Annotated in this window: 111 protein-coding genes, 1 tRNA gene and 1 pseudogene (1 of these 113 running past the window's edge); 64 read left to right on the top strand and 49 right to left on the bottom strand. The window is 59.3% G+C overall.

Annotated elements, in window-relative coordinates:
* Positions 1-6: 6 nt before the first annotated feature.
* Positions 7-468 (bottom strand): cupin domain-containing protein, encoded by a 462-nt coding sequence (locus N4A58_RS03985; RefSeq protein WP_293708047.1) that lies wholly within the window; start codon positions 466-468, stop codon positions 7-9.
* A gap of 317 nt (positions 469-785) precedes the next feature.
* Here N4A58_RS03985 and N4A58_RS03990 point away from each other — a divergent pair, with 317 nt between their 5' ends.
* From N4A58_RS03990 to N4A58_RS04000, 3 genes are all read left to right on the top strand, one after another.
* Entirely contained in the window at positions 786-1739 is a 954-nt protein-coding gene (locus N4A58_RS03990) for an alpha/beta hydrolase (protein WP_293708048.1), read from the top strand.
* Between the two features lie 225 nt (positions 1740-1964).
* A complete protein-coding gene (locus N4A58_RS03995) occupies positions 1965-3095 on the top strand; it encodes a lytic murein transglycosylase (RefSeq protein WP_293708049.1) in 1131 nt (376 codons plus the stop codon).
* A gap of 105 nt (positions 3096-3200) precedes the next feature.
* Positions 3201-4217 carry an LLM class flavin-dependent oxidoreductase gene (locus N4A58_RS04000; RefSeq protein WP_293708050.1) on the top strand — a complete coding sequence of 339 codons (1017 nt, stop codon included), beginning with the start codon at positions 3201-3203 and terminating at the stop codon, positions 4215-4217.
* Positions 4218-4271: 54 nt separating this feature from the next.
* Here the strand turns inward: N4A58_RS04000 and N4A58_RS04005 are convergent, their stop codons facing one another.
* From N4A58_RS04005 to N4A58_RS04040, 8 genes and pseudogenes are all read right to left on the bottom strand, one after another.
* Complete coding sequence (locus N4A58_RS04005; RefSeq protein WP_293708051.1) at positions 4272-5234, bottom strand: 2-dehydropantoate 2-reductase; 963 nt, start codon at positions 5232-5234, stop codon at positions 4272-4274.
* A gap of 73 nt (positions 5235-5307) precedes the next feature.
* Positions 5308-6606: a M10 family metallopeptidase C-terminal domain-containing protein gene (locus tag N4A58_RS04010; RefSeq protein ID WP_293708052.1), complete on the bottom strand. Its 1299-nt coding sequence runs from the start codon at positions 6604-6606 to the stop codon at positions 5308-5310.
* Positions 6607-6698: 92 nt separating this feature from the next.
* On the bottom strand, positions 6699-9950 hold the full coding sequence (locus N4A58_RS04015; RefSeq protein WP_293708053.1) for an EAL domain-containing protein: 3252 nt from the start codon (positions 9948-9950) through the stop codon (positions 6699-6701).
* A 196-nt stretch (positions 9951-10146) separates the two neighbouring features.
* Positions 10147-11832 carry a CheR family methyltransferase gene (locus N4A58_RS04020; RefSeq protein ID WP_293708185.1) on the bottom strand — a complete coding sequence of 562 codons (1686 nt, stop codon included), beginning with the start codon at positions 11830-11832 and terminating at the stop codon, positions 10147-10149.
* 9 nt (positions 11833-11841) lie between these two features.
* A pseudogene (locus tag N4A58_RS04025) lies at positions 11842-11925 on the bottom strand (hypothetical protein); the annotation flags it as partial.
* 12 nt (positions 11926-11937) lie between these two features.
* Positions 11938-12597, bottom strand: a complete 660-nt coding sequence (locus tag N4A58_RS04030; RefSeq protein WP_293708054.1) for a chemotaxis protein CheB — start codon at positions 12595-12597, stop codon at positions 11938-11940.
* 145 nt (positions 12598-12742) lie between these two features.
* Positions 12743-14878 (bottom strand): ATP-binding protein, encoded by a 2136-nt coding sequence (locus tag N4A58_RS04035; protein ID WP_293708055.1) that lies wholly within the window; start codon positions 14876-14878, stop codon positions 12743-12745.
* Complete coding sequence (locus N4A58_RS04040; protein WP_293708056.1) at positions 14878-15258, bottom strand: response regulator; 381 nt, start codon at positions 15256-15258, stop codon at positions 14878-14880. Before N4A58_RS04040 ends, N4A58_RS04035 begins: the two co-directional genes overlap by 1 nt.
* Positions 15259-15435: 177 nt before the next feature.
* Here N4A58_RS04040 and N4A58_RS04045 point away from each other — a divergent pair, with 177 nt between their 5' ends.
* Together N4A58_RS04045 and N4A58_RS04050 are read left to right on the top strand one after the other, a co-directional pair.
* Positions 15436-17271, top strand: coding sequence for a CheR family methyltransferase (locus tag N4A58_RS04045; RefSeq protein WP_293708057.1), 1836 nt, complete (start codon positions 15436-15438; stop codon positions 17269-17271).
* The gene (locus tag N4A58_RS04050; RefSeq protein WP_293708058.1) at positions 17204-17965 is read left to right on the top strand and encodes a PAS domain-containing protein; all 762 of its coding nucleotides are present in this window, start codon (positions 17204-17206) and stop codon (positions 17963-17965) included. Before N4A58_RS04045 ends, N4A58_RS04050 begins: the two co-directional genes overlap by 68 nt.
* A 70-nt stretch (positions 17966-18035) precedes the next feature.
* On the opposite strand, the gene N4A58_RS04055 is transcribed toward N4A58_RS04050, so the two are convergent.
* The 4 genes from N4A58_RS04055 to N4A58_RS04070 form a co-directional block, all read right to left on the bottom strand.
* A complete protein-coding gene (locus N4A58_RS04055; protein WP_293708059.1) occupies positions 18036-18473 on the bottom strand; it encodes a response regulator in 438 nt (145 codons plus the stop codon).
* Positions 18470-19594, bottom strand: a complete 1125-nt coding sequence (locus N4A58_RS04060) for an ATP-binding protein (protein ID WP_293708060.1) — start codon at positions 19592-19594, stop codon at positions 18470-18472. The genes N4A58_RS04055 and N4A58_RS04060 overlap by 4 nt, the downstream gene beginning before the upstream one ends.
* 795 nt (positions 19595-20389) lie before the next feature.
* Positions 20390-21310, bottom strand: coding sequence for a polyphosphate kinase 2 (gene ppk2, locus N4A58_RS04065; RefSeq protein ID WP_293708061.1), 921 nt, complete (start codon positions 21308-21310; stop codon positions 20390-20392).
* A gap of 91 nt (positions 21311-21401) precedes the next feature.
* Positions 21402-22301 (bottom strand): LysR substrate-binding domain-containing protein, encoded by a 900-nt coding sequence (locus N4A58_RS04070; protein WP_293708062.1) that lies wholly within the window; start codon positions 22299-22301, stop codon positions 21402-21404.
* A gap of 188 nt (positions 22302-22489) precedes the next feature.
* On the opposite strand from N4A58_RS04070, the gene N4A58_RS04075 reads away from it, so the two are divergent.
* Positions 22490-22834 (top strand): RidA family protein, encoded by a 345-nt coding sequence (locus tag N4A58_RS04075; RefSeq protein WP_072706139.1) that lies wholly within the window; start codon positions 22490-22492, stop codon positions 22832-22834.
* Positions 22835-22933: 99 nt separating this feature from the next.
* On the opposite strand, the gene N4A58_RS04080 is transcribed toward N4A58_RS04075, so the two are convergent.
* The 7 genes from N4A58_RS04080 to N4A58_RS04110 form a co-directional block, all read right to left on the bottom strand.
* Positions 22934-24652: a hydantoinase B/oxoprolinase family protein gene (locus N4A58_RS04080; protein WP_293708063.1), complete on the bottom strand. Its 1719-nt coding sequence runs from the start codon at positions 24650-24652 to the stop codon at positions 22934-22936.
* A gap of 4 nt (positions 24653-24656) precedes the next feature.
* On the bottom strand, positions 24657-26681 hold the full coding sequence (locus N4A58_RS04085; protein WP_293708064.1) for a hydantoinase/oxoprolinase family protein: 2025 nt from the start codon (positions 26679-26681) through the stop codon (positions 24657-24659).
* Between the two features lie 23 nt (positions 26682-26704).
* Complete coding sequence (locus N4A58_RS04090) at positions 26705-27994, bottom strand: TRAP transporter large permease (RefSeq protein WP_293708065.1); 1290 nt, start codon at positions 27992-27994, stop codon at positions 26705-26707.
* Positions 27991-28500 carry a TRAP transporter small permease gene (locus N4A58_RS04095; RefSeq protein ID WP_293708066.1) on the bottom strand — a complete coding sequence of 170 codons (510 nt, stop codon included), beginning with the start codon at positions 28498-28500 and terminating at the stop codon, positions 27991-27993. Before N4A58_RS04095 ends, N4A58_RS04090 begins: the two co-directional genes overlap by 4 nt.
* 80 nt (positions 28501-28580) lie before the next feature.
* Positions 28581-29573 carry a TRAP transporter substrate-binding protein gene (locus N4A58_RS04100; protein ID WP_293708067.1) on the bottom strand — a complete coding sequence of 331 codons (993 nt, stop codon included), beginning with the start codon at positions 29571-29573 and terminating at the stop codon, positions 28581-28583.
* A 22-nt stretch (positions 29574-29595) separates the two neighbouring features.
* Entirely contained in the window at positions 29596-30708 is a 1113-nt protein-coding gene (locus N4A58_RS04105; protein WP_293708068.1) for an FAD-binding oxidoreductase, read from the bottom strand.
* A gap of 123 nt (positions 30709-30831) precedes the next feature.
* Positions 30832-31755 carry a LysR substrate-binding domain-containing protein gene (locus N4A58_RS04110; protein WP_288960515.1) on the bottom strand — a complete coding sequence of 308 codons (924 nt, stop codon included), beginning with the start codon at positions 31753-31755 and terminating at the stop codon, positions 30832-30834.
* Positions 31756-31865: 110 nt separating this feature from the next.
* Between N4A58_RS04110 and N4A58_RS04115 the strand changes: the two genes are divergently transcribed.
* From N4A58_RS04115 to N4A58_RS04155, 9 genes are all read left to right on the top strand, one after another.
* Entirely contained in the window at positions 31866-32897 is a 1032-nt protein-coding gene (locus N4A58_RS04115; protein ID WP_293708069.1) for an ABC transporter substrate-binding protein, read from the top strand.
* A 72-nt stretch (positions 32898-32969) separates the two neighbouring features.
* The gene (locus N4A58_RS04120) at positions 32970-34034 is read left to right on the top strand and encodes an ABC transporter ATP-binding protein (protein ID WP_293708070.1); all 1065 of its coding nucleotides are present in this window, start codon (positions 32970-32972) and stop codon (positions 34032-34034) included.
* Positions 34031-34879 carry an ABC transporter permease gene (locus tag N4A58_RS04125; protein WP_293708071.1) on the top strand — a complete coding sequence of 283 codons (849 nt, stop codon included), beginning with the start codon at positions 34031-34033 and terminating at the stop codon, positions 34877-34879. Before N4A58_RS04120 ends, N4A58_RS04125 begins: the two co-directional genes overlap by 4 nt.
* A complete protein-coding gene (locus N4A58_RS04130; RefSeq protein WP_072706150.1) occupies positions 34876-35676 on the top strand; it encodes an ABC transporter permease in 801 nt (266 codons plus the stop codon). Before N4A58_RS04125 ends, N4A58_RS04130 begins: the two co-directional genes overlap by 4 nt.
* Entirely contained in the window at positions 35673-36788 is a 1116-nt protein-coding gene (locus tag N4A58_RS04135) for an FAD-binding oxidoreductase (RefSeq protein WP_293708072.1), read from the top strand. Before N4A58_RS04130 ends, N4A58_RS04135 begins: the two co-directional genes overlap by 4 nt.
* A complete protein-coding gene (locus tag N4A58_RS04140; protein ID WP_293708073.1) occupies positions 36772-37074 on the top strand; it encodes a (2Fe-2S)-binding protein in 303 nt (100 codons plus the stop codon). Before N4A58_RS04135 ends, N4A58_RS04140 begins: the two co-directional genes overlap by 17 nt.
* Positions 37071-38474 (top strand): FAD-dependent oxidoreductase, encoded by a 1404-nt coding sequence (locus N4A58_RS04145; protein ID WP_293708074.1) that lies wholly within the window; start codon positions 37071-37073, stop codon positions 38472-38474. The genes N4A58_RS04140 and N4A58_RS04145 overlap by 4 nt, the downstream gene beginning before the upstream one ends.
* Complete coding sequence (locus tag N4A58_RS04150) at positions 38471-39589, top strand: FAD-binding oxidoreductase (RefSeq protein WP_293708075.1); 1119 nt, start codon at positions 38471-38473, stop codon at positions 39587-39589. The genes N4A58_RS04145 and N4A58_RS04150 overlap by 4 nt, the downstream gene beginning before the upstream one ends.
* Positions 39590-39779: 190 nt before the next feature.
* Positions 39780-40127: an acyl-CoA thioesterase gene (locus tag N4A58_RS04155; RefSeq protein ID WP_072706216.1), complete on the top strand. Its 348-nt coding sequence runs from the start codon at positions 39780-39782 to the stop codon at positions 40125-40127.
* A 7-nt stretch (positions 40128-40134) separates the two neighbouring features.
* On the opposite strand, the gene N4A58_RS04160 is transcribed toward N4A58_RS04155, so the two are convergent.
* The 5 genes from N4A58_RS04160 to N4A58_RS04180 form a co-directional block, all read right to left on the bottom strand.
* Positions 40135-40896, bottom strand: coding sequence for an ATP-binding cassette domain-containing protein (locus tag N4A58_RS04160; RefSeq protein WP_293708076.1), 762 nt, complete (start codon positions 40894-40896; stop codon positions 40135-40137).
* A complete protein-coding gene (locus N4A58_RS04165; RefSeq protein WP_293708077.1) occupies positions 40893-41837 on the bottom strand; it encodes an iron chelate uptake ABC transporter family permease subunit in 945 nt (314 codons plus the stop codon). The genes N4A58_RS04160 and N4A58_RS04165 overlap by 4 nt, the downstream gene beginning before the upstream one ends.
* Entirely contained in the window at positions 41830-42777 is a 948-nt protein-coding gene (locus N4A58_RS04170) for an iron chelate uptake ABC transporter family permease subunit (protein WP_293708078.1), read from the bottom strand. Before N4A58_RS04170 ends, N4A58_RS04165 begins: the two co-directional genes overlap by 8 nt.
* 7 nt (positions 42778-42784) lie before the next feature.
* Complete coding sequence (locus N4A58_RS04175; RefSeq protein ID WP_293708079.1) at positions 42785-43687, bottom strand: siderophore ABC transporter substrate-binding protein; 903 nt, start codon at positions 43685-43687, stop codon at positions 42785-42787.
* A 290-nt stretch (positions 43688-43977) separates the two neighbouring features.
* A tRNA-Asn gene (locus tag N4A58_RS04180) sits at positions 43978-44052 on the bottom strand.
* A gap of 241 nt (positions 44053-44293) precedes the next feature.
* Here N4A58_RS04180 and gfa point away from each other — a divergent pair.
* The 6 genes from gfa (at position 44294) to N4A58_RS04210 (ending at position 50212) form a co-directional block, all read left to right on the top strand.
* Positions 44294-44920 (top strand): S-(hydroxymethyl)glutathione synthase, encoded by a 627-nt coding sequence (gene gfa, locus N4A58_RS04185; protein WP_293708080.1) that lies wholly within the window; start codon positions 44294-44296, stop codon positions 44918-44920.
* Positions 44921-45029: 109 nt separating this feature from the next.
* Entirely contained in the window at positions 45030-45743 is a 714-nt protein-coding gene (locus N4A58_RS04190; RefSeq protein WP_293708081.1) for a response regulator transcription factor, read from the top strand.
* Positions 45744-45745: 2 nt separating this feature from the next.
* On the top strand, positions 45746-46903 hold the full coding sequence (locus tag N4A58_RS04195) for an FIST N-terminal domain-containing protein (protein ID WP_293708082.1): 1158 nt from the start codon (positions 45746-45748) through the stop codon (positions 46901-46903).
* On the top strand, positions 46900-49158 hold the full coding sequence (locus N4A58_RS04200) for a PAS-domain containing protein (RefSeq protein WP_293708083.1): 2259 nt from the start codon (positions 46900-46902) through the stop codon (positions 49156-49158). The genes N4A58_RS04195 and N4A58_RS04200 overlap by 4 nt, the downstream gene beginning before the upstream one ends.
* Before the next feature lie 47 nt (positions 49159-49205).
* Positions 49206-49871 (top strand): hypothetical protein, encoded by a 666-nt coding sequence (locus N4A58_RS04205; protein ID WP_293708084.1) that lies wholly within the window; start codon positions 49206-49208, stop codon positions 49869-49871.
* A complete protein-coding gene (locus tag N4A58_RS04210) occupies positions 49868-50212 on the top strand; it encodes a hypothetical protein (RefSeq protein ID WP_293708085.1) in 345 nt (114 codons plus the stop codon). Before N4A58_RS04205 ends, N4A58_RS04210 begins: the two co-directional genes overlap by 4 nt.
* On the opposite strand, the gene N4A58_RS04215 is transcribed toward N4A58_RS04210, so the two are convergent.
* A complete protein-coding gene (locus tag N4A58_RS04215; protein ID WP_293708086.1) occupies positions 50213-51001 on the bottom strand; it encodes a quinoprotein dehydrogenase-associated SoxYZ-like carrier in 789 nt (262 codons plus the stop codon).
* A gap of 124 nt (positions 51002-51125) precedes the next feature.
* On the opposite strand from N4A58_RS04215, the gene N4A58_RS04220 reads away from it, so the two are divergent.
* Positions 51126-52127 (top strand): quinoprotein relay system zinc metallohydrolase 2, encoded by a 1002-nt coding sequence (locus N4A58_RS04220; RefSeq protein WP_293708087.1) that lies wholly within the window; start codon positions 51126-51128, stop codon positions 52125-52127.
* A 3-nt stretch (positions 52128-52130) separates the two neighbouring features.
* Here the strand turns inward: N4A58_RS04220 and N4A58_RS04225 are convergent, their stop codons facing one another.
* Complete coding sequence (locus tag N4A58_RS04225) at positions 52131-52739, bottom strand: hypothetical protein (RefSeq protein ID WP_293708088.1); 609 nt, start codon at positions 52737-52739, stop codon at positions 52131-52133.
* A 165-nt stretch (positions 52740-52904) separates the two neighbouring features.
* Here N4A58_RS04225 and N4A58_RS04230 point away from each other — a divergent pair, with 165 nt between their 5' ends.
* The 7 genes from N4A58_RS04230 (at position 52905) to N4A58_RS04260 (ending at position 59177) form a co-directional block, all read left to right on the top strand.
* The gene (locus N4A58_RS04230; protein ID WP_293708089.1) at positions 52905-54035 is read left to right on the top strand and encodes an S-(hydroxymethyl)glutathione dehydrogenase/class III alcohol dehydrogenase; all 1131 of its coding nucleotides are present in this window, start codon (positions 52905-52907) and stop codon (positions 54033-54035) included.
* 14 nt (positions 54036-54049) lie between these two features.
* The gene (gene fghA, locus N4A58_RS04235; RefSeq protein WP_293708090.1) at positions 54050-54874 is read left to right on the top strand and encodes an S-formylglutathione hydrolase; all 825 of its coding nucleotides are present in this window, start codon (positions 54050-54052) and stop codon (positions 54872-54874) included.
* Between the two features lie 12 nt (positions 54875-54886).
* On the top strand, positions 54887-55270 hold the full coding sequence (locus tag N4A58_RS04240) for a cytochrome c family protein (RefSeq protein WP_293708091.1): 384 nt from the start codon (positions 54887-54889) through the stop codon (positions 55268-55270).
* Between the two features lie 141 nt (positions 55271-55411).
* On the top strand, positions 55412-57214 hold the full coding sequence (gene xoxF5, locus N4A58_RS04245; protein ID WP_293708092.1) for a lanthanide-dependent methanol dehydrogenase XoxF5: 1803 nt from the start codon (positions 55412-55414) through the stop codon (positions 57212-57214).
* Between the two features lie 154 nt (positions 57215-57368).
* Positions 57369-57818 carry a c-type cytochrome, methanol metabolism-related gene (locus N4A58_RS04250; RefSeq protein WP_245780402.1) on the top strand — a complete coding sequence of 150 codons (450 nt, stop codon included), beginning with the start codon at positions 57369-57371 and terminating at the stop codon, positions 57816-57818.
* Positions 57778-58644 carry a substrate-binding domain-containing protein gene (locus tag N4A58_RS04255; RefSeq protein ID WP_293708093.1) on the top strand — a complete coding sequence of 289 codons (867 nt, stop codon included), beginning with the start codon at positions 57778-57780 and terminating at the stop codon, positions 58642-58644. Before N4A58_RS04250 ends, N4A58_RS04255 begins: the two co-directional genes overlap by 41 nt.
* Before the next feature lie 20 nt (positions 58645-58664).
* Entirely contained in the window at positions 58665-59177 is a 513-nt protein-coding gene (locus N4A58_RS04260) for a PQQ-dependent catabolism-associated CXXCW motif protein (protein ID WP_293708094.1), read from the top strand.
* 5 nt (positions 59178-59182) lie between these two features.
* On the opposite strand, the gene N4A58_RS04265 is transcribed toward N4A58_RS04260, so the two are convergent.
* From N4A58_RS04265 to N4A58_RS04275, 3 genes are read right to left on the bottom strand one after another with little or no spacing between them, the layout of a single operon-like run.
* Positions 59183-60109 (bottom strand): YncE family protein, encoded by a 927-nt coding sequence (locus tag N4A58_RS04265; RefSeq protein WP_293708095.1) that lies wholly within the window; start codon positions 60107-60109, stop codon positions 59183-59185.
* Complete coding sequence (locus tag N4A58_RS04270; protein WP_293708096.1) at positions 60093-60635, bottom strand: SRPBCC family protein; 543 nt, start codon at positions 60633-60635, stop codon at positions 60093-60095. Before N4A58_RS04270 ends, N4A58_RS04265 begins: the two co-directional genes overlap by 17 nt.
* Positions 60632-61141, bottom strand: a complete 510-nt coding sequence (locus N4A58_RS04275; RefSeq protein ID WP_293708097.1) for a DUF3280 domain-containing protein — start codon at positions 61139-61141, stop codon at positions 60632-60634. Before N4A58_RS04275 ends, N4A58_RS04270 begins: the two co-directional genes overlap by 4 nt.
* Positions 61142-61272: 131 nt before the next feature.
* Between N4A58_RS04275 and N4A58_RS04280 the strand changes: the two genes are divergently transcribed.
* The 3 genes from N4A58_RS04280 to N4A58_RS04290 are packed head-to-tail and all read left to right on the top strand — an operon-like array spanning position 61273 to position 63896.
* A complete protein-coding gene (locus N4A58_RS04280; RefSeq protein ID WP_293708098.1) occupies positions 61273-62463 on the top strand; it encodes an ABC transporter substrate-binding protein in 1191 nt (396 codons plus the stop codon).
* Positions 62464-62481: 18 nt separating this feature from the next.
* Complete coding sequence (locus tag N4A58_RS04285; protein WP_293708099.1) at positions 62482-63453, top strand: YVTN family beta-propeller repeat protein; 972 nt, start codon at positions 62482-62484, stop codon at positions 63451-63453.
* A 14-nt stretch (positions 63454-63467) separates the two neighbouring features.
* Positions 63468-63896, top strand: a complete 429-nt coding sequence (locus tag N4A58_RS04290) for a hypothetical protein (RefSeq protein ID WP_293708100.1) — start codon at positions 63468-63470, stop codon at positions 63894-63896.
* A gap of 48 nt (positions 63897-63944) precedes the next feature.
* Here N4A58_RS04290 and N4A58_RS04295 read toward each other — a convergent pair whose 3' ends face one another.
* Positions 63945-64148, bottom strand: coding sequence for a hypothetical protein (locus tag N4A58_RS04295; RefSeq protein WP_293708101.1), 204 nt, complete (start codon positions 64146-64148; stop codon positions 63945-63947).
* Between the two features lie 170 nt (positions 64149-64318).
* Positions 64319-64819 carry a MarR family winged helix-turn-helix transcriptional regulator gene (locus tag N4A58_RS04300; protein WP_293708102.1) on the bottom strand — a complete coding sequence of 167 codons (501 nt, stop codon included), beginning with the start codon at positions 64817-64819 and terminating at the stop codon, positions 64319-64321.
* Positions 64820-65042: 223 nt separating this feature from the next.
* Here N4A58_RS04300 and ectA point away from each other — a divergent pair, with 223 nt between their 5' ends.
* The 10 genes from ectA (at position 65043) to modC (ending at position 75250) form a co-directional block, all read left to right on the top strand.
* The gene (gene ectA, locus N4A58_RS04305) at positions 65043-65594 is read left to right on the top strand and encodes a diaminobutyrate acetyltransferase (protein WP_293708103.1); all 552 of its coding nucleotides are present in this window, start codon (positions 65043-65045) and stop codon (positions 65592-65594) included.
* 39 nt (positions 65595-65633) lie between these two features.
* Entirely contained in the window at positions 65634-66920 is a 1287-nt protein-coding gene (gene ectB, locus N4A58_RS04310; RefSeq protein WP_092463699.1) for a diaminobutyrate--2-oxoglutarate transaminase, read from the top strand.
* 6 nt (positions 66921-66926) lie between these two features.
* The gene (locus N4A58_RS04315) at positions 66927-67319 is read left to right on the top strand and encodes an ectoine synthase (protein WP_293708104.1); all 393 of its coding nucleotides are present in this window, start codon (positions 66927-66929) and stop codon (positions 67317-67319) included.
* Positions 67320-67336: 17 nt separating this feature from the next.
* On the top strand, positions 67337-68761 hold the full coding sequence (locus N4A58_RS04320; protein ID WP_293708105.1) for an aspartate kinase: 1425 nt from the start codon (positions 67337-67339) through the stop codon (positions 68759-68761).
* A gap of 383 nt (positions 68762-69144) precedes the next feature.
* The gene (gene nirB / locus N4A58_RS04325; protein ID WP_293708106.1) at positions 69145-71601 is read left to right on the top strand and encodes a nitrite reductase large subunit NirB; all 2457 of its coding nucleotides are present in this window, start codon (positions 69145-69147) and stop codon (positions 71599-71601) included.
* Complete coding sequence (nirD, locus tag N4A58_RS04330) at positions 71598-71942, top strand: nitrite reductase small subunit NirD (protein WP_293708107.1); 345 nt, start codon at positions 71598-71600, stop codon at positions 71940-71942. The genes nirB and nirD overlap by 4 nt, the downstream gene beginning before the upstream one ends.
* 343 nt (positions 71943-72285) lie before the next feature.
* Complete coding sequence (locus N4A58_RS04335; protein WP_293708108.1) at positions 72286-72657, top strand: winged helix-turn-helix domain-containing protein; 372 nt, start codon at positions 72286-72288, stop codon at positions 72655-72657.
* Positions 72658-72747: 90 nt separating this feature from the next.
* Positions 72748-73503, top strand: coding sequence for a molybdate ABC transporter substrate-binding protein (gene modA / locus N4A58_RS04340; RefSeq protein WP_293708109.1), 756 nt, complete (start codon positions 72748-72750; stop codon positions 73501-73503).
* Positions 73503-74171, top strand: a complete 669-nt coding sequence (gene modB / locus N4A58_RS04345; protein ID WP_293708110.1) for a molybdate ABC transporter permease subunit — start codon at positions 73503-73505, stop codon at positions 74169-74171. The genes modA and modB overlap by 1 nt, the downstream gene beginning before the upstream one ends.
* The gene (gene modC, locus N4A58_RS04350) at positions 74168-75250 is read left to right on the top strand and encodes a molybdenum ABC transporter ATP-binding protein (protein ID WP_293708111.1); all 1083 of its coding nucleotides are present in this window, start codon (positions 74168-74170) and stop codon (positions 75248-75250) included. Before modB ends, modC begins: the two co-directional genes overlap by 4 nt.
* A 9-nt stretch (positions 75251-75259) precedes the next feature.
* Here modC and N4A58_RS04355 read toward each other — a convergent pair whose 3' ends face one another.
* Positions 75260-76021, bottom strand: a complete 762-nt coding sequence (locus tag N4A58_RS04355) for an ion transporter (protein WP_293708112.1) — start codon at positions 76019-76021, stop codon at positions 75260-75262.
* A 108-nt stretch (positions 76022-76129) separates the two neighbouring features.
* The gene (ald, locus tag N4A58_RS04360; RefSeq protein WP_293708113.1) at positions 76130-77248 is read right to left on the bottom strand and encodes an alanine dehydrogenase; all 1119 of its coding nucleotides are present in this window, start codon (positions 77246-77248) and stop codon (positions 76130-76132) included.
* Between the two features lie 214 nt (positions 77249-77462).
* On the opposite strand from ald, the gene N4A58_RS04365 reads away from it, so the two are divergent.
* From N4A58_RS04365 to N4A58_RS04410, 10 genes are all read left to right on the top strand, one after another.
* Positions 77463-78311 (top strand): helix-turn-helix domain-containing protein, encoded by an 849-nt coding sequence (locus N4A58_RS04365; RefSeq protein ID WP_072706193.1) that lies wholly within the window; start codon positions 77463-77465, stop codon positions 78309-78311.
* Positions 78312-78648: 337 nt separating this feature from the next.
* Positions 78649-79416, top strand: coding sequence for an SDR family NAD(P)-dependent oxidoreductase (locus N4A58_RS04370; protein WP_293708114.1), 768 nt, complete (start codon positions 78649-78651; stop codon positions 79414-79416).
* A gap of 15 nt (positions 79417-79431) precedes the next feature.
* The gene (locus N4A58_RS04375; RefSeq protein WP_293708115.1) at positions 79432-80205 is read left to right on the top strand and encodes a crotonase/enoyl-CoA hydratase family protein; all 774 of its coding nucleotides are present in this window, start codon (positions 79432-79434) and stop codon (positions 80203-80205) included.
* An 85-nt stretch (positions 80206-80290) separates the two neighbouring features.
* Positions 80291-81328 (top strand): TRAP transporter substrate-binding protein, encoded by a 1038-nt coding sequence (locus tag N4A58_RS04380; RefSeq protein ID WP_293708116.1) that lies wholly within the window; start codon positions 80291-80293, stop codon positions 81326-81328.
* 3 nt (positions 81329-81331) lie between these two features.
* On the top strand, positions 81332-81871 hold the full coding sequence (locus tag N4A58_RS04385) for a TRAP transporter small permease (RefSeq protein WP_293708117.1): 540 nt from the start codon (positions 81332-81334) through the stop codon (positions 81869-81871).
* Entirely contained in the window at positions 81871-83193 is a 1323-nt protein-coding gene (locus tag N4A58_RS04390) for a TRAP transporter large permease (protein WP_293708118.1), read from the top strand. The genes N4A58_RS04385 and N4A58_RS04390 overlap by 1 nt, the downstream gene beginning before the upstream one ends.
* Positions 83194-83207: 14 nt before the next feature.
* Positions 83208-83684 (top strand): MarR family transcriptional regulator, encoded by a 477-nt coding sequence (locus N4A58_RS04395; protein ID WP_072706378.1) that lies wholly within the window; start codon positions 83208-83210, stop codon positions 83682-83684.
* A gap of 26 nt (positions 83685-83710) precedes the next feature.
* Entirely contained in the window at positions 83711-85525 is a 1815-nt protein-coding gene (locus tag N4A58_RS04400; protein WP_293708119.1) for a feruloyl-CoA synthase, read from the top strand.
* Between the two features lie 9 nt (positions 85526-85534).
* Complete coding sequence (locus N4A58_RS04405) at positions 85535-86410, top strand: amidohydrolase family protein (protein ID WP_293708120.1); 876 nt, start codon at positions 85535-85537, stop codon at positions 86408-86410.
* Positions 86410-87957, top strand: a complete 1548-nt coding sequence (locus N4A58_RS04410) for an acyl-CoA dehydrogenase family protein (RefSeq protein ID WP_293708121.1) — start codon at positions 86410-86412, stop codon at positions 87955-87957. The genes N4A58_RS04405 and N4A58_RS04410 overlap by 1 nt, the downstream gene beginning before the upstream one ends.
* 66 nt (positions 87958-88023) lie before the next feature.
* On the opposite strand, the gene N4A58_RS04415 is transcribed toward N4A58_RS04410, so the two are convergent.
* From N4A58_RS04415 to N4A58_RS04425, 3 genes are all read right to left on the bottom strand, one after another.
* Positions 88024-88383 carry a response regulator gene (locus N4A58_RS04415; protein WP_072706223.1) on the bottom strand — a complete coding sequence of 120 codons (360 nt, stop codon included), beginning with the start codon at positions 88381-88383 and terminating at the stop codon, positions 88024-88026.
* Positions 88380-89501 carry an HWE histidine kinase domain-containing protein gene (locus N4A58_RS04420; RefSeq protein WP_293708122.1) on the bottom strand — a complete coding sequence of 374 codons (1122 nt, stop codon included), beginning with the start codon at positions 89499-89501 and terminating at the stop codon, positions 88380-88382. Before N4A58_RS04420 ends, N4A58_RS04415 begins: the two co-directional genes overlap by 4 nt.
* Before the next feature lie 72 nt (positions 89502-89573).
* Positions 89574-90596 carry a LacI family DNA-binding transcriptional regulator gene (locus N4A58_RS04425; RefSeq protein ID WP_293708123.1) on the bottom strand — a complete coding sequence of 341 codons (1023 nt, stop codon included), beginning with the start codon at positions 90594-90596 and terminating at the stop codon, positions 89574-89576.
* A 145-nt stretch (positions 90597-90741) separates the two neighbouring features.
* Between N4A58_RS04425 and ltnD the strand changes: the two genes are divergently transcribed.
* From ltnD to N4A58_RS04465, 8 genes are all read left to right on the top strand, one after another.
* Positions 90742-91644 carry an L-threonate dehydrogenase gene (gene ltnD / locus N4A58_RS04430; protein ID WP_293708124.1) on the top strand — a complete coding sequence of 301 codons (903 nt, stop codon included), beginning with the start codon at positions 90742-90744 and terminating at the stop codon, positions 91642-91644.
* 2 nt (positions 91645-91646) lie between these two features.
* The gene (otnK, locus tag N4A58_RS04435) at positions 91647-92912 is read left to right on the top strand and encodes a 3-oxo-tetronate kinase (protein ID WP_293708125.1); all 1266 of its coding nucleotides are present in this window, start codon (positions 91647-91649) and stop codon (positions 92910-92912) included.
* Positions 92909-93556: an aldolase gene (locus N4A58_RS04440; RefSeq protein WP_293708126.1), complete on the top strand. Its 648-nt coding sequence runs from the start codon at positions 92909-92911 to the stop codon at positions 93554-93556. The genes otnK and N4A58_RS04440 overlap by 4 nt, the downstream gene beginning before the upstream one ends.
* Entirely contained in the window at positions 93556-94317 is a 762-nt protein-coding gene (locus N4A58_RS04445) for a TIM barrel protein (RefSeq protein WP_293708127.1), read from the top strand. Before N4A58_RS04440 ends, N4A58_RS04445 begins: the two co-directional genes overlap by 1 nt.
* Before the next feature lie 123 nt (positions 94318-94440).
* Positions 94441-95610 carry a pyridoxal phosphate-dependent aminotransferase gene (locus N4A58_RS04450; RefSeq protein WP_293708128.1) on the top strand — a complete coding sequence of 390 codons (1170 nt, stop codon included), beginning with the start codon at positions 94441-94443 and terminating at the stop codon, positions 95608-95610.
* Between the two features lie 21 nt (positions 95611-95631).
* Positions 95632-96576 (top strand): 2-hydroxyacid dehydrogenase, encoded by a 945-nt coding sequence (locus tag N4A58_RS04455; protein WP_293708129.1) that lies wholly within the window; start codon positions 95632-95634, stop codon positions 96574-96576.
* Entirely contained in the window at positions 96576-97352 is a 777-nt protein-coding gene (locus tag N4A58_RS04460) for an aldolase/citrate lyase family protein (RefSeq protein WP_293708130.1), read from the top strand. Before N4A58_RS04455 ends, N4A58_RS04460 begins: the two co-directional genes overlap by 1 nt.
* A gap of 74 nt (positions 97353-97426) precedes the next feature.
* A complete protein-coding gene (locus N4A58_RS04465; protein ID WP_293708131.1) occupies positions 97427-98230 on the top strand; it encodes a hypothetical protein in 804 nt (267 codons plus the stop codon).
* Between the two features lie 38 nt (positions 98231-98268).
* Here the strand turns inward: N4A58_RS04465 and denD are convergent, their stop codons facing one another.
* Genes denD through N4A58_RS04490 form a run of 5 tightly spaced genes read right to left on the bottom strand, consistent with a single transcriptional unit; the run spans position 98269 to position 103750 of the window.
* Complete coding sequence (gene denD / locus N4A58_RS04470; RefSeq protein WP_293708132.1) at positions 98269-99234, bottom strand: D-erythronate dehydrogenase; 966 nt, start codon at positions 99232-99234, stop codon at positions 98269-98271.
* Between the two features lie 21 nt (positions 99235-99255).
* Complete coding sequence (locus tag N4A58_RS04475; RefSeq protein WP_293708133.1) at positions 99256-100407, bottom strand: fumarylacetoacetate hydrolase family protein; 1152 nt, start codon at positions 100405-100407, stop codon at positions 99256-99258.
* A 10-nt stretch (positions 100408-100417) separates the two neighbouring features.
* The gene (locus tag N4A58_RS04480; RefSeq protein ID WP_293708134.1) at positions 100418-101791 is read right to left on the bottom strand and encodes an FAD-linked oxidase C-terminal domain-containing protein; all 1374 of its coding nucleotides are present in this window, start codon (positions 101789-101791) and stop codon (positions 100418-100420) included.
* Positions 101791-102705 carry a dihydrodipicolinate synthase family protein gene (locus N4A58_RS04485; protein WP_293708135.1) on the bottom strand — a complete coding sequence of 305 codons (915 nt, stop codon included), beginning with the start codon at positions 102703-102705 and terminating at the stop codon, positions 101791-101793. The genes N4A58_RS04480 and N4A58_RS04485 overlap by 1 nt, the downstream gene beginning before the upstream one ends.
* A 10-nt stretch (positions 102706-102715) precedes the next feature.
* A complete protein-coding gene (locus N4A58_RS04490; protein ID WP_293708136.1) occupies positions 102716-103750 on the bottom strand; it encodes an L-idonate 5-dehydrogenase in 1035 nt (344 codons plus the stop codon).
* 119 nt (positions 103751-103869) lie between these two features.
* On the opposite strand from N4A58_RS04490, the gene N4A58_RS04495 reads away from it, so the two are divergent.
* Both N4A58_RS04495 and N4A58_RS04500 read left to right on the top strand, forming a co-directional pair.
* Entirely contained in the window at positions 103870-104628 is a 759-nt protein-coding gene (locus N4A58_RS04495) for an SDR family oxidoreductase (RefSeq protein WP_293708137.1), read from the top strand.
* Between the two features lie 27 nt (positions 104629-104655).
* Complete coding sequence (locus N4A58_RS04500) at positions 104656-105579, top strand: NAD(P)-dependent oxidoreductase (protein ID WP_293708138.1); 924 nt, start codon at positions 104656-104658, stop codon at positions 105577-105579.
* A gap of 27 nt (positions 105580-105606) precedes the next feature.
* Here N4A58_RS04500 and N4A58_RS04505 read toward each other — a convergent pair whose 3' ends face one another.
* Genes N4A58_RS04505 through N4A58_RS04520 form a run of 4 tightly spaced genes read right to left on the bottom strand, consistent with a single transcriptional unit; the run spans position 105607 to position 107830 of the window.
* Positions 105607-106302, bottom strand: a complete 696-nt coding sequence (locus tag N4A58_RS04505) for an RraA family protein (protein ID WP_293708139.1) — start codon at positions 106300-106302, stop codon at positions 105607-105609.
* Between the two features lie 15 nt (positions 106303-106317).
* The gene (locus N4A58_RS04510; protein WP_293708140.1) at positions 106318-106638 is read right to left on the bottom strand and encodes an AzlD domain-containing protein; all 321 of its coding nucleotides are present in this window, start codon (positions 106636-106638) and stop codon (positions 106318-106320) included.
* Positions 106635-107357, bottom strand: a complete 723-nt coding sequence (locus N4A58_RS04515; protein ID WP_293708141.1) for an AzlC family ABC transporter permease — start codon at positions 107355-107357, stop codon at positions 106635-106637. The genes N4A58_RS04510 and N4A58_RS04515 overlap by 4 nt, the downstream gene beginning before the upstream one ends.
* Complete coding sequence (locus N4A58_RS04520; protein ID WP_293708142.1) at positions 107354-107830, bottom strand: hypothetical protein; 477 nt, start codon at positions 107828-107830, stop codon at positions 107354-107356. The genes N4A58_RS04515 and N4A58_RS04520 overlap by 4 nt, the downstream gene beginning before the upstream one ends.
* A 148-nt stretch (positions 107831-107978) precedes the next feature.
* Here N4A58_RS04520 and N4A58_RS04525 point away from each other — a divergent pair, with 148 nt between their 5' ends.
* Positions 107979-109760, top strand: coding sequence for an IlvD/Edd family dehydratase (locus N4A58_RS04525; RefSeq protein ID WP_293708143.1), 1782 nt, complete (start codon positions 107979-107981; stop codon positions 109758-109760).
* Positions 109761-109781: 21 nt separating this feature from the next.
* Positions 109782-110519: an SDR family oxidoreductase gene (locus tag N4A58_RS04530; RefSeq protein WP_293708144.1), complete on the top strand. Its 738-nt coding sequence runs from the start codon at positions 109782-109784 to the stop codon at positions 110517-110519.
* Between the two features lie 169 nt (positions 110520-110688).
* On the opposite strand, the gene N4A58_RS04535 is transcribed toward N4A58_RS04530, so the two are convergent.
* The 3 genes in view from N4A58_RS04535 to N4A58_RS04545 are tightly spaced (at most 34 nt apart) and all read right to left on the bottom strand, a layout consistent with a single transcriptional unit that may run on beyond the window.
* The gene (locus N4A58_RS04535) at positions 110689-111573 is read right to left on the bottom strand and encodes a DMT family transporter (protein ID WP_293708145.1); all 885 of its coding nucleotides are present in this window, start codon (positions 111571-111573) and stop codon (positions 110689-110691) included.
* 12 nt (positions 111574-111585) lie between these two features.
* On the bottom strand, positions 111586-112311 hold the full coding sequence (locus N4A58_RS04540; protein ID WP_293708146.1) for an SDR family oxidoreductase: 726 nt from the start codon (positions 112309-112311) through the stop codon (positions 111586-111588).
* A gap of 34 nt (positions 112312-112345) precedes the next feature.
* Positions 112346-113156: the 3' portion of a Gfo/Idh/MocA family oxidoreductase gene (locus N4A58_RS04545; RefSeq protein ID WP_293708147.1), read on the bottom strand. 245 nt of this gene lie beyond the right edge of the window; 811 of the gene's 1056 nt are visible here — the last part of the coding sequence; its start codon lies off the right edge, out of view — the gene reads right to left on this strand; it ends in the stop codon at positions 112346-112348.

Below are 113156 nucleotides of genomic sequence, written 5' to 3' on the forward strand. Positions count from 1 at the left end.
ATAGGCTTAGTCAGCCGCGTATTCTTCGTCGGTGACCAGATCACCCCAAACCACTGCGGTGCCGTCTTCGGCTGCTTGGATCGCGTAGTGTGTGACAGCCGTGCTGTCGGTCGCGCCGTGCCAATGGTTCACATCCGCTGGGGCAAAGACGACGTCGCCAGTGCGCATAATCTGTTTGGGCTGGCCTTCTTCCTGATACCAACCGGTGCCCGAGGTCACGACAAGGTACTGACCGATGGGGTGCGTGTGCCATGCCGAACGCGCGCCGGGCATGAAGGTCACTTCGCCCGCGCTCACGTCATTCACGTTGCCGGGGAAAACAGGCGCAACGAAAACAGTGCCGGTAAAGGTCTCTTCGCCGCCAATCTGGCCGCCACGCTCCAGTTGGGTGGTCTGTGTCATCTCTTGGGCGGTGGCGCCTGTGGTGGCAATCGCAAGGGCGAGCGCGGTCAGGGAAATCGTCTTCATTTGGTCGTCTCCTATGGTCTGGAGGCGGCCTCTTTGGCCTGTGGCACGGAGCATCCGTTGCCTTCCCCAAAGAGCTAGGCGGCGGGCCCACAGTCTTCATGGCGTGAATACGGGATGCAGTAATGAGCGTCCTTCATGAAACCCGAGCAGGTTCCCGCTACACCTATGAAAACTGCTCATGCCGCGCATGGAATAAGGGGCGGTAATCCTCTGGGCTCATCGGAATAAGTCGTTTGGCATCAGGCCGTTGTGATCCTTGGCTCAGCCAAAACGGACCATAACGCGCCGTGTTTGAACCAATTCTAGAGGACACTCCAATGCCTAAAGACAACTACATTTTTGATCTGTCAGAGAACGTCACCCGCACCCCTGCTTCTTTCGAAACACGCTTTGGCGTGACGCTGTCAGCGGACATCTACACCCCTGCAGATTTCGACCAAACTGCACGCTATCCCGCCTTGATTGTCGGCGCGCCATATGGCGGTGTCAAAGAACAGGGGCCCGGTGTTTACGCCAATCAACTGGCGCAGATGGGCTACGTGGTCTTGACCTTTGACCCTGCGTGGAACGGCGCGTCCGAAGGCGGGACGAAGCACCTGTCCTCGCCCGACCAGATGGTCGAGGATTTCTTGGCATGCGTCGATTATATCGGGACGCGCCCCTATGTGGACCGCGACAAGATTGGCGTGATCGGTATCTGTGGGTCGGGTGGCTTTGCCCTGTCGGCGGCCAAAGTCGATCCGAGGATCAAGGCCGTGGCGACCGCTTCGATGTACGACATCAGCCGGATGCAAAAGAATGGCTTCGGGGATAGCATGTCAGACGATGATCGCCTTGCCACGCTCAAAACCATCGCAGAACAGCGCTGGGCCGATTACGAGAGCGGTGATCCTGTTCTGACCGCACGCGGTGCGCCCCTGATATGGGACGCCGAAGAGAACCCTGTCGGCGCAGAGTTCGGTGAATTCTACTCGCGTCCACGCGGCTACCACCACCGAGCGATTGCGCAGTTTACCATGAGCTCGACCCAGTCATGGATGAACTTCGCGTTGCTGGACGATCTAGAGTGGCTGGCTGGCCGGCCGATCCTGCTGATCATGGGGGACGACGCCCATTCGCGTTACTTCTCCGAAGATGTCTACGAGGCTGCGCCCCAGCCCAAAGAGCTGTTCATCGTCGAGGATGCGAACCACGTGGACCTTTATGACAAGTTGGACAAGATCCCGTTCGAGAAGCTGAACACCTTCTTCACCAAGGCCTTTGAGGGGTAATTGCACGCGGTTTTTGTTCGTAGCAACCTAACGGCATCAGGGTACCCGCTACGGTGGGTGCCCTATGTTTTTGCGGGGTGCCAGCGGATAATTGCTGATTTTCCGGACGCGATCTTTGGCCCGCACGACATTGATTGCCATTCACGTTGCCCCACGTCACACATTTAGAAAACGGGGCGCGCGTTCGTCCCATTTATGCTCTGCCACAGGCCCGAGGAGCTGCCCATGCACTTGAATAGACGCCAATTTGCCCTGTCCGTTGCGGCGCTGCCCTTGGCTGCCTGCGCACCGAGCTCTCCGCAGGTGCCCGCGCGCCGCGCAGGTGTGCCCGAAGGGATGCGCCCCGTGGCGAATGCAGGCTACAGCAATTGGGTGGCCGGTTTCCGCGCAAGGGCCACGTCGCAGGGCTTCTCGAACGCTCTTATGGATCGGGCATTTCGCGGCACGGGCTTCTTGCCAGGGGTTGTCGAACGGGATCGCAACCAGACAGAGTTCAAACGCTCGCTCGAGGATTACCTGTCAATCGCCGTGTCCGACGAACGGGTCGCAAAGGGCAGGGCGGCCTATGCCCGACACCGATCGACCTTGACCGCGCTGGAGCGTGAGTACGGCGTGGATGCCCACATCATCGCGGCGATTTGGGGACTCGAGAGCTTTTACGGGGAACGGCGCGGCGATATTCCGGTAATCTCGTCTACCTCTACGCTGGCCTATGACGGGCGGCGCGGGACATTCTTTGAAAAGCAACTCATCGCGGCGCTCAAAATTCTGGACCGTGGTCAGGTGGCACCACAGAACTTCACTGGCAGTTGGGCGGGCGCGATGGGGCACACGCAGTTTATTCCTACGTCGTATCTGGCCTTTGCGGTGGATTTCACGGGCGATGGTCGCGCGGATATCTGGTCCGAGGACCCCACTGATGCACTTGCCTCGACCGCAGCCTATCTGGCCCGCAACGGATGGCAACGCGGCCTGCGGTGGGGCGCAGAGGCGGGGCCTGATGCATCCGGAACGATTCAGCCTCAGCCGGGTGGACCGCGCTTTACCACCACCGCCAATTTCCGCGCGATCAAGCGCTACAACAACTCTGACGCCTACGCGATCGGAGTGGGGCATCTGGCCGACCGAATTGCTGGCGGCGGCCCGCTGCGCGCGGATTTCCCGCCGGACTCCTATGGCTTTACCAAGGACGACCGGATCGCCCTGCAGCGCGGGCTTACTTCGCGCGGCTTTGATGCGGGGGGCGCGGATGGGGTGTTCGGGGACAAAACCCGTAGCGCCATCAGTGCCTATCAACGCAGCCAGGGCCTGCCCGTGACCGGAGAGCCCTCTCTCGATCTGCTGCGCCGTCTCTGAGCACTGCGCTCTGAAGAACAGGGCCTGCGCGGTTCGGCAACTTATGTCGCGGGGGACGCGTGATTAGCTCTGCCTCTAGCGAACAGTAGTTTTCAGAGGTGCGTTATGAAGAAGATCGGTTTTCTGTCCTTTGGTCATTGGAACCCCGAAGCGGGTTCGCCCCTGAGAACTGCCGGCGACACCCTGCTGCAGTCCATCGATCTGGCTGTCGCGGCCGAGGAATTGGGCGTCGACGGCGCCTATTACCGCGTGCACCACTTTGCACGGCAGCTCGCGTCGCCGTTTCCGTTGCTTGCGGCGGTCGGGGCCAAGACATCCAAGATCGAGATCGGGACTGGCGTGATCGATATGCGCTACGAAAACCCGCTTTATATGATCGAAGATGCAGGCGCGGCGGATTTGATTTCAGGCGGGCGTCTGCAGCTAGGGATCAGTCGTGGATCACCTGAACAGGTCAACGATGGCTGGCGCTATTTCGGGTATCAGCCGGTCGAGGGTGAAGACCCCTCGGACATGGCGCGCCGGCATGCCGAAATTTTCCTGAAGCATCTGGACGGAGAGGGCTTTGCCCAACCAAACCCGCAGCCGATGTTCCCTAACCCGCCGGGCCTTTTGCGACTGGAGCCCCATTCCGAAGGCTTGCGCCGCCGGATTTGGTGGGGCTCGGGATCGAACGGCACTGCAATTTGGGCCGCACAGATGGGGATGAATTTGCAGAGTTCGACGCTGAAGGTCGATGAGAGCGGCGAGCCGTTTCACATCCAGCAGGCCAAACAAATTCGCGCGTATCGTGAGGCATGGAAAGAGGCCGGTCATGACTTCGAACCGCGCGTTTCAGTCAGCCGGTCAATCTTTGCTCTGACCAATGACATTGATCGCGCCTATTTTGGCCGTAGCAAAAGCGATGATCAAATCGGGTATATCGACAATTTCCGCGGCATCTTCGGCCGTGGCTATGCGGACGAACCGGATCGTTTGGTCGAGCAGCTGAAACAAGACGAGGCGATTGCCGAGGCTGACACGCTGCTGCTGACCGTGCCGAACATGCTGGGGGTCGAGTACAACACCCATGTTTTGGAAAACATCATGACCCACGTGGCGCCCGCATTGGGCTGGCGCTAAGAGACTTTCACGCCGCTCGGGGAATGCCTCGGGCGGCGTATTTACTTGTACGGGCTACTCTACGCGCAGATTGCGATCCAGCAAACCGGCAAGCCCGTGGATCCCTTTCATCATTGGGACGGGCTGATCGACCAGTTCGGCCAATTCGACCAAAGCCCCTAGGATTGGGCCAAGCTCGAAAGGGCGGCCAGCCTCAACGTCTTGCAGCATCGAGGTTCGGATCGGGCCAAGCTTGCGCGTGGTGGCCATGCGTCCGTCGATATCGTCGAAGCCCTCCAAACCAATCCGTGCTCCTAAGTCCGCCATCTCTTGCATCATTGTTTTGATCACGGTGTTCGCGCCCGGATCGTCGTGAAGTTGCGCCGCATCCGCACGTGCCAGCGCGGACAGAGGGTTCATGTTGGAATTGCCCCACAGCTTCATCCAAACCTCGCGGTGGATTGCGTCGGTCGTCTCAATCGGGATGCCGCCCCGCTGAAGACATGCGGCGATATCGGCGAGGCCGTCGGGCTGACCGCCTAGGATGACCTTGTTCGCCTTGACCAACTGGATATGTCCTGGCGCCGCGACGCGGCTGGCGGCATGGACCACGTTCGCGACAACACGCTCGACCGGCATCAGTTTGGCAAGTGTCCCACCCGGATCGACAGAGGCCAGAGTTTTGCCCTCTGCCGGCCCGCCGAAGCCCGACAGGAACCAGAAGGGCAGGCCGTTGACGGCGGGCATGACAAGAGTTTCGGCTGTCATGATCTGTTCGATCACAGGCGCTAGGGCGGGTAGGTCATGCGCCTTGACCCCCAATAGCAGCAGGTCCGCGCCGCGCAACTGATCGGGATCATTGGTGGCTGTCACAGGGATCGTTTCCGCGGTTCCGTCTGCCTCCAACACAAGGCCAGTGTTTTGGAGCGCTACAAGAGAAGCGCCGCGCGCCAGTACGGTAGCTTCTGCGCCGCCTTTGACAAAACCAGCGGTCAACCAGCCTCCGATGGCCCCTGCGCCGATCACCGAAACCTTCATGCTCTGTCCCTCCCTCTGGGTGTGTGTGGGCACTTTGGCACAGAGCAAGGGGCGTCCCAATGGGGCGGAGTGCTCAGACGAACAGAAAGTCGCTCTCTGCCAGATCGCTCAGCGCAACGCCCTCTAGGGTGACTGAGGTCGCAGCGTAAGAGAGGGTGACCGTATCGACGGCGTCGGAAACAGTGATGTCATCTATGCTCTCGGCTCCGGATTTGATGACGATGCGATCCTTGCCAGAGCGGAAATCGGTGATCGTGTCCGCCCCGTCATTCGCCGCAAAGACAAAGCGATCGCGACCGCCGCCGCCAGACAGTATGTCGTCATCTGCGCCGCCAACAATCTTGTCCTTTTGCGCGCCGCCTGACAGGGTGTCATTCCCCGCACCGCCGATCAATTTATCTTTGCCGGCGTTGCCAATCAGGCTGTCATCCCCCTTGGCCCCTGCTAATTTGTCGTTGCCCTCTAGACCCATGACGGTGTCATCGCCAAGGCCGCCAACCAGCTTGTCCTTGGCGGTGCTCCCGCTCAAAGTGTCGCTGTAATCGGTGCCAATCAGCTTTTCGATTTGCGTGCCGTAGTTGATTGAAAAGGTGCCTGCATCCGTGATCAGGTCGCTGGAGGTGCCGACGCGGGACATGACGCCGGATGTCAGGCTCGCTTGTGCAGCGCCCATGGCGCTGGACAGATCAATGGTATCCTTGCCTGCACCATCCCAGATCAGAGGGTCGTTTAAACGAGTGCTCCGGTCTTGGGAAAATGCGCCGAGCGTTCCCATGTCATAGGTGTCGTTTCCCGCACGCTGGGTCGGGTCTACGCCATAGAGATACTGCATCGCGGCGGTGTCAAACAGTTGCAGGCCATCTTGCCACGCGCTGGTCCAAGACCCGTAAAGAGAGGTACCGACGCGCTCTGACGTGAGCGTCAGGTGGTTCAAACCGACCGCGTGCATCAGTTCGTGGATGTAGATGTAGCTGTTGTTCGCCAGCCCATCGGTGCTGTCATAAACGGCGTCATAGGCCAGTGTAATCACCGGAGAGGACGTGTTGCTCCAAGTTCGGCCATAGACGCTACCGGCGTCGGCGTAATCGCTGACTGCTATGCGAACCGAAGCCTCTGCGGGATCGACAAATACGAATTCCAGCCCGCTGGCGTCCTTCACCGCCGCCAAAGAGGCCATAACATTGGCCTTCTCTGCATCGGTAAAGGCGCGCAGGGACTCGCCATAGGGCGAGGTGCCACTTTCCAAATAGGCGATGCCGATGGTTTCTGCTTGTCCTAGTTCGGTTGAACCAAGGCGCGCGGTCGGACTAAGGGCAGAGATCCAGTAGGGCAGGTCTAGATTGGTCGGGAGGTTGTATAGGCCGTTGGGCATGGTTTGTCGCGGCTCCGGTCTGCAAATGGCGATCAATATCATAAACGAATGCCGCAAAGTCCCGTGTTCGGAGCTGACCTGTCAATGGACGTTTATCGTCGCCTGATCGCGCGAGCGAATTCCGGCGAAGCGTGCTTGATTACATCGGCTTGGGGCCGCTCATGTGCGGACCGTATATCCGCCCCGATGTCGAGAAGATTCTCGTAAATCTGTTCAGGCCGCATGGGCAGCGCGTGCAGGAACCCTTGCTGCAAGACAGCGCGCATATGGTGGACGATGCGGGCCTGTTGATCGGTCTCTATCCCTTCGACAATGGTGCGGATGCCCAGTTTCGTCGCCATGATCGCGGTCGAACGCAAGACTTCTCGGGTCTTGGGGCCGGTCTCGATTTGTTGGACCAAGGATTTGTCGATCTTGATGATGTCGATCGGGAATTCTGTCAGCCGGTTCAGGTTGCTCGCCTCTACCCCGAAATCGTCTAGCGCGATCTGGATGCCATGTTCGCGCAAAAGGTCGAGGTTATGCAGCACGTCATGCATCGCCACACGCTCTGTCAGGGACCGCTCGGACAGTTCGATGACGAAGACGCGGTTGGGATTGTCGCGGATGGACTCGAAGCGTTGGATCAGGTCCTCGGCGGCGCCTTTTGCGCTCAGCTCTTCGACGCGGTGATTGAAAGAGATGTAGCGGTCGTCAAAGTACGCCAAGTCTTGCAGCAAGCCCGCGCGCATCTTCCAGGAGATATCGCTAAAGGGTTTGTTCTTGGTCACCTCGACCAGTTTAGCGCCAAAGACCTCGGGCGAGACCATGGTGCCGTCGGCGCGTTTCCAGCGGATCAGTGCCTCGAAGCCGGTGATGAAGTTGCGGTGCGTGTCCATGATGGGCTGGACGACGTAGTACATCTCGTCATCCAGCAGGGCCTGACGGATATCATGTTCGGTGACAAAGCTTCCCTTGACTTCGCTGCTTTTTAAGTAGGCCGGCGTGGCCATGGTCACCTGATTGCGACCGCCTGTCTTTGAATCCTCTAGGGCCACATCCGCCACCGCGAGCGCGTCCGAAAGCCCGCCGATCCCATCAAGGAGCGCGACACCGACACTGGCGGTACGCGACACAGGCCCGCGTTCTGTCGGCACTTGGTTCTTGGCGATCGCGTCCAACAGCTGTTGCGCGTATATCTCGCAGTCCTCCCACCCTTCGAAGTCGCGCAGGATCAGAAACTCTTCGCCGCCCAATCGTCCGATGATCTCTGTGTCTGCTGCAATACCGTCGAGCGTCTTGCCCAAGGCGCGCAGCAGACGGTCCCCAGCTTCGTGGCCAAAGGTGTCGTTCACGGATTTGAAGTGATCCAGATCGATCAGATAGAGCGCTTGGGTCTGCTCTGGGTCCTTGTCGGCGAGCGCTTGCTTGATCCCGCGCCGCGACAGGATGCCGGTCAGATCGTCATGGTTTAGCTGCCGTTCCAGCTTTCTGCGGGCCTGTTCGATCTTGGTGATGTCGATGTAATTGAAAACAATGAACGGGTTTTCTTCTTCGTTCAGAGACACGACGCTGTAGTTCACCTGATAGCGGTGCCCGTGGTGATGGGGCTGCTCTGGTAGAAACATGCTGCCATAGGGTTTGGTTTTAAGGATGCCCCTGAATTCTTCCAAAGCGCGCTTGATCCGCCCATGCTCGCTTGGAGTGAAAATTTCCTCGACTGTGCGGCCGGGCAGATCGTGGATGTCTTCGAGCAGGATGATGCCCCGTTGCAGTTTGAAAAAGGCGTGGTTCACATAGGCCAAGCGATCAGGCTCTCCCATTGCCCATACGACCGCTGGAACAGACTGGCTTTCGAATAATGTGGTCAGCTCTGCTTGACGCTTTTGCAGGTCCACCGAGGCTGTGATGTCAAAGATGTTCAAGAGCACCAGATTGCCCATGTCGCCGCGTAGATCGACGATGTGACAGCTGGCGCTGAAGTGCCGGTCCTTGTGATCGTCAAGCGATAACGTCACGCTCTGACCGTCGCTCTTGGCAAATGCCGCTGCGACCTCGGTTTGAAGTCGGCGGATTGACTGCGAGATCGTCTTTGAAAATTTGCTAGAGACCGCAGAGGCGGGGTGCTCGAAATGGGCTGGCGTTTCCTCGGGGTCGCAGAAATACGCGGCTGCAAATTCGGAAAATGCCTCGTTCGCGTAGACAAAGGCCTTGGTATCTGCGCGCCAGACCAGTGCGGCGACCGGCTGCCTGTGCAGCACGCCGTTCAGTTGAACTGCCTCTTCCTTTGTGTTTCGCAGGGCAAGGTTGGCGGTGTCGACTTCTGCCAGTGCGGTTTCCAGAGCCAGATTTGCTGTCACCACGTCGGTCACGTCATGCAAAGTGGTGATGGTGATGCTTCGGCCTAGACTAATCTCAGCAAGCGTTTCGCTGAGTTGATAATATTGGGGATCCTTGTCGTCGTAAAAGACTTGGATCGGGACCTGATCGCCGGTCTCGCCATGTGCGTCGATCCTCATCTTGCTTTGGTCCGCAGCATGAATGTCAAAGGGCTGCCCCAGTTCGGTGGCCAACCCTATATGTTCAAACAGCGCCTTGGCTGCTGAATTCAACTGGATCAACTGCCCGACTTTATCGCGGATAAAGATGGGCGTGGTCGCGTGGTGGATATAGGCCAGCGCCAGTTGTTGCATAACGCTCAGTTCGTCTTGCAACAGCTGCATTCGCTGATCTTTTTCATTCAGCAGGGTGATGGACTTCTGCCGTTCTTCACGGGTATGGGCCAAATCCCCTCTGGCTGCGGTCAGTTGTTGGCGGCTCTGATGGAGGCGGTCAAACGCATTGCGGAGGTCTTGGAACTGGGCGTCGAGTTGTCGTGTCTTGGTTGCGACTACAGATTGGGACCACTCGCCAAAGATCGTCAAATTGACAAAACACAGCAGGAACAGAACATACTCGATAAGATTTGGTACGGGGGCATAGAGTGGGCTGGCAGCGATGATCGTGCCATTCATCAGCGCGAGTACACGCGCTTTGACGTGAGAGAGGATACCGTACCCGAAGGACACAGCCACCATCAGGGAAAGAGACGCCACCAAACCCCAGTCGTGTATGGCAAAAACCATCGTGGCCGAGGCGAAAAACAGAGATACCTCGGTGATTAGAGTGCGCGTTTGGGTCTGGCGTTTTGTCCCGATCAACATTGCGGCAAAGAGGGCGGCACAAAGAAAGCCGAAGAATTGAATGGTCAGCCCGAAGTAAGCGAAATCGATCGCAGCGCAGATCAGAGGCGCAAGCGGAAATGACCCCAGAAACAAGCGTTTCGGCGTAAAGGCAGCGTCTGTCTGTCCTTCGTGAATGGACAAATTGCGTTCCGTTTTTCTCCGCAGTGACCCAAGGGCCAAGTGCTCTGTGTGGTGCGGCCGCCCGAAAATGCGGGGCAGCCAGAGACGTCTGAAAACAGGGACTCGCTACACACGGCGCAGGGCCGAAACGGGGCACCTGCGGGGAAAAGGGAACTGGTTACTGTTTGTCAGGAGCGGTGCACTGCAGCACCGCGCCCTAGGTATTGGAAATCGGGGTAAAGGAGACTGAGATCAACTGTGATCCGCTCTGCTTTTCCGCAGCCAGAACGACGGTGCACTGGTTGTCGTCATCCCCAAGCACCATATTGACCGCATCACCGCCCCAGCCTGCGGGGCCAAAGAGGATCTTGGTGACCTCACCGACATCAATGGTCCAACGCAGATCGCTGAACTTCAGCCCGTCCAGTGCGCCCGTCTTATTTGAGATGGCGCAGCCCGCGCTTTGCCCGAACAGGATTTCACCGTCCTGCGACAGCACCATCACATCACCGCTCATGACAGAGCGTAGGGCGGTCAGTGTTTGCTGCGCCGTGTTGAGAATGGCTGATTTTGCCAGAACTTCGTCATTGACGGTCAAGAGCTCTTCGTTGGTGGATTGAAGCTCTTCGTTGGTGGTTTGCAGTTCCTCGTTCGAACTTTGCAGCTCTTCGTTGGAGCTTTGCAGCTCCTCGTTGGCCAGTTGCAGCGCCTCATTGGCCTGTTCCAACTCTTGAACAGCGTTATGCAGCGCTTCTTTCAGATAGATGATCTCATGATGCGCGTCGCTCAGCCCGACATCCGCGTCGTCCGTATGTCCCTCAATAAAGACGATGGCGACGGTGATGCCCAGATTATTCCGCGGCACCGAGAATGCTTGAGTGTAATAGCGCCGGATTTCGCCTGTCTCTGGATCTGGCATCTCGATCGGGACGATGTTCATCCGGACATGCTGTTTGGAAACAGAAGACACACTTGCTTTCATCGCGTCGGCGATCTCGGACTCGAAAAAGTCATCAATCGTGCCGCCCACCAAACCGGTGCGCAGTTTGAAGATGTGGCGCAGCTTTTCCGAGATATAGGCCAACTTTCGGCGATCCGTGATCCCGATAAAGGACTTCTGAAACAACACATTCAGCAGGTTGAGAGTCGGGTCCGCCAGCGGCGTGGCCTCTTTTGGTGGTGTCTTGCGGGCAGTGTCACTGGCAACAGGATTACGAAAATTTGGTAGGGTCATAGAAAGGCCGGAATAGTAATTCGCGCTCATAGACCGGCAGAACACCTTGGCACGCAGATCAAGCGTTTCGAACCCGCTCTCCTCGCCAAGCGCTTCGGCCTGACCCAAGAACAAGAGCCCGCCGCGGTTGAGCGAGTAGCGGAAAATACGACTGAACGTGGCTTGGCTCGTCGCGTTGTAATAGATCATCAGATTGCGGCACGAAATCAGGTCGATCCGAGAAAAGGGCGCATCCGTGCCAAGCCCGTGTTTGGAAAACGTGACCATGTCGCGCAGGTTGTCTTTGACCTGATAGACACCGTCCCGATAAACGAAGCAGCGGTTCACCACATGAGACGGGATGCCGGAAATTTCGCGCACGTCGTATTCCGCGCGCCGCGCATCGGCCAATGCCTTTTCATCCAGATCTGTCGCAAAGATCTGAACCCCAAGCTGCATTCCATTGGCATCAATGAGTTCGCTGGCCAGCATGGCGATGCTATAAGCCTCTTGCCCCGAGCTACAGCCAACGCACCAAGCACGGAAGGTGCTGCCAGGATCCATCTGCTGAAGGTAAGCGAGCAGGTGCTTGCGCAGCACTTCAAACGCTTGGTAGTCGCGAAAGAATTCGGTTACCGGTACTAACAACTCTTGCTGCAGAGCATGAGGCTCTTCGTCATTGACCGACATGAACTCGAAGTAGTCTTCGTAGCTCTTGATCCCCAAGGCTGACATGCGGCGTTTGACGCGCCGTTCGGTCGTCGAACGTTTGTAATCTGAAAAGTCGACGCCGGTTTATTGATGCACCGTGTCTGTGATCGAGCGCAGCACCTGGCTGTCGCGGAAATCCCGTCCACCGCCGACTTCCTTGAGCATCGACAGGTCGCCCAAGCTGAGCAGTTCGGCAAAGCGGTCGGTCGTGACAACCAAATCGTACTGGTTCTTGTGGATCGCCGCAAAGGGCATGCCGTTGTAACGCGCGCTTTCAGGGTCTTGGACGACGACAATGACACCAGCCTCGCGCAGTTCCGATAGATACTCGGACCCATCCGTCCCTGTTCCCGAAAACACCGCTGCCACGTAGTTGGTGTCGGGCAAGCCTCGCTCGGCCTCTTTGGCCATCGAGTGAAACAGGCGGTTTATGCTGGGCTTGGGGCCAACCTTCTCGCTGGCCTTTACCAGTCGGATCACACCGTTCTCCAGGATCACATCAGAATTGGGGGGCGTGATATAAATCGTGCCGGGGGCAGGGGCGACGTCAGCCTCTAGGGTGTGCACTTGCAACGAGGTTTGGCGCGAAATCAATTGAGTTAAGACAGAGCTATTATGAGGCTCTAGGTGCTGGGCCACGATGACCGAGAGGGTGGCGTCGGTCGATAATGCGGCCATGAACTCGGACAAAGCTTCGAGCCCGCCAGCCGACGCACCGATTGCAACGATGGTATTCTCCGTCATTCCGACCCTGTCCCGTTTTGCCCCGAGCGCCCTTCAAAGCACCCGCCTCGAGCGTGGTGCTCTTTCCACGACTTGTTGTTTGCATCATGCAACTTTCGATGGTTGCGCGCTACTAAAATGCATATCGAGAATTGCATAAAATAACTTACTGGTTTTTAGTGCTGAATGCTGCGTCTGCGGGTTCTCGTGAACGAGCGAGCAAGCTTTTGGCGCGCGATATCAGCGTCTCGGTTTGGTTGCCCTTGCCAAAAATCTCGACATTCAAGTGGGCGAATGCCTCGGTCGCCCATTCCGGCGTTTTGGTAAAGACGATGACGGGCACGTCTGGCTGCAGCTCATGCGTGGCAGCGGCGATATCCTTGCCGCTTTGCTCTTCACCCAAGTCGTAGTCTGTGATGACCAGATCGTACTGGTGGGTCCGAAGCGACAGTAGGGCGGCCTTGGCAGAATGACTTTGGTGCGTTGCGATGCCGATCTTAGCGAATTGCCGTTCCAGCAAGCGGGTGACCATCATGCTGTCATCAACCAAGAGCACCCTTGCAGAAGCATGTGACGTTTGCGCTTTCTGCACCAGCGGTTCTGCTGATTGGTGCGCGGGTAGGTGGATCGACACCTCGGCACCGCCCCCTGCGCGGTTCGACAGCTGTACATAGCCCCCCATATCGACCGCAACCGAATGCACGATGGACAGTCCAAGGCCGTAGCCTTCGGCAGATCGGGTCGGGGCGCTGCTGCGCGAGCCTGCGATGATCTCTTGTGGGAAGCCGGGTCCCGTATCGGTGACGCGGAACACCCACCCCGGAATGCCAGGATGCAAGTCCTCGCTGTCCAAGTGAACGGTGATCTGACCATCCTGTCCGGCAGTGACAAGAGCGTTGCGCGCGTTCACCACCAGATTGATCAGCGCTGCGAGCACAGCGTTTGGACTGCCTGTCAGCCGGGCTCCTTCCGGTGCTTTGCGCACATCAATCAGAATTTTGTCCTGTGCAATCCCGTCGGACAAGCTGCGTAACATTGTTAGAACATCCGATGCCTCGAAATTTGTGACTTCGTCCCGTCCCGCTGTCGCAAAATCCAGAAGGCGCTTTGCAAGCTTGTCGCTCACAGAGAGCGCGGAGAGGGCGTTTGTGATCAGGGCGGGTGTCGATCCACCAAGGTCCTGACCTTTGAGCCGTTCCAAGGTGAACCGCAGCGTTGCGTTCACGTTGCGCACATCGTGCACCACGCTGCGCGCCACTTGCCCCAGCACCAGAATGTTTCGATTTTGGTCCTCTAGCTTCTCTGCAACCATGTTCTGGGTGACATCCGTGATCTCGATCACAGCGCCGCCTTGATTTTGGTTCGATAATGGCGCCGAGAAAATCCGCAGGTAACGCTGTGACTGGTCCGGAAATGTATAAAGACTGATTTCGCTATCGACCTTCCTGCCCAGAAAGGCGCGCAGCAATGGATCATCCAAGGCGATTTCAGGAAAGGTTTCGAGCATTCGGTCAACCAAGGGCACAGACTGACGCTCGATCAGGGCGCCGAACATGGCGCGCCCTTTGCGGTTCGTGACTTCGACTTCGCCGTCCGATCCCAACTTGAAAATTGCGCCTCCGACGTCTTCGATCATTTCCGATGTGCGGCGGTTCTCCTCCACGGCGGCGCGGAAAATGCGGCTGCGGTTGCGAGCATAGATCAGCAATCCGGCCGTCGCCGCAATGGCACTGATAAAAGAGATCGCTGCACCAACGCTTAGCACGATCTTGCGTGCTTCCATCTGAGACAAAGTCTCTGTCATCTGGTCCCGATTGCTTTGCAGCAGATTGAGCATAGCCTGAACGGCGAAGTCATCGTTTACCCTGACAATCGGGTCGATATCCAAGGGTTGCCGTAATTCGGTCTGACGAAGAAATTCGGCATTTTCTGTATATTCATCAAGCGTTTCCCCAAGGTTCTTGATCTCGTTTGTCAGGTCTGGGAAATGCTGTTCGGTCTGCTCGATCAGCGCTTTGATCGCCAAAGCATTCTGGTCAAAGGCATCTAGGTAACGGTTCTTTTCATCGGGACGCAGGACGGCATTTTTGAAATTGTGGATAAAGCCGCCATAGCCCAACTGGTTGTTTAAGCGCACCAGAATGATGTCAGCTTGAACGATTTTTTGCTGAAAGGCCTGCTGTCGGTGCAAGATATTCAGTGCGGTGAATCCCGTGAAAAAGAGGATGCACGTAAAGACGGAAATCCATAGCAGCCCGACGCCCCAAACATATGTTGGTTTGCGGCCTGTAGGTGCGGCCATCATCCGGCCTTCTTGGCCTGTTTCAGCAGCCGATTGATCACAGCGAGCAGATCGGCAGGGTCAATCGTTTTCTTTATCTTCTCGTCGGCCTTTTCCATACCGATCTCCATTAAGGGAGTCTCGAACAGGAAATCACGGCCTGTGCAGACGATTGTGGGCAGGTTCGGGTAAAGGTCTTTGATCTGGTGCAGCAGGCTCACTCCGCCGCCGCCGGGCATGACCACATCCAGAATGGCCAGATCCACCGTATGCGAGGCGAGGTGATCCAGCGCCTCTTGCGCTGTCTCTGTCGTTTTGACCGAATGGCCCCAATCCCCGAGAAGCGCAGACAACGCCAGTGAATACATCGGATCATCGTCACAAAGTAGAAGTCGCGCCATCTCAGTTATCCTCCGGCATTTTTACCGGCTCTATCGTTCGTACACATTAATCAACCTATCGACGCATATTATATGTCGAATTCGTTGTCCTCGACTATCCCTTTCGCTATTGTGCCCCTAGAAATACGCAAACCTTTTCGACCTAGGTTGGCCTTGGTTTCTTTGCGGGGGGCAAACTTGGTTAAAATCGTTGCTATTGGCACATCCGCAGGGGGCCTCTCTGCGCTAGAGACTTTTTTCGCGGCGACGCAGCACCCATCAGATATGTGCTATGTGGTTGTTCAGCACCTAAGTCCTGACTTCGTCTCAATGATGGACCGGCTTTTGGCACGCATATCGACGCTGGACATTCGCAAGATCGAAGATGGGGATCCAATCCTTGACAATACGATTTATCTGAATACGCCCTCGACCTATATCGAGGTGGAAGATGATCGCTTTCGTGTGCGCCCCTTTGACCGCGCAGGCCGTGCGCCGCGTTTGCCGATCGATCACTTTTTCTCGTCTCTGGCGCAAAGTGCGTATCAACCTGTGGTGGCTGTCGTGATGACCGGCAGCGCGTCGGATGGGGCTCAGGGAGCATTGAAGATTACGCAAGCGGGTGGGTTGGCCTTTGCCCAAGATCCCGAAGAAGCTGAATTCCCCACAATGCCCGAAGCATTGATCAAGGCCATACCGAGTGCCGAAGTCGCGACGGCAGGCGAGTTGCCCGCGCTCATTCATGCGCGCTTGTCTGGCGCGACGCGCGCTCCTGTCGAATGGTCCGAACTCAGCGCCTATCAGGGCATTATCCGGCTGTTGCAGGACACCTTTGGGTTCGAAGCGGACGATTATAAACCCGACAATGTCCGCCGCCGTGTCGAGCGGCGCATGGCTCTGAACGGATTCAATGACGAACGCGATTATCTGGATCTGCTCGCCCAAAGCCGCGAGGCGCTTGAAGAACTGTATGGTGATGTGCTGATCGGGGTCACGCGGTTCTACCGTGACATCGGCTACTTTCACGCGCTGCGCAAAGACGTCTTTCCCGAGATGCTTCACGGTGCCAATGAAGAGACGCCGCTGCGGATTTGGGTCGCGGCGTGTTCGACCGGCGAAGAGGCATATACGCTGGCGATCGAATTGAGCGAGGCGATGGAAGAAGTGGGACTGCTCGCGAATTTCCGGATACTGGCGACAGATGTGTATGCGCCTGCGATCAAGACAGCCTCGGCAGGAATTTACCAAGAGCAGCAGGTCCAGCACATCGAGCCTGACCTGTTGCAGAAGTACTTTTACCGGTCTGGCCGCGGCTATCAGGTCAAATCCCAGCTTCGGCAAAAGCTCATCTTCTCGGTTCAGAACGCGCAGGCAGACGCCCCGTTTTTGCGCTTGGATCTGGTGTCGTGCCGGAACATGCTGATCTATCTGACGGACGAAGCGCAGGCCAAAACGTTGGCGAATTTTAATTTCGGGCTGAAGCAGGGCGGGTATCTGACGCTAGGGCCGTCGGAAACACCGGGCGCGCTTCTGGATCAATACAGCGCTGTGAATGAAAAATGGCGTGTATATCATAAACACCCCGCTATGCTTCACACGGGACATGCCCCGGCCGATCGAGAGGGCCCACTGGCGATGACGACCGAAGATCCGAAACCGAACATTGCGCCGAACCTAAACTCGGACAGCCGCGACACCAGAGAGAGTGCCGCGCGCTCCCAGACTGCGGGAGACGGATGGATCGCGTTCAAGACCTATGCTGGCCTTGATGCGATGCTTCGGCGTTACGCGCCATCTTCGATCCTGATCAACGCCGACGGAGAAGTCCTGACTTGGTACGGGCTTGCGGGTTTGTATGTGGATACCAAGGGTAAAACCGGGGGCTGGCACGTCGAAGATGTCCTTCATCCCGGCATGCGGACAGTGATCGCTGATGCGCTGATGGCCATTCGCGAGAAAAATCGAAGTGACCGAGCACGAGATCGACTTGCAGTTGACCGAGACGGACAACCATCGTGTCGCGGTCAAGGTTGAACCTCTGGCGCTCACGCCGCCTTATGCCCGCTTTGTCGTCGTGGGGTTGCGGCGGGTGTCGGACGACGAACAAGCCGTGCCCAATGCCGCGGGCGAAGAGGAGGCTGCCAAGTTGCGGGCACGGGTCGCCGAGTTGGACAAAGATCTGCGCCTGACCGAAGAGAGCCTGCAATATGTTACCGAAGCGATGGAGAGCAACGCAGACCTTCTGCGGGCGTCGAACGAAGAGCTTCGTTTTGCGAACGAGGAACTCCAGACCTCGAACGAGGAATTGCAGGCCGCGAACAAAGAATTGCACGCTGTGAACGAAGAGTTGCAAATTGTGACCAGCGATTTCGAGCGTCAGGTCAAAAGCGAGGCCGAGCAGATCAGTGCCTATGAGAGCGCGCTGCAAATGGCGGGGCTGTCGGCGCTGTTCTTGGACGCAGAAATGCGTCTTGAGTCCTTTACCCAAGGGGCGGGACGCCTGCTGGAATTGGTGCGGTCTGACAGGGGCCGGACGATCCGGTCTGTCGGGATCACGCTGCCGTTTGCCGATTGGGCTGCTCTGTGTGATCAGGTGCGTACAACAGGGCGCGAAGCCAAGGTCGAAGGTGAGCTTGATGGAAGTCCGCTGGCCGTAAAGGTGCGGTATATCAAGGCCAATGAAATTTCGAATAAGGCGCTTTTTGCGGTTCTGCTACAGGAAACATAAAGCGCGAGACCAAAGAAAAGGGCACCCGATAAAGGCGCCCTTTTGATGGCTCTACATGAATGGGATGTCCTTAGCTGATCGAGACGCAATCTGTCTCAGCACGGGGCATTCCGTAGTGCTTGGCCAGCTCCAGGAGCTGGCTTTCCGTGAGCGGCTTATTGATGAAAGCGGACAAGATTCCGCACGTCTGCGCGGCACGCATGTCCTCTTCTTCTACGGAAGAGGTCAGCATAATCACGTTGGCGCGGGAAAATTTGTGTGCGGCTTCGACCTCGAGCAAGCGCAGCAGTTCGATGCCGTTAATCTTGGGCATATTGAGATCCACGAAGATCACATCATACAGCAGCGGGTCGGCTGCGAGCAAATGCAAGAAAGCTTCGACCGGATCGTTGATCGCTTTGCAGCATCGCACCACGGGCGAGCGTTTGCATACCCTCTGGAATAGTGCGGTCTCAATCTCGTCATCGTCGACAAAGAGAATGGATCCGAGCGTCTTGGAAAGTGTCATGACGAGTGGCTCCCTGCAATATCTAGGAAAAAACGACAGCCCCCATCCGGAAGCGTTTCTACACCGATATCGGCGTTATGGTTTTCTGCAATCTTGCTGCAGATGGACAGGCCAAGGCCCGATCCTGGGACGTCGCGCCGCAGATGCAGGCGCGCAAAGGGTTGAAAGATACCGTTCAGCTGATGACTGGGGATCCCGGGCCCATCGTCGCTCACGCTCAGGCGGATTTTGGCGGTCCCGGGCAGGGGGGTCGTGCTGATCTTGACCGACACAGGGCCATTCAGGCTGCCGAACTTGATAGCGTTTTGTGCGAAATTCTGAAGAACCACCCTGATTTGGGAGGGATGCCCGATGATGTCGTGTTGGCAGTCGATCTCTACCGCTGCGTCATATTCATCAATCACCGCGCGCAGGTCCTCGACAACCGCATGGGCCGTTTCCTTGCTGGAGATCAGTTCATGGCAGGACTCGCTGGGTTGCGCATGCAAAAAGTAGTTGCGCATATCGCCGAGCAGAACCAGCATCCGCTGAACGCTGGCTTCGCACATCTCGGTTAACTCGGTTGCGTCCTGCAGATTGCCCGTATCGAGAGCGTATTTGACCTCTGCCAGAGCAGCAGAGGCAGTGCGCAGGGGCGAGACCATGTCATGCGACATGCTGTAGATAAAGTGCTGGAGATCGCTGTGCATCCGGTAAGCGCCCCGCGTCGTAGCGCGGAAATTCGCGGCGTCCTTGAAGGATTCAATCGACGCAGTCGATGTTAGATCCCTGAGCACTCCAAGCAGCCGATGCGGCCTGCCACGATTGTCGCGGATCAGATGGCCGCGGCACCGGAAGTGGGTGATGCCACCTTCGTTATTTTCGAACCGTAGGACTTGGTCATAGCTGAAATCCTGCTCGTCGAGCATGTCGAAAGACAAGGAAGCCGCTTTGGACAGATCCTCCTCAATCAACAGGTTGAGGAGTGCCTCGCGGCTATGAGGGCGTTGCGCAGGGTCAAAGTGCAAGGACTCCCAAAACTCAGGACTGATCCACAGGTTGTCGGTCTGTTTGAGATCCCAGAACCACAGCCCGTCGTGCATTTCTTGGATGATAAAAGCCTTGAGCGAATTATCCGCCACCAAGCTGCCCCTGAGCTCTTGCTCAAGATAATGTTTTGGTATGGCCGCATGATGCATCAGTGGGGTCTCTGGCTCTAGATCAGGAAGGCATTTGACACAAAAAAAGCCCAGAAGATGGGGCACACACCTCCCCAACTGCTGAGCTTCGACTTGGACCCATGATGTGAGCTATGGTTGCGCGTCGCAAGTATTAATTTCCTGCAGCTTGTGGAGGCAGGCGGCTAAAAGGATAGCTCTATCGCTCGGATATTCCGAGGCGTTCCTGCCAGCGCGATCGCCACTGCCTGGAAAAATATATAAAAAATAGAATGTTAATCTCTGTTCATGCTCGGCACCGCCAGCGGTTTGTTCCTATCAATCTTAGCTGTGCATTCTCGGGTTTATATTTTTGCAAAGGTATATTTTATTTTTTGGTTCCCGCATGGGGTGTGTTCTGGGGCGGTCACTCCAGCCAATTCGACCGATTCTGCGCGATGGCGCGTCAAAGCAGCTGCCGTGGAATGCCGCAATAATATATCAAATAGAGATATTATTGCGGGGCTGAATCGGTGTTTCTGCAAAGCTCAGGCTGACCGACACCGGAATTCGTTAGACGATCGTTAGGGGGCAGCAGAGCGCTGACAGCGCATTTGATCTTTCGGCGGGTCCCATGGTGCATTGAGACGGCAGCACCTCACCACTGTAAGCATTGATAACGATTTTCTAGCGTTGATAGCCGCGACGAAAATAGCGCTATGCAAAGATCGGCGTTCTTTGGTGGCCAAATGGACAAAGAGCCGATCTCGCATATTCGCCCTAGTACTTGGCTGGCACGTAGAGATCACGGGGCAGGACAGCGCGTTCGTAGTCCGGCTTGAAGACACGGTCCGGCAAAGAAATATCGTCATGCGGAATTGGGCCATATGGAAATTGACTCAGCAGGTGGTCAATACAGTTCAACCGAGCGCGCTTTTTGTCGTTGCCGGGCACGATATACCACGGGGCTTCGGGGATGTTGGTGCGCTCCAACATTTCTTCTTTCGCTTTGGTGTATTCTTCCCAGCGGACACGGCTTTGCAGGTCCATTGGGCTGAGCTTCCACTGCTTCATCGGATCATGGATCCGCATGAGAAAGCGCATCTGCTGCTCTTCGTCGGTGATCGAAAACCAGTATTTTACCAACCGGATGCCCGACCGCACGAGCATGCGCTCAAATTCTGGCACATCGTTAAAGAAGTCCTCGACCTGATCGTCATTGGCAAAGCCCATCACGCGCTCAACCCCCGCGCGGTTGTACCAAGACCGATCAAAAAGCACGATCTCGCCGCCTGCCGGCAAGTGCGGCACATAGCGCTGAAAGTACCATTGAGACTTCTCTCGATCCGATGGGGCGGGCAGGGCGACCACACGAACCACGCGTGGATTCAGGCGCTGTGTGATCCGCTTGATCACGCCACCTTTGCCAGCAGAGTCGCGCCCTTCGAACAGAACCACGACCTTTTCTCCGCTATGCTGGACCCAATCCTGCAGCTTGATCAGTTCGGATTGCAGCCGGAGCAAGGACTGGAAGTAGACTTTGCGGTCGATCTGATTGGGGTGGGCGCGATCATAGATCTTGCGGATTTCTTGACTGAGGATGGCGTCCTCTAGTTCGATTTCGAAATCCTCGTCCAGCGTGTCGGCCAATTCAGCCTCAAGCCAGTCACGCGCACCCTCGTTAAACACATCGTCAGTCATCGGTCTATCCGGTTCAGTCAATAACAGGGCTTTCTACCCCGACAGCTGTAACAGTCCGATGAAGCCGGTCATTGGCGGATAGAAGGGCAAGTCACTGGCCGTCTTTATAAGGAACCAGCTCGCGTTCAAACTGCTCCAGAAACGCGCTTAGATCGGGCCCAAGGCTCTGCCCTCGGGGGCGGATGATCGCCAAGCTGAATTCAGCTGCATCGGTAAAGGGGCGCACGATCCCGCCTTGTGCGCGGTGCGCAGCGGCAGTGAAGGGGTCCACAATCGAGATGCCCATACCGCGTAGGACCAGTCCTGAAACCAAGGTGGACAGGTGCGTGCTGACCGTGATCTCGGGCGGGTTGGTCATCTGAGCAAAGGCGCGCTCCATCATCGTGCCTGTCGCTGTGGATCGTTCGAAGGCCACCACGTTTTGCCCGCCGAAATCGTCAAAGCTGAGTTCCGCCTTGGCCGTCAATTCGTGCCCTTCGCGCAGAATGCAGCAATAGGGTAGCTTTATGGTGCGGATGAGGTCGACGTCGTATTCGTGGTGGGTTGGAGACGTGAACCCCAATTGTGAAGCGCGCGTCGCGACCTTGCGCACGACGTTGTGGGTTTGCATCGACTGCAAAGATACCCTGAAATCGGGCCGTTCGCGCTGATAGCTGACCAAAGTGTCTGACAGTACTGAATGGGCGATTGCAGGCATCGCACTGATCGAAATGGTGCTGCGCTTGCCGACCTTGATGTCCCGTGCGGCCTTTTCGATCGCGGATAGCCCGATGAAGCTGCGGTCGATCTCGATGGCCAGTTCGCGGGCTTCGGGGGTTGGAACGATCTTGCCCCCGAAACGCGTGAAGAGTTGCAGGCCCGTCCGATCCTCTAGATCCTTGATCAAGCGGCTCACGGCGGGCTGGGACACATGTAGATTTTCAGCCGCACCAGAGACCGTGCCGCATTCAATGACAGCGCGGAACGCCTCGAGGGATCGTTGTGAGAGCATGCATAACTTTTCAGAATAGGGGCCGCATTTAAAGTAATTTGCTTTATACCCTGCCGATCCCCCAGTGTCATCCCATGATCACAGCGCCCGGGTCTCGTTGCGCCACTCCCGCGCCTGCGGGCTCTGACACTGTGATCGCTGCAATAGATAGGCACGTCCGTGCCGCGAACGTACGAAGGAACGACCTTATGATCACTCGGCACATTTCTGGCCCCATCCACCACCGCATCGTCGAACATGGCGACACAGTCTACATCGGCGGTCTGGTGGCTGACGACAAATCCAAAGACATGAAGGGCCAGGCCGAAGAGATTTTTGCCAAGCTCGACAAGCTGCTGGAAACCGCTGGCACCTCCAAGAAAAAGCTGCTGCAAGTCATGGTGTACTCGTCGGACTTCAACCAGAAAGACGGCTTTAACGAAGCGTGGAAAGAATGGCTGGAGCCTGCGGACATGCCTGTGCGCGCGTATCTTGGTGTATCGGACCTGTCGCCCAATACGCTGGTCGAAGTTGTGACCATCGCCGCGAAATAGAGATCAGATCAATCATGACACAGGCCTCGCCAATTTGGCGGGGCCTTTGTGCGTTCGGGGTGCCAGCAAAAGAAAAGGGGCGCCGCAGCGCCCCAGATATCAAATCAGATCTTTGGCAAGCTGGACCTTGTCTGGCCCGTACAAAGCCTCTGCCCGCTTGGTCGAGATGCGCCCGTCCCGCAGGTCCCGCGCCAAGGCTTCGGCCGTCCGTTTTGCCGGATCGCCATAGCCGCCCCCACCGGGGGTCTCGAGCCGGATCGTTTCGCCCTTGTCCAAGGTCAGGTTCGCGACCATCGGGTCGAGTTCCTGCGCTGCGTCGGTCCCAGCGTTCTTGATCAGGTGGGCAGGGCGGCCAGAGGTGCCGCCAGCGACGCCCGGCGCGCCTTCTTTGTGGCCATCAGAGCGGGCGGTAAAGATCACGCCGCCGTTTGGCGCCGAGATTTGCCGCGCGATCCCCATGCCGCCGCGATACTGCCCCGCGCCAGAGCTGTCATCGACCAGCGCATATTCGTCCACCACCAGATCGTACTCGATTTCCAAAGGCTCGATTGGCAGGTTGGACGAGTTCGTGACGTGCACATGAACCCCGTCCATCCCGTTGCCCGCATAGCGTGCGCCAGCGCCGCCACCGATGGATTCAAGATAGACATAGCCCTCGTCGCGGCCACGCCGTTTGCCCGCAAAGACCATGACGGGCACGATATCCTGTCCCGCCGCTTGCGCTTTTTCCTGCGGCAGAAGTTGCGAGAATGCGCCGATCAGCGCCCGAACAACCTTATTGCAGGTGATCGACCGCGCGCCGGTGGCTGCTGGGGCGATGGGGTTCAGCAGGCTGCCTTTGGGGGCCGAAATCTCGATCCCTTCGAACATGCCGGAGTTGGGCAGGAGGTAGGGATCGAGCAGGGTTTTGACCACGTAGTAGACCGACGCATTGAGCGCCGAGGCAACCACATTCAGACCGCCGCGCGCCTGCGGGCCGGTGCCCTCGAAATCCACGATCAGGCGGTCGCCTTTGACGGTGACATTGGCCTGAATGGGCACCTCGACGGGGCCAAGGCCGTCGCTTTCGATCTTGGAATAGAAGGTCGCAGTGCCGTCCTGCATTTCCATGATCCGGTTGCGCAGACGGTTTGCGGTGTAGGTGAACAAGTCCTCGACCAGCTCATCGACCTTGTCCGCGCCAAGGCTATCGGCCATCTCGTGCAACAGACGCGCGCCCCGTTGATTGGCAGAGGCCTGAACCTTGATGTCGAGCCAGCGTTCCTCGGACGAGCGGCTGTTCAAAGAGATCATGCGCAGCAGGTCTTCGTCCAACTCGCCCGCGCGGCACAGCTTCATCACGGGCAGGCGCAGGCCCTCTTCGAAGATCGAGGTCGCACCGCCGTGGATCGATCCGGGCACCGTCCCGCCTACGTCCGAGTGGTGGCCGATATTGGCGGTGAAATAGCGCACCTGACCATCGACAAAGACCGGCGTGACCACCGAAATATCCGGCGTGTGCGTGCCGCCCGCCGCATAGGGATCGTTGCAGATAAACACATCACCCTCGGCCATGCGGTCGATGGAATAAGCGTCCAAAACCGCACCCACGGACCCCATGAGAGAGCCAAGGTGCAAAGGGATATGGCTGGCCTGTGCGATCAGGCGCCCGTCAGCCGAAAAGAGGGCGACCGAGCAGTCCTTGCGTTCTTTGATGTTCGACGAGAAAGACGCGCGGATCATCGAAGTGCCAATTTCGTCGGCCACAGCCAGCAAGCGGTTGGTGAAGACCTCCATCGCGATGGGGTCGGACAGAGTTTTCTTGGTGTCGAGTGCCATGGGGTTAAACCTCGATAAACATTGTGCCGGTGGCGTCGACGCGCACGGTCTGGCCGGGTTCGACGATGGTGGTGGACGACATTTCCTGCACGATTGCGGGGCCGTTGATCACCTGACCCACAGGCAGTTTCGCGCGGTCGTAGAGCGTGGTTTCAAACCAGCCGCCGTCGAAATAGACCTGCCGTTTGCCCATCACTGGATCGGCGTCTTCGGGGCTGTGGGTGGTTTCGGGATCGGCGCCAGAGGCCCCTTTGACCGACAGGCGCAGGTTCACGATCTCCACCGCGCGATCGGCGATATCGTAGCCGTATTCCTGACGGTGCGCGGCGCGGAAGCCCTCTAAGAAGGTATCATAGGCGGTGTCGATCCCATCCAGCACGACCTGCACTTCGTGGTTCTGACCGTCATAGCGGGCGTCGACCACGTACTGCATCTCTCGCGCTTCGGGGGCGATGCCTTCGCCGTCGAGCCAAGCGTCCCCATCCTTGTACATCTCGGCAAAGGCCGCGGTGATCTGCGGCCATGCCTCGGCGCTGGCGGTCGATACACCAGTGCGGACAAAATCGAAGCCCACGTCTGATAGCAGGATGCCTCGGGCGCACATGGTTCCGGGTTGGGCGGGAACGAGCACGGATTTCATGCCCGTCTCAACCGCAACAGCGGCGGCGTGCAGGGGGCCCGCGCCCCCATAGGCGAACAGGGCGAAGTCCGACAGGCGGTGGCCCTTTTCGGTGGAGACGGCGCGGATGGCGCGGCCCATGTTGGCGACAGCGATGCGCAGGATACCAAGGGCGGCATCCTCGACGCTCAGGCCCAAGGGGGCGGCGATCTGGGTCTCGATGGCCTTGCGCGCGGCCTCTTTGTCGACGGTCATTCGGCCGGACAGCAGCGTGTCGGCGTCCAGACGTCCGAGGACGAGATTCGCGTCGGTGGTCGTGGGCTCGGTGCCGCCCTTGCCATAGGCGACGGGGCCGGGGAACGCGCCCGCCGAACGGGGGCCGACTTTCAGCGCGCCTGCATCATCCAGTGCAGCGATAGAGCCGCCGCCAGCGCCGATGACATTGATGTCCAGCATCGGGCAGCGCACGGGGTAGTCGGCGACCAAGCGGCTGGTGGTAAAGGCAGGACGTCCTTCGAGCACCAAGGAAACGTCGGTCGAGGTGCCCCCCACGTCATAGGTCACGATGTTCGGATAGCCCGAAGCGCCCGCGACTTTGGCCGCACCGACGACGCCAGCCGCCGGACCGGACAGACAGGTCCGCACGGGAAAGGCGCGCACGGTGTCCACGGACATCAGACCGCCGTTCGAGTGGATGGTGCGCGGGGCGCTTGCGAACCCGATGCTCTGCAAGCGCTGCAGAAACCGCTCCAGATAGCGGTCCATGCGGGGGCCGACATAGGCGTTGATCACGGTGGTCGAGAACCGCTCGAATTCACGGAACTCGGGCAGCACGTCTGAACTGATCGAGACGTAGGCCTCGGGCATCACTTCGCGCACAATCTCTGCGGCGCGGCGTTCATGGCGACCGTCGCGGTAGGCATGGAGGAAGCAAATCGCAACCGCTTGCATGCCTGCATCGCGGATCTCTTCGGCGGCGCGGCGCACAGCCTCTTCGTCCAAGGGCACCAGCACATCGCCGTCTGCGTTCATGCGCTCCGGCACCTCGATGGACATGTAGCGCTCGACCAGAGGCTCGGGCTTGGTGATGTCGTAGTCATAGAGATGCGGACGGGTCTGGCGGCCGATCTCCAGCACGTCGCGCGCGCCTTTGGTAGTGATCAGACCGGTGGGGACACCGCGCCGCTCGATCACCATATTGGTCGCGACCGTGGTTCCGTGGCCTACGAATTCGAACTGGTCAGGGGTGATGCCACGCTCTTTGACGAAATGGCGCAGGCCGGTTTCGATCGCTTCAGAGGGGTCATGAGGCGTGGAAGAGGTCTTGAAGTGGGTCGCCGCGCCATCGGTGGTGTTGATCGCGGTGAAGTCAGTGAAAGTGCCGCCCACATCGAAGCCGATACGGTACATAGGGTTGGTCCTTTGGTGTTGGATCACTGCGCCTGAGGCATCAGCAGATCAGGAAGAAACATGGTGATTTGGGGGACGAAGGCGACGAGCAGGGCCACGATCACCAAGGTCAGATAAAAGGGCAGAAGCGCACGGGTCAGTTCACCCATCTTGATGCCGGCGACCGACATCACGGTATAAAGGACAAGGCCTACCGGCGGGGTGATCGTGCCGATCATCATGGTCACAACCACGGTCACGCCTAGGTGCACTGTGTCGATGTTGAACGTGGTCGCGATGGCCAGCAGGGTCGGGACTAGCAGAACAAGCGCGGCCAACACCTCCATGAACATGCCGACGATCAAGAGGATCGCAATGACTACTGCGATGGCCGCGGCTTTGGAGACAAAGAGCCCTTCCATCAGGGACACGAGTTCAACGGGCAGACGCTGGATCGAGATGATCCATCCGAACACTGCCGAGACCGCGATGATAAAGAGGGTCGACGCCGAGGTGCGCACGGTGCCTAGGATCGCTTCCCAAATGGACCGGATGTTAAATCCCAGCGCGATGGAGCCGATCAGCAGGATGTAGAGAACGACAACGACAGAGGCTTCGGTCGGGGTGAAGATGCCCGCTAGAATGCCGCCAAGCAGGATGACAGGGGCCAGCAGTGCGGGCAGGGCACGCCAGAAAGCTGTGTTCACCTCACTCAGTGTCGCACGGGGCAATTTAGGCGCATCTTCGCGGCCGGTTTTAACCAGAATGTAGACCATGACCATCAGCGCAAAACCAACCAGAAGGCCTGGCAGCGCACCGCCAAGGAACAGGCGCCCCACGGACTCTTCGGCAAGAAACCCATAGACAACTAGCGTGATTGAGGGCGGAATGATCGGACCCATGGTGGCCGACGCAGCGGTGATCGCAGAAGAGAACTTGCGCGAGTATCCGGCCTTTTCCATGGCCTTGATCTCAACCGCGCCAAGGCCGCCCGCATCGGCCACCGAACTGCCGGACATGCCCGCAAAGATGATCGAAGCCAGCACGTTCACATGCCCCAGACCGCCAGTGATGTGCCGCACCAGAACGCCCGCGAAGTTAAAGATGCGTTCAGTGACGCCAAGGCCGTTCATCAGGTTCCCCGCCAGCAGGAACATGGGGATGGCGAGCAGGCTAAAACTCTCGATCCCGCCAGAGGCGCGCAGGGTCAGTTGGACCTCTGGCAGACCGGCCATCAGGATGTAGAGCGCGGACGACACCAGCATCGTGTAGGCGACGGGCAGGCCAAGGATCAGCAGCCCGAAAAACATCACCAAGAAGGCAACAGTAATCATTCGTGGACCTCTTTGGTGGGATGGGTGGGGGTGCCGGTCAGCTCTTTCCAGATCGCCTCGGCGGCGAAGAGGATGGTGAAACCTGCGCCCAAGGCGAACGGGAACTGGATCAGCATGAATTTCGAGGTGAGCGGCCCCTTGGGCACCGTGCCGAATTCGAGCCGCGACATCAGGGGCTGGATCTGCTGGATTTGCGTCAGGATATACAGCATCACCGCGATGACCGCCCCGTGCAGCAGGACATGGATCACGCGCTTGATGGCGACGCTTTCGAACCCGCTCAGGACGTCCATCCCGATATGCCCGCCCTCGCGGTAGACCAGCGCGGCCCCAAGGAAGGTCAGCCAAACCATCGACAATTCCGCGATGTCGTCGGTCATGTGCACCGGCGCATTGAACACGTAACGAGAGATGATCTGGACCGCGAGCGCCCCAATAATCGCGACAGTGAGGGCTGCGCAAAGCCACAGGATCAGGCGGTGCAGCCCGTTCAGAAGAAGCGTCATAAGCGATTGTCCTGCATGGTTATTTAGAGGGTTGGTGCCAAGATGTTAGAAGGATCGACTCCAACCCCTCCCTTTCGGGATTACTTCATGGCCTGAATTTCAGCCCACCAGCCTTCGGGCAGCAGGCCTTCGTCTTCGAATTCGGGGACGGACTCGGAGACCTTGGCGCTGAATTCCGCACGAACGTCAGCGGGCATATCGCAGAAGGTCACGCCTTCGGCTTCCATGGCGGCTTTGTTCGGCGCGGTTTCCGCGGTTACGAGTTCGACAAAGTAATCGCCCGCATCCTCGGCTGCTTGGATGACGATCGCCTGATCCTCTTCCGAGATCGACTGGAACGCGCTCTCGGCGACGTAGACGCTGTTCTGCGGGTACATCATCTGCGCATCGGTGACGTAGGGCAGGACTTCGTAGAACTTGGATGAATAGATCTGCTCGCCCGCGCTTTCGGCCATATCGGCGACGCCTTGGCTCAGGCCCATGTAGGTTTCACCATAGGCCATGGTGACGGGGACGGTGCCGATGCTTTCCCAGCCTGCGACGAACATGGGAAGGTTGGGGGAACGGGCGCGCTTGCCCTCGATATCTGCGGGGGAGGTGACACAGGACTCTTTGGTCAGAAAGACGCGGGGCAGGCGGAACCAGTTGGTCGCCAGAATGCGGACGTTGTAGTCATCGCGCAGCTCGTCCTTGAGGCCTTGGGCCAGATCGCTCTCCATGAACTTCAGGAAGTGATCTTGGCTTTCGAAAACGAAGGGGATGTCTACGACGCCGAATTCCTTGACCAGGTTCGAGGCGTTCGAGCCGGAACTGATGTAGCCCTCTTGGGCGCCCATCGCCATGGCTTCGATCTGGGCAGGGCCGTTGCCGAGCTGCGAGCCCTCGTAGAAGTCGATGGTCACGCGGCCTTCGGTGCGCTCGCCCACCAGTTCGGCGAACTTTTTGGACGCGATGGTCACGGGGGCGTTCGGGGGGTTGATGCCGCCAAAGGTCCAAGTGGTTTGGGCCTGCGCGACGCTGGCGCCGAGCGCCAGAACCGAGACAAGTGAGAGGGAAAAACCTTTTGAAAACATTGTACCATTCCTGTTGTTGGGATTATTGTTGGGTAAATCGCCCGGCGGTAAAGCTTTGAAATTCTGGCGGCAGCTGGCCGTTCAAAATCCATTGCGCGAGGGGACCGCGATGCGCAGGGGCGAGGGTCACACCCGAGTGGGTTGTGGCCACGTAGACCCCCTTGTGGGTGGGGGATTCATCGTAAACGGGATTTCCGTCGGCAGTCAGGACGCGCAGCGCGGCCCAACTGCGGACAATCCGGACGCTGGCAAGGGCGGGCATGATCCGCACGGCGCGCTGCGCCAGCTTGTGCAATCCGGCGGTAGAGGAGCTGTCATCGAGCCCCGTATCCTCTTTGGTGTCGCCAATCAGGATGGTGCCTTCGGGCGTTTGGCGGATCTGCGATGAGATGACGGGGAGGGTCTGCGCCACGCGCTCTGTCACAAGGATTTGGCCCTTTTGCGGATGGACCATTTCGGGAAATCCAAAGGGTTTGGCCAGTTCATTTGTCGCCAGCCCAGCCGCGATCAGGATGCGGTCCGCATGGGCAGACTGGGTATCGGTTCGAACGGTATAGCCACCCTTTTCTGTCTTGATGGCCCGCACTTTCGCATTCGACACCAGCCGTGCCCCCGCGGCCTGCGCAGATGCTGCAAGTCCGCGATACAACGCCAGAGAATGACAGGCCCCATCAAGCGAAGAGGTCGAGGCGCTGACGGCGTCTGGCCCCACGCCGGGAAACATCTCGCGCAATTCAGAGGCGTCGATCATGCGGGTGTCGTCATGGGGCAGGCCGTGCGCCGCCATCTTTTCGACCATGCGCGCACGGGTCAGGTGTTCGCTTTCATCAAGGCAGATATGTACGCCATTGCCCATTTTATGGGCGGTATCGACGCCAGAGAGAGCTTTCACCTCTTGCTCCAGCATCGGCCAATCGGCCACAGCGCGGCGCGTCCATGTTGCATAGTCCCGATTGTTTGCGCCCTTACTTTGCGCCCAAACCAGACCAAAATTCCCGCGCGAGGCGCGAAAGCTGCCATCGTCCCCGTCAAAGATCAGGACACGTGCGCGGTCACTGGCCATACCCAGAGCAGCCGCTGTACCGACCAACCCTCCGCCAATAACGATGACATCGAATATTCCCAGATCTTCCACGTGCCGTCCTGTCATACTTCTGTGACCAGTAGGGCAAGCGCTGAGTTATAATGCTAATACCAAAACCTGCGATAAGTATTCGATTTTGTAATGGGGCGCTGCTATCCTCCAAGAATTGCGGGCTTATGTCGTTTCTTCCACTACGGCAAAGCGATGCTCGACCGCTTCGACAGTGCCCCGAATTTGAGCAAGCAGGTCTTTGGCCAGCTGCGACATTGGCTCTGACGACGAGGTATAGAGCCACATCGGTGTCTTGATCGCGGGCAAGAAAGGGCGGAACTGGACATCAGTGGGCGACCAGCCTTCGGTACAAAGCGAGGGCACAAGCGCGATCCCCTGACCCTCGGCGACAAAGGTACATGCGGAGTCCGCCATTTGTACTTGGATCGCGGGACTATATTCCTCTTTGGCTTGAATATAGGCCTGTTCGATCACCTGTGCAGACAGGTCATCCCGACCCAGCGAGATCAGGCGTTCTGTCTTTAGGTCCGACATATGGATCGCGCGTTTATTGGTCAGCGGGTGATCTGCGGGTAGGGCGGCCACCATACTACACTCACCAAAGGGGTGACATTCCAGTCCAGCCCCCGGCGTTTTCAGCAAAGACACCCCAAAGTCTGCTTTGCCGGTCAGCATCCCGTCGGGGATCGAGGGTGAGGTCCGCGTCATAACTGACAGCCGCACCTGAGGACGTTTGGCTAAAAAACGGGCACAGGATTTCGGCAATAACCGCATAGACAGGGCTGGGAAGCCGACGACGGTGATCTCACCTTCCTCTAGGTTGCGGATGGATTTTGCAACGCGATCGATCTGCGCGACTCCGAGCAGCAGCTTTTCGGTTTCCAGATACAGACGCCGCGCCTCTGGTGTGGGCCGCAGGCGACCGGATTCCCTGATAAACAAAGGAAAACCGCAGGCATCCTCAAAGGCACGGATCAGTTTGGTCACCGCGGGCTGGCTGACAAACAGATCCTCGGCGGCGCGGGTGACAGAGCCGCATTTCACCACGGCGTTAAAGGCTTCGATCTGGCGGATGTTGGGTCGCATAGCTGCCTCGGTATAACCAAACGGAATACTCGTCAAAATTAAACTCATTTGAGTTATGACGACCCACACGGTCCCTTGAAGTCACAAAACATTCAACAGGGATTTCAATTATGACCAAACTGACTGGCGGACTTGCCGCCGTATTGAGCATCACCACCGCGACTGCGGCGCTTGCCCAAGAAACCACGCTGACCGTGGGCGGCTATGGTGGGTCGTTCGAAACGCTCATGAAAGAGCTGATCATCCCCGAATTCGAAGCCGCCAATGACGTAAAGATTGCCTTCGTATCTGGTAACTCGACCGAGAACCTGGCCCGCCTTCAGGCGCAGCGGAATTCACAGGAACTGGACGTTGTCATTCTTGACGATGGCCCGATGTACCAAGCGGACGCGCTGGGGTTCTGTACCGAAATGGCCGATAGCGAGGTCAAAGCAGACGTATATGATATCGCTAAACTGGGCCCGAACTCGATCGGCATCGGCTTTGTCGCGACCGGCTTTACCTACAACACCGAATGGTTCGAACGCGAAGGTTGGGACGCGCCCACAAGCTGGCTCGACCTGAAAGACCCCAAGTATAAAGACATCCTGTCGATCCCGCCGATCTCGAACACCTACGGCCTGCACACGCTGGTGATGGAAGCACGCCTTGCTGGCGGCGGCGAAAATGACATCGACCCCGGCTACGAGGTCATGGCTGACGAGATTGCGCCGAACGTTCTGGTGTTCGAACCCTCGTCCGGCAAAATGTCCGAACTGTTCCAGAGCGAAGAAATCGCAATCTCGATCTGGGGGTCTGGCCGCACCAAGTCGCTGGCGGACACCGGTTTCCCCGCAGCCTTTGCCTATCCCGAAGAGGGCGCCGTCGCGCTGATGCTGGCTGCATGCCCCGTCGTGGATAGCGACGCTCCCGAGGCAGCACAGGCCTTTATCGACTATCTGCTGACCCCTGAAATTCAGGTCAAACTGGCGGACGCGATGGGCGCAGGCCCCGTCAACACCGAAGCCGAACTGCCCGAAGAACTGGCCGCTGTGCTGCCCTATGGCGACAAGATTGCCGATCTGGTTGCGGTCGACTGGGACGTGATCAATCCCGCCCGCGAGGATTGGACCAAGCGTTGGGCCCGCGAGATCGAGCGGTAACCTCGTGGCTCATCGGGGCCTGCTTTCGGGCAGGTCCCACCCCACCCATCGAACAAAAGAAAGGCGGACCGGATGGCATTCCTAGAAGCACATGGCCTGACCAAAACCTATGGTGAGACCAACGCCGTCGATAACCTGACCTTCACGGTCGAAAAGGGCAGTTTTGTCTCGCTGCTTGGCCCCTCCGGTTGCGGCAAAACCACCACTCTGCAAATGATCGCAGGGTTCGAAGACCCGACCATGGGCAAGATCAAACTAGCAGGTCGTGATCTGTCCGCGATCCCTGCGCGGGACCGTGGCCTTGGCATCGTGTTCCAGAGCTACGCGCTGTTCATGCACATGACCGTTGCGGAAAACGTCGCCTTTGGGCTCGAGATGCGCAACGTCGACAAAGCCGAGCGCAAGCGCCGTGTCGCCGATGCCTTGGAACTGGTCCATTTGGGACATCTGGCGAACCGCTATCCCCGCGCCATGTCGGGCGGCCAGCGTCAACGTGTGGCTTTGGCCCGAGCGCTGGTGATCGAACCTGAGCTCCTGCTCTTGGACGAGCCGCTCTCGAACCTTGACGCGAAACTGCGCGAAGAGATGCAGCTGGAACTGCGCCGCATTCAACGCGAGGCGGGCGTGACCACGTTGATGGTGACCCACGACCAATCCGAGGCGCTGGCGATGTCCGACCGCGTGCTGGTCATGGAGAAAGGTCGCCTGCAGCAAGAGGACGCGCCCTTCGAAGTCTACGAGCGCCCGCGCACCAGCTTTGTTTCCACATTCTTAGGGAAATCCAATAACTTCGAGGCTGAACTTAAATCTGTTAGCCCGACCGCATCCCAACTGTTGATTGCAGGTCGTGGCCTGACTGGTCCCAGCGTAAACCTCAAACCCGGCACCGTCGAAGTCGCTGTCCGCCCCGAGAGGATCGAGATTGTCGATGCCGCTGACGCCGTGATCACCGGCACCGTCCGCGAGCGCATTTTTCTAGGCGCACAGTGGATGATGAACGTCGCGACCCCCTTGGGCGATATGCTGGTCATCCGCCGCAACGCAGGCCGCCGCGAAGCCGAGATCGGCGATACCGTGCACCTGTCGTGGGCTCCTGAACACATGCGCATCCTGCCCCTGAACGAGGTGGCGGCATGAACGAAAAACCATGGATGATGAGCGCACCGGCTCTGACGCTGTTCGGCGTCTTGCTGCTGGTCCCGCTCTGCATGACTTTCTTTCTAAGTTTCAACTCCTTTGGGTTCTACACCGGCATCGAGAATACCGTCTCGATGGAGAACTACGTCGAGGTCGTCTCTGACAGCTACTTCTGGGAGATTTTTGGCCGCACCTTTGCCATCGCTCTGGCGACCACGTTTTTCTGCGCGCTTCTTGGTGTGCCCCAAGCCTACATCCTGTACCGCCTCAGCCCCGCGTGGCGCTCGATTGTGGTGCTGATCGTCATCGGCCCGCTGCTGATCTCTGTGGTCGTGCGGACGCTGGGGTGGGCGATCCTGCTGGGGAACAACGGGGTCATCAACTCGGCCCTGCAAAACTGGGGTCTGATCGAACGCCCGATCAAGATGATGTACACTTCGGGCGGCATCGTTCTGGCGCTGACCCACGTCTTTCTGCCCTTCATGGTGCTGGCCGTGTGGGCCGCCCTGCAGCGCAAAGACCCCGCAGTCGAAGCGGCGGCAGAGAGCCTTGGCGCGCGTCCCTTTACCATCTTTCGTCGGATTGTCTTGCCGCAGGTCATCCCCGGTATTCTGTCCGGTTCGTTGATTGTGTTTTCGATGGCGGCCAGCAGCTTTGCGACCCCAGCGATCCTAGGCGGGCGCCGTGTCAAAGTCGTGGCGACCACGGTCTATGACGAATTTCTCAACACCCTGAACTGGCCTCTTGGCGCGGCGATCGCCATGCTGCTGTTGGCCTCTGTCATGGTGATCATGCTGGCGTGGAACCGTCTGGTCGAGCGCCGTTACGGGGAGGCTTTGGAATGAACCAGAACGGTCGTTTCTCCCAAGTATTCAACATCTTGTTCTGCGCTTTTATGCTGGCACCGATCGTGGTCGTCATGGGGGTCTCGCTGACACCCGAAGGCTTCCTCGAGTTCCCGCCAAGCGGCATTTCCCTGCGCTGGTACCAAGCGATCCTCGACAACCCCGATTTCATCGAAGCGGCGTGGATTAGCCTGAAGCTCGGCATCGTCGCCGCCACCGTGGCAAGCGTTCTGGCAGTGCCTGCCGCGCTCGCGATCGGTCAAGGCAAGTTTAAAGGCCGAGAGGCCCTGCAAGCCCTGTTCCTGTCCCCGCTGATGGTGCCGACTGTGGTGCTGGGGATCGCGTTCCTGCGCTTCCTCAGCCTATTCGGCCTGAACGGCACCTTTACCGGTCTAGTCCTGTGCCACGCGATCATCATCACCCCGTTCATCCTGCGTCTGGTGCTGGCGGCTGTGGTTGGTCTGGACCGGACCGTGGACCGTGCGGCCGAGAGCCTCGGCGCCAGCAACTGGACGATTTTCCGCCGCATCACGCTGCCGTCGATCCTGCCGGGTGTCATTGGCGGCTGGGTGCTGGCCTTTATCACCAGCTTTGACGAGCTGACAGTCACCGTCTTTATCGTGAACCCTGCGACCACCACGCTTCCGGTGCGCATGTTCTCTCATATCACCCAGACGACCGACCCGCTGGTGGCCTCTGTGTCCGCGCTGACGGTGATCTTTACCATCATTCTCATGGTGGCCGTGGACCGCATGTACGGTCTGGACCGCCTGCTCATCGGGGAGGGCAAGAAATGAGCGCCTCAGTCGACACAATCGTCGTAGGCGGCGGACTGGTCGGGGCGGCCGTGGCGTGGGGATTGGCCCGCGAAGGCGAGGAAGTCACCGTCATCGACGAAGGGGACATCGCCTTGCGCGCCTCCCGGGGCAACTTCGGACTGGTCTGGGTGCAGACCAAGGGCAAGAACCTGTTCGACTACGCCCGCTGGTCCCGCCGCTCGGCCGACCTTTGGCCGGAATTCGCGGGCCTGTTAGAGCAGCACAGTGGCGTAAACCCCGACTATCACAAGGCGGGTGGTGTCCACCTGTGCCTGAGCGAAGAGGAACTGGATCAAGCCCGCGCCCTGAACAACCGGATGCACAACGTGAACGGCGCTTTGGGCTACGGGGCGGAAATCCTAGACCGGAAGCAGTTGGACGAGATGATCCCCGGACTTGGGCCTGATGTCGTCGGTGGCTCTTATGGGCAGCATGACGGGCACACCAGCCCCTTGCGTCTGCTGCGTGGCCTGCATGGTGGGCTGAAGTCCATGGGCGCGACCTACGCCTCTGACGGACCGGTTCTGTCGGTGGCCAAAGATGGCGACGGCTATGTCGCCAAGACCGCCAGCAGCAGCTATCGCGGGGCCAAGATCGTGCTGGCCGCAGGGCATGGGAACAAGGCGCTGGGGCAATCGCTTGGCCTTGATATCCCGATCCACCCAGAGAAGGGGCAGATCCTTGTGACCGAGCGTGTCGACCCATTCCTGAACATGCCGACCCATGTGATCCGCCAGACCGATGAGGGCACGGTGATGATGGGCGACAGTCACGAGCACACGGGCTACTCCGACCGCTCGACCGCCCCGGTGATGTCCGATCTGGCCCGCAACGCGGTGCGCTGCTTCCCCATTCTGTCCAAGCTGAAGATCATCCGCAGTTGGGGCGCGGTGCGTATCCTGAGCCCCGATGGCGCCCCGATCTACCAAGAGAGCGAGACCTGCAAAGGCGCGTTTTCGGTCAACTGCCACTCTGGCGTGACTTTGGCGGGGGCCCACGCGATGGCGCTCGCGCCGATGATTGCTGCGGGCAAGCTTGACCCCGATTTCGAGATTTTTTCTGCCAGGAGGTTCCATGGCCAAGCGCATTGAGAACACGGGCGAACCCGTGCAGTTCACCTTTGACGGCCAGACCGTCACGGCCCAATCCGGCGATACCGTCGCCGCTGCGCTGACCGCTGCAGGGATCGATATCCTGCGCAGTAGTGTTGTCAGCGGCGCACCGCGCGGTGTGTTCTGCATGATGGGCACTTGTTTCGACTGTCTGGTCGAGGTGGACGGCGTCCCGAACCGCCAAGCCTGCCAAATTCCCGTGACCGAAGGGCTGACCGTTTGCAGCCAACAAGGCGCCCCTGAGGTTCTGGAGGCCCGCGCATGACCCAGCATTCCCCGATGGAGCCCACCAAAGTCGACGTTGCCGTGATCGGCGCGGGCCCCGCAGGCATGGCCGCCGCCGTCACTGCCAGCAAAGCGGGCCTGAGCGTTGCCCTGCTGGACGAGGGCCAGTCCCTTGGTGGTCAGATTTACCGCAATATCGAGAATGGAACGCCGTTCCGCGATGATATTCTTGGGCCGGATTATGTGGCGGGCCGGACCTTGGCCCAGAGCCTGCGCGCGTCAAACGTGACCTACCTGCCGCGCACAACGGTTTGGAATATTTCGACCGACAACATGTTGGACCTGAGCCGCGATGGTAGCTCCAGCCAGCTGATCGCGGACAAGATTATCGTGGCCACCGGAGCGGTAGAGCGTCCATCGCCCATGCCCGGCTGGACCTTGGCGGGCGTCACCACCGTTGGCGCTCTTCAGATCCTGCTCAAAGCGTCTGGCGTCGTGCAAGAGGATGCTTTGCTGGTCGGCTCTGGCCCGTTGATGTGGCTGGTCGCGGCGCAGATGATCTCTGCCGGTACGCCCCCTAAGGCGATTGTGGAAACCACGCCCAGGGGCCGCATGGCGCAGGCGATGCCGCATATCCTAAAGGCGCTGAAGGGGCATCGCTACCTGACCAAGGGTCTGTCAATGATGCGCCAAGTGCGCGGCGCAGGGATTCCGATCTACAATGCAGCCACGAACGTGCGGATCAGCGGCGGCGAGGTTGCCGAGAGCGTGACCTTTATCTCCAAGGGCAAAGAGCACACGGTCCACAGCAATCACATCGCCCTCCATCAGGGGGTGGTCCCAAACCAGCAGGTCACGCGCCTTCTGCGCTGCGATCACAAGTGGGATGTCTCGCAACATTGTTTCCGGCCGGTACTGGACGGGCAGGGCAAAACCTCGGTCCCTGACGTCTATGTGGCGGGCGACGGCGCTGGGATTGGCGGCGCGAAATCGGCGGCGCTCATGGGCCGATTGGTGGCGCTGGCTATCGCCGAGGCTAAGGGCAAAGCCCTGCCGGAGCGGGTGGACCGTTTGCAGGCAGCGCTGGCCAGCGACGGCGCCGTGCGCCCATTCCTAGAGGCGATGTACGCCCCCGCGCCGCAATTCGTGAAACCGGCTAAAGAGACCATTGTTTGTCGCTGCGAAGAGGTCACCGCTGGCGCGATCCAAGAGGCGGTCGACCTTGGAGCGCCCGGTCCGAACCAAGTGAAGTCCTTCCTACGTTCAGGCATGGGGCCGTGTCAGGGGCGCGTTTGCGGGCTGGTTGTTGCCAGCATTATCGCAGAGCGCCGCAAAGCCTCGATGGATGAGACTGGCTATTATCGTATCCGTCCTCCGTTGAAACCGATCCCGCTGTCGGAACTGGCGAATTTTCAACCGCTCGAAATGGCACAGAAATGACCCAGACCGCCGATCTGATCGTGATCGGGGGCGGCATTCATGGGTCGAGCACGGCCCTGTTTGCCGCCCTAAGGGGCATGTCCGTTATCGTGATCGAAAAGGATACGGTCGCCCGCCACGCCAGCGGGGTGAACGCGGGCGGCGTGCGCAGGTTGGGACGACATCTGGCCGAGGTGCCACTGTCCCAACATTCGATGGAGATCTGGTACGGGCTGCAAGACATGCTGGGGGCCGATTGCGGTTTCCAGATCGCCCCTCAGATCAAGGTCGCTGAGACAGAAGAGGAGCTGGACCGCCACCGTGCGCGGGTTCAGACGCTGAACCGGATGGGGTTTTACCACGAAACCATTCTGGATCAGCCGCTGGTGCGCCATTACTTGCCTGCTGTCGCCGATCACGTGGTAGGCGGGCTGGCGAGCTTGCGTGACGGGTTCGCGCAGCCCTTCTGGACCACCACCGCGATTGCCCGTAAAGCGGCGCAAGCGGGTGTGGTGTTCAAGGAAGGCGAGCGGGTTCTGAGCCTGAAGCGCGAAACAGATTGGACCGTGACGACGGAGCAAGACACCTATCGAGCCCCCAAAGTGCTGAATGCGGCGGGCGCTTGGGCAGGGGCCTTGGCCGGATCGCTTGGGGAACATGCGCCGGTCGAAGCGATTGCTCCGATGATGATCGTCACTGCACGTTTGCCAAAGTTCTGTGATGCCGTCGTGGGGGCCACGGGGCGACCTTTGTCCTTCAAACAAATGCCCAACGGGACAGTGGTGATTGGGGGTGGCCGCAGGGGCCGCGCAGACACAGCGACCAACACATCCGAAATGCTGTTCCCAGAGCTGCGCAATACTGCCGCGACAGCGATGGACATCTTTCCGATCATGCGCGGCGCAACCATCGTCCGCAGCTGGTCGGGGGTCGAAGGGCGCATGCCCGACGATATTCCCGTTATAGGGCCCTCTGCGCTGCACGACGGGCTGTATCACAGCTTTGGCTTCAGCGCGCACGGGTTCCAGATGGGACCCGGTACGGGCGAAATGATGGCTGGATTGATCGAGACAGGCGCAACGCAATTCGATCTTTCGGCCTTTGCCATTGATCGGTTCGCCTCGCGCATCCGCTGAAAAATGTCCAGAAATGAGGCGCTTGTCCCCGCGACTGTACGAAAATAGCAGTCGTCATTGCAGTTTATTCTGTTAGACAGCACGGCGAATTTATTTGGTTGGATCAGATCTGCTGATCTCTTTGCCTGTGAAGGAATGCGCCGTGACCGTCAGCCTTGAAAATACCGAACCGGAAATCCGGACCATCGCGATGCCCGCAGATACAAACCCCGCGGGGGATATCTTTGGCGGGTGGCTGATGTCCCAGATGGACCTTGCTGCGGGCAATATGGCGGCGCGGATTGCGCGCGGACGATCCGCCACCGTCGCAGTCGAGGGCATGAGCTTTCACCGGCCAGTGAAGGTGGGCGATGAAGTCTCGCTCTTTGCCAAGCTTGAGTCTACGGGTCGCACATCCATGAAGATCTACGTCGAGGCGTGGCGCCGCGATCGCTTTGAATTGGCCCGCGAAAAGGTGACGGCGGCGACCTTCACCTTTGTGGCGCTTGACGATGAGGGACGCTCGCGGGCTTTGCCGCTGCAGGAGGACCCGAAGTAAGGGTCCTTTAGGCGGGCACCACTGTCTGTTTGCCGTCGATCTCGGCGACAGATAGGCCGGTACCGAACAAATCACTCAGCATCGTGCCGGTCATCGATAGCCATTTCGGCCCGGTCGTGACCAGCTGGCCGTCGCGCAGAGCGATGATCCGGTCCGCATAGCGCGCCGCGACACCCAGATCGTGCAGCACAATGATCACGCTGCGCTGGTTCGGACCCGGGCGGGACAGGGTATGAAGGCGGTCCATGATATCGCGGGTGTGCCGAGGGTCGAGCGCGGATAGGGGCTCGTCCAGCAAGAGCCACGGCGTTTCTTGCGCCCATGCCATTGCGATAAACGCGCGCTGGCGTTGCCCCCCGGACAAGGACGCGATCAGGCGCGACTTCAGACTGGTCAGGTCAAAGGTCTCTAGCGCCTCGGCGATCACCTCGTGGTCGTGGGCCGTGGGGCGTCCGTGGTGATGGGGCCAGCGGCCAAAGGAGACCAGATCCTCAATCGTGAGGCGGGCGGTCACCCGTTCGTCCTGCGCGAGCAGCGAAATCAGGCGCGCGCGGTCTGGGGCCCGCAGGCTCGCCAGATCATGGCCGTCGATTTTGACCCGGCCACTGGTCGGGGTCAGTAGGCCGGACATGCTGTGCAATAGGGTGGATTTCCCCGCGCCGTTCGGACCGATCAGGGCGGTGATCCCCGCCTCGCCAAAGGAGAGCGAGATATCGGTCAAAATGGGTGTGCGGTCTTTTTCAACGCTGACGTTTTCCAGAGTGATCACCGAGGGGACCTCCTTAGGACGAGGGCAAGAAAGAGCAGGCCGCCCGCGAACTCGACGATCACCGCGAGGGTCGATTGGAGCCCGAGCAGGCGTTCGAACACGAACTGCCCAAAGATAAGAATGGATGCGCCGATCAGCGCGGCGGCGGGGATCAGGTAGATATGCCGCCACGTTGGAACAAAGGCATAAGCCAGGCTTGCCGCCAAAAGCCCAAGGAATGTCACCGGTCCGACCAACGCGGTCGAGACCGCCACTAGCAGCGCGACAAGCGCGAGCGACGCCAGAACCACGCGGTCGTACTCCAGTCCCAGCGAACGTGCCGTTGTTCTGCCAAGGGCGACGATGTCCAGTTGTCGCGACAGCCGCAGAGCGATCAGCAACGTCACCGCAAGAAGGGCCATCGCAATCCAGAGCTGGGTTTTGTCCACACCGCCAAAGCTGGCAAAGCTGGCACCTTGGACGATGGCGAACTCACTCGGGTCGAGCAACCGCTGTGCCAGCCCGGCGAGCCCGCGCAGTAGGACCCCAAGGATAACGCCTGTCAGGATCAGCCGCAGCATATCCTCGGTCCCCCGCCGGAGCATCAGGCCGAAAAGCGAGAGCGCCGTGACCACCATCGTGACGATCTCTGCCCCGAACTGCCCCAATTGCGGCAGGGTTGCATAGCCGGTCCCGCCAAGGGTAATGACAAGCATCGTCTGCAAGAAGATGTAGAGCGCGTCAAAGCCCACGATGCCGGGTGTCAGCAGGCGGTTCGCCGTAATGGTTTGGAACACGACCGTCGCCGCACCAACCGCTGCACCCACGACGACAAGCGCACCTAGCTTGGTTAGGCGCAGGCTCAGGATCAGGGCTTTGGGATCACGCAGCTGCCACAGCAGAAACAGTGCGCAGACCCCGAAGAAGACCGCGATCAGACAAAGGAAACGAATTTTAGCCATGGCTGGCCTTTCGCGGAGCGGCGTGCAGCAGCCACAGGAACATGCCTGCGCCAAGCACGGCAAACACCGTCCCTGCCGGAATTTCATAGGGGTAACGGATGACACGGCCCAAGATGTCACAGGCCAAAACCAGACTGCCGCCAGCCCACGCAATCAGTGGCAGGTTCCGCCGCAGATTGTCTCCGCGCCACCGCGAGATGATGTTCGGCACCACCAGTCCGACAAAGGGGATCGACCCAACGCTGACCACCACGACCGACACGATCACAGCCACGAGCACCAACCCGGCGAGCAGCGTCTGCCGGTAGTCCAGCCCAAGGCTACGCGCCGCGTCTTCGCCAAGTCCAAGCAGCGTGATGCGATCCGCCACCAACCACAACAGGCCAGCAATCAGGGCGACAATCCAGAGCAACTCGTACCGCCCCTGAAGAACGCCAGAGAACTCGCCGCTTTGCCATGTTCCGATGAATTGCAGGAGGTCCGTGGTCCAAGCGATCCAGAGCACGGCGGCCCCAATGATTCCGCTGTAAATCAGACCAACGAGCGGCAAGAGGACCGGATCACGCCGCGGCACATGCCGAGCGAGTGCCAAAAATCCGAGCGTACCCACCAGCGCCGAGGCCGCGGCCACCGACATCTTGGTCATCAGCGCCGCCCCCGGCGCGATCAGGGTAATCCCGAGCAGGCCAAGCATGGCAGACTCGGGTGTGCCGACCAGACCTGGTTCAACCATCCGGTTCTGGACGCTCATCTGGACCACGACACCCGCCAAGGCCAGCCCCGCACCGGCGAGCAACGCCGCAAAGGTTCGGGGCAGGCGGCTGACCGCGAGCAGCATGGACTGGTCAATGGCACCATCAAACAGTCCAGCCACCCCGATCAGGCAACTGGCAACAACGAGGCACGCGAAAACAAGGCTGGCAAAGAGCGGGCCACGCATTTTGAACTCAGCTGTTCGAGTCGCGCAGGGCGGTCATGATCTCGAACAGGGTGTGGTTCAACGACTGAACGCCGCCACCCGCAAGGTAAAGCGGTGCGGAATCCAGATAGACGATCTGTCCGTTCTGACCTGCTTTGGTGCCTGCGACCAATGGGTTGTCCAGCGTGACAGCTGCGGCCTCGGCTTCTTGGCCAATCGCGGCGCTGCGATCGACGACAAAGATCCAGTCGGGGTCGACATCTGCGATGAATTCGAAGGACACCGCTTCGCCATGGCGGCCATCGGCCACATCGGGATAAGCTTCGGGAATGCCGACAGCGGTGTGCAGCCAGCCAAAACGCGACTTGTCTCCGTAGGCCGAGACCTTGCCACCGTTTGTCATCAGGATCAGCGCGTCGCCTTTTCCCTCGGCCATTGCCTTGGCGTCTGCCACAGCGGCTTCGAGCTCTTCGGTCAGGGCCTGCGCTTCGGGAGACAGGCCAAAGATCGCGCCGTAGGCGGTGATGCGCGACTTGGCGTCGTCAATCAACTTGGTCGCATCGATGGTCATGTCCAAAGTCGGCGCAACTTCGGTTAGCGCGGGAATGACGGTCTGCGAGCGGCCGCCCGCGAAGACGACGTCAGGGGCCATCACGGCCAGCGCTTCGAAGTCTGGCTCGAACAGGGTGCCCACGGTCGCGACACCGTCAAATGCGTCGGCCAGATAGGCGGGCGGCGTGATGTTGGGGATGCCATCAATCTCGACCCCGAGCGCGTCCAGTGTGTCGATGGCCGAGAGATCAAGAGCCACCACCTTCGCTGGGTTCAGCGGCGCAGCCTGCGGGCCGGTTGCGGTGTCGATTTCGACAGTTTCAGCAATGGCAGAGACGGGCAGGGCGGTCATGGCGAGGACGGCAAAGAGGGGTTTCATGCAAAGCTCCTGGGTGGATCAGAAAGTCACGGGTTAAAGTTGATCAATATTGTCACCTTTAATTTCCGACAGAAATACTAGGAATGCGGGGAGCGCAAGGAAAACTTTTGTGAGCCGTCGGAAAAGCGTCCTTGCCCGAACGCGCGATGAACGTTCGACCGGAAAATCAAGCAGGTCTAAAGGGATAGCTGGGGCGACTGAGGAAAAGCCGCGCGGCCAAGACGGTGCGCAGAAACAAAAAAGGCCCTGCTCGCGCGGGCCTATGCATCATCGTATTGGGATATTTTCAGTGGCTCCGGCGGTAGGGATCGAACCTACGACCAATTGATTAACAGTCAACTGCTCTACCGCTGAGCTACGCCGGAACACTGTAGGACGCTGTATAATAACAGCATTCTACGGGCGCAAGCGGAAATTCTAAAAAGTTAGAAAATGTTTGTGGGCTGCTGTAAGTGTTTGATGCAACGTGAAAAAGGCTCCGTCCCCGATTGCGGCAATTGCCTTGGTCGATGCCAATCGGTGGGCCCGATACTTTATGCTGAATTGCCCAAGGTGGGGCGCAACCGCAGTCTGTACCCACGACCTTGAGCAGCCAAGGAGATAGAGATGGGACGGTACGACAGGGAAACGGCAGTTCATGCTTTTGACGGACAAAGCCGCGTCATCCATCCATGCGCCGCGCAGGCCAAAGACGATAAGCCCGATTTTCAAGGGGGGACGTTGCGCTGTCACTGTCATGACAGTCCGGTTCTGGTGCAGATAAATACGCAAAGCCAGCACAACCATCTATGTGGGTGCAGTCGGTGCTGGAAGCCTGACGGTGCTCTCTTTTCCCAAATCGCGGTGGTGCCTAGGGATGCCGTGACTGTCGTCGAGAATGCGGACAAACTCGGGCTGGTGGATCCGGCGGCAGTGATCCAGCGCTACGCCTGTCGCGACTGCGGTGTTCATCTGGTGGGCCGGATTGAAAGCAAGAGCCACGGGTTTTACGGGCTCGACTTTATTCATACGGAATTGTCTGCGGATATAGGCTGGTCAGCGCCGTTGTTCGCGGCATACGTGAGTTCCGTGGTCGAAGCAGGCTTTCCGCCAGAGCAAATGCCGCATCTTCGGCGGCAGCTCCGCGCCTTGGGTCTAGAGCCGTATGACTGTCTGTCTCCGGATCTTATGGATGTTATTTCGCATCACGCATACGTCCGTCGCCGGTCAGAGGGTGAGCGGGTTTCTGCCTAAGTGGATGGTCATTAACCGCTTGGTGATCACAGTTTTGCTAAAAACATGGCGCTTTTTTTGATGCGTTTGAAGAATCATGGGGTACCCTTCCGCATAGGGAGGAAGTTTAATGATTCAGGAACCAGTGACTGTGTCGACTGGACAGGTGGGGTCTGTCCTAATCGTAGATGATCATCCGCTATACGGTGACGCGTTGGGCGCAGCCCTTCGGAATGAATACCCTGGCTGCCGGATCGAGACCGCTCAATCCTTGCGTGCAGCGCTCAAAGCTCTGGATGACGGGTTTCGTCCTGACTTGGTGATGTTCGACCTGAAATTGCCGGATGTTCGCGGGATATCTGGGTTTTTGTCCCTGCGCGAGCGGATGCCGGATTTGCCGATCCTTGTGATTTCGTCTTTGACGTCAACCGACGTCGTGCACGCCCTGATGGATAAGGGCGCGGCGGGCTTTCTGCCCAAAGATGCGTGCTCTGACGTGCTGCGCAAGGTGGTTGGGTCGATCGTGGCAGGGGAACGCTATGTGCCGACCGCCTATCAGAAGGCCGAAGACACCGTGCCGAGCGAGGGGGCGGGCACCGGGACCAAACTAGACGAGCTAACCCCGCAGCAGCAGAAAATCATGCGTCTGATTTGTTCGGGCAAGGCGAACAAACAGATCGCATATGAGCTGTGTCTCGCGGAGGCGACGGTCAAAGCCCACATTACGGCACTCCTGCGTAGGCTCGGCGTCCAGAACCGAACGCAGGCGGCCATGATGATGGAAAGCTCTTTGGCGGCGGGACAGACCACGGATCCGGATGCGCTCGCGTTCCTGACCCACTAATCATGCTGGACCAAGGAGACACCGCGCGGTTTGTGCGCGTCGCTCTGTCGCGCGCCTCGACCGCGACAGAAGCGGTCACCGAGGCAGTGGCCCAAGTGGATCGACGGGCAACGTGCTTTGTTATGGCGTTTGTGCCGGATCATCTGGATCGGGAAGTATTGGCCAGCGAACTCGACCGCCAAATGGGCGGTGTGCCCGTATTCGGTTGTACGACCGCAGGCCAGATCACACCCGAAGGCTACGAGACGGGCGCGCTGATGCTGATCGCCTTTCCGCGTCGGTATTTTCGCTGTGCATCCATGTTTATTGACCATCTGCGCGATTTTCCGATGCAGGAACTGAGCCAGAAGATCGATCGGATCAAAACCCAGTTTCAACGCACCGCGGGCTGGCGCCGGTTCGGTCTGGTTCTGTGTGATGGTGTCTCCAAGGCCGAAGACTTGCTGGCCTCGACCCTGCAACTGTGCCTCGGTGAAATTCCGATCTACGGTGGATCGGCTGGGGACGGGCTGCAATTTCAAGAAACTTTTGTGCTTTATGGGGGGCAGTTCCATTCTGGCGCGGCTCTGGTCCTGCTGGTTGAGACGGCGCTCGATTTCACGGGGGTGGGGTTTGACCACTTCTTGCCCACTGAAACACTGATGGTCGTCACGAATGCGATCCCCGAAGAGAGGGTGGTGCTGGAGTTGAACGGCGCCCCCGCCGCGCTGGAATATTCGCGCAAGATCGGGGTCGCTGTGGATCAGTTGTCGCCAGAGGTGTTTGCCGAAAACCCTGTGCTGGTGCGCCAAAATGCCAAGTTCCATGTCCGCGCGATCCACTCGGTCGAGGCAGATCACGGGCTTTCCTTTATGGGCGCGATTGATGACGGGCTTATTTTGACGCTCGGCACGGGAACAGAGATTATTAATGCGCTGGATACGGGGCTCGATTTGCGAGGTCCGATGGGACAACGGCCGGACTTCATCCTTGGGTTTGACTGCATCCTGCGCAAGCTGGAGTTCACGCAAAAGGGCATGTTGGACGATGTCTCTGCCATGTTCCGCAAGCATAATGTGCTAGGTTTCAACACCTATGGCGAACAGCATTGTGGGGTGCATGTGAACCAAACATTTGTTGGGATCGCGTTCTTTGAGCACACGCCGGAGGATTTGCATTGATCAATCCCTCTGACCCGCCCGAAGAGCAGATCCGCAAGCAGGCGAAGATCATCGACGCCTTGATCCGCCGTATGAACCACCAGCACGAATTGGGGAATTCGGCTTACGCGACCTTTCAGTCGGCGGTGTCCATGCAGGCCAAGATGATGGAGCAGTCGCGCGATCTGGAGCGGACGACCTCGGAGCTGGCCAATGTCCGGATCGAACGGGAGCGTACGCGCAAAAACCTAACCAGTGCGCTGGCCGCTATGGAGGGGGGCTTTGCCCTATTCAACCGCTGCCGGCTCGAAGTTAGCAACGAACTGTTCCAGATGCTGCTGCCGGATATTTCTGCGCGCATTCAGCCGGGACTCGAGATTGATGAATACATCGAGGCCATGCTCTCGAGCGAGGATTTGGTCGGCACAGATGGGCGCCTGTTCGGGGCGCTGGCACAGGTGCGTCGATCTGCCGTGGGGGCCGCGGTCAATGCGGTGGTGGCAGAGTTGATTGGCGATCGTTTCTTTCAGGTGAACCTGCAAAGGACGAGCGAGGACAACATTGTCATTCTGTTGACCGACATCAGCCGGATTGTCCGCCAGAACCGCAGTGAAAAAGAGAACCTCATTGACCGTCAGGCGACCTATCTACAGGCGGTGTTTCAAAATATGACCTCCGGCGTGTGTACCTTTGACTCAGACGGGCGGGTCAAGATGTACAACCAGCGGTTTCGGCAGCTGTTGGGGCTGCCCTACACGCTCTTGCAAACAGGATCAGAACTGGAGTTGATCGTGCGGCACGTGCGGTCCCACGCGGTGTTCGAGGACGAAGATGCCTTTGACGTTGGGTTCTGGATGGAGCGTTTGCAAAAGCAAGGGCGGTTCAGGTCGCGTCTGCGCCATGCCAACGGACGCATTCTGGACATGCACTCCCATGTTCTGCCCGATGGGGGCTTTGTCGTGGACCTTGGCGATGTTTCTGCCGAAATTCGCACCGCGGAGATGCTGGAAAACCGCGTGGCAGAGCGCACAGCCGAACTGACCGAAGCCAACGCCCGCCTGCGCGAACAATACGAGGAAAAGGCCCGTGTCGAAGAGAAGTTGCGCGTCGCCAAAGAGGCGGCAGAAGCAGCTGTGTCCTCCAAAACCCGCTTTTTGGCGGCGGCCAGTCATGATCTGTTGCAACCCATCAATGCAGCGAAGTTGCTGATCTCGACTATCAAGGAGGCAACCCAAGGGGCGACCGTTCATCCCATGGTCGAGCGCCTCCAATCCTCTTTCACGTCCACAGAGCAGCTCTTGCACGCGCTGCTGGACATTTCGCGGCTCGATAGCGCGGATTCCAGTGCGCTTCAGCCTGCGAACGTGTGTCTCGGAACTTTGATGCAAGGCGTTTACGAGGACCAACTGCGGGTGGCGGAAAAGCGCGGCGTACGTCTGGATGTGGTGCCCGCGATGGTCTTTGTCCGATCTGATCCAGTGTACCTCTTGCGATCGATACAGAACTTGGTGGTGAATGCGATCCAATACACTCCGTCGGGCGGGCGCGTGTTGGTCGGGTGCCGCCGCAAGGGTGATGAAGTTGTGCTCGAGGTTTGGGACACCGGCATCGGAATTACGCTCAAGGACCAGTCCAAAATCTTTGAGGAGTTCACCCGTGCGGGCAATGTGCCTATCGGCTCCGGCGTCGGCCTTGGCCTCTCGATTGTCGAGAGAACCTGCCGACATATGGGGCACACCGTCAGCGTAAAATCCAAGCCGAATGTCGGCTCAGTCTTTTCTATTCGTATGCAGCGGGTGGCGGTCCAGCCCGAAGCGATTGAAGAGCGTGTTCCGATAAATACCAATGAATCCAGCACGATGGACTTGATTGTTCTGGTGGTCGAAGACGATCCAGCCGTGCTTTTTGCGATGATCAAGAAACTAGAACAGTGGGGCGCTTCTGTGCTTGGGGCCAGTTCAACCGAAGAGGCGTTGGGTCATGTGCGGGACATGGGGATTCCGCCAGACATCATGCTTGCAGACTATCAGTTGGGCAAAACCGATACAGGCATCAACGCGATCAATGCAGTGCGGACTTTGACCAGTATGCACGTGCCTGCGGTGATGATCACGGCAGATCGTGGGGATCACCTGCTCAAGATGGGCGCGGAACATCGCATCCCCGTGCTGACAAAGCCGGTGCGCCTGCGCAAATTACGACCCCTGATCGAGTGGCTGACCCGTGATCCGATGGAGCCGCTCACGCGCTCTGGCACAGACCAAAGTCGGCAATGACTGCCCCATGTCAAAAGATAGGCTTGGGGCAAGGGGAGGATTAAATTATGCGGAAACACCTGCTTTCATTGGCGATCATCGCGGCCTTGGGCGCACCAGCATATGGTGCTGTTCTCGAAGGCAATGCCCTCTATGAGACGCTGTTCAAATCGGGCACGCTCTCGCAGATGGAAGAGGGCGACAAGCTGGTCTACAGGCGCGAGGTGACGAACAAGGTCAAGCCAGAAACGGCCACAAGGGACACCGGAAACGTTGTTCTTTCGCTCGAGCAGGGCGATGCGTTGATGGCGAACCTTGAGTTTCGCCAAGAGGAAAAGCACCGCAATCTGGGCAGTTTTCCAGCCAGCATCGGAAATCCGATGATCATGTACTTTGCGGAAACGGTTGCCCGCGACATGGCCGAGACGGCGGGCGGCAGCCCATTCTATATCCGAAATCGTTTGAAAGAGGCGCTCGTGGGCGCAGCGGAAATGGCGGAAGGTCAGGCCGATCTGGATGGTGCGGGCATCGCGGTCAAAACAGTTGTGATGCGGCCTTTTGCCGATGATCCGAACCGCGACCGGATGCATGGGTTCGAGGATCTGGAACTGATTTTCGCGATGTCGGATGCCGTACCTGGTTGGTACCTGTCGATGTCCGCCGTGACGCCGCCCGAAAGCGCTGTTGGCTACCGATCTGAAACTCGCTTTGTCGCGATCGAGGATGCGGAATGAGAGGCCTTGCGCTGCTGCTGGCTTTGGCCGCGCTGCCTGCCTATGGGCAGAGCGTGGCCGACCGGCTGAACGATTATCCAACGGCGGCTCGGGCGGACTATGTCTTTGCTTGCATGGCGTCAAATGGGCAGACCCGCCAAACGCTTGAGAAGTGCTCCTGTTCAATCGACCAAATCGCGACGATCCTGCCATATGCCAGGTATGTCGAGGCCGAGACGGTCATGTCCATGCGCCGGACAGGCGGCGAGCGTATGGCGATCTTCCGGAGTGCGGCCTCTGCCTCGGCTCTGGTGGCGGATCTGAAACGCGCGCAAGCCGAGGCAGAAGTCATCTGTTTTTAATCAGCTGCCCGACTTGGGTAGCACGTTGCGCCAGATGTTGCCGTAGGTGTCGGTCGCTGTGACCACGAGCGCATCTTCGCCATTATCTGTGTAGATGAACCGGAACACGGGATTTTCGCTGATCGAGATCCCGCCCTCCATGGAAAACAGGGGCGTGTCACCTTGGGACACTTCGATCTCGCTCAGGAAATGGGCGGGAATGAATAATTGCGTGAGTTGGTCGCGCTGAAGCCCCGAGTAGTTAGGATGACGGATCATAATTTGCGCTTCGCGGCGGTTGTGGTCCAAAGGCTCGAACTGCCGCAGCTTCATCTGGCCCATGTCGACTTTGGCCATCTCTGGATCGCGCGTCGCAGGGGCCGAGCACCCGCCTGATGCTTTGACGTAGCCGCCATCCATTGCCAGCCCGTTTGGCGTTTTTGCCAGCACGCGCACGTTGGAGTACTGGTTCACACGCACGCGCAGCTCAAAATCCAGCGGCAGCATGTCTTGGCCAAAGGTAAAGGTCCCTGCCACTGGTGCTGGATTTTCGTCGACCACCACGGTGGCGGCAGTGACAGCCATCGCGGGATCAGTTTGCACGATGCGGATCGGGACGGTACCGGCGTCTTGGGCGCGGGCAGGCGTTTCGACTCGGAACATGCCATCTGCCGCAAGCGGCGTCATTTCACCAATGACATCCGCTTGCAGATCAGTCCACGTGGGACTGTCGCGCATTGGATTATCCTGAGCGGTCGCGGGCAGGGCGATGGACAAGGCCAACGCAGCGGCTAGGCAACGTGTGATCATTCGGGCTCCTCCTTGGGGCGAAGTATGCCAGATCAGCAATGCGTTTCTCATACCGCCGAAAGTCTGTGTGGCGCGGGCGGCGGTCCCCGCGGACCCTTGTTTTCAAGGGCCAAAGGAGGCGCAGATGTTTGAATTGATCGCGACTGTTTGTGTGGCAGGGGCCTGTCACGATCAGCTGTTTCCAGGGTTCGAGGCGGAAACTTTGTTAGGATGCCAGAGCCTTGCCGCAGAATGGCAGAGCAATGTCGAAGCTGTCTGTCAGCCCGCAGGTCCCGCTCTGGCGCTGACAAAAATCGCGCCGGATTTGTACGTGCATATCGGGGAAATCGCTGAGCCAAATCCCGAAAATAAGGGGGATGTGGCGAACCTTGGGGTGGTTGTGGGCCGCGATTCAGTCGCCGTGATTGATTCGGGCAGTACGCGGAAGGTTGGCGAATCGCTCTGGCGGGCGGTGCGTCAGGTCACGGATTTGCCCGTGCGCCACCTGATCCTGACCCACATGCACCCCGATCATGTGCTCGGTGCATCGGTTTTTGCCGAAGCTGGTGCGCAGGTGGTCGGGCGAGACGGCTTGGCCCGCGCTCTGGCAGACCGTCAGGACAGCTACATGCTACGGATGGGCCAAGAGGTGGGGGCGGCACAGGTTGCAGGAACCGCGTCGCCCGAAATTGATCTAGAGATTGTAGACCGGATGGAACTTGACCTTGGGGGTCGGCGTCTGGTGCTACAGGCATGGCCTTTGGCACATACCCCGACCGATTTGACAGTGCATGTGCCGGATGCGAGCCTGCTGTTTGCGGGAGATTTGTTGTTCGATGACCATTGCCCGTCGTTGGATGGGTCGATCTCTGGCTGGCAAGCGGTGTTGAACGATCTGATCGCGATAGATGTGGATCACATGGTGCCCGGACACGGAGAGGTTCTGGATTGGCCGCCGGATGATCTGCCGCTGGATCGGTATCTGACAGCGTTAGAGGCCGAAACCCGCGCTGCTCTGGCCGCAGGTACACGGCTGGATCAGGCCGCGACGACCGTTGCGCAAGAAGTGTCCAAGGAATGGCACCTGTGCGAGACCTTCACTCCGCGCAACGCGACCATCGCTTACACGCAGTTGGAGTGGGAATAAGCCCTAAAGCGCTGCGTTCTGCAGTAGATTGGCCAGCGCAAACAAACGTTTTTCCAGCAGGACAGGGGATTCGCAAAGGTACGTGACGGATTGCTGGCGCTCGCGGTAGATGCGGTCGTCCCAGTCGAGTTGCTCTTCCAAGGCGTCTACGCGGTCATAGTCCGGCTCTGGCTGGTCCATCAGACGGTCCATTTCCGAGCGTGTTTCGTCAATCCGCTCGGCCAGCTTGATCTGTCCGGTCGAGACATTGCCGATCCCGTTGATAATGCGGGTGCGCCGCTTGCCGACGGTGTCAAAGACCTGCGTAAAGACCGCCTGCATCAAATCCCGTTCTGCACCATGAGTTTGGGCGAACGCGGTCACCATCTGACCTGCGGTCTCCATATCCACACGCTGCAACGACAGGGCAGCGGCCAACTCCTTGACCGCGCTTTCCTGAGAGTCGGTTAGGGTAATCTCTGGTTTGGGATCGGGCCACATCAGACCGACCGACAAACGCTCGACCTTGCGCTGGATGCAGGGCCAAGTCGGGTCGGAAAAGTCCGCAGCCAGAGCCTGATTTGTCGCAACTGACAAAGCCAGAGCCATAGAAAGATTACATAAAATCTTCATGTAGTACCCCCTCCGCGTTTGGACTATGTGCTACTTAAGGGTTGCATGTCTATGCAGACCTGACACCAACCATCGTATGCATTGAGTGAAATGCAAACTGCTCAGCATACTTGGATCAACCCGTGTGTACCGCGGAATACTAACTCAAATTCATGGAGACTATGGATGCGAACCCGTGCCGCCGTTGCCCTAGAGGCAGGCAAACCCCTCGAAATTATGGAAGTCGAACTCGAGGGCCCCAAAAAGGGAGAGGTTCTGGTCGAGATTAAAGCGACCGGCATTTGTCACACCGACGAATTCACCCGCTCGGGTGATGACCCCGAAGGTCTATTCCCCAGCATTCTCGGCCACGAAGGTGCCGGTGTGGTTCTGGAAGTCGGCGAAGGCGTCACTACGCTCAAGCCCGGCGACCACGTAATCCCGCTGTATACGCCTGAGTGCCGCGAATGCCCCAGCTGCCGTTCGGGCAAGACCAACCTGTGTACTGCGATCCGCAATACCCAAGGTCAGGGCCTGATGCCCGATGGCACCACCCGTTTCAAAATGCTGGATGGCACCCCGATCTATCACTACATGGGCTGCTCGACCTTTGCGAACCACACTGTCATGCCCGAGATTGCTCTGGCAAAGGTCCGCGAAGACGCGCCGTTCGAAAAGATCTGCTACATCGGCTGTGGCGTCACCACTGGCATCGGTGCCGTGATCAACACTGCGGGCGTCGAGATCGGTTCGACTGCGGCTGTGTTCGGTCTGGGTGGCATCGGTTTGAACGTGATCCAAGGCCTGCGTATGGCAGGTGCGGACATGATCATCGGTGTCGATCTGAACGACGACAAAGAGGAAATGGCCCGCAAGTTCGGCATGACCCACTTTGTGAACCCGTCCAAGATCGAAGGCTCGGTCGTCCAAGAGATCGTGAACCTGACCAAGAAAGGTGACGATGTCATCGGCGGCGTGGACTACTCGTTCGACGCAACCGGCAACGTCAAGGTTATGCGTGACGCTCTGGAATGCTCGCACCGCGGTTGGGGTGTGTCGGTCATCATTGGCGTTGCGCCGGCTGGTGCCGAAATCAGCACCCGTCCGTTCCAGTTGGTCACTGGCCGCGTCTGGAAAGGCACAGCCTTCGGTGGCGCCAAGGGCCGGACCGACGTTCCCAAGTTCGTTGACTGGTACATGGACGGTAAAATCGAGATCGACCCCATGATCACGCACGAGCTGACCCTCGACGAGATCAACGAAGGCTTTGAACTGATGCATGCGGGCAAATCGATCCGCGCTGTCGTGAAGTTCTAAGGTTGGGGGACGAGATGGAGGTCGTATCGGAAAACAGAAGCTTCGGCGGCCGCCAGATCGTCGCGAAACATCCCTCTGACGCTTGCGGGTGCGACATGACCTTTGCGGTCTACTTGCCTCCGCAAGCCGAAGAAGGTCCAGTCCCGGTGCTTTGGTATCTATCGGGGCTGACCTGCACGCACGAAAACGCCATGAGCAAGGCTGGCCTGCAGGAACATGCTGCCCGCCATGGTCTGGCAATCGTCTATCCCGATACCTCGCCGCGCGGCGACGCGATCGCGAATGACGAGGCTTATGATCTGGGGCAGGGGGCGGGCTTCTACGTGAACGCTGTCTGCGATCCGTGGAAAGCCAACTTTCAGATGTATGACTACATCACAGACGAACTTCGGAACTTGGTCGAGCGGACGTATCCGGTGACGGAGCGGCACGGTATAACAGGGCATTCAATGGGCGGCCATGGCGCCCTGACAATCGCGATCCGTAATCCGGACCGCTACCATTCCTTGACGGCTTTTGCGCCGATCACGAACCCCACCTGTTCGGATTGGGGGCGCAAGCAACTGTCGGCCTATCTTGGCGACGACGAGACGTCTTGGACGAATTACGATGCCACGCTCCTGCTAGAGGAGCATGGTTGGAAGGGCGATATCCTGATTGATCAGGGGGCTTCGGACCAATTTCTGGACCTGCTCAAGCCCGAAAGCCTGTCAGCGGCCATGGCGCGCCGCCGTCAACCGGGCGAGTTTCGCATGCAGCGGGGCTATGACCATTCTTACTATTTCGTCAGCACGTTCGCTGGCGAGCATGTCGCATGGCATGCGGAACGGCTGATTTAAAGGAAGTTACTCATGTTCAAACGGGTTTTTGTCGTAGCACTTCTACTCTCGGTACCGGCCCATGGGGTTATGGCCGAAGGCGACCCCGCCAAAGGCGAGCGAGTCTTTAAGAAGTGTCAGGCTTGCCACGCCGTGGGCGAGGACGCCAAAGCGAAAACCGGACCCGTTTTGAATGGCATTGTCGGCAGCGAAGTCGCTGCTTCGGAGGGGTATTCCTACTCTCCGGCGATGCAGGAGTTTGCCGAAACCGGGGTGACCTGGACGGTAGAAGAACTGGACGCATTCCTCGCGAAACCGCGCGAGCATGTGTCGGGAACAAAGATGTCTTTTGCAGGTCTGCGCAAGGAGCAAGAGCGCGCAGACGTGATCGCATATTTGGGAACGTTCACCAAGTAACAGACCCACGGGGATCATAGGGCCCCATCACAAGAAGCTCGCGCCCAGAGGAGGGAGAGGTCGCTGGACGCAGGCACCAGTCGGGAGAGGTGTGCCCGATGACCAGAGGGCGGGGATGGCCCGTCAATCAGGGAGGAAAACATGAAAAGCCTTAAGTACTTAACATCAGTATTGGCGATTTGCTCGGCGACAGGCGCGCTGGCAAATGCCGATCTACAAAGCCAGATCGACAACCCCGCGCAGTGGGCGATCCAGACTGGCGACTACGAGAACCAGCGCTATTCGGAACTCGATCAGATCAACGCAGACAACGTTGGGGACATGCAGGTCGCATGGACCTTCTCGACCGGTGTTCTGCGCGGTCACGAGGGCTCGCCGCTGGTGGTCGGGGACGTGATGTACGTCCACACGCCATTCCCGAATACGGTCTACGCTCTGGACTTGAAAGAGGAAGGCAAAATCATCTGGAAATACGAGCCCAAGCAGGATCCGAACGTGATCCCTGTGATGTGCTGTGACACCGTAAACCGCGGCGTGGCCTATGCGGATGGCAAGATTTTCTTGCATCAGGCGGACACCACAGTCGTGGCGCTGGACGCGAACACGGGCGAAGCGCTGTGGTCGGTCAAGAACGGCGATCCCAGCAAGGGCGAGACCAACACCGCGACCGTCATGCCGGTCAAGGACAAGGTCATCGTTGGCATCTCGGGTGGTGAATTCGGTGTGCGTGGCTCTGTGACCGCCTACAACATGGAAGACGGTAGCCTCGCATGGCGCGCCTATTCTATGGGTCCGGACAGCGAAATCCTATTTGATCCTGAAACCACCACCCATCTGGGTGAGCCCGTTGGGCCGGACTCGGGCACCAACACGTGGGAAGGCGACCAGTGGATGATCGGAGGCGGCACCACGTGGGGATGGTATTCCTATGATGCCGAAGCGGATCTGATCTACTACGGCACAGGTAACCCGTCGACTTGGAACCCGGCGCAGCGTCCTGGTGACAACCGTTGGTCGATGACCATCATGGCGCGTGATCCCGATGACGGCATGGCCAAGTGGGTCTATCAGATGACCCCCCATGACGAGTGGGATTATGACGGCATCAACGAAATGATCCTCACCGATCAAGAGATTGATGGCGCGATCCGTCCGCTGCTGACTCATTTTGACCGGAATGGTCTGGCCTACACACTGGACCGCGTCACCGGCGAACTGATCCTCGCTGAAAAGTTCGATCCGGCTGTGAACTGGACCACCGGCGTTGACATGGATCCCAATTCAGAGACCTATGGCCGTCCCGCGGTGGTGGCGCAGTACTCGACCGAGCAGAACGGTGAAGACGTGAATTCGACCGGCATCTGTCCGGCGGCTCTGGGCTCCAAAGACCAGCAGCCCGCGTCCTACAGCCCCAAGACAGAGCTGTTCTATGTGCCGACCAACCACGTCTGCATGGACTACGAACCTTTCCGCGTGAGCTATACCGCTGGTCAGCCCTATGTGGGCGCGACACTGGCCATGTACCCGGCACCGGACAGCCATGGCGGCATGGGTAACTTCATCGCTTGGGACAACATCGCAGGCGAGATCAAGTGGTCCATTCCCGAGCAGTTCTCGGTCTGGTCGGGTGCTCTGGCTACCGCTGGCGACGTGGTGTTCTACGGCACACTCGAAGGTTACCTGAAGGCCGTTTCGGCTGACACCGGCGAAGAACTGTACCGCTTCAAGACCCCCTCGGGCATCATCGGCAACGTGATGACCTATGAGCAGGCGGGCAAGCAGTACGTCGCGGTTCTGTCGGGTGTCGGCGGATGGGCCGGCATTGGCCTTGCGGCTGGTCTGACCAACCCGAACGACGGTCTGGGGGCTGTGGGCGGCTACTCGGCGCTCAGCGACTACACCGCTCTGGGTGGTCAGTTGACCGTGTTCACCCTGCCTGACTGAGCGATCGTTTCGATCCAAGGGAGCCGGCCGTTTGGCCGGTTCCGACCCCCGAAAACTTAAGGATAATATGATGATCCGACAGGGTTTTTCTCTGGTGGCACTGACCACCGGTCTGATGGTTGCGTCTGGTGTCTGGGCTGAATCTGGCTACACAATGGACGACCCGAACATCGCCGTCTCCTACGAGGAAGATGGCCGCTATTTCACCGAAGATGACGTTCCGACCTTTAACGTCACCGATGATGGCAAGGTTGACTGGCTGACCTTCTCGGGCTTTCGCCGCTATCACTCGGAATGCCACGTCTGCCACGGCCCCGATGGCGAGGGGTCGACCTACGCGCCCGCGCTGAAAAAATCCGCGCTGGACATGGATTACTACGACTTCCTCGACGTGGTGACGAATGGACGGCAGCGGGTCGATGCAGCAGATAATTCGGTCATGCCTGCCTTTGGCACCAACCTGAACGTGATGTGCTATCTGGATGACATCTATGTCTACCTCAAAGCCCGCGGCATGGAAGCTGTGCCGCGCGGTCGTCCCGGCAGCAAAGAAGCCAAATCCGATGCTATCCGCGAAGCTGAAAATGCCTGCATGGGAACGTAAATCTGCCCTCAAGGTTCTGGCCGTGGCGCTCTGCGGGCTCTTGCCCGTCAGCGGCGCCACGCAGACCTCGGATCTGGTGTCGCACCATGCGTTCCGTGTGTGCGCAGATCCGGCCAACCTGCCGATGTCCGACGATCAGGGCAGGGGATACGAGAACCGACTGGCAGAGCTGTTTGCGTCAAAACTGGATTTACCTGTGGAGTACGAGTGGTACCCGATGGCCACGGGCTTCATCCGCAATACGCTCAAGGCGGCGAAGTGCGATTTAGTGATCGGGTATGCCCAGGGGCATGAGATGGTTCTCAATACGAACCATTACATGACCTCTGGGTTTGTTCTTGTCGCGCCTCGGGATAGCGACTTGTCCAGCGTCAGCGGGCTGTCTGATCCCGCGCTGCAGGGCAAACGGATCGGTATTGTGGCAGGCACCCCGCCCGCCACGCACATGGCGCGCTACGGCCTGATCGGCAAGGCCAAGCCCTATAACCTGACCGTGGACCGCCGCTACGAGAGTCCCGTGGTCAGCATGCTCGAAGATCTCAAGGCCCAAGAGATTGATGCCGCCATTTTGTGGGGGCCGCTTGGCGGGCCGTTGGTGAAATCCGATTATCCTGGCATGACGGTCCTGCCTCTTTTGGGGGAAATACTGCCGCCCAAGATGTTCTACCGCATCACCATGGGCGTCCGTCAGGGAGAGAAGGTCTGGCAGCGCAAGCTGAACTCGCTCATTCGTCGTCACCAGGATGAGATCAACGCCATTCTCATGGAGGCGGGGGTGCCCCTGCTGGATGCGCAGGGTCAGACCTTGCTGGAGCTCCCCCAGTGAGGTGGCTATGGGCGGCTCTAATGTCCGGCTTGCCCATGGTTCTCCTCGCGCAGGTGGCCGAGCCCGAGGGCTACCGTACCCAACAGTATCGGGCTGCAGTTCCGTCAGAGCTTTCTGGCGGGACTGTCATCACGACCCCAGAGGCCGAGGCGCTCTGGCGTGAGGGGCAGGCGGCTTTTGTCGATGTGCTGCCCCAAGCGCCAAAACCTGCCAATCTGCCAGAAGGCACGATTTGGCGCGACAAACCCCGCCACTCTATCCCCGGCGCGATCTGGCTGCCGAACACGGGATACGGCGCGTTGGCGGAGGTGACGCTCGACTATTTTCTGACCGGATTGAAGGCGGCGAGTGGAGGCGACAAAGCGCATCCGCTGGTCTTTTTCTGCCTCGAAGAATGCTGGATGTCCTACAATGCTGCGCGGCGCGCTCTGGAGTTAGGCTATAAGGATGTCAGCTGGTATCCCGATGGCACCGACGGCTGGACGTTCTTTGATCTGCCGGCCGAGCAAATCAAACCCTTTCCCGAGGAGTAATAAGCTCAGGGTCGGATAAACCGGCCAAACGCCCGTGGCCCGTCTGCTGTCGGGTAGGTTGCAATGATGCTCTGGCTCTCTGGATCAATGACTTGGATGGTATTGTCGAACCAGTTCGCAATCACGATATCTCCGTCAGAGGTCGTATCGATCCCTTCAGGGTATTCGTTTGTGGCGATCTCGGTCAGCGGAGCCATAGTTTGCAGGTCAAACAGGCTCAGCGTGTTGGCGTATTGGTTGGTCGCGAAGCCGACAGCGCCCGCAAAGGCGATCCCGTAGGGCCGCTCCCCCACCGGTATGGTCGCAATCACCGATCCAGCCTTTGGATCAATGACGCTCACGTCATTCGTTCCCACATTCCCCACGAACAACCGACCGTCTGTATGGAACCGTAGACCATAGGGACGAACGCCGGTTTTGACACGGGCCACGACCTCGAGTGTGTCTGTGTCAAACAAAGAGACCTGATCCCCATCGCGGTCGGCACTGGCCAGAAGCCTGCCGTTCGCCGAGATATCCAACCCTGCAGGCGCGGCACCGGTCTTCAGCGCGCCCAACACACTTAAATCTTGGCCAGATAGCACCCAGATGCGGGCGTTGTACCAGTCGGACACAAAGAGCTGATCGTGCGCAGGATCATAGGCGATCCCCGTCGGCCCGCCGTCCAGAACCACCTCAGCCAAGACTGCGCCGGTTTCGGGGTGGTGACGCCGGACGGTCTTGGCCTCCGGCGCAACCGTGTACACGGCCGCTTCGGACACAGCGATTCCCGCCGGTTGACCGGGTAGGGGCCAGCGCGCGATTTCGCGCCCTTCGTCCAGATCAAAGACACTCAGCGCCTCGCCGTTCTGACAGGTGATATAGGCGATATCCCCAAGCGCGGGTAGGGCGGCGCATCCCAGCGCCGCCGCCAATTCAAGAACCCGGCGCACCAAATTTCTCGACCAAGGCATCAAGACCAGCCTGATACACCCCGCTGACTGCGGCAATCGCGGCTTCGTCGTTTAACTCGGCGGGCGGATCGTTGTTCGGGTACCCACGATAGAAGGCACCCTTCCACTCGATCTTGGAGCCACCGCCATCGCGGGGCGTCACCGTCAGATGGGATGAGTAGTTGGTGACAGGCAGAACCTCGACCTTCACGTCGGTGATCCGGTAGGAATAGCTCATCTTGGTGGCATCGTACTTGTACAGGATCTCGTCGATCGTCGGACCGCCTTCTTCGCCAAGCACCAATTGGCGCGTGGCATCAATCTCGTTGCCGCCGTTCCCAGTGGTCGCATATACCGCAGGGTGCCACCCCATGTCCTGAAAATTGCCAATCGCAGCCCAAACATCTTCGGGTTCTGCAGCGACTTCGGTCGTCAGTGTGACCTTCTGGCGCGTGGGCCCGTGGGCATAGGCCAACCCGGGCAGTGCAGCCAAGGCGACCGCGCCAAGGAATAAGCGTCGTTTCATTGGGATCCTCCCCTGTCTTCTGTGAAGAACGTTGTTTTCAGGATGTACCGCATGCCGCGCTGCCAGCTTTCGTCCGTGTTGTTCCGGATATCGACCACACGGCCTTTGACCATGGTGCCCGTCGCGGCATCGCGCATCTGTAAATTCATGCTCAGGATTAGGTTCGAAACCTTCTGAACCTCGCCGACCAGAGAGTAGTCTGCCCCAAGCTTGGTCGCCATGCGCGTGTCGCAGCCATAGCATTTGGCGGGGTTCACGGTGGCGTCGATCTGCTCTTGCACAGGGGCTAGATCGACCAAGTCGTACCCGTTTTCGGCAAAGCGCTCGCGCACCATCGCCTCGAGCATGTCGATCCGCGCCATCTCTGCTGGGTCTTGGCCTAGTTCAGCAGTCTGCAAAGAGCTGTCCAGAAAGGTGATCCCGAAAAACGCAACGCTCTCAGCGCTTTGAGCAGAAGAGCCAAAGCCGAGCAGGGTTGTCAGGATCAGTGCGGTGTTCCGTAGCATACCGCCATCGTCACGCGGGACGGGGGCTGCTGCCAATTGCTCCGAAAGTATCGGTAGCGAGCCTCGCCGCCGCTCTGACAAGCTGTTGGTATGCGTCGGTATTCAGTGACGTGAACGTGTACGGAGGTGGCATGCGCGGACAAAAGGGAACATGGGCTTTGGCCTCTGTGATGGTGCTGGCCGGACTGGCACCCGCGGCGGCGGTCGAGGTGACCTCTGCTGTTTTGCGCGTGGACTATCAGACACTGCTGCCGATCTCGCGATATGACCTGAAGCCGGATGATTTGGGGTTCGCCGGTGCGGCGCTCGCCGACGAAGATAACAGCACGACGGGCCGCTTTCTGGGTCATACCTATGAAACTCGCACTCTTAGCGTTCCCCCCGAAGCCGCCGCCGAAGCCGCTGTCGAACTGGTCGCCGGCGGCGCGCCTTATGTGGTGGTCATCGCCAATGGGCCCGACACAGCGGCTATTGCGGATGCAGTGGCTGGGGCAGGTGGCATCGTTCTGAATGCGGGCGCCGCTGATAATAGTCTGCGCGGCGCTGAATGCCGTGAAAACCTGCTGCACATCGCGCCGTCCAATGACATGCGTGCGGATGCCGTGGCCCAATTTGCTATGTGGAAAAAGTGGCCACGCTGGGTACTTGTCGAAGGCTCCAATCCCGCGGATCAGGAATTGGGACAGAGTTACGAACGTGCTGCCCGCAAGTTCGGCGCCAAAGTGGTCGAGACCCGCACATTCGAAGATACCGGCGGCACGCGCCGCACGGACTCGGGTCATGTCTTGGTGCAGCGCCAATTGCCGACTTTTATGCAGGACTTGCCGCGCCACGATGTGGTCATGTCCGCCGACAACTCTGACTACTTTGCGGCGTATCTGCCCTATCATTTGTGGGATCCACGGCCCGTTATGGGCTCGGCTGGCCTGCGGCCGATGACCTTTCATCCCGCGCACGAGGCGTGGGGTGCAACCCAGTTCCATACTCGGTTCGAAGACCTAACGGGGCGCTATGTCCACGAAGAGGATTACGAGGTCTGGCTGGCTCTGCGCGTGATCGGAGAGGCCGTGACTCGAACCAGCAGCAACGATCCGGCGGTCCTGCGCGACTACATTCTGTCGGATGACTTCGAACTGGCCGCGTTCAAGGGGCAGAAGGTCACCTTCCGCGATTGGAATGGGCAGATGCGCCAGCCGATCTTGCTGTTTGACGACCACATCACAGTCAGCGTCAGTCCGCAGGATGGCTTTCTACACCAGATATCCCCGCTCGACACCCTAGGGCAGGACCGTGCCGAAAGCGCCTGTGCCGCCTTTGATTAACCCTAGATGGAGACCTCTGTGAAACCTCTGCTTTTGACGACTGCCCTCGTGATGGCCGCTACCTCGGTCTCTGCCAACCGCGCCTTCGTGTCGAACGAGCGGGGGAATACAGTCACCGTGATCGACACAGAGACGTGGCAGGTCGAGACAGAATTTTTTGCTGGAAATCGCCCGCGCGGGATCACCGTCAGCCCTGATGGGACTTTGCTGTATGTCTGTGCCTCTGATGATGATCAGGTCAAAGTGTTCAGCACTGAAACCTTCGAGGAACTCTATAGCCTGCCATCTGGTCCAGATCCTGAGCTATTCACTCTGCACCCGTCGGGCAATCCGCTGTATATCGCGAACGAGGACGACAATCTGGTGACTGTGACAGACACCGAAAGCCACACGGTTCTGGCAGAAATCCCTGTGGGGGTCGAACCCGAAGGCATGGCGATCTCTCCGGACACCAAGTTCGTAATTAACACCTCGGAAACCACGAACATGGCGCACTTTATCTCGACCGAGGATTACGAGATCAAACATAACATCCTCGTCGATCAGCGGCCGCGCTATGCCGAGTACACGCCGGACGGCAAGCGCCTGTTCGTGAGTTCAGAAATCGGGGGGACTGTATCGGTCATCGACATTGCAGACGACGGCACGCCGACCCTGACCAAGAAGATCGGCTTCGAAGTCTCTGGCGTGCTGCCGGAATGGCTGCAGCCTGTTGGGGTTAAAGTCACCGCGGACGGTAGTCGGATTTTTGTTGCCTTGGGGCCGGCGAACCGCGTGGCCGTCATCGACGGGGATACGCTCGAAGTGCTGGACTACATTCTGGTCGGGCAACGGGTGTGGCAGATGGCCTTTACGCCCGACGGCGCGCACTTGCTGACCACGAACGGCAATTCCAACGACATCACCGTGATCGACGTGGCCAAGGAAAAGGCCATTCAGTCCATTCAGGTCGGCCAGCAGCCTTGGGGCGTGGTCGTAACACCGAACTAATTGGGGAGAGAGTTATGAAAACTTGGATCGCGGCAGGCGCTTTGGCGCTGATCGCGGGTGGTGCAGCCGCCCATGACTATGGGTTCGCGGGGGTGCTGTCCGCGAACAACAAGGGCGAGATGCCCGAGATTACGCTGTCCGTCGGCAAACCCATCGCAGAAGGGCCGATCACGCTGAAGTCTGGAATGATGTACGAGCTGGAGATCGAGTCAGACGGCAGCGGGGAACTGGCGCTCGAGGGGCCGGGTTTCTTTCGTGCGATCTGGGTGAATGAGGTCGTCGTCAATGGGCTGGAAATGCGCCCCTTCGGCATGGAAAGCGTCGAGTTCGACGAAGCCGGCGAGATGGAGATTGACTTTCTGGCGATCAAACCGGGCGCGTATTTCCTGCGTATTCCGGGATCCAAGGGCGAAAGCCAGCGGGTCGAGATCACCATTCAATAGGTCGGCACGCAACCAGCCCCTCCTCTGACAGGGCTGCGTGCTGACGGATTAGATGGTTTGGGAGTCCAGATTGACCATTCGGCACTTCCAGCCTTGGACCGAGAATTTGGGGTGCTCGACCTGCCATTTGGCCAACTCAGGTTGTGCACCCATCATGCAAGCCATGGGGGTCACGTCGACAAAGGTCAGGCTCTTTTGCTCACAGACGTCAGGGGCTGTGGCGAGACAAGCCGTGAAGAGAAGTTCGATCATAAAGACATCCTTTCAGTCAGAGGGGATGCCCAAGCGTAATGCCGCAATGCAGCATTCACGTCAGGGTACTGGTTAAAAGACCATCACCTTTTGCATAATTTTGCGATTTTGCACAATATGTAGGCGCTATTTGCCGCAGGTCACGGAAAAAGCGTCCTCTGTCCCGCAGGTTAATGGGCGCGGTGGCCCTTGATCTCGCCTGTGGTCAGCACTGGCGAGGCGTCAATATCGTCGGCATTCAGCATCGCTGCGACTCGCTCCAGCGATGCTAGTAGCTGCGCTTGCTCCCAGTCTTTCAGCTGTTCGAACGCCTGAACGTAGCGCTGCTGCAGCGCGTCTGGCGCAGTCTGGACGGCCATCTGGCCGCTCTCGGTCAGGATGATGTTCGTCTGGCGGCGGTCTGTTTCAGAGCGTACGCGCACCGCATAGTTCCGCGCGACCAACCTATCCACAAGCGTAGTCACCGTGGCCTGCGACACGCCCATCTGAACCGCCAACTCCTTGGGGGTGGCGCTGCCATCCCGTGCGGCTGTGATCTGCAAAACCCGCAGTTGAGCAGGGGTCAGGCCAGCCGACTGCGCGAGGCTGCGCGAATAGAGTTCCGTCGCACGCAGAATACGGCGCAGGGCGATCAGGCTTTGGTCGGTTCGGTCACGGTGTTGTTCAGACATATTCCTTTATCGCACAAAACTGAAAATGCTTCAATTGGCTAAGTATCTCACCCTTGATCTTCGATTGTCGAAGGGAAATATTTTGGCCACTTGGTGTAAAAATCACGAAAAACATAAAGAAAACAAAGGCATTTATGGGATGTGAGAAAAACAACTTAGGTGGTTGAAATATTTTCAGCTTCTATTACTTTGACAGTCAAAGGAAACAACCCGAGAGGCCAACATGCCAGAGTTGCAAGTACAGACCGAAACGACTCCGATGCGAGTCATGCAGCCGATCCTGCGCAAGCCGGATGCGACTGATGGCAAGAACGTTTGGGAGCTCGTCCGGAGCTGTCGCCCTCTGGATGAAAACTCGATCTACGCCAACATCATTCAGGCTGACCATTTCCGCGATACATGCGTTCTGGCCGAGCTGAATGGCGAGGTCGTTGGCTGGATCTCGGGCCACATGATCCCGAACTCGAATGCGTTCTTTGTCTGGCAGGTTGCTGTCAGCCCCAAAGCGCGCGGACTGGGTTTGGGCAAAAAAATGCTGCGTGAATTGCTGTCGCGAGATGCGACCGCAGAGGCGCGTGAGTTGAAAACCACGATCACGCAAAGCAACGAAGCATCGTGGGGGCTGTTCCGCAGCTTTGCCCGCGACGTCGGCGGGGATCTGACCGATCAGCCGCACTTTACAGAAGACGAGCACTTTCAAGGTGAGTGTGCCACCGAACACATGGTGACCATCACTCTGCCGCGCGCTCAGGCTTCTGTTGCACGCGCCGCTTGAACTCTCCCCTCTTTTACGACTGACCAAAGGATTTTCCCCATGCCCAAAGACATGGCTACTGAACGTACGATCTATGAACGCCGCGAAAGCGGGGCACGTTCCTACTGCCGCGCCTTTCCTGCTTCGTTCACCGAGGCACGTGGCTCCGAAATCTTTACCGCTGACGGCAACCGCTACATTGACTTTCTCGCGGGCTGCTCTTCGCTGAACTACGGCCACAACGACGCCGACATGAAGGCCGCTCTGATCGAGCATATTGCTGGTGACGGCATCGCGCACGGTCTGGACCTGCACACCGATGCAAAGGGCGCGTTCCTGACCGCGTTTAACGATCACATTCTTGCGCCCCGCAAGATGGATCACCGCGTGATGTTCACCGGCCCGACCGGCGCGAACGCTGTTGAAGCGGCCATGAAAGTTGCGCGCAAAGTAACTGGTCGCACCAACATCATCTCGTTCACCAACGGCTTCCACGGTGTGACCATGGGCGCGCTGGCAGCAACCGGTAATGGCTACCACCGTGGTGGCGCTGGTATGGATAAGGCTGGCGTGACTCGCTTCCCCTTTGACGGCTACGCCGAAGGTGTGGACAGCGCCGCGCTCTTGGACCAGATGCTAAGCGACCCGTCGGGTGGCATCGACGCCCCCGCTGCGATCATGTTCGAAACAGTTCAAGGTGAAGGCGGCTTGAACCCGGCATCGGCGGACTGGGTTCGCAAGATGCAAGCGATCGCCCATAAGCACGGCGCATTGCTGATCATTGATGACATTCAGGCGGGTTGTGGCCGCACTGGCACTTTCTTCTCGTTTGATGAGATGGGCGTGCAGCCGGATATCGTCACCATGGCGAAATCGGTTTCGGGCTTTGGCCTGCCGATGGCGCTGATGTTGGTCCGTCCGCAGCACGACATCTTTGGCCCTGCCGAGCACAATGGCACCTTCCGTGGCAACACCCACGCCTTCGTCACCGCCCGTGTCGCGATCGAGAAATTCTGGGCCGATGATGCGTTCCAGACCGAGTTGGCCGAGAAGGCTGCTCTGATGACCGAAAAGCTGCAGCGCATCGCGGACCTTGTTCCTGGCGCCTACCTGAAGGGTCGCGGCCTGATGCAGGGTGTGGACGTTGGCTCGGGTGATCTGGCGTCGGACATCTGTGGCCGCGCCTATGAGAACGGCCTGATCGTCGAGACCTCGGGTCCGAATGACGAAGTGGTCAAGATCCTCGCGCCTTTGACGACCTCGAAAGAGCTGTTCGAAGAAGGCTTCGCGATCCTCGAGAAAGCGGCTCGCGACGTGCTGAACAACGCAAAGCTGGCAGCGGAGTAAGATATAATGATTGTGCGCGATTTTAACGAACTGAAGAAAACTGACCGCCACGTGGCTGACGCGCAGTGGACCTCGACCCGCATGCTTCTGGCGGATGATGGAATGGGCTTCTCGTTCCACATCACCATCCTCGAAGCGGGCTCGGAGCACACGTTCCACTACAAGCACCACTTCGAGAGCGTGTACTGCATGGCAGGCAAGGGCTCGATCACCGATATCGCCACCGGCGAGACCCACGAGATCAAGCCCGGCGTCATGTATGCCCTGAACCTGCACGACAAGCATATTCTGCGCGCCGAAGAAGAGCTGCACATGGCTTGCTGTTTTAACCCGCCCGTGACCGGCAAAGAGGTGCACCGTGAAGACGGCTCTTATGCCCCTGCCGAAGAGTTGGCGTAACAGCAGACAAGGATCTGATGACCTATACTGTCGAAAAAATCGGCGGGACCTCGATGTCTCGCGTGAACGAGTTGACCGAAACGCTGTTTATCCCGAACGGCGTCTCGGACGACATTTATGGCCGCATTTTCGTTGTCTCGGCGTTTGGTGGTATCACCAACCTGCTGCTGGAACATAAGAAAACCGGTGAGTCGGGCGTTTATGCTCGCTTTGCCGATGCGGATAATGATCACGGCTGGCATGATGCCCTGAGCCGCGTCGCGACTGAAATGCAGAAGGCACACGCAGCCGTTCTGGATCACTCGGCGGACATCGCGCAGGCAGATGCCTTTGTGTCAGAGCGTATCGCTGGTGCTCGCAACTGTCTGACCGACCTACAGCGTCTGTGCAGCTATGGCCACTTCCGCCTGTCGGAGCATATGCTGCACATCCGCGAACTGCTGTCTGGTTTGGGCGAGGCGCATTCGGCCTTTGTTACCAGTCTGATGTTGCAACGTCACGGCGTGAGCGCCCGTTTCGTGGATCTCTCTGGCTGGCGGGATCAGGGCGAAGTCTCGCTCGACGAACGCATCATGACCGCGATGAAAGACGTCGATCCCGCGACCGAGATGCCCATCGTGACCGGCTATGCCCAATGCGCCGAAGGCCTGATGCAGGAATTCGACCGTGGCTATTCCGAGGTGACGTTCTCGCGCATGGCAGCGCTGCTGCATGCCCGCGAAGCGATCATTCACAAAGAATTCCACTTGTCCTCCGCCGATCCCAAACTCGTTGGTGCAGGGGTGGCGCGCAAGTTGGGTCACACCAACTACGATGTGGCGGACCAGATGTCGAACATGGGGATGGAGGCGATCCACCCCAAGGCCGCGAAAACACTGCGCCAAGCTGATGTTCCTCTGCGTGTGGTGAATTGCTTTGACCCTGCCGATCCGGGCACCCTGATCGACGACCGTCCTGCAGAAAACGCAGCGGTCGAGATGATCACGGGTCTGGATATCGTGGCACTTGAGGTGTTTGAGCAGGACATGGTCGGGGTCAAAGGGTATGATGCTACCATTCTTGATGTGCTGACCCGTCACGGTGTCCGCATCGTGTCCAAGACCTCGAACGCGAACACGATCACGCACTACTTGGATGCCTCGCTCAAAACGATGCGCCGCGTAGAACGTGATCTGGCAGAGCGCTACCCGGGTGCCGAAGTCTCGGCCCGTCCGCTGTCCATGGCCTCGATCATTGGGCGTGACCTGCGCGGACTGTCGGTTCTGACCAAAGGTCTGCAAGCGTTGGCAAATTCCGGGATGGCTTGCCTTGGCGCGTCGCAAGGCCCGCGCAACGTCGACGTCCAGTTTATTCTGGAACGCGACGATCTGCAGCCCGCCATCAAGGCGCTGCACAAACAGCTGATCGAAGGCGTGACGCCGACCCTGAAGCAGGTCGCATAACAAAACGCCAAGTCCAACAGAGACATCAGGGGCCGCCGCGTGCGGCCCCTTTTGCGTGTTCAAAGGCGCAGCTGTTCATATTATGCATTGAAAATAGGCATTTCGGGGCTGCACGTCTGTCCAATTCCTGATTATGCGCTTGCGATATTGCGCATGCAGAAATTTCGGTCTATCCCGAAGTCAAGCGGGCGGCGTATCGCCCGACACCTTGGTCGCAACGGCGCGACTTTTTCCGATCTTAACCCGTCACGGGTTGCAGCAATGACGCTGTTTCTGGCCTCGCATCCCGAGGTCTTCGGAAACTCCTGAACTGATCCATGTTCCCATTGCTTCGGCCTGATCGCAGTCCTTTGGACGCTCGGCCACACGAACCGGAGAGTCTTATGACCAAGGCACGTCTTGTTATTGTTGGAAACGGTATGGCCCCTGGCCGGATGCTCGAACACCTGTTCGATCTGGCGGGCGATGCGTTCGACGTCACGATTTTCAACGCCGAACCCCGAGTGAACTACGACCGTATCATGCTGTCGCCCGTCCTGTCCGGCGAGAAGTCCTATGAGGACATCATCATTCACGGCGACGGCTGGTACGAAGAGCACGGGATCACGCTTCATCGCGGTGAAAAGGTCGTGAAGATCGACCGCGTGGGCAAGACCGTGACCTCCGAAGGCGGGATCGTCGCGCCCTATGACAAGCTGGTGCTGGCGACGGGCTCGAACCCCTTTATCATTCCTGTACCGGGCCATCAGCTGGACGGCGTTCTGGCCTACCGCGATCTGGATGACGTGGACGGCATGCTCAAGGCGGTTGAGCAGGGCGGCCGTGCGGTTGTCATCGGCGGCGGTCTCTTGGGCCTCGAGGCGGCGGCTGGCCTCAAGATGCGCGGCATGGACGTGACGGTTCTGCACCTGTTGCCCACCCTGATGGAGCGTCAGCTGGACCCCGCAGCGGGCTATCTGCTGCAAAAGGAACTCGAAGGACGCGGGATCGAAGTGCGCTGTGGTGCCAACACCAAGGCGATCCACGGCAATGGCAAGGTCGAGCAGGTCGAGCTGGAAGACGGCACGATCATCGACGCAACGCTGGTTGTGATGGCCGTGGGCATCCGCCCGAATGTGGAGCTGGCCAAAGAGTCCGGTCTCGACGTGAACCGCGGGATTGTGACCGACAGCGCCATGTGCACCTCGGACCCGGACATCTACTCGGTCGGTGAATGTGCCGAAGTGGGCGGCCGCGTCTACGGTCTGGTGGCCCCGCTGTATCAGATGGCGAAATCGGCAGCGCACCACCTGTGCAAGCTGGAAGACAACGATTTTGTCCACGCAGAAACACCGACCAAGCTGAAGGGCACCGGCGTAAATCTCTATTCCGTGGGCGAATTCGGCGACGGTCCCGATCTGGAAGACGTGGTTCTGCGCGACGCGAACCGTGGCACCTATCGCCGTGTGATCATGCGCGGCAATCAGGTGGTCGGCGCGGTGCTGTACGGCGATGTCACCGACGGCATGTGGTACAATGAAATGCTGAAGTCCGGTCAGGATATCAGCGAAATCCGCGATACCCTGATCTTTGGTCAAGCGCACCAAGGCGGCGCGGCGGCAGACCCGCTGGCAGCTGTGGCCAATCTGGCCGATGACGCGGAAATCTGTGGCTGTAACGGCATCTGCAAAGGCCAGATCGTCAAAACCATTCAGGACAAGGGCTTGACTTCGCTCGCCGAAGTGCGCGCCCACACCAAAGCCTCGGCCTCTTGCGGGACCTGTACCGGTCTTGTCGAAAGCGTGATGGCGATCACCCTTGGCGACGGCTACGCCAAGAAGGTCGAAGGCATGTGCGGCTGTACCGATCTGGGTCACGGCGATGTGCGCCGTCTGATCAAAGCCAAGGGCCTGAAATCGATCCCCGCGGTCATGCAGGAGCTGGAGTGGAAAACCTCTGGCGGCTGTGCAAAGTGCCGTCCGGCGCTCAACTACTACCTGCTTGCCGATTGGCCGGGCGAGTACAAAGACGACCAGCAGTCGCGCTTTATCAACGAACGCGTCCACGCCAACATCCAGAAAGACGGCACCTATTCCGTGGTGCCGCGGATGTGGGGCGGCATGACCACGTCGGACGAATTGCGGGCCATCGCGGATGTGGTCGACAAGTTTCAGATCCCAGATGTCAAAGTCACCGGCGGTCAGCGCATCGACCTCTTGGGCGTCAAGAAAGAGGATCTGCCCGCCGTTTGGGCCGACCTGAACGCCGCTGGCATGGTCTCGGGCCACGCTTATGCCAAGGGTCTGCGCACGGTCAAAACCTGTGTGGGCAGCACTTGGTGCCGCTTTGGCACGCAGGACTCCACCGGCCTCGGTATCAAGCTCGAGAAGTTCATGTGGGGCTCTTGGACACCCGCCAAGGTCAAGCTCGCGGTCACCGGTTGCCCCCGCAACTGCGCCGAAGCGACCTGCAAGGACATCGGCGTGATCTGCGTCGATAGCGGCTACGAGATCGTCTATGGCGGCGCGGCCGGTCTGCACATCCAAGGCACGACCAAACTGGGCACCGTGAAGACCGAAGAAGAGGTCATGGAGATCGCAGGCGCGATGACCCAGATGTACCGCGAACAGGGCTTCTATCTGGAGCGCATCTACAAGTGGGCGGACCGCGTGGGCTACGACACGGTCAAGGCCGCGATCTTTGACGATCTGGACAGCCGCCGCGCCTATAACGAGCGCTTCATCAATAGCCAGAAGTTCAGCCAGACCGACCCGTGGTCCGAGCGCGTGTCCGGCGTGGACAAGCACGAGTTCAACCCCTTGGCCGTGTTCGGCGAAGAAGCGATGGAGCCCGCAGAATGAACGCCCCTGTCACCGAAAGCCAGCTGGACTGGCGCCTGATCGGCACCATCGACGACGTGCCGCTCCAAGGCTCGCGCTGCGTGAAAAACGGCGAGACGACCATCGCGATCTTCCGCACCGCCAAGGATAAAATCTTCGCCCTCGAGGACAAATGCCCCCACAAAAACGGGCCTTTGTCGCAGGGTATCGTCCATGACGGTTGCGTGACGTGTCCGCTGCACAACTGGGTGATTTCGCTCGAGAGCGGGATGGCCCAAGGCGCGGACAGTGGCCAAACGGCCTCTTTTCCGGTTCGCGTCGAGGGGCGCGAGATCTATTTGAGTTTGTCGCCAAAGGTATGAGTTTTGCGGTGGAGGGGCCGCAACATTGTTCCACAAAAACAAGAACAAGGGACGAGTGAGGTGACATGGCGATCCTGCCCCGAGGGGCGGGATCGCCTCTTTTTCTCGCGCCGTTTGATCGGCTCAATGGGAAAAGGATACTCGTTACAGGCGATTTCACGGGCTTTTTGAGTGTCGAGGTCTGGCAAACTTCCCGCGATTTCACCGACACGTTGGGTAGCGTACCGATAGACCGCCAACGTTTCAGAGATGCGACAAAGCTAACGATCCAAACAAATAAAATGCCACCGAGCGCAAATCATTATCGGATAGCGTTTTTGCGCGGTTCGGCTAGTCTTGCGATATGGACAGTGAAACCGAACGCCCCGCGCTCCGTCTAAGAATTGTGTTTGGCCAAGATGCGATGCTTGGACCGGGCAAAGCAGAATTGCTTGAGCGGATTGATCGCACGGGCTCTATCTCTGCGGCCGGTCGCGAGATGGGGATGAGTTACAAGCGGGCCTGGCTGCTTGTGGGGACGATGAACACGATGTTTCGCGAACCTGTCGTGCATAGCGCGCGAGGGGGCAGCAACGGGGGCGGGGCGACATTGACGCCGCTGGGGGCCGAGGTGCTGCGGCTCTATCGTGCTGTGGAAACGACCGCGAGCGCCTCCGGGGCCGAAGATATCAACCGGCTGCACGGCTTGCTCGCGGATATGGCCACTGGAAAATAACGGTTGACGGGCTCTTGTTTGGATGGCGTTATTTCCGGCGGGGAATATTGAAAGGAATGCGTCTTGGGGCTGACACGCAGAGAATTCGGAATGCTTGGGCTGGCAGCTGCGGCTTTTGGCCAGACGGCCGACGCCTCTGACATGCCGGTCATTGCCGTCGCGTCCGATCTGTCCTTTGCGATCGCTGATCTGCAAGAGCATTTCACCCAGAAGTCGGGTCATGGGTTGCGCATCACTTTGGGCGCGACGGGCAACTTCGCGCGGCAGATCAGGGCAGGGGCGCCGTATCAGATGTTCATGGCGGCAGACGAAACCTTTGTGCAGGATTTGGCCGCTGACGGTCTGACGCGTGACGCTGGCACGCTGTATGCCGAAGGCAGGGTATCGCTCATCGCGCCGTCAGGTTCTGTTCTAAAGCCGGACGGAACCCTGAACGATCTACGGACCGCGTTAGAGGGCGGCCGCGTAACCCGTTTTGCCATCGCGAACCCAGAGCATGCCCCTTACGGTCAGCGCGCGAAAGAAGCCCTGCAGCACGCCGGCCTGTGGGAGGCGATCCAGCCGCACTTGATCCTTGGCGAGAATGTAGCTCAAGCCGCGCAGTTTGCGGTGTCCGGCAATGCCGATGGGGGATTGATTGCGCATTCGTTGGCTTTGGCGCCTGAACTGAAGGCGCGGGGCCAATCCGATCTGATCGCGGCAGACTGGCACAATCCGTTGCTGCAACGCATGGTGCTTTTGCCCTCGGCGGGGCCAGAGGCCGAAGCATTCTATGCCTACGTCCAGTCCCCAGAGGCCAAAGAGATCCTCGCGACCTATGGCTTTTCCCTGCCGCAGGGGGGCTGATGGACTGGACGGCGCTCTTTCTGTCTCTGCGTCTGGCGGGGTGGACGGTTGTCCTGCTGCTGCCCGTCGCCGTGATCATGGGCCGGGTGCTGGCCTATCAAAGCTTTCGCGGCAAAGGATTGTTCGAGGCGCTCGTGATGCTGCCGCTGGTCCTGCCGCCCACGGTGTTCGGCTATTACCTTTTGGTGGTGCTGGGGCGCGGTGCCCCGATTGGGGATTTCTGGCAGCAGACGTTTGGTCAGCCCTTGGTCTTTAGTTTCGAAGGGCTCGTGCTGGCCTCGGTCATCTTTAATCTGCCGTTTGCGATCCAGCCCGCGCAGCGCGGGTTCGAAGCTGTCCCGCAAGATATTCGCGAGGCCGCGGCCTGTTGTGGTATGTCGCCGTGGCGCAGTCTGTTGCAGGTCGAGTTGCCCTTGGCTTGGCCAGGTTTGATGACTGCGATGGTCCTGACGTTTGCGCATACCCTTGGGGAGTTCGGGATTGTGCTGATGGTAGGTGGGTCCATTCCGGGCGAGACGCGCACCATCGCGATTGCGATCTATGACCGTGTCCAGGCCTTTGACTATGATGGCGCGGCTGTTATGTCGGCGGTGCTTGTGGGGATTTCGCTGTTCACCATTGGGATCACCTACTTGCTGTCTGCACGCGTGGGGCGGCGCTTGTCATGAGCCTGAGCTTTTCGGCAAAAGCCATTGCGCCCATCCCGCTTGATCTGTCGTTCGAGGCCAAGGAAGGCGAGGTTCTGGCGTTAGTTGGCCATTCTGGGTCGGGCAAGACCACCATTCTGCGTACAATTGCCGGGCTCTGGGCCCCGCAGGACGCCGAGGTTCTGTGCAGCGGGGCAACGTGGCTTCGCACTGCGTCAGGGGTTGATGTTCCGGCCCATCGTCGGCGAGTCGGGGTGGTTTTCCAGAATTACGCACTGTTTCCCCATATGACGGCCAAGCAGAATGTGATGTCCGCGATGCCGGCCACTGTCCGCGACAAATCTAGCGCCGCATTGGATTGGCTGGCGCGGGTGAACCTGCCGGATATGGCGGGACGCAAACCAGCCGAGCTGTCAGGCGGGCAGCAGCAGCGCGTGGCCTTGGCGCGGGCCTTGGCGCGTGCGCCGGATGTCCTGCTTTTGGATGAACCTTTCTCTGCAGTGGACCGCGTTACGCGGGAACGGCTGCATGCAGAGCTGATCGCGCTGCGCTCTGATCTATCGATGCCTGTTATTTTGGTCACTCACGACATGGCCGAGGCCCAAGCGCTGGCCGACCAAATGGTTGTGATCGATCAAGGGCGGGTGATCCGCCAAGGCCCCACAGCCGAGGTTATGTCTGATCCAGCGGCGCTTCGCGCGATGGGGCTGCGGGATCTGGCATCCTTGCTGACGGCGCGTGTCTCTGCGCACGACGACGATGGTCTGACACAGTTGGAAACGGCGACGGGCCCCATTTGGCTACCGCGCGTCAAAGCAGAGGTCGGAACGACCCTGCGTGTCCGCGTTCTGGCGCACGAAGTCATCTTGTCCCGCGCTCGCCCCGAGGGGCTGTCGGCGCAGAACATCCTGCCCGCCGTCGTGGATCGCATCGTCTCTGGCGAAGGGCCCGGCGTGATCGTGCACCTTGCGATTGGCGGGGACGAGGTTCTGGCGCGGATCACCAGACGCGCCGCGCGTGATCTGGAGCTGGCTGTCGGCCAGCCCTGTCACATGGTTTTGAAATCCATGTCGGTCGCCCGAGACCACGTGCGCGGATAACGCCCGCCCTCAGACGTTCCCTTCGGTTTCGATATGGATCACCGTCCCGCAATGCTTGCAGTGGACCGCATCCGCGTCGTGCAGCACCAGCCCGCACACATCGCATTCCTGGCGCACTTTGGACGGACGGAACAGTACTTGGAGCAAGCGCAAGAACAGCGTCACGCCAAAGATCATAACCAAAACCGACAGGAGCCGCCCCCATGGCCCGCCGAGCGTGATGTCCCCAAATCCGGTCGTGGTCAGGGTCGTGACCGTGAAATATAGCGCGTCAACGTAATTTCGGATCTCTGGATTGATGCCGTACTGGGTGGCATAGATCAGGCCCGTCATGATGAACAGGAATACACCCAAGTTCATTGACGATAGAATGATGTCCTCGTTCTTGCGGAAATAGCCAAAGTCCTGACGCAGCCGCGCCAACGTCTGATAGGTATGCAGCAGTCGCAGCGTACGCAGCACGCGCAGGAACCCAAGGCCTTCGCCCGCGATGGGTGCCAGAAAGGACACGACGGACACGATGTCAGCCCATGTAGACAAGCGCGTCAGGTAGCGGCTCTTGTGACGTTCGATCCACAAGCGCACGATAAAATCGGCAAGGATCAGGATGCCAAAGACCACGTCTATCGCCTCGATGAGCGGGGTGTGCGTAAAGAAAGACGTGACCACTACGAACCCGATCGTCACAAGGTCGAAGATCAACAGAATATAGCGAAAGGTGTGCGCGGCGTGGCTGTCGCCTTCGTACAAGGCGCGGATGCGGTCCAACACGAGTCTGCCTCTTGGGTTGTTTGCCAAAGAGTTGCATATGGTCAGACCAAGAGCCAGAGGGCCAGATCACGCGGCCCGCACCCTGATACGGATGCGGGCCGGTTTTGGTCAGAGTTGCGCCAGCATGTCGGCGGCAGGCGTGTAGGGCAGGTCCTGCGCCACGGCGACGGGCTCGCAGGTCACAACCCCTTTGGCGACGTTCAGGCCGTTCAACAGGTGGGGGTCACGGCGCAACGCCTCGGCCACACCCAGATCCGCCAGTTGTAGCAGATGGGGCAGGGTGGCGTTGTTAAGCGCATAGGTCGAGGTGCGGGCCACGGCGCCGGGCATGTTGGCAACGCAGTAGTGCACGATGCCTTCCTCGATATAGATCGGATCGGCATGTGTGGTTGCGCGCGAAGTCTCGAAGCAGCCGCCTTGGTCGATCGCCACGTCCACAAGAACCGCGCCGGGCTGCATGGTTTTCAGCATCTCTCGAGTGACCAGCTTGGGGGCCGCTGCGCCGGGGATCAGGACCGCTCCGACAACGACATCCGCATCCTTGATTGCAGCTTCGAGCAGGCTTTGGCTCGAATACACTGTCTTGACCGCGCCGCCGAACTGCTGGTCGATGCTCTCGAGCACGTCATTCGACCGGTCCAGAATGGTAACATCCGCGCCAAGGCCAACTGCCATCTGCGCCGCGTTTCGGCCGACAACACCGCCGCCGATGATCACAATCTTGCCCGGTGCTACACCCGGCACACCGCCAAGCAGAACGCCGCGACCGCCCTTGGCCTTTTCCAGCGCGGCCGCTCCGGCCTGCACGGACATCCGGCCGGCAACCTGCGACATCGGCTTCAGCAAGGGCAAGCCGCCGCGCGCAGAGGTGACCGTTTCATAGGCGATGCAGGTCGCACCAGAGGCGATCAGGTCATTGGTCTGGGGTGCGTCAGGGGCAAGGTGCAGATAAGTGTAGAGCGTCTGGTCCGCGCGCAGGCGTTTGCGCTCAACCTCTTGGGGCTCTTTGACCTTGACGATGATGTCAGCAGTCTCGAAGACCTCGTCCACGCTCGCAATGGTCGCGCCTGCGGCGATGTAAGCGTTATCGCTGGCGCCGATGCCATCGCCTGCGCCAGTTTCCATGGTCACACTATGTCCGTGTGCCACAAGCTCGGCCGCGCTTTCGGGCGTCAAGCCGACGCGGTATTCGTGGTTCTTGATTTCTTTGGGGCAACCGATACGCATTGTATTCTCCTGAATTCGCGTTGCCTTAATCATGCGCTTGATTGCCGCGTATGAGTTTCGAATGCTGGTCTGATTGGCGGGTTTTTACGAAGAAGTTTGCGTATCTAACGCTCAGTGTCGATGAATATTGCGTAGATTTGTTTCTGCGCCGCAGTATGGCCCGCTCGTGGATTCGCAGATTGTCGCTTTGTGTGCCTTCTGGCACATTTCACGCATGACCAGCGCTCATCCCATCCCCTCCTTTAACCTGTTCGGGGAAACCACCGTGTTTCCGGATGTGGTGCATTGCGAGCAGTACTTCGACCGCGCTGCCCAACATGATTGGGCGATTTCAGCGCACCGGCATGACCAGATGGCGCAGCTGTTCGTGATGGACGAAGGGAGCGCCGAAGTCTCGCTCGATGGTGCGACGCGGCACCTGAACACAGGCTGGTATCTCTTTGTGCCGCCCCACGTGGTACACGGGTTTAACTTTACCCGTGGGTCCCAAGGTGTGGTGATCTCTTTTCCAACCAGTGTGTTTCTGGGGTTGGCAGGCGAGGGCGGTCAGATCACGAGCGCGCTGTCGCGGCCCTTCTTGGGGCAGATCACGCCAGAGATTGGCAACCTGTGTTCCGTGCTCTCGACCTTGTTTGCGGGGCGCGGGGCATTCAGAGCGCAGAGCCTTGTATCCTCGGCGCAGGCGATCCTGTCGTTGGTGGCCGAGGCCAGTCCGGTGGAACTGGGGGATGGCGCGGATGACCGACTCAAGCGACTCGATGCCCTGATTGCTGCGCACATGTCCGAGGGGTGGAGTGCCCGAGATTACGCCGACGCGCTGTCAATTACGACCGGCCATTTGAGTCGGCTGTGCCGCAACGCGACGGGGCAGGGTGCAGCAGTGTATATCGAGGCCGCGATGATGGCAGAGGCCCGCAGGCTGCTGGCCTTCACGCGGTTGCAGGTGTCCGAAGTGGGATACAGGCTTGGGTTTTCCGACCCCTCCTACTTCTCGAAACGGTTCAAAGCCAAAGAGGGTCTGACCCCGCTCGCTTACAAAGCTCGTTTCGCGCCAGAGGTGTGATCCGCGCACCAGTTTGCCCTCAGGAAGTTGTAATCAGTGCGTGTTTTGTGGCTGCTTTTTCAGTCACTTATTCGCTTTTTCGCGATGGGCTGATCTGCGGACGCCCTTCCTCTTATGCTTGATCGGCATGCACGAAAACTACCAGACTGCGCTCAGTTCCTCTATTTTCAATATATGTTTTCTCGGCCACCCTCTGCGTCAGGAGGAGTGTCTGCCATTCGTAATTCGGCTTTGTGTGTAAGGGGTGCGTTGGCTGACGGGAACGTGAAGAGTGGATAATTGTTCATTGACAGAACAATTAATTCCATGACACGTTTCAGGCAACGGGAGGACATTCATGGATATCAAGGGCAAAGTAGCGCTTGTCACCGGTGGTGGCAGCGGACTTGGAGAGGCAACCGCGCGCCGTCTGGCCGCCGCAGGGGCCAAAGTCGCCGTCGTCGATCTGTCGCAAGAGCGCGCCGACGCTGTGGCCAATAGCATCGGCGGCGTGGGCATCGCAGCGGACGTGTCGAATGCGGAGCAGGTCGAGGCAGGCTTTGCCAAAGCGGCCGAGGTTTTGGGCGCAACCCCAGCAATTGTTGTCAGTTGCGCAGGGATCGGGACCGCGTCGCGTATTCTGCCGAGGGATGGATCGCTGACCATCGACAGCTTTGCCTTGGCCCTGAAAGTCAACCTATTGGGCACTTATACCGTCCTGAATATCGCGGCCCGCGAGATGGCCAAGGTCGATCCGCTGGACGAAGATGGCTCGCGCGGTGTGATCATCAATACCTCGTCGGTCGCGTTCGAGGATGGCCAGATCGGGCAGGCGGCGTATTCGGCGTCCAAGGGGGGCGTCGCCTCGATGACCTTGCCTGCCGCACGTGAGCTGGCGCGCTTTGGCATCCGCGTGGTGGCCATCGCACCCGGCCTGTTCGAGACCGCCATGAGCGCCGGACTGCCCGACGACATTCGCGCCGAGATTTGCAAAAGCATTCCGTTCCCCAGCCGGATGGGCATGCCTGATGAGTACGCGCGTCTGGTCGAGCAAACCGTCGAAAATTCCATGCTGAACGGCACTGTCATCCGTCTGGATGCCTCTGCCCGTATGCCAGCCAAGTAAGAAGAAAGAACATCGATGTCTCAGAGCACCGAATACCTGAAGGTCGAGATTGATGGCGCGATCGCCACTCTGACCATGAACCGCCCCGGCAAGCGCAACGCGATGTGCGACGAGTTGCTGGACGCGATTGACGCGTTTTTCTCGAACCCGCCCGAGGGCGTGCGCGTCGTCATCCTGACCGGCACCGAAGGGCACTACTGCTCGGGCCTCGACCTGTCCGAGCATGTGGCTCGCAATGCCGAAGGCACCATGCGCCACAGCCGCAACTGGCACCGCGTGATGGACCTGATCCAGTTCAGCGGTCTGCCTGTCATCTCGGCTATGTATGGCGCGGTGATCGGTGGCGGTTTGGAGATGGCAACCAGCACACACGTGCGGATCGCCGAACCCAGCACGATCTTCCAGCTGCCCGAAGGCATGCGCGGCATCTTTGTCGGCGGCGGCGCGACTGTGCGCGTGGGACGTATCCTTGGGGCCGACCGCATGTGCGAGATGATGCTGACGGGCCGCAAGTACAACGCCGAAGAAGGCTTCACTCTGGGCCTGACGCACTACTCGGTTGGCGAAGGTGAGGCGATGCCACTGGCCCGCAAGCTGGCCGCGAAGATCGCGAAAAACGCGAGCCTGTCCAACTACATGATGATCAACGCGATCAGCCGGATCAACGACATGTCCAAGGCTGACGGGCTGTTCACCGAAAGCCTGTGCGCTGCGGTGTCCCAGACCAGCGAAGATGCAGAAGAGGGCTTGAAAGCCTTCCTCGAAAAGCGTGCGCCGGTCTTCCGGTAACGCCACGAGATTTGTCCGTCCCAAAGAGGAGGGGGCGGACACACAGATTTCATTCGACCCACAGGACGATAGGGAGGCCCTGAGAATGACGAACTTTACCCGCCGTAGCATGATGGCAACCATGGGTGCCGCACTGGCAACCCCTGCGCTTCTGTCGCGCGCCAACGCTGCCGAAATCACCCTGCGTTTGCACCACTTCCTGCCCGCCGTGGCACCGATGCAGAGCAAGTTCTTTGAACCGTGGGCGGCCGAGCTGAAAGAAGCGTCGAACGGTGCGATTGACGTGCAGATGTTCCCCTCGATGCAGCTGGGTGGCAAGCCGCCGCAGTTGGCAGACCAGACACGTCAGGGCATCTGCGACATCGCATGGACCCTGCCTGTCTACACCCCCGACCGTTTCCCCGTTGCCGAAACCATGGCGCTGCCCTTCATGGTCAAGAACGCCGAGAAGACGTCGGTTGTCATGCAGACCCTGATGGATGAGTTCGGCGAAGGCGAATACAGCGGCATGAAGACGCTGGCCTTCCACACCCACGATGGCGGTAAACTTCACACCCGCGGCGGTCCTGTCACCAGCACCGCTGACCTTCAGGGTCTGAAGCTGCGCGCACCGAACCAGGCGACCGGCGAAATGCTGACCGCGCTGGGGGCCGAGGTTGTCTTCTTCCCCGTGACCGAAATGGTTGTTGGTTTGTCGAACGGTGTGATTGACGGCTGCTGTCTACCATACGAGGTTGTGCCCGCGTTCAAACTGCAAGAACTGACCAGCACCACGTCGCAGCCTGCGGCTGGATCGCGCGGCCTGTACTGCAACACCTTCTCTCTGGTGATGAACCAGCGTTCGTACGACAAGATGTCGCCCGACGTCCAGAAAGTGATCGACGATCACTCGGGCATGGCGCTGTCCCAGCGCATCGGCAAGCAGTTCGACGAATTCGAAGCCTTTGGCAAATCGGTCGTGGAAAAGCAGGGCAACACCATCGCGGAAATCCCCGCCGAGACCATCGCGGAATGGCAGGAAAAGGCGATGCCGATCCACGAGGCTTGGGTGCAGAAGCTCAACGATCGTGGTCTGGACGGTGCCGCCATTCTGGCCCGCGCAAACGAACTGCTGGACGCATAAGTCATGGCAGAACGCCTCGAAAACGAGGACTGGCAAGGGGTCCAAGGCCCCTTGTTCAAGATCCTGCGCCCCATTTGTTGGACCTCGGCCGGTATCGGCGGGTTGGCGATCTTCGGGGCGGCGATTGTGGTGACCGCGTCTGTCATCATGCGAAATCTGGGTCTCGGCGGTGTGCGCGGGGACTTCGAATTGGTCGAGTTGGTCTGCGCGGCCTGTGCGTCCCTATTCTTGCCTCTCTGCCAGTTGAACAAAGGGCATGTGATGGTGGATCTGTTCACCGCGTGGATGCCTTTCAAGGCGCAGCGTCGCTTGGACGGGATTTGGACCCTGCTGTTTGCCTTTGTCTGGGGTCTACTCTGCTGGCGCCTGTCGATCGGGCTCGAGGAAATCCACAGCTACGGTGACAAGACCATGCTGCTGCGGGCGCCTGTCTGGTGGGTCTATGTACCTGCAGTCTTTGGTACCGCGCTGTCGGCGATCGTAGCCTTTGCCATGAGCCTGCCGATGATCTTTTCATCCATGCGCGGAATGGAGCGAACCTGATGGACGCGACGGTAATTGCAACAATCATGGTGATCGTCCTCTTGCTGGCGATCTTCATTCGCATGCCTATCGCGCTGGCGATGGGGGCTGTGGGCGCTGTGGGCTATTCGGTTCTGGCCAGCCCCTATGCCTTGATGGCGTATTTCAATACCGCGTGGGTCGACAAGTTCATGTCCTATGAACTGGCGATTGTGCCGCTGTTCATCCTGATGGGCCATTTGGCGACCCGCACCGGTATCTCTGGCGCGATCTTCCAAGCGTCAAACGCGTGGATTGGTCACTTCCGTGGCGGTCTGGCGATGGCGGCTGTGGCAGGCTGTGCGATGTTCGGTTCGATCTCTGGCTCGTCGCTGGCGACTGCCTCGACCATGGCTAAAGTCGCGCTGCCGGAGATGCGCAAGCATGGTTATTCGGGCGCTCTGTCCTCGGGGTCTCTCGCGGCAGGGGGTACACTGGGTATTCTGATCCCGCCCTCGGTGGTGCTCATCATCTATGCTCTGCTGACCGAACAGAACATCGTAAAGCTGTTCTTGGCCGCGACGATCCCCGGCATTCTGGCTGTGATCGGCTTCTTCATCGCGATCATGGTTTACGTGCGTCTCTATCCCGAAGAGGGCCCGACCCACGAGAAGGCAGACTTCAAAACCCGCCTGAAATCTCTGGGTGAAATCTGGCACGTGGTCGCGATCTTTGTGGTGGTGCTTGGCGGTATCTACGGTGGCTTCTTCACTCCGGCCGAGGGCGCGTCTGTCGGCGTGGTGATGACACTGGCCGTGGGTCTGTTCAAAGCAGGCCTGAGCTTCCGTGAACTCATGGACTGCCTGATTGACACAGCCGGTTCGACCGCGATGATCTTTGCCATCGTGTTCGGTGCGGACATCTTCAACGTGGCGCTTGCGCTCAGCCAGATGCCTGCCGAAGTGGCCGACTACTTCCGTAATGCGGACATCGCGCCGATGACGGTGATGCTGGGAATGATCGTGTTCTACCTGATCATGGGCTGCGTCATGGACAGCTTGTCGATGATCCTCTTGACCGTGCCGGTGTTCTTTCCGACCGTAATGGCGCTGGACTTTGGCTTGATGCCGGAACAGCAGGCCATGTGGTTCGGGATTATCACGCTGGTGGTCGTCGAGATGGGCTTGATCACGCCACCTGTCGGGATGAACCTGTTCGTGATCTCGGCCATGGCCAAGGATATTCCGACCGGTCAGATATTCCGCGGAACGACCCCGTTCATCATCGCAGAGTTCTGCCGGATCGCGCTACTGGTCAGCTTTCCAGCGCTCAGCTATTGGCTGGTCGCCATAGTGGCCGGCTAAGCAGGAGAAGGATGATGGCGAAAGTGGCACGGAAACAGACTGCAGCGGCACCCGCTCCGAATGACGAAGTTCTGCGTCAATTCTACGGCTACAGCTTGAAGCACAGCTACCTGCTGATCCGCGATGACATGATCCAGACGATCGAACCTTTGGGGCTGCGTGTGGCGACGTTTTCTGCGCTCGCCATCATCAACGCCCATCCAGACATCACCCAGACCCAGCTGGCGCAGGCACTGCGTATCGAACGGTCTGGCGTGGTGGTGCTGGTGGACGAGTTGGAAAATGCCGATCTGATCGGGCGCAATCGCGTCCCGGGTGACCGGCGCTCCTATGCTTTGCGGGCCACGCTCGCGGGGCAGAAGCTCTGGAAAAAGGCGGTAGCGACCGTGCACGAACATGAACGTGTGATGCTGTCGGCCCTGACCGAAGACGAGCAAAAGACATTGAAAGACCTGTTGTGGCGCATCGGCGCTACGGAACAATCCGACTAAGGGCGGGAGGGCCCAGAGGGGGAATTATGAAAAATGAGATTACGGGGCTGACCATGGTCCCGCACTCTGTCCGGCTCGACCGCCGCGACAGCACTCTCGAAATGTGCTCGAACGTTGCCTGTGATCCGATCGTTGATCACACTGGCGTCTGGATCGAACAGTGGGCGGCCAAGACACCCGATCAGGTCTATATCGCAGAGCGGGCAGGGGACAGCTGGCGCGAAGTGACCTACGCGGCGCTGCTGGAGCAGGTCAAAGCGATTGCGTCGTCTCTGGCGGCTCGCGGTTTGGGCCAAGAGACACCGATCGTGATCATGTCCGGCAATGGTGTCGACCACGCGCTGCTGTCCTTGGGCGCACAGTGGGCCGGCGTTCCGACTGTGCCGCTGGCCGAACAGTATTCGCTGATCCCCGAGGCACACGCCCGTCTGGTCTACGTGCTGGACAAGGTCAAACCGGCAATGGCCTTTGTCGATGACGCGGGCCGCTACGCCGAGGCGCTGAAGCGTCCAGAGCTGGCGGACGTGGAAATCGTGGCTTCAATGACCGCAGGCGCGCCTGTTGCAGTGACCCCCTTTGCCGATCTGCTGGCGGGTGATGAGAGCGTCGATCTGGACGCGGTGCACGCCACTGTCGGCCCTGATACGCTGGCGAAAATCCTGTTCACCTCGGGCTCGTCTTCGGACCCCAAGGGCGTTCTGACCACCCAGCGCATGATGTGCGCGAACCAGGCGCAGATGGCGTCTGTCATGCCCTTCCTCAAGGAAAAAGCCCCCAGCATCACCGACTGGCTGCCTTGGAACCACGTGTTCGGCGGATCGCACAACGCGTACATGATGCTGGCAAATGGCGGCAGTCTCTACATCGACAACGGCAAACCGACCAAGTCGGGCTTCAAGCACACCGTTCAGAACATCATCGACAAACCCGGGACGCTGTCTTTCAACGTGCCCGTTGGCTTTGCGATGCTTGTCCATGAGATGGAGACTAATCTTGACCTGCGCCAAGCGTATTTCCGTGATCTTGACCTGATCTTCTATGCTGGCGCGTCGCTGCCGCAGGACGTCTGGACCCGTCTCGAAGAGATGGCAATGGAAGTCCGTGGCCGTCTGCCGCTGATGATTTCGAGCTGGGGCATGACCGAAACCGCCCCCGCGACGATCATGGTGCACGAGCCTATCGGCCGCTCCGGCGTGATTGGCGTGCCGCTGCCCGAAACTGTTGTGAAACTGCTGCCCGACGACGAAATGCGCTGCGAAGTGCGCGTCAAAGGCCCGAACGTCATGACCGGCTATTGGGGCGACGAAAAGAAATCCGCCGAAGCCTTTGACGAAGAGGGTTTCTTGATCACCGGCGACGCTGTGCGCTTTGTGAATAACGACGACCCCGAGCGGGGCCTGACCTTTGATGGCCGCGTTTCCGAGGATTTCAAGCTGCTGACCGGGACTTGGGTGCAGGCGGGCAAACTGCGTCTCGAAGCCTTGGAAGGGCTGCGTGGTTTGGTGCAAGACGTTGTGATCTGCGGTCACGACCGCGACCAGATCGGCCTGTTTATCTTCCCGCGTCCCGATCACGTGCATGGCGACAACACCTCCGAAGGAGCGGTCATCGACCCGATCCTTCAGGCCGAACTCGAAGAGCGGCTTCGGGAGATGGCGCATAATGCCACAGGATCTGCAAAGCGGATCAGCCGCGCTATTATCTTGTCCGAACCGCCCTCGGTCAAAGATCACGAGATCACGGACAAGGGCAGCCTAAACGTCCGCAAAATCATTACCCGCCGCGCCGACCTGCTCGAGCGGCTTTACGATAACGAAGACCCGGCGCTGATCCGGGTGTGAGGTGACACAATGGTAGATTTCTCCAAAGTTCGCGCGATCGATTTCCACACCCACGCCGAGGAAAGCTGCGGCTGCCACGCTGATGACGGCTATGACGAGCTGCAAAGCACCATGGCCAAATACTTTGGCGCCCCGTGGAGCCACCCGCCGACCATCCCCGAGACGGCAGCTCATTACCGCGAAATGAACATCGCCGCCGTGATCTTTCCTGTCGATGCAGAACGCGAGACCGGTTACCGCCGCTACAACAACTACGAGGTCGCCGAAGCCTGCGCCAAGGAAGACGATATCTTGATCCCGTTCGCCAGCATCGACCCCCACAAGGGCAAGCTAGGGGCCCGCGAGGCCCGCGATCTGGTGGCAAATTACGGCGTTCAGGGCTTCAAGTTCCACCCGACCATGCAGGGCTTCTACCCCAACGACCGGATGGCCTATGACCTGTACGAAGCGATTGCGGAAACCGGCAAGCCCGCCTTGTTCCACACTGGTCAGACCGGCGTAGGGTCTGGGATGAAGGGCGGCAACGGGATGCGCCTGAAGTACTCGAACCCGATGTATATCGACGATCTGGCGGTGGATTTTCCCGACATGCCGATCATTCTGGCGCACCCGTCCTTCCCCTGGCAGGAAGAGGCGCTGTCGGTCGCGACCCACAAGCCAAACGTTTACATCGACCTGTCGGGTTGGTCGCCGAAGTACTTCCCCGAGATACTGATCCGCTATTCGAATACGCTCTTGAAAAAGAAGATGCTGTTTGGTTCGGACTGGCCGATGATCGCACCGGAGAAATGGCTGGATGCATTCGATAAGCAGAATTTCAAGGATGAAGTGCGCCCGCTGATCTTGAAAGAGAATGCGATGCGTCTGCTGGGGGTGACGGAGTAATGGTTCCCTTTGCCGCCCCCGTTGACGATATCCTGTTCAGCCTGCGCAAAGTGGCCGATGTCGACCGTTTGCCTGACTGGGATGACGAACTGGCCGAAGGCGTGATAACCCATTTTGCCAGCTTTGCCGAAGGGGTGATCGCCCCGCTTGACGAGTCCGGCGATGCACAGGGGTGCCGTCTGGAAAATGGCCGCGTTCGGATGCCCGACGGGTTTGGCGACGCTTATAGCCAGCTGGCCGAAGGCGGCTGGCAGGGGCTGACCGCGCCCGAACAATTTGGCGGAATGCAGGCGGACCACGTGACGGCTGCCTGTGTTTCTGAAATTTTCAGCGGCGCGAACCACTCGATGCAAATGGTCTGCAACCTGGTGCCGGGGGCCATCTCGACCCTGATGCGCTTTGGGACCGAGGATCAGAAATCTGCCTACATCCCACCCTTGGCGGAGGGGCGCTGGCTCGCCACCATGTGTCTGACCGAACCGGGCGCGGGCAGTGATCTGGGCCGTGTGCGGACCAAGGCGGTGCAGGATGGTGATCACTACAAGATTACCGGCGAGAAGATTTTCATCTCTGGCGGTGATCAAGACATGAGCGAAGGCATCTTCCATCTGGTGCTGGCCCGCACCGGCGCGATGGAGGATGGCGTCAAAGGCCTGTCCCTGTTCCTGTGCTTGTCGGAAAATGACGGCATCCGGAACGACATCACCGTGACGCGGATCGAAGAGAAGCTCGGCCTACATGCCTCGCCGACGTGCCAGATGTCCTTTGACGGGGCGCGGGCAGAGCTGGTCGGGGCCGAAGGGCAGGGCCTGATGGCCATGTTCACCATGATGAACCACGCGCGGATCGATGTGTCCTTGCAAGGCGTCGCCCATGCCAGCCGCGCCTATCAGGTTGCGTCAACCTATGCCGCTGACCGGACCCAAGGCCGTAAATCTGATGGCAGCCCTGCTGTGCTCTCCGATCACCCTGATGTGTGCCGCATGCTGGATGAACAGCGGATGCTGGCCTTGGGGGCGCGGGCGATGGTGCACGTGGCAATGGTCGAAATGGATTTGGACGCGCGCCCTGCGCTGGTCGATTTCCTGACGCCGGTGTGCAAGGTGTTCTGCACCGATGCGGGTACGCGCAGCGCTGATCTGGGAATGCAGATCCTTGGCGGTTACGGCTATCTGACCGAATATCGGGTCTCTCAGACGTGGCGCGATGCGCGGATCTGCTCGATCTATGAAGGCGCGAATGGTATTCATGACCTGACGATTGCTACACGCGGGCTCAAACTACCAGGTGCGGCTGATGGCTTCGACGATCTGATCGGTGAACTGACCGATGACGCGGCCGTCTTGGCGATACGGGACACTTGGCGCGCCATGCGGGCCGAGGTCGCGGCAAGCGCAACGCCAGCCGAAATGGCCTATGACTTTGCACGCCTGACCGGTGAGCTCTATTTCCGTGCGGTCTGGGCCAAGATGGCCAAGGTCGGAGACGATGAAATGCAGCGATTGTTTGCACGGGTTCAGCGTAGGCCCCTCCCAGTGCTGGTCTGAGCAAACAAAAGCCCCCTGAGACGTCTGTCACAGGGGGCTTTTTGTATCGGGCGTGTCGTGTTCGGCTCAGGCGACCAGACGCTCTATGCAATTCATCAGGGCCTTGGTTGATGCGGGCTTGCGGATCAGCGGCTCTTCAATCTTGCGGAATTCGACTGCGGCAGGCGGATCGGCAGTGATGAACGCAATCGGAATGTTCCGTTCGCGTAGGATCTCGGCGATCCCTTCGGTCGTTTTACCCGAGCCAAGGTTCACGTCCAGCAGGGCGACATCGATGTTATCTTCCTTGGCCACCCGCTCTGCATGTTTCAGGCGCGAGCAGGGCCCAACAACGCTGTACCCATGATCTTCGATAATTTCGGTGAAATCGAGCGCAAGGATGACCTCGTCCTCGACCACAAGAACACGTGTGCCGTCCAAGGTCATTGCTCGTCCTCCTCAATCGGGACAATACATGTCCAAGTCACACCGGTCTCTTTGTAGTCCATCTCGACGCTGCCTCCAGTCTCGAGGGCAATTGCACGGTTTGTAATAAACGAACCGAAGCCCTTTCTATCAGATTTAACGACTGGCGGGCCGCCAAGTTCCGTCCAGTTGACAACAAAAGAGGGCGTGTCATCGATGGCACACGTGGACCACGTGACATCGACGCGGCCTTCGGGGACACTCAGGGCCCCATATTTCACGGCGTTGGTTGCTAATTCATAAAAAGCCATTGAAAAGGCCAACGCCTCGGCGCTGCCAACCTCGTAATTAGGGCCACTGTATTGAACGCGTCCCGCCGCGACGCGGTCTACGATATCGGCCACAATATCGCGGAATTCACCCGCTTGCCATTTGGTGTCCATCAGGCGCCCGTGGGCAGACGCATAGGCATCCAACCTGTGATCGAGCGTCCGCCTTACGTGCTCTTCGACGGTAGAGTAGCGCAAGGACTGGTTCACAATGGATTTGACCACGCTAAAGGCGTTCTTCACACGGTGGTTCAATTCGCGGATTAACAGGCGCTGCGTCTCTTGCAACTTGCGCTCGCGGTCGATGTCGATCACGGCCACAGCGGCGCCGATGCGCTGGTCGTCGGCATCGTATATGGGACGTCCGATGATCCGCATCCAGAACTTTGTGTCGTCGCCGCGGTGGTACAGAACATCGAGTTCCGAGTAATCCTCGCCCGCTAGAATTCTGGCCAGTGGATATTCCTCGGGGGCGACGGATGTACCGTCTGCGTGATAGGCAGTCCAAGCGCGGTAATCCGAAACATTCTCCGAGAAGTGGATCGGGTGGCGCAGCATTTCCTCAACCAAGTGGTTGCCGAATGTGATCCGTCCACATTTGTCCGCCACCAGAATGCCAACCGGGGCCGTCTCGACCATGGCTTCGAAGTTACGCAACATCGCGCGCTTCGTTTTTAGGCGAAGGGCTTGGGCTGCATTCTCGGCCTCCAGCTCGGCCACGCGCTGTCGAAGCGCGTCAATTTCCAACTGTGGGTCCACAGTAATCTCCGACGGGGCCGGTGTGTGATCCGTGATTTGGCTCACGCGCATGATAGACCTACCAGTTCAACAATGATTTTGTCGTCAGCTAGCACGGTACTTACAAAGACAATAGTGTCACGTTCAAATGGACGTGATCGACCGTCTTGCGTCCATCACATGCTGAATTTCTACTGTTTTCAAGGCGTGTGGGGAGGATGACCCCGCGGAAGCGTGCCGTTTGAGGATAGATTTGGCAGCTTCGATGCCGATATTGCGCCGCGATGTGCGGGTGGTGGCGATCGGGGCAGGTAAGCTCGCAGTCAAATCGAGCCCGTTGAACCCCGCCAGAATGAGTCGCTCTGGCACAGAAACCCCAGTTTCCATGCAGTGAAAGAGCCCGCCGATGGCGAGGTCGTCGTTCGAATAGTAGATCACATCAAGATCGGGGTGCTGGGTCAGCAGGTCTGCCGTCAACGCTTTACCATCCGCGACGGAGGAGTGCGCGTTGCGAACTGCTTCTGGAACGCGCGTGATGCCTGCCGATTGGAGGGCGGCCTTGTATCCTAGGTAGCGCTTGGCCGCGCGCGTGTCGCGATCCAGCGCGCAGCCCACGTAGCCAAACCGCCTGCGCCCCTCAGTCAAAAGCATCTCTGCCATGCCCGCACCTGCGGCTGTTTGGGAAAATCCGACACACAGATCCACCGGATCCCCGTCCGTATCCATGATCTGCACCACAGGTGCGCTGGTCGCGCTAAGGAGCTCTCTGGTCTGCTTGTCTTGGTCCAAGCCCGTGACGATCAACCCCGCAGGACGCCAAGAGAGCATCTTGCGGACCAACTGGTATTCGCGTTCAGGATCATAGCCTGTGACGCCGAAGAAGGGCTGCAAGCCAGAGCCTGCGATCGCATCTTCGATGCCCGACATGACCTCGGAAAAGACGATGTTTGACAGGGATGGGACCACGACGCCAATCAGGTCCGTCCGGTTGTTGGCCAAACTCGCGGCCACGTAATTGCCCATGTAGCCCAGATCAGCCGCGATTTTGCGCACCCGTTCGACGGTCTTGGGCGACACGTCCTTGGCGCCCCGCATCGCGCGCGAGGCTGTCATCTTGCTCACGCCGGCGGCGGCGGCCACGTCGGCCAAGGTGACTTTGCTGTGCATCGGTTTCACTTTTCCAATCGCGATTTCGCTTTTCTACACGGGAAGCAGGCTTGACGCACCCCTCAATGCTGACTACCCCTAGTATCAAACGGTACCGGTAACGGAAACAACGTCAAGCCGGTGGCTCATGTTCGGAGGAGGGACTATGGGACAGAATTACAAAGTGGCCGTGATCGGCCTTGGGTCGATGGGATATGGTGTCGCCAGCTCGCTGCTACGGGCGGGGCTGACCGTTTACGGCTACGACATCAATGACGCACAAATGGCCAAGTTCCGCGAGGCTGGCGGCGCCGAGGGGGCGTTGGCCGATGTGGCTGGCGATCTGGACGCGGTGGTCACCGTGGTCCTGAACGCGGCCCAAACCGAAGCTGTCCTGTTTGGCGATGGCGGTGCAGTCCCGATGCTGCGCAAGGGTGCCGCAGTGATGAGCTGCGCCACAGTCGCCCCCGATTTCGCCCGCAAGATGGAGGCACAGTGCGCCGAAACCGGCGTGCTCTATCTGGATGCGCCGATCTCTGGCGGCCCGATCCGCGCTGCCGATGGCGCACTCTCAGTTCTGGCATCGGGCACAGCGGAAACTTTCGCGGCTTTGAAACCCGCTCTGGATGGCATGGCAAGCGACGTCTTCGAGATGGGCGATTGCGCGGGCCCCGGCAGCGCGATGAAGGCAGTGAACCAGTTGCTCGTTGGTGTCCACATCGCGACCATGGCCGAAGCGCTGACCTTTGGCATGACCCAAGGCGTGGACCCCAAGCGGTTCTACGAGGTCATCACCAAATCCGCTGGCAATTCGTGGGCGCTCGAGAACCGGACGCCTCACATTATCGACAACGACTATTCCCCCAAAAGTCAGGTCAACATTTGGCCCAAAGACCTTGGTATCGTGCAGGATATCGCACGTTCGGCCCAATTCAGCGCGCCAATTTCCGGCGCGGCGCTCCAGATGTACCTGGCGGCGCAGGGCATGGGTCTTGGGGCCGAAGATGATGCCGCAGTGGCCAAGGTCTATGCGGCGATGGCGGGGCTCACTCTTCCTGGACAGGAGTAACTATGACCGTACTTGGCTGTATTGCCGACGATTTTACCGGTGCCACTGATTTGGCAGGCCTCTTGGCCCGCTCCGGCGTGCGCGTGTCCTTGCGCATGGGCATTCCCGACGAGGCGCCCTCTGACACCGCCCCGTTCGAGGTGATTGCACTGAAATGCCGGACGGCCCCTGTGGCCGATGCCGTTGCTGAATGCCGCCATGCCTTGGACTGGCTAAAGCAAGCAGGCGCAGAGCGGTTTTTCTGGAAATACTGCTCGACCTTTGACAGCACGGCCGAGGGCAATATCGGCCCCGTGGCCGAGGCCCTGATGGCCGATCTGGACGCCAAGCAGACCATGTATTGTCCCGCGTTTCCTGAAAACGGGCGCGCGATTTTCATGGGCAACCTTTTTGTCGGCGAGCAGCCCTTGGCCGAAAGCCCGATGAAAGATCACCCCCTGACGCCCATGCGCGACAGTAACTTGATGCGCTTGCTCGCACCGCAGGTTTCGGGGCCGGTGGGGCTGGCCAATCGCTTGACCGTCGCCCGCGGCGCTGACGCGTTGCGCGAACGTCTGTCAGAACTCGAGGGCGCTGGCGTCGCGCATGTTGTGATCGATGCTGTGGCGGACGATGATCTCTACACCATTGCCGCTGCGTGTCGTGATATGCCGTTGATGACCGGCGGCAGTGCGGTCGCGATGCCCTTGCCCGATCTCTATGTGCGTGACGGGGTGTTATCTGCGGATGCCGAGAAAGCCGTACGACCGGATTTGCCCGAAAAGACCATCATTCTGTCTGGCAGCTGTTCGGCCATGACGCGCGCGCAGGTGAGCGCGTATTCGGTCAATGCCCCCAGCTACCGTCTAGATGCCTTTGACTTAGAGAAACGTGGGATTGGTCCGGTGCTGACGTGGCTTTCGAAACAGGATCTGAGCAAAGCACCCCTGATCTACGCCACTGCAGAGCCGGATCAGGTACGCAAGGCGCAAGAGGCCTTTGGCGGCCCGCAAGTAGGGGCGATGATTGAAGATGCGCTGGCCGAACTGGCCCAAGCAGCGTTCAGTGCAGGGGCGCGGCGGTTCGTTGTGGCAGGGGGCGAAACGAGCGGTGCTGTCACACAAGCGCTAGGGGTCACCCGTTTGGACATCGGCCAAGAGATCGCGCCCGGCGTGCCGTGGACCTATACCGAGAGCGAAGGCGAAAAGATTGCTTTGACCCTCAAATCCGGCAACTTTGGTAAAGAAGAGTTCTTTGCCGACGCGCTTGCCGTGCTGGAGGATCAATGACAGAAGAAACCAAGCTGCGCGAAGAGATGTGCCTACTGGCCAAATCCCTGTTTGACCGCGGTCTGACAGGGGGCTCGACCGGCAACATTTCGGCGCGTACGCCCGACGGGGGGCTCTTGGTGTCGCCCACCGGGACCAGCTTCGGACGGCTTGATCCGGCGCGGCTGTCGCGGTTTGACGCAAATGGCACTCTGATTGGCGGCGATAAACCGACCAAGGAAATGCCATTGCATTCGGCCTTCTACGAGACGCGGAACAAGACTGGCGCGGTGGTGCACCTGCACTCCTGCCACTCGGTCGCGTGGTCCCTGATGCCCGAGGTGGACGAGGATAACTTCCTGCCGCCCATGACGCCCTATGCGATCATGAAACTGGGCAAGGTCAAGCTGCTGCCATTCTTTATCCCCGGCGATCCGGCGATGGGCGATGCGGTGCGCGGGCTGGCGGGCAAACGCAGCGCGGTCATGCTGGCCAATCACGGCCCCGTTGTCGCAGGCAAGGATGTGGAGGCCGCCTGCAACGCGATCGAAGAACTCGAAGACACTGCGCGGCTGGCCATCCTGATGCGCGGCTATGATGCGAAGATGCTGAGCCCTGAAATGGTCCAGAAGATCGTGACCAAATATGATGTGGAGTGGGACTGATGAAATTCTCTGCCAACCTCGGGTTTCTCTGGCGGGAACTGGAACTGCCCGACGCCATCCGCGCCGCGAAAAAGGCCGGATTTTCGGATGTCGAATGCCATTGGCCCTATGACACCCCCGCCAAACAGGTGCGCGAGGCGCTCAAGGAAACCGGCATGACCATGCTGGGGCTGAACACCCATCCGGGCGATCTGGATGACGGGGATTTCGGCCTGTGTGCGCTGCCGGACCGCATGGACGAGGGGCGCGCCGCCATCGACCAAGCCGTCGCCTATGCCAACGCCACGGGCACCAAGTGCATCCATGTCATGGCAGGTAAAGCCAAGGGGGCAGAAGCCGCCAAAGCCTTTGTCTCTAACCTGAAATATGCCTGCGAACGGGCGGCGGCTTTTGGCATCACCATCCTCATCGAACCTTTGAACACCTATGACGTGCCGGGGTACTTTCTGACCTCGACAACCGAGGCGCAGCGGATCATCGACATGGTGGACGAGCCGAACATCAAGATCATGTTCGACTGCTATCATATGCAGCTGATGCAGGGCGATTTGACCAACACGTTGCGCGACTTGCTGCCCAAAATCGGGCACATCCAGATCGCTTCGGTTCCCGATCGCGCGCAGCCGGATCACGGCGAACTGGACTATAGCTATGTCCTGCAACTGATTGCCGAACTTGGATATTCCGCGCCCATCGGCGCTGAGTACAAACCGACCACGCCCACTGATCAAACCCTTGGTTGGCTGAAAAACTATCTCTGAAACACTCCCCGAAACTCGGGGCTTTTCAGGTGGGAAATTTTGGTATACCAAATTTCCAAACCCAGTCGGAGCGGGAAGGAGGGGCCCGCTCCGACACTTTTAATCAGCCTATGGGGAGGGACCATGTCAGGCATGATTTTCGCCGACAGTCTATCGCGTCTGGGAACCGAGTCCGCCTTTGTGGTGCTGGCGCGGGCACAGGCACTGGCGCAGCAGGGCAAAGACATTATCAACCTCGGGATCGGGCAGCCGGATTTCAAAACGCCCGAACATATTTCCGAAGCCGCGATCAAGGCGATCCGCGACGGCCACCACGGGTATACGCCCGCAAATGGCCTGCCTGAGCTGCGCGAGGCCGTCGCCGCTGACCTGAACCGCCGCCACGGGGTCGAGGTGAACCCCGACAATGTGGTCGTCGTGCCGGGTGGCAAGCCCACCATGTTCTTTGCGGTGATGATGTTCGGCCAACCGGGCGTCGAGATCATGTATCCCAATCCAGGCTTCCCGATCTACGAGTCGGTGATCAAGTACAGTGGCGCGAAGCCTGTGCCGATTGCCTTGGAAGAGAAGAACGGCTTTGCCTTCAGCGCCGAACAGGTTCTGTCCCAGATCACAGAGCGCACCCGCCTGATCATCATCAACAGCCCCGCTAACCCCACGGGCGGCGTCACACCCAAAGAGGAAATCGACAAGCTGGTCGCTGGCCTGATGGATCACCCCCACGTGGCCCTGATGTCGGACGAGATTTATAGCAATATGCTCTATGGCGGGCGCGAACATGTCAGCCTGTTGCAGTACCCCGAAATTCGCGATCGCCTGATCATGCTGGACGGCTGGTCCAAGACCTATGCCATGACCGGCTGGCGGTTGGGTTATGCGGTCTGGCCCGATGCGGCGGTGGATCACGTGACGCGCCTGTGCATCAACGACCACTCTTGTGTGAACGCGCCGACCCAATTTGCGGGGCTCGCCGCCCTGACCGGACCTCAGGACTGCGTGACCGACATGGTGGCCCAGTTCGACGCCCGCCGCCAAGTGATCGTGGACGCCCTGAACGACCTGCCCGGCGTGCGTTGCGCTGATGCGGCGGGGGCCTTCTATGCCTTCCCGAATATCGAAGGGACCGGCCTTACCTCGAAACAGGCGCAGGACAAATTTCTGGACGAGGCAGGGGTTGCGACCGTTGCCGGCACGTCCTTTGGCGCGTGGGGCGAAGGGTACTTGCGCTTCTCTTACGCGAATTCGACCGAGAACATTCTTGAAGCGATAAGCCGTATCAAGAAATTGCTCTAAACCACGGAAAGGAAATGTGAAATGTCCGATGTAAAACTGCTTGTCTGTGGTGCCTTCAACGAGGAAGAGCGCGCGCGGTTCGATGCGAATTACCCCAATGTTTATGCCGCGTCGCCTGACGATATCGCGGGCGTGGACGCAGATACTCGCGTGGGGATCACTGCGGTGGTGTTCAAAGGGCACGCACCCTTTGGTGGGGCGGCGATGGACCCGCTGGAAAACCTGGGCCTGATTGCGAACTTTGGTGTCGGCTATGACGCGATCGACGTGGATGCGGCCAGTGAACGCGGCGTCAAAGTCACCAACACGCCTGATGTCCTGAACGACGACGTGGCGGATCTGGCGGTCGCCCTGATGCTGACCCAGACCCGCAACATGATCGAGGGCGACAACTTGACTCGTTCTGGACGTTGGGCTGGTGGCGGGAGCCTGCCGTTGAACCGCAAGATGACTGGTGGCACCGTGGGTATCTGTGGCCTTGGTCGTATCGGGCGCGAAATCGCCGACCGTCTGGCAGCGTTCAAGATGGACATCCACTACCATTCGCGCAGTGAAAAACAGACCCCCGGTTGGACCTACCACGCGGACCCCAAGAGCCTCGCCGAGGCGGTGGATTGGTACGTCGTCGCGCTTGTCGGCGGCAAGGAGACCGAAGGCTACGTATCGCGCGATGTTATCAACGCGCTCGGGAAAAACGGCGTGATCATCAACATCAGCCGCGGCACCACCATTGACGAAGAGGCGATGCTGGACGCGCTGGAAAGCGGTGCAATTGCGGGCGCGGGCCTTGATGTGTTCATCAACGAGCCGCACCTCAACGAACGCTTCTACGAGCTGACCAACGTGGTCTTGCAGCCGCACCAAGGCTCTGGCACCCATGAAACCCGCCGCGCCATGGCCGAAGTGCAGTTATCCAACGTCACCGCGTTCTTCAACGGTGACGCTCTTGTCACGCTGGTGAACTGATGGATCAGATCGCCAACCCTTTCAAAAAGGCGATCATGGCTGGTCAACAACAGATCGGCCTGTGGTCCACCATCCGCGACAATGCAGCGACGGAAATGCTGGCCGGTTTGGGCTTTGACTGGCTACTGCTTGATTGCGAGCATACGGCCAACGACCTGAACAGTATCCTGTCGATGCTGCAGGCGATGTCGGCTTACGGCACGCACCCGGTCGTGCGCCCCACGGAACTGAACGCGGCCGAGATCAAGCGCCTCTTGGATGTGGGCGCGCAAACCCTGCTGATCCCGTATGTCCAGACTGTCGAAGAGGCGAAGCTGGCGATTGAGGCTGTCGATTACGCCCCCCGCGGGTTCCGCGGCATGGGCGGCTCCACTCGTGCCAATAGGTTTGGGACGGTGCCGGACTATTTCACCCGCGCCCGCGAAGAGATCTGCCTGCTGGTGCAGATCGAAACACAGAAGGGGCTCGATAATCTGGATGAGATTGCGGCCCTGGACGGGATTGATGGGGTCTTTATTGGACCGGCGGACCTGTCGGCCTCGCTCGGCCATGCGGGGAATGTGCGCCATCCCGATGTCGAAGCCGCGATCCGCGATGCGATCCAGCGGGTGCGGGCATTAGGCAAACCGGCGGGATTCTTGTCGGTGGACGATGCGTTGACAGCCATCGCGGTCGAGGCAGGCAGCCTGTTCACTGCCGTTGATGTGGATATGGTCGCCCTGCAACGGTACCTGCGCGAGCGTCTCCAAGCGGCGCGATCGGCTTATGTGCGCTGATCCTCACCTCGCTGTGAACCGTTACAGAGACTGAATACGACCTCTGCTGCGTTGAAGTCATGAAAGGAGTTTTCATGACACATATTCACACCGCAGCAGAGGGCCACCAAGACGACCACGATCTGGGGCTCCGCCACGATTTGCCGCGTCTCATTGGTCGGCGTAGCGCACTTGGTTTTCTTTTGGGGGCAGGGGCGCTGGCCGCCAACCCTGCGGCCGCGCTGCAATGCGTGGTCAACAGCACCGAGACCGCAGGGCCTTATCCCGCAGATGGGACAAATGGGCGCGGCGGCAGCATCAACGTGCTGACCCAAGAGGGCATTATCCGCGAGGATTTGCGTCCCAGTTTCAACGGCATGAGCCCAACGGCAGAGGGTGTCCCCCTAGAGGTCACTCTGACCTTGGTTGACGCAAATGACGGCTGCACACCGCTCGAGGGTCATGCGCTTTATCTCTGGCACTGTGATGCGATAGGGAAGTATTCGCTCTATGATTATGACGACCGCAACAACCTGCGCGGCGTTGGCATTTCCGACGCGGACGGGGTGGTCAAGTTCACGACGATCTTCCCCGGTTGCTATAATGGGCGTTGGCCGCACTTTCACTTCGAAGTGTTTGCAAGCGCAGATGAAATTGTTACGGGGCGCGACAGCTTACTCACTTCGCAGATTTCCTTGCCCGAAGTCGATTGTGCTGCGGTCTATAGCACCGAGAGCGGCATCTACTCCAATGGCACAAGCAATCTGCGTCGTCAGGATTATGACCGCGACATGATCTTTGCGGATAACACCGAAACCCAGAAAGAGCAGCAGATGATGCAACTCAGCGGCTCTCCCCAACAAGGTTACACAGGGTCTTGCATCATCGGGCTGGCGTAACGAGTGCGGCCCGCCAATTCTCTGGCGGGCCTTTTTTCTTAGGCAGCGGGTTTGTCGTCTTCGAGGTAGTAGCGAATGTTATCTTCGAAGCTTTCGTCCGCAGTCAGGCCCAGTTTCAGTGCCTTGGACGGCTGGATGTCGTAGCGCCAGCCCCGCACGATTGCGAGGATATCGGGCTGCTCTTCCCAGCGGATCAGTTTTTCGGGCTCGGGCCCGCAGACGTTGCGCAGGGCTTCGACGATCTCGCCGATGGTCCAAGTCCGGCCAGGCATCATCATGCAGCGGTTCTGGCCCAAATCTTCTTCGGGAATTTCGGCACCCTTGATCAGGTTTTCGATGCACTTGCGCGGGCTCAGGTAAAAGTGGGCAAAGCTCGGATCGACAGGGCACACCGCCTCTTGGCCGTTCAGCGGTTCGCGAATGATCGACGACATAAAGCTACTGGCAGCGCGGTTCGGCTTGCCCGGACGGACTGAAATGGTCGGCAGGCGGAATCCGCGCCCGTCTACGATGCCTTTGCGGCTGTAGTCATTCAGCAGCAGCTCGCCGATGGCCTTTTGCGCGCCATAGCTGGTCTGTGGGTTCAAGAAAGTGTCGTCGATGATGGGATCAGCCACCTCGCCGCCGTATACGGCGATTGATGAGGTGAAGACCACGACCGGCTTGGTGCCCAATTCTCGGCAACGCTCCAGCACGTTCATGGTGCCCATCATGTTGATCTTATAGCCCAGATCCAGATCTTCTTCGGCTTGGCCAGAGACAATGGCAGCCAGCAGGTAGATCACGTCGGTGTCGGCATCAATCACGCTGCTGACGCTGGCCGGATCGGCTATGTCACAGGTGGCGGTCTCGACCGCAAATGGCGCTTCTACCTGCGCAGGGTCCACAACGTCTGCCAGCACAAGGCTATCGATGCTCTGGCCGCGCAGTTTGCCACGCGATGCCAGCGATTTGGCCAGCTTCTGACCGACGAGGCCGCCGCCTCCGATGATAAGAACTTTCATGAAAAATCTCCTCCCAGAGAATTAAAGTAGCCCGCGGCCCGCCAGATTGCGCATCAGCGCTGCGGTGCCAAATGTCCATTCAGGGCATTCGGTGGACAGACGCACGGTGTTTCGCAACTCTCCCAGATGAGGTTCAGAGATGCTGACCACGTCGCCAACCTTGTGGGTAAAGCCCTGACCGGGATTGTCGCGGTCCTGAATAGGGGCAAATAGAGTGCCCAAGAACAGGAAGAACCCATCGGGATACTGGTGATGCCGCCCGCAAGTTTGCGCCGCCAGATCGGCGGGGTGGCGGCTGATTTTGGTCATGGACGAGTGGCCGTTCAGAACGAACCCATCCTCGCCCGTGACCTTGAGCGTCAACTCGGCAGTCTCGACCTGCGCCATGCCGTAGCTGTCATCGAACAGACGGACAAAGGGGCCGATTGCGCAGCTGGCATTATTGTCTTTGGCTTTCCCCAGCAGCAGGGCGCTGCGCCCTTCGACGTCGCGTAGATTGACGTCATTGCCTAGGGTCGCGCCCTTGATCTCGCCGCAGCTGTTCACTGCGATGACGATCTCTGGCTCTGGGTTGTTCCAGTTGCTGACTGGGTGCAGGCCGACGGAGGCTCCGAACCCCACAGAGCTCATGGGTTGCGCCTTGGAGAAAACCTCGGCGTCGGGGCCAATGCCAACTTCCAGATACTGGGACCAGAGCCCTTCGGCGATCAGGACCTTCTTGACCTCCATCGCCTGATCACTTCCGGGGGTGATGCCGGACAGGCTGTCGCCGATCTTGTCCTTGACCTTGGCGCGGATTTCTTCGGCGCGGTCGGCGTCACCGGCGGCTTGTTCCTCGATCACGCGCTCGACCATGGACTCGGCAAAAGTCACGCCACACGCCTTGACCGCTTGCAGATCGCAGGGGGCAAGGAAATGCATCACGTCATCGCCAACCGCTTCGCCGCTCTGGTGCGCCAGATCGGTCAGGGACCCAAGGCTTTCGCCCACCGCGTCGCGAACATAGGCAGCGGGGTCGTCCAGTTCCAACAGATCGCGCATGGTCGGCACGGATTTAGAGGTGATATCGATCACTTCGTCCCCGCGCAAAGTGATAAGACACGGGCCAATTTCGGGGCGCCAGACGCGGCCCACCAGAGTGGCGGTCGGATCGGTATTCTCGAACGGCAGCATGGGGGCTCCTTTATTCAGCGGGGGGCAGCATTTTGCCCGGATTGAGGATGTTTTTCGGATCAAGCGCGGCCTTGATAGACCGCATCAGCGCAACGCCTGCGCCGTGCTCGGCATTCATGTATTTCATTTTACCCAGACCGATGCCGTGCTCGCCGCTGACGGTGCCCCCCAGACGCATGGCTGTCTTGGCCAATGCATCGGTGAACTCTTCGGCAGCCTTCATTTGCTCGGGGTCTGTGGGGTCTAGAGCGATGCCGGAATGGAAATTCCCGTCCCCTACATGCCCCACGATGGTCGAGGTCAGCCCCAGCCGTTTCGCATCATTCTGAGCCTGCACAACCGCTTCGGCCAGTTTGCTGATCGGCACGCAGACGTCGGTGGGCATCAGGTGGCCGGTTTTTCCCAGAGAAGCGGAAGCATAGTGCGACTTGTGACGCATGGCCCAAAGGGCGTTGCGGTCCTCGGTTTTGGTGGCGGTTCGGTAGGCCTCGACCCCGAAATCCTCGGCGATGGCACCGAACATCTCGGCCTGCTCGGCCACGCCAGTTTCGGACCCGTGGAATTCAAGGAACAGGTGCGGGACTTCGGGTAGGCCCGCGTCCGCATAGTTGTTGAACCCGCGCACCATCATCTCGTCCACCAGCTCGATCCGGGCCATGGGGATGCCAGTCTGGATGGTCAGGATGACGCAGTTGACCGCATCCTCGATGGTGGCAAAGCGGCAGGTGGCGGCGCTGATCGCCTCTGGGATGCCCTGAAGTTTTACGGTCAGTTCGGTGATGATCCCCAGCGTCCCTTCTGAGCCGACTAGCAAGTGGGTCAGGTCATAGCCCGTGCTGGACTTGCGCGCCTGCGTGCCGGTGCGGACGATGGTGCCGTCGGCCATCACAGCCTCGAGCGCCAGAATGTTTTCGCGCATGGTGCCATAGCGGACAGCGGTGGTGCCGCTGGCGCGGGTGGCAGTCATTCCGCCGATACTGGCATTTGCGCCGGGGTCCACGGGAAAAAACAGTCCTGTGGCGCGCAGCTCCTCGTTCAGGGCGATGCGGGTGATGCCAGGCTGGACCACGCAATTCAGATCCTCGGCATTCACTTCCAGAACGCGGTTCATCCGGTTCATATCAAGGCTGATGCCGCCACGGGTCGCCAGATGCTGGCCCTCGAGCGAACTCGCTGCGCCATAGGCCACCACGGGGCAATCATGGGCGTGACAGATTTTCAGGATGTCAGAGACCTCTTGCGTGGTTTCGGGATAGGCGACGGCGTCGGGCGGGGTCAGGGGATACCACGTCTCGTTCTGGCCGTGCAGATCGCGGTCGGCTTGGGTCGTGACCAGACGGTCCCCGAGTAGCGTTTGTAGTTCGGTAATCGCAGCAGAGTGCATCACTTGCCCCACTTCAGGACCAGCGGATCAAGCGGCGTTAGCAGTTCCATCAGCATCGCGCGGGTGGCGGGATGCAGGGGCGCGATGGGGTGGCGGCAGAAGTCGGACTTGATCACGCCGCCCTCGACCATCGCGGCCTTGGCCGAGCGGAAGCCGCACTGGCGGTTCTCGTGGTTCACGGCGGGCAGGACACGCGCATAGCCATCGATCGCCGCCTGACGGTTGCCACCAAGGAAGTCGCGGACAATCGGGCCAATCAGATCAGGGATCATCGCGCTGGTCATGGTGCCGGTGCAGCCTGCATCCAAGTCCGCCAAGAGAGTGATCGCTTCTTCGCCGTCAAAGGGGCCTTCGATGGCGTCGCCGCCTTGCTCGATCAGTGCGCGCAGCTTCATCGCGGCCTGCGGGCATTCGATCTTGAACAGCTTCAGCATCTCGATCTCTTGGGCCATCTTGACCAAGAGCGGGACGGGCAGGTCAACGCCGGACAAGGGTGCGTCCTGCAGCATGATCGGGATGCCGACCTCACCCACCGCGCGGAACTGTTCAAAGGTCTGCTCGGCGGTGCCTTTCAGCAGGGCACCGTGATAGGGGGGCATCATCATCACGATCGACGCGCCTAGGTCTTTGGCGAATTGCGCGCGTTCTACCACAATCGGGGTCGCATAGTGGCTGATGGTCACGATCACCGGAACGCGGCCTGCGACGTGTTCCAGACAAAGGCGGGTTAGGGTTTCGCGCTCGGCGTCGGAAATCAGGAACTGCTCCGAAAAGTTGGCAAGGATACAAATGCCGTCCACGCCTTGGTCGATCATGCAGTCCAGAACGCGCTTCATGCCCTCCAGATCAAGGGTGCCATCAGGGTTAAAGGGCGTCGGCGCGACGGGCCAGATGCCGGTATAGGGTTTGGTCATGGGGATATCCTCAGGCGTCAAAGGCCAGCTGCACCTTGATCGCCTGCGTGCGATCATTGGCGGTTTCGAAGGCAGTCAGGAAGTCATCGAAGGCAAATTCGTGGGTGATCAGCGGCTTAACGTCGATCAGGCCAGCGCCCATCAGTTTGACGGCGACGGCGAATTCCTCGTGAAAGCGGAAGGACCCGCGCAGTTCCAGTTCCTTGGCGGTGATCTGCATCATCGGCAGGGACATGTCGCCCGACAGGCCAAGCTGCACAATCACGCCGCGGGGACGCAGGGCAGGGATCGCACCGGCCAAGGCAGGGGCCGCGCCGGAGCATTCGAACAGCACATCCACAGTGCCCTTGCCCATCGCAAAGGGGGCCAAGGCATTGGGGTTGGTCATGGTGTTCAGCGTGACATCCGCACCAACCTTGGCGGCCATCGCCAGAGATGTGTCCGTGATGTCCACGGCGATGATTTGCGCGGCCCCGGCGCGGCGGGCAGCCAAGATCGCGAGCAGGCCAATCGGGCCGCATCCGGTCACCAGAACCTTTGCCCCCATCAGGTTGCCTGCGCGCCGAACGGCATGAAGCGCGACCGAAAGGGGTTCGGCCATCGCAGCCTCGGCCGGTGTCAGATCGTTGGCCACGTGGCACTGGCTGGCCATGACCGTGATCTCTTCGCGGAAAGCGCCTTGGATGTGCGGAAAGGGCATCGCCGAGCCGTAGAATCGCATGTTCAGGCATTCGTTTGGGAGGCCGCGGTGGCACTCCACGCAGCCGCCGCAGGGGCGGGACGGCGACACCGCCACCAGATCGCCAACGGTCAGGCCAGTGACGTCAGCGCCGACTTCGGCCACCCGTCCGGCAACCTCGTGGCCCAGCACCATCGGCTCTTTTAGGCGCACAGTGCCAAAGCCGCCGTGGTTGAAATAATGCAGGTCCGATCCGCAGATTCCGCCGCGCTCCATTCGGATGCGAACGTCTGTGGGGCCAAGGGCTTCGGCAGCACAATCGGACAGGCGCAGGTCCTTTGCGCCATGGGCAAATAACGCTTTCACGGTTGGTCTCCTCCCCGAACCGTAGGCGGTTGCATCACCGCCAAAATGGTATACCATTTCAAAAAATGCGGGATCGGGAGGAAAGTCAACCACCCATTTTCCGCAGCAAGGGAGGAATTATGGAACTGTTCAATCTGAGCGGAAAGACGGTGCTGATCACTGGCTCGTCTATGGGGATCGGCTATGCCTTGGCGCTGGGTCTGGCGCAGGCCGGGGCGCGCATCGTGTTAAACGCGCGCAACCCCGAACGTTTGGAAGAGGCCGCCAAAGCCTTGCGCGCCACGGGGGCGCAGGTGGACACGCTGGTGTTCGATGTGACCGATGCCAAAGCGGTTGCTGATGCCGTGGATGCCTACGAAATGGGGCGCGGAATCGACATTTTGGTGAATAACGCAGGGATGCAGCACCGCACCCCGCTAGAGGATTTTCCAGTCGATGCCTTTGACCGCCTGATGCGCACCAACGTGAATTCGGCGTTCTACGTGGGGCAGGCTGTCGCTCGCCACATGATCAAACGCGGCGCGGGCAAGATCGTGAATATCGCCTCTGTTCAGTCAATGCTCGCCCGTCCGGGAATCGCGCCCTACACGGCGTCCAAAGGTGCAATCACGAACTTGACCAAAGGCATGGCGACGGACTGGGCCAAACATGGTCTAAACTGCAATGCGATTGCGCCGGGCTACTTTGATACGCCCTTGAACGCCGCCTTGGTGGCGGACCCTGAATTTAGTGCTTGGCTGGAAAAACGTACCCCCGCTGGCCGCTGGGGCAAGGTCGAAGAACTGGTCGGCGCCTGCATCTTCCTGTCGTCTGACGGGGCTTCTTTTGTGAACGGGCACACGTTGTTCGTGGACGGCGGGATCACCGCCAGCCTGTAAAACTGTCTTTACTGGGGAGGAAAAGACATGAGTGACAAACCGGTTATCGGGTTCATCGGCGTAGGTTTCATGGGCCACGGCATGGCCAAGAATATCCTGCAAAAGGGCTACACGCTTTACATCAAGGGCAACCGCAACCGCGACCCCGTAGAAAGCCTGAAGGGCATGGGCGCGACCGAGGTCAGCAGCGCCCGCGAGATGGCTGAGAAATGCGATATCATCCACATCTGCCTGTCGAACTCCACGCAGGTCGAAGCGATCTTCCGTGACGAGGATGGGATCTTGGCTGGCGCACGCGAAGGGTTGATCGTGATCGAAACCTCGACCGCTGATCCGACCTCGACCATGGCGCTGGCGGCGGAACTGGCAGAGAAGGGCGGCACGCTGGTAGATGCCCCCTTGGGCCGAACGCCGAAAGAGGCCGAAGAGGGTAATCTGGACGCCATGGTCGGCGCAGATGACGCAACCTATGCCAAGGTCGAGCCGGTGATCCAGTGTTGGGCGGGCAATATCACGCGCACGGGCGGGACGGGCACGGGCCACAAGATGAAGCTGCTGATGAACTTTATCGCGATGGGCTACGCGGCGCTTTACTCCGAGGCGACTGTTCTTGGCGCCAAGGTCGGCATCGCGCCGCAAACCGTGCGGCAGGTCATCGGCTCTAGCCGGATGGGCAACGGGTTCTTCGACACCTTTATGAAGTACACTGTGGACCGTGATCGGAACGCGCACCTGTTTACCATTACCAACGCGTCCAAGGACGTGCGCTATGCCAACAACATGGCCTCTGACGCTGGGATCATGGGGATCATGGCAGCCGCGGTAAAGCAGTACTACACCCATGCCGAAGCGATTGATCGGGGCGGGGACTATGTGCCCATGCTCGGCGATATTGTGGCGGAACTGAATGGCATGAACATGGCCGAAGAAGTGAAAAAGGGAGAGGGCTAAGCCCCCTCCCATCGCCGGAGGCGGGGCTTAGTCGATCCAGACGGCCTTGCCTTCGGCCACCATCGCGTCGAGGTCGAAGAAGGACTTGGCACCGCTTTTGACCTTGGCTTCGAAGGCATCTTCGGCGGCTTTGACGTCTTCGAGCGCTTTGATAGTCGCGTCGATCTTGGCGTATGGGATCACGACGACACCGCTGCGGTCGGCCACGATGATGTCACCGCTGCGGACATATTGACCGCCAACCATCGCCCCATCGCCCACTGTGGCGGGCCCATTGGAATAGGGGGAGTTCGGGTTCAGACCGGTGCACCAAGCGGGCAGGCCGACCTCTTCGATGCCTTCGACATCGCGCATGGGCCCGTCTGTGACGAAACCCACCAGATCGTTATTCTTCATCATCCCAAGGATCAGGTCCCCGCAGGCCGAGGTGCCCTGATGCCCGTGGACCGCAGACAGCAGAATGTCGCCTGCCTGTACGATCGACAGCGCGGCCATGGTGGCCAGAATTTCCGCGGGACCGTTTTCCGCAACGACCGCGGTCCCGACCACTGGGCCGCTGGTGGTTGCCGCGCCGATGGGGGCAATCGCGGTGTCCAGCGATCCTGCGCCGTTCATCGCATCACAGACAAACCCCGTGGGCACGCCGCGAAAGGCATCGATCTGAGCGGCAGTCGGGCGCGGAAAATTGGGGCGGATGCGCAGGATGGGCGGTTCTTCGAGCATGGTTCGGCCTTTCAGTTAGAAGATAAAACGCAGGGCATAGAACGTCGCCATGCCCGCAATGATTGAGAAAATGACGTTCACGCGTAGCCCCACAACCAGAGCGGCGAGGGCGGCGGTAATGCGGATCGGATCGACAGTGCCATCGGTGGCAGGGGGCCAAACGACCAGCGGCATGAAGATCGCCGGAAACACCGCGACCCCGACATAGCGCAGGTGCAGGAGCGCCCATTCGGGCATCTCCTTGCCGCCAAAAATTCCGAGGAACGAGAAGCGGATCAGGAAGGTCCCAAGCCCCAAAAGCAGTGTCAGCACCCAGAAATCGAAATCAGAAATCATGCGGCCTCCTTTGCCGCGCGGCGGCGCAGGTAGAGTTCCGTTTGCGCGCCGCTGATCATCGCCAGCGTTGCAGCCACCATGATCCCGAGGTTCCACGGAACCCACGAGAACAGCAGGATGCTGACGCCCGACACGAGCGCGGCAACGTAGTGGGGCACGGACCGGAGCAGGGGTCCCGTCAGGGCGATGAAGCAGATTGGCAGCGCGAAATCGAGCGACAGGGACGCAGGGATCGCCTGACCCACATAGGCGCCGACAAAACTGAACCCGTACCAGAAAGGGCAGATCAGCATCATGCAGCCAAAGTAATACGCGACCTTGGCTGCGGGCGGCATGTCGGGGTGCTCTTCATAGGTTTTGACGCAAACGGCAAAGGCTTGGTCCACCATCAGATAGGCCATAAGCGCGCGGATGCTGAATCTCGCGTGACCGATATGAGGCACCAGAGCCGCCGAATACATCGCCATCCGCAGGTTCACAGCGAGCGAGGTGAGCAACGCAATGAAGACGGGCGCGTTGTCTTGGAGCAGCGCTAACGCGGTGAATTGCGCGGCTCCAGCGATCACCAAGACGGTCATGCTCATGGTCTGGAACAGGTCCAGACCCGCGTCCCGTGCCACCACGCCAAAGAGCATGGAATAGGGGATCACGATCAACACAAAGGGCGCGCAGTCGATGTAGCCGCGCCAGAACGCCTTGCGCGCGGTCAACTGGGTCATTGCAGCGACCGTGCCCGCCAGTTCAGACGCACATAGGCCAGACCAGAAGCCGTCGAGACACATCCAGCCTTTTGCCGCGCCACCAGTTCAGCGCTCTGGTCGGTCAGGCGATTCAGCTCTTCCATTCGGTCACATTGCAGCAGAGCAGACAGCACGTCGTACTTGGTCTCAATCCCTGCAATGGCGGAGAGTTGATCATCTCCGCGGGCCCGAATGCCCTCCATCTGTTCTGCAATTGCGGCGTTCCAGACCTCTTGTGTCTTGGTAAAGCACAGGGCGGATGCCGCATGCATGTCTTCTGGCATGCCACCGCATTCGGCGTGGGCCAGATCGACACAGCTGTTCGGATTGGTTTGGGCGTCAAAGGCCTCTGTCAGGCACTGATCCACTGTTTTCATGGACATTTCTGCTTGTGCTGCGCCTGTCACAAGCGCCGCCGACATGGCCGCAATCGCGCCAATTCTCAGTCTCATAGTAATCCTCCCGCACGGCTCTCCCCAGCCGCGTTGATTCTGGTATACCAAAATATTCTTGCGCTTGGTATACCATTTGAGTTTTGTAGAAGGACTGGCAGCGAACAACAAGATTCGCCACGCCTCATGAATTTTCTGGGAGGAAACCATGTCCAACACCCGCGCGAACAAGCGGTTCCGCTCGCAAGAGTGGTTCGACAATCCCAATAATCCGGGGATGACGGCGCTGTACCTAGAGCGCTATCTGAATCAGGAATACACCCGCGAGGAATTGCAGGGCGAAAAGCCGATCATTGGTATCGCGAACACCGGCTCCGACATTGCGCCCTGTAACAAGATCCACGTGTTCCTGATGGACCGGATTAAGGCCGGCATCCGCGCGGCGGGCGGCGTTCCGATGGAATTCCCCGTGCACCCCATTCAGGAAACCGGCAAGCGCCCCACAGCGGCTTTGGACCGCAACCTGTCCTATCTAGGGCTGGTCGAGGTGCTGCATGGCTACCCGCTGGATGGCGTCGTGATCACCACGGGCTGCGACAAAACCACCCCTGCGATGCTGATGGGTGCGGCCACGGCCGATCTGCCCGCCATTGCCCTGAACGGCGGCCCGATGCTGGACGGCTGGTGGAAGGGCAAGCGCGCAGGTTCGGGCACCATCGTCTGGGAAAGCCGCCGTCTGCTGTCCGAAGGCGAGATTGACTACGAAGAATTCATCAGCCGTGTGTGTTCGTCCGCGCCGTCGCTAGGGCACTGCAACACCATGGGCACCGCGTCGACCATGAACGCGATGGCTGAGGCTTTGGGCATGTCCCTGACCGGCAACTCGGCGATTCCCGCGCCCTTCCGCGAGCGGATGGAGATGGCCTATCAGACCGGCAAGCGGATCGTGGAGATGGTCTATGAGGACCTGAAGCCCTCTGACATCCTGACCCGCGAAGCCTTTGAAAACGCGATCAAAGTGAACGCTGCGATTGGCGGCTCCACTAATGCTCCGCCGCACCTGCAGGCCATCGCGCGCCATGCGGGCGTCGAGCTGGACGTCAAGGATTGGGAGACCGTCGGTTTCGAAATCCCGCTGATGGTGAACATGCAGCCTGCGGGCAAGTACCTTGGCGAAAGCTTTTTCCGTGCGGGCGGCGTCCCTGCGGTCATGGCCGAACTGCAAAAGGCCGGTCACATCCACGAAGGCTGCATGACCGCCACGGGCAAGACCATGGGCGAGAACCTGACCGGCCTTGGCTCCGAGGATGAAGACGTGATCACCACCTATGGCGCGCCCTTGCGTCAGAATGCGGGTTTCAAGGTGTTGTCGGGGAACCTCTTTGATAGCGCGCTGATGAAGACCTCGGTGATCTCTGCGGACTTCCAGAAACGCTTCTTGTCCCGTCCGGGCGAAGAGGGTGTGCACGAGGCCCGTGCGATCGTGTTCGAAGGCCCCGAGGATTACCACGACCGGATCAACGATCCGTCTCTGAACATCGACGAGAAGTGCATTCTGTTCATTCGCGGCGTGGGTTGTGTGGGCTATCCCGGCAGCGCCGAGGTCGTGAACATGCAGCCGCCAGATGCCCTGTTGAAGCAGGGGATCAACCATTTGCCCACCGTGGGCGACGGGCGTCAGTCGGGCACCTCGGAAAGCCCGTCGATCCTGAACGCCTCGCCTGAATCGGTTGTGGGTGGGGGATTAGCTTACTTGCGGACAGGCGACATGGTGCGCTTGGATCTGAATGCCTCGACCATGGATGCTTTGGTCTCTGACGAGGAATGGGCGCAGCGCAAGGCGGATTGGACACCGCCCGAGATCAAGCACCAGACCCCGTGGCAAGAGATCTATCGCACCCACGTGGGGCAGTTGGACAAGGGCGGATGTCTGGAACTGGCCACCGCCTACCACAAGGTCTGCCAAGACCTGCCGCGCGATAACCACTGACCCAAAGGGAGGGGAGGCCCGATGGCTAAGACAATCATCATTACCGGCGCCGCGCGCGGTGTGGGCAAAGCCTGTGCGCAGCATTTCTTGGACAACGGGTGGAAGGTCGGCATCGTCGGCCGCACACCCGCCACGGTGCAGGAAATGGCAGACAGCCACGAGAATGCACTGGCCCTGCCATGTGACGTGACCAATGAGGCCGAGGTCGACGCGGCCTTTGACAAGGCGCTGGCGGAATGGGGGCGGATTGATGCCCTGTTCAACAACGCTGGGGTCGCGATGAAGGGCACGACCATCGACACGGTCGATGTGGATGCCTGGCGCGAGCTGATCAATGTGAACGTGACCGGCAGCTTTATTTGCGCGCGTGCGGCCTTTGCTCGGATGCGGGCGCAGGACCCCCAAGGGGGCCGGATCATCAATAACGGCTCTGTCTCGGCCTATGTGCCGCGCTGGGGCTCTGCGCCGTATTCGGCCTCGAAACACGCGATCACCGGTTTGACCCGCAGCATTTCGCTGGACGGGCGTCCGTTCAACATTGCGTGCGGGCAGATCGACATCGGCAATGCGCTGACTGATATGGCGCAGGCGATGACCCAAGGGGTGCCGCAAGCCGATGGATCGATTGCGGTGGAGCCTGTGATGGACGTCGCCCATGTCGCAAGCTCTGTCCTGCACATGGCGGAACTGCCGATCGAAGCCAACGTTCAGTTCATGACCGTGATGGCAACAAATATGCCCTATATCGGGCGCGGTTAACCCATCGTTAACCGAAACTATGCTTCCTGTTGGGTGTTAGAACCCGGACTTACCCGCCGGCCCTCGTGGTCGGCGGCTTTTTTTATGCCGCGTCCCTAGGCGAAGAAGATGCGTTGCAAGTCTTAAGAATTTCTGCGGGGGCAGGACGGGCCCACTGGGGCCCATCTGTTTACCGTTTCAGGCTGCGCTCGCGCTGCCAGATATAAAGACCCGAGGCGATGATGATCGCACCGCCAGCCAGCGTCCACAGCGTGGGCCATGTGTTGAACACAAGGATCCCCGCGAGCGAGGCTAGGAACACCTGAATATAGACCACTGGTGCAAGCAAGGACGCATCCGCCCACCGATGCGCGATGGTGGCAATGGTGTGACCTGTCGCGCCGAAAAATCCGATCAGGCAAAAGATGATCCACGCCTGCGTCGTGTCCGGCCAGACCCAGTTTTGCAGCGCAAAGGGCAGCAGGGCAGTCATGGCGATCCCGCTCGACCAGATTTGCTGGGTGGCGTTCGCCTCGACCCCCGACAGCAGTCGGGTCATAATGAAATAGAGCGATGCGCACATCAGGCCCGCAAGGCTAAAGAACATCGCCGGGTGAAAGGCCGTGCCCCACGGCTGGATCACCACCAGAACGCCGCTGAACCCGACGCACACTGCAATAATACGGCGCAGGCCGACCTTTTCCCCAAGGATCGGGATCGCCAGAATGCTGGTCACGATAGGACCGGCAAAAAAGATCGTCGTCGTGATGGTGATCGGCAAGTGTTTCAGCGCCATGAAGTTCATGACAGTGGAGCCCAGCAGAAACAGGCTGCGCAGCAGCTGTTTCACGGGGGCGTTCGACACCAGTGCCGCGCGCCCTTCTCGTGGGACGTAGAAGGCAAGCGCCAGAATGAAATGGCCGAAATAGCGGGCAAAGACCACCTGAAGCGTGGGCAATCCGAACAGGATCAACCACTTAGCCGAGGTGTCGATGCAGGTAAAGAACCCCACGGCCAGACACATGAGCAAAAGCCCAGCGCCTGTGCGGTCCTCTCTTGGGATCGAGGTCCCCAAGGGGGGACTCCTTTAGCCGGCCGCCCAACCGCCGTCGATGATATGCGCCTGACCGGTGGTAAAGCTGCTTTCGTCCGAGCCAAGATAGACGACCAGATGCGCGATCTCGTCTGCGGTGCCGATCCGGCCCATGGGCTGGCGTGCTTCAAACGCGGCGCGGGCCTCTTCGTAGTTGCCCATGGCGCGCAGGCGGTCATGCAGAGACGGGCTGTCCACGGTGCCCGGGCAGATGCAGTTCACGCGGATGCCTTGTTTCACATAGTCCACGGCCACAGATTTGGTCAGGCCAATCACGGCGGCCTTGGATGCACCGTAGATGCAGCGATTGGGGGCGGCGATCAGGCTGCTCGCCACCGAGGCGATGTTGACGATCGACCCACCGCCCCGTTCGAGCATGCCGGGCAGGGCGGCCTGCATTGCGTGGAACTGGGATTTCACGTTCAGGGTAAAGGCAAAGTCGAACTCGTCGTCCTTTGCTTCCAAGATCGTGCCGCCGTGCACGAACCCCGCACAGTTCACCAAGATATCGGGCTGCGCGTCCTGAATAGCAGTGGTCAGAGCCGCTTTGTCGGTGACGTCCAGCGCCATGGTTTTTTCGACGTTCAGCCCGTCGAGCAGGTCGCCCTTCAGGTCGGTGGCGGTGACGATGGCACCCTCGCGGGCGAAGTGTTCCGCGACGGCGCGGCCGATGCCTTGGCCCGCTGCGGTGATAAAGGCGCGTTTTCCTTCCAGCCTCATCTCAATTCTCCAATCTATCGGTTTCGGGGCGGGGTCAGGCCCCGCGAAAATCATCTGGGACGTCGCCGCGTTTGACGGGGTGTCCGTCGCGGCCCGACAGGACCGCGGCGAGGGTCAGTTCGAGCGCCGCTGCGCCATCGGCCAACGTGCACAGGATATCATCTTGGCCGCCCGCGACGACGTCCGCGAACCTGTCAATCTGGGCCAGCAAAGGGTCAATCTTGTCAAACGCTTGCGGGGCGTGGCGGGTCAGGGGCTTGGACCACTCGATCTCTCCTCCGTCGCTCCGGCCCCAGCGGGTGAGCGAGGGGAAGGCCAGCGCGCCTTGGGTGCCGATGATGCGCAGGTAATCCTCACCCGAGGCGGCGATGGCGGGGTTTTCGGCACTGGCCGCTTCGAACGCCCAAGGCGATGCGCCAGCATCGGACATCAGAACGGACCCAAGCGCGCCATTGCCGAACCGCAGGGACAGCGCCGCGGTGTCTTCGATCACCATGCCCCGGCGCGCATTGGAGGTCAGGGCAGAGACTTCGTCAATCTCGCCGATCAAGAAGCGCAGAAGGTCAAGTTCGTGGCTGACATTGGTCATCAGAACCCCTGCGCCGGGCTGCGTGCGCCACGGGGTGTCGTAGTAGGTGTCGTGCTTGCGCAGCGACCACAGTGTTTGCACCCCGATCAAATCGCCGATCTGCCGCAGGGCTTCTCGGGCTGCGATGCTAAAGGGGTGACAGCGGCGATGATGCCCACAAAACAAGGGCTTATCGCCTGCCACTTCGGCCAATGCTTTGGCTTCGCCCACCGTGGCGGTCAGAGGTTTTTCGATGATGCCTGCCCATCCGCGATCC

It is taken from the genome of Donghicola sp., from assembly GCF_025210255.1.
Taxonomy (GTDB): domain Bacteria; phylum Pseudomonadota; class Alphaproteobacteria; order Rhodobacterales; family Rhodobacteraceae; genus Donghicola; species Donghicola eburneus.

Excerpts from the sequence above, each read along its gene's own strand:
- N4A58_RS03985 (WP_293708047.1), bottom strand. The coding sequence starts at position 468 with ATGAAGACGATTTCCCTGACCGCGCTCGCCCTTGCGATTGCCACCACA.
- N4A58_RS03990 (WP_293708048.1), top strand. The coding sequence starts at position 786 with ATGCCTAAAGACAACTACATTTTTGATCTGTCAGAGAACGTCACCCGC.
- N4A58_RS03995 (WP_293708049.1), top strand. The coding sequence starts at position 1,965 with ATGCACTTGAATAGACGCCAATTTGCCCTGTCCGTTGCGGCGCTGCCC.
- N4A58_RS04000 (WP_293708050.1), top strand. The coding sequence starts at position 3,201 with ATGAAGAAGATCGGTTTTCTGTCCTTTGGTCATTGGAACCCCGAAGCG.
- N4A58_RS04005 (WP_293708051.1), bottom strand. The coding sequence starts at position 5,234 with ATGAAGGTTTCGGTGATCGGCGCAGGGGCCATCGGAGGCTGGTTGACC.
- N4A58_RS04010 (WP_293708052.1), bottom strand. The coding sequence starts at position 6,606 with ATGCCCAACGGCCTATACAACCTCCCGACCAATCTAGACCTGCCCTAC.
- N4A58_RS04020 (WP_293708185.1), bottom strand. The coding sequence starts at position 11,832 with ATGTCGGTCAATGACGAAGAGCCTCATGCTCTGCAGCAAGAGTTGTTA.
- N4A58_RS04030 (WP_293708054.1), bottom strand. The coding sequence starts at position 12,597 with ATGACGGAGAATACCATCGTTGCAATCGGTGCGTCGGCTGGCGGGCTC.
- N4A58_RS04035 (WP_293708055.1), bottom strand. The coding sequence starts at position 14,878 with ATGGCCGCACCTACAGGCCGCAAACCAACATATGTTTGGGGCGTCGGG.
- N4A58_RS04040 (WP_293708056.1), bottom strand. The coding sequence starts at position 15,258 with ATGGCGCGACTTCTACTTTGTGACGATGATCCGATGTATTCACTGGCG.
- N4A58_RS04055 (WP_293708059.1), bottom strand. The coding sequence starts at position 18,473 with ATGACACTTTCCAAGACGCTCGGATCCATTCTCTTTGTCGACGATGAC.
- ppk2 (WP_293708061.1), bottom strand. The coding sequence starts at position 21,310 with ATGACTGACGATGTGTTTAACGAGGGTGCGCGTGACTGGCTTGAGGCT.
- N4A58_RS04070 (WP_293708062.1), bottom strand. The coding sequence starts at position 22,301 with ATGCTCTCACAACGATCCCTCGAGGCGTTCCGCGCTGTCATTGAATGC.
- N4A58_RS04075 (WP_072706139.1), top strand. The coding sequence starts at position 22,490 with ATGATCACTCGGCACATTTCTGGCCCCATCCACCACCGCATCGTCGAA.
- N4A58_RS04080 (WP_293708063.1), bottom strand. The coding sequence starts at position 24,652 with ATGGCACTCGACACCAAGAAAACTCTGTCCGACCCCATCGCGATGGAG.
- N4A58_RS04085 (WP_293708064.1), bottom strand. The coding sequence starts at position 26,681 with ATGTACCGTATCGGCTTCGATGTGGGCGGCACTTTCACTGACTTCACC.
- N4A58_RS04090 (WP_293708065.1), bottom strand. The coding sequence starts at position 27,994 with ATGATTACTGTTGCCTTCTTGGTGATGTTTTTCGGGCTGCTGATCCTT.
- N4A58_RS04095 (WP_293708066.1), bottom strand. The coding sequence starts at position 28,500 with ATGACGCTTCTTCTGAACGGGCTGCACCGCCTGATCCTGTGGCTTTGC.
- N4A58_RS04100 (WP_293708067.1), bottom strand. The coding sequence starts at position 29,573 with ATGTTTTCAAAAGGTTTTTCCCTCTCACTTGTCTCGGTTCTGGCGCTC.
- N4A58_RS04110 (WP_288960515.1), bottom strand. The coding sequence starts at position 31,755 with ATGCGACCCAACATCCGCCAGATCGAAGCCTTTAACGCCGTGGTGAAA.
- N4A58_RS04115 (WP_293708069.1), top strand. The coding sequence starts at position 31,866 with ATGACCAAACTGACTGGCGGACTTGCCGCCGTATTGAGCATCACCACC.
- N4A58_RS04120 (WP_293708070.1), top strand. The coding sequence starts at position 32,970 with ATGGCATTCCTAGAAGCACATGGCCTGACCAAAACCTATGGTGAGACC.
- N4A58_RS04125 (WP_293708071.1), top strand. The coding sequence starts at position 34,031 with ATGAACGAAAAACCATGGATGATGAGCGCACCGGCTCTGACGCTGTTC.
- N4A58_RS04130 (WP_072706150.1), top strand. The coding sequence starts at position 34,876 with ATGAACCAGAACGGTCGTTTCTCCCAAGTATTCAACATCTTGTTCTGC.
- N4A58_RS04135 (WP_293708072.1), top strand. The coding sequence starts at position 35,673 with ATGAGCGCCTCAGTCGACACAATCGTCGTAGGCGGCGGACTGGTCGGG.
- N4A58_RS04140 (WP_293708073.1), top strand. The coding sequence starts at position 36,772 with ATGGCCAAGCGCATTGAGAACACGGGCGAACCCGTGCAGTTCACCTTT.
- N4A58_RS04145 (WP_293708074.1), top strand. The coding sequence starts at position 37,071 with ATGACCCAGCATTCCCCGATGGAGCCCACCAAAGTCGACGTTGCCGTG.
- N4A58_RS04150 (WP_293708075.1), top strand. The coding sequence starts at position 38,471 with ATGACCCAGACCGCCGATCTGATCGTGATCGGGGGCGGCATTCATGGG.
- N4A58_RS04155 (WP_072706216.1), top strand. The coding sequence starts at position 39,780 with ATGCCCGCAGATACAAACCCCGCGGGGGATATCTTTGGCGGGTGGCTG.
- N4A58_RS04165 (WP_293708077.1), bottom strand. The coding sequence starts at position 41,837 with ATGGCTAAAATTCGTTTCCTTTGTCTGATCGCGGTCTTCTTCGGGGTC.
- N4A58_RS04170 (WP_293708078.1), bottom strand. The coding sequence starts at position 42,777 with ATGCGTGGCCCGCTCTTTGCCAGCCTTGTTTTCGCGTGCCTCGTTGTT.
- N4A58_RS04175 (WP_293708079.1), bottom strand. The coding sequence starts at position 43,687 with ATGAAACCCCTCTTTGCCGTCCTCGCCATGACCGCCCTGCCCGTCTCT.
- gfa (WP_293708080.1), top strand. The coding sequence starts at position 44,294 with ATGGGACGGTACGACAGGGAAACGGCAGTTCATGCTTTTGACGGACAA.
- N4A58_RS04190 (WP_293708081.1), top strand. The coding sequence starts at position 45,030 with ATGATTCAGGAACCAGTGACTGTGTCGACTGGACAGGTGGGGTCTGTC.
- N4A58_RS04195 (WP_293708082.1), top strand. The coding sequence starts at position 45,746 with ATGCTGGACCAAGGAGACACCGCGCGGTTTGTGCGCGTCGCTCTGTCG.
- N4A58_RS04205 (WP_293708084.1), top strand. The coding sequence starts at position 49,206 with ATGCGGAAACACCTGCTTTCATTGGCGATCATCGCGGCCTTGGGCGCA.
- N4A58_RS04210 (WP_293708085.1), top strand. The coding sequence starts at position 49,868 with ATGAGAGGCCTTGCGCTGCTGCTGGCTTTGGCCGCGCTGCCTGCCTAT.
- N4A58_RS04215 (WP_293708086.1), bottom strand. The coding sequence starts at position 51,001 with ATGATCACACGTTGCCTAGCCGCTGCGTTGGCCTTGTCCATCGCCCTG.
- N4A58_RS04220 (WP_293708087.1), top strand. The coding sequence starts at position 51,126 with ATGTTTGAATTGATCGCGACTGTTTGTGTGGCAGGGGCCTGTCACGAT.
- N4A58_RS04225 (WP_293708088.1), bottom strand. The coding sequence starts at position 52,739 with ATGAAGATTTTATGTAATCTTTCTATGGCTCTGGCTTTGTCAGTTGCG.
- N4A58_RS04230 (WP_293708089.1), top strand. The coding sequence starts at position 52,905 with ATGCGAACCCGTGCCGCCGTTGCCCTAGAGGCAGGCAAACCCCTCGAA.
- fghA (WP_293708090.1), top strand. The coding sequence starts at position 54,050 with ATGGAGGTCGTATCGGAAAACAGAAGCTTCGGCGGCCGCCAGATCGTC.
- N4A58_RS04240 (WP_293708091.1), top strand. The coding sequence starts at position 54,887 with ATGTTCAAACGGGTTTTTGTCGTAGCACTTCTACTCTCGGTACCGGCC.
- xoxF5 (WP_293708092.1), top strand. The coding sequence starts at position 55,412 with ATGAAAAGCCTTAAGTACTTAACATCAGTATTGGCGATTTGCTCGGCG.
- N4A58_RS04250 (WP_245780402.1), top strand. The coding sequence starts at position 57,369 with ATGGACGACCCGAACATCGCCGTCTCCTACGAGGAAGATGGCCGCTAT.
- N4A58_RS04255 (WP_293708093.1), top strand. The coding sequence starts at position 57,778 with ATGCTATCCGCGAAGCTGAAAATGCCTGCATGGGAACGTAAATCTGCC.
- N4A58_RS04260 (WP_293708094.1), top strand. The coding sequence starts at position 58,665 with ATGTCCGGCTTGCCCATGGTTCTCCTCGCGCAGGTGGCCGAGCCCGAG.
- N4A58_RS04270 (WP_293708096.1), bottom strand. The coding sequence starts at position 60,635 with ATGAAACGACGCTTATTCCTTGGCGCGGTCGCCTTGGCTGCACTGCCC.
- N4A58_RS04275 (WP_293708097.1), bottom strand. The coding sequence starts at position 61,141 with ATGCTACGGAACACCGCACTGATCCTGACAACCCTGCTCGGCTTTGGC.
- N4A58_RS04280 (WP_293708098.1), top strand. The coding sequence starts at position 61,273 with ATGCGCGGACAAAAGGGAACATGGGCTTTGGCCTCTGTGATGGTGCTG.
- N4A58_RS04290 (WP_293708100.1), top strand. The coding sequence starts at position 63,468 with ATGAAAACTTGGATCGCGGCAGGCGCTTTGGCGCTGATCGCGGGTGGT.
- N4A58_RS04295 (WP_293708101.1), bottom strand. The coding sequence starts at position 64,148 with ATGATCGAACTTCTCTTCACGGCTTGTCTCGCCACAGCCCCTGACGTC.
- N4A58_RS04300 (WP_293708102.1), bottom strand. The coding sequence starts at position 64,819 with ATGTCTGAACAACACCGTGACCGAACCGACCAAAGCCTGATCGCCCTG.
- ectA (WP_293708103.1), top strand. The coding sequence starts at position 65,043 with ATGCCAGAGTTGCAAGTACAGACCGAAACGACTCCGATGCGAGTCATG.
- ectB (WP_092463699.1), top strand. The coding sequence starts at position 65,634 with ATGCCCAAAGACATGGCTACTGAACGTACGATCTATGAACGCCGCGAA.
- N4A58_RS04315 (WP_293708104.1), top strand. The coding sequence starts at position 66,927 with ATGATTGTGCGCGATTTTAACGAACTGAAGAAAACTGACCGCCACGTG.
- N4A58_RS04320 (WP_293708105.1), top strand. The coding sequence starts at position 67,337 with ATGACCTATACTGTCGAAAAAATCGGCGGGACCTCGATGTCTCGCGTG.
- nirB (WP_293708106.1), top strand. The coding sequence starts at position 69,145 with ATGACCAAGGCACGTCTTGTTATTGTTGGAAACGGTATGGCCCCTGGC.
- nirD (WP_293708107.1), top strand. The coding sequence starts at position 71,598 with ATGAACGCCCCTGTCACCGAAAGCCAGCTGGACTGGCGCCTGATCGGC.
- N4A58_RS04335 (WP_293708108.1), top strand. The coding sequence starts at position 72,286 with ATGGACAGTGAAACCGAACGCCCCGCGCTCCGTCTAAGAATTGTGTTT.
- modA (WP_293708109.1), top strand. The coding sequence starts at position 72,748 with ATGCTTGGGCTGGCAGCTGCGGCTTTTGGCCAGACGGCCGACGCCTCT.
- modB (WP_293708110.1), top strand. The coding sequence starts at position 73,503 with ATGGACTGGACGGCGCTCTTTCTGTCTCTGCGTCTGGCGGGGTGGACG.
- modC (WP_293708111.1), top strand. The coding sequence starts at position 74,168 with ATGAGCCTGAGCTTTTCGGCAAAAGCCATTGCGCCCATCCCGCTTGAT.
- ald (WP_293708113.1), bottom strand. The coding sequence starts at position 77,248 with ATGCGTATCGGTTGCCCCAAAGAAATCAAGAACCACGAATACCGCGTC.
- N4A58_RS04365 (WP_072706193.1), top strand. The coding sequence starts at position 77,463 with ATGACCAGCGCTCATCCCATCCCCTCCTTTAACCTGTTCGGGGAAACC.
- N4A58_RS04370 (WP_293708114.1), top strand. The coding sequence starts at position 78,649 with ATGGATATCAAGGGCAAAGTAGCGCTTGTCACCGGTGGTGGCAGCGGA.
- N4A58_RS04375 (WP_293708115.1), top strand. The coding sequence starts at position 79,432 with ATGTCTCAGAGCACCGAATACCTGAAGGTCGAGATTGATGGCGCGATC.
- N4A58_RS04380 (WP_293708116.1), top strand. The coding sequence starts at position 80,291 with ATGACGAACTTTACCCGCCGTAGCATGATGGCAACCATGGGTGCCGCA.
- N4A58_RS04385 (WP_293708117.1), top strand. The coding sequence starts at position 81,332 with ATGGCAGAACGCCTCGAAAACGAGGACTGGCAAGGGGTCCAAGGCCCC.
- N4A58_RS04390 (WP_293708118.1), top strand. The coding sequence starts at position 81,871 with ATGGACGCGACGGTAATTGCAACAATCATGGTGATCGTCCTCTTGCTG.
- N4A58_RS04395 (WP_072706378.1), top strand. The coding sequence starts at position 83,208 with ATGGCGAAAGTGGCACGGAAACAGACTGCAGCGGCACCCGCTCCGAAT.
- N4A58_RS04400 (WP_293708119.1), top strand. The coding sequence starts at position 83,711 with ATGAAAAATGAGATTACGGGGCTGACCATGGTCCCGCACTCTGTCCGG.
- N4A58_RS04405 (WP_293708120.1), top strand. The coding sequence starts at position 85,535 with ATGGTAGATTTCTCCAAAGTTCGCGCGATCGATTTCCACACCCACGCC.
- N4A58_RS04410 (WP_293708121.1), top strand. The coding sequence starts at position 86,410 with ATGGTTCCCTTTGCCGCCCCCGTTGACGATATCCTGTTCAGCCTGCGC.
- N4A58_RS04415 (WP_072706223.1), bottom strand. The coding sequence starts at position 88,383 with ATGACCTTGGACGGCACACGTGTTCTTGTGGTCGAGGACGAGGTCATC.
- N4A58_RS04420 (WP_293708122.1), bottom strand. The coding sequence starts at position 89,501 with ATGCGCGTGAGCCAAATCACGGATCACACACCGGCCCCGTCGGAGATT.
- N4A58_RS04425 (WP_293708123.1), bottom strand. The coding sequence starts at position 90,596 with ATGCACAGCAAAGTCACCTTGGCCGACGTGGCCGCCGCCGCCGGCGTG.
- ltnD (WP_293708124.1), top strand. The coding sequence starts at position 90,742 with ATGGGACAGAATTACAAAGTGGCCGTGATCGGCCTTGGGTCGATGGGA.
- otnK (WP_293708125.1), top strand. The coding sequence starts at position 91,647 with ATGACCGTACTTGGCTGTATTGCCGACGATTTTACCGGTGCCACTGAT.
- N4A58_RS04440 (WP_293708126.1), top strand. The coding sequence starts at position 92,909 with ATGACAGAAGAAACCAAGCTGCGCGAAGAGATGTGCCTACTGGCCAAA.
- N4A58_RS04445 (WP_293708127.1), top strand. The coding sequence starts at position 93,556 with ATGAAATTCTCTGCCAACCTCGGGTTTCTCTGGCGGGAACTGGAACTG.
- N4A58_RS04450 (WP_293708128.1), top strand. The coding sequence starts at position 94,441 with ATGTCAGGCATGATTTTCGCCGACAGTCTATCGCGTCTGGGAACCGAG.
- N4A58_RS04455 (WP_293708129.1), top strand. The coding sequence starts at position 95,632 with ATGTCCGATGTAAAACTGCTTGTCTGTGGTGCCTTCAACGAGGAAGAG.
- N4A58_RS04460 (WP_293708130.1), top strand. The coding sequence starts at position 96,576 with ATGGATCAGATCGCCAACCCTTTCAAAAAGGCGATCATGGCTGGTCAA.
- N4A58_RS04465 (WP_293708131.1), top strand. The coding sequence starts at position 97,427 with ATGACACATATTCACACCGCAGCAGAGGGCCACCAAGACGACCACGAT.
- denD (WP_293708132.1), bottom strand. The coding sequence starts at position 99,234 with ATGAAAGTTCTTATCATCGGAGGCGGCGGCCTCGTCGGTCAGAAGCTG.
- N4A58_RS04475 (WP_293708133.1), bottom strand. The coding sequence starts at position 100,407 with ATGCTGCCGTTCGAGAATACCGATCCGACCGCCACTCTGGTGGGCCGC.
- N4A58_RS04480 (WP_293708134.1), bottom strand. The coding sequence starts at position 101,791 with ATGCACTCTGCTGCGATTACCGAACTACAAACGCTACTCGGGGACCGT.
- N4A58_RS04485 (WP_293708135.1), bottom strand. The coding sequence starts at position 102,705 with ATGACCAAACCCTATACCGGCATCTGGCCCGTCGCGCCGACGCCCTTT.
- N4A58_RS04495 (WP_293708137.1), top strand. The coding sequence starts at position 103,870 with ATGGAACTGTTCAATCTGAGCGGAAAGACGGTGCTGATCACTGGCTCG.
- N4A58_RS04500 (WP_293708138.1), top strand. The coding sequence starts at position 104,656 with ATGAGTGACAAACCGGTTATCGGGTTCATCGGCGTAGGTTTCATGGGC.
- N4A58_RS04505 (WP_293708139.1), bottom strand. The coding sequence starts at position 106,302 with ATGCTCGAAGAACCGCCCATCCTGCGCATCCGCCCCAATTTTCCGCGC.
- N4A58_RS04510 (WP_293708140.1), bottom strand. The coding sequence starts at position 106,638 with ATGATTTCTGATTTCGATTTCTGGGTGCTGACACTGCTTTTGGGGCTT.
- N4A58_RS04515 (WP_293708141.1), bottom strand. The coding sequence starts at position 107,357 with ATGACCCAGTTGACCGCGCGCAAGGCGTTCTGGCGCGGCTACATCGAC.
- N4A58_RS04520 (WP_293708142.1), bottom strand. The coding sequence starts at position 107,830 with ATGAGACTGAGAATTGGCGCGATTGCGGCCATGTCGGCGGCGCTTGTG.
- N4A58_RS04525 (WP_293708143.1), top strand. The coding sequence starts at position 107,979 with ATGTCCAACACCCGCGCGAACAAGCGGTTCCGCTCGCAAGAGTGGTTC.
- N4A58_RS04530 (WP_293708144.1), top strand. The coding sequence starts at position 109,782 with ATGGCTAAGACAATCATCATTACCGGCGCCGCGCGCGGTGTGGGCAAA.
- N4A58_RS04540 (WP_293708146.1), bottom strand. The coding sequence starts at position 112,311 with ATGAGGCTGGAAGGAAAACGCGCCTTTATCACCGCAGCGGGCCAAGGC.